Origin of the sequence: Nonomuraea sp. NPDC048916 (genome assembly GCF_040649575.1) — a bacterium.
Classification (GTDB): Bacteria; Actinomycetota; Actinomycetes; order Streptosporangiales; family Streptosporangiaceae; genus Nonomuraea.
On the sequence record NZ_JBEZFS010000029.1, the window covers coordinates 55,399 to 148,824 of the forward strand.

86 protein-coding genes and 1 tRNA gene are annotated in these 93,426 nt (G+C 70.3%); 42 read left to right on the forward strand and 45 right to left on the reverse strand.

All coding sequences use genetic code 11. The features are described 5' to 3' along the window. Nucleotides 1-4 precede the first annotated feature (4 nt). Nucleotides 5-1,021 carry an EamA family transporter gene (locus tag AB0C16_RS27975; RefSeq protein WP_357686944.1) on the reverse strand — a complete coding sequence of 339 codons (1,017 nt, stop codon included), beginning with the start codon at nt 1,019-1,021 and terminating at the stop codon, nt 5-7. A 195-nt stretch (nt 1,022-1,216) separates the two neighbouring features. Between AB0C16_RS27975 and AB0C16_RS27980 the strand changes: the two genes are divergently transcribed. Next, on the forward strand, nt 1,217-1,675 hold the full coding sequence (locus AB0C16_RS27980) for a rhodanese-like domain-containing protein (RefSeq protein ID WP_357686945.1): 459 nt from the start codon (nt 1,217-1,219) through the stop codon (nt 1,673-1,675). A 271-nt stretch (nt 1,676-1,946) separates the two neighbouring features. Here the strand turns inward: AB0C16_RS27980 and AB0C16_RS27985 are convergent, their stop codons facing one another. From AB0C16_RS27985 to purD, 4 genes are all read right to left on the reverse strand, one after another. Further along, nucleotides 1,947-3,236, reverse strand: a complete 1,290-nt coding sequence (locus AB0C16_RS27985; RefSeq protein WP_357686946.1) for a transcriptional regulator — start codon at nt 3,234-3,236, stop codon at nt 1,947-1,949. Between the two features lie 201 nt (nt 3,237-3,437). After that, complete coding sequence (murA, locus tag AB0C16_RS27990) at nt 3,438-4,673, reverse strand: UDP-N-acetylglucosamine 1-carboxyvinyltransferase (protein WP_357686947.1); 1,236 nt, start codon at nt 4,671-4,673, stop codon at nt 3,438-3,440. A gap of 33 nt (nt 4,674-4,706) precedes the next feature. Then, nucleotides 4,707-5,543, reverse strand: coding sequence for a phosphoribosylaminoimidazolesuccinocarboxamide synthase (locus AB0C16_RS27995; RefSeq protein WP_357686948.1), 837 nt, complete (start codon nt 5,541-5,543; stop codon nt 4,707-4,709). Beyond that, nucleotides 5,540-6,760 carry a phosphoribosylamine--glycine ligase gene (gene purD, locus AB0C16_RS28000; protein ID WP_357686949.1) on the reverse strand — a complete coding sequence of 407 codons (1,221 nt, stop codon included), beginning with the start codon at nt 6,758-6,760 and terminating at the stop codon, nt 5,540-5,542. Before purD ends, AB0C16_RS27995 begins: the two co-directional genes overlap by 4 nt. Before the next feature lie 451 nt (nt 6,761-7,211). Between purD and corA the strand changes: the two genes are divergently transcribed. Next, nucleotides 7,212-8,222: a magnesium/cobalt transporter CorA gene (corA, locus tag AB0C16_RS28005; RefSeq protein WP_357686950.1), complete on the forward strand. Its 1,011-nt coding sequence runs from the start codon at nt 7,212-7,214 to the stop codon at nt 8,220-8,222. A gap of 3 nt (nt 8,223-8,225) precedes the next feature. On the opposite strand, the gene AB0C16_RS28010 is transcribed toward corA, so the two are convergent. Continuing rightward, nucleotides 8,226-9,131, reverse strand: a complete 906-nt coding sequence (locus AB0C16_RS28010; RefSeq protein WP_357686951.1) for a glycerophosphodiester phosphodiesterase family protein — start codon at nt 9,129-9,131, stop codon at nt 8,226-8,228. A gap of 239 nt (nt 9,132-9,370) precedes the next feature. On the opposite strand from AB0C16_RS28010, the gene AB0C16_RS28015 reads away from it, so the two are divergent. Further along, on the forward strand, nt 9,371-10,018 hold the full coding sequence (locus tag AB0C16_RS28015) for a GNAT family N-acetyltransferase (RefSeq protein ID WP_357686952.1): 648 nt from the start codon (nt 9,371-9,373) through the stop codon (nt 10,016-10,018). Between the two features lie 28 nt (nt 10,019-10,046). Here the strand turns inward: AB0C16_RS28015 and AB0C16_RS28020 are convergent, their stop codons facing one another. The 3 genes from AB0C16_RS28020 to fbaA form a co-directional block, all read right to left on the reverse strand. Continuing rightward, entirely contained in the window at nt 10,047-11,330 is a 1,284-nt protein-coding gene (locus AB0C16_RS28020) for an adenylosuccinate synthase (protein WP_357686953.1), read from the reverse strand. Nucleotides 11,331-11,429: 99 nt separating this feature from the next. Continuing rightward, a complete protein-coding gene (locus tag AB0C16_RS28025; RefSeq protein ID WP_357686954.1) occupies nt 11,430-11,840 on the reverse strand; it encodes a DUF3151 domain-containing protein in 411 nt (136 codons plus the stop codon). 34 nt (nt 11,841-11,874) lie between these two features. Beyond that, complete coding sequence (gene fbaA / locus AB0C16_RS28030; protein ID WP_357686955.1) at nt 11,875-12,897, reverse strand: class II fructose-bisphosphate aldolase; 1,023 nt, start codon at nt 12,895-12,897, stop codon at nt 11,875-11,877. A 157-nt stretch (nt 12,898-13,054) separates the two neighbouring features. On the opposite strand from fbaA, the gene AB0C16_RS28035 reads away from it, so the two are divergent. Both AB0C16_RS28035 and AB0C16_RS28040 read left to right on the forward strand, forming a co-directional pair. Continuing rightward, a complete protein-coding gene (locus AB0C16_RS28035; RefSeq protein ID WP_357686956.1) occupies nt 13,055-13,765 on the forward strand; it encodes a DedA family protein in 711 nt (236 codons plus the stop codon). 59 nt (nt 13,766-13,824) lie between these two features. Beyond that, a complete protein-coding gene (locus tag AB0C16_RS28040) occupies nt 13,825-14,220 on the forward strand; it encodes a hypothetical protein (protein ID WP_357686957.1) in 396 nt (131 codons plus the stop codon). Here AB0C16_RS28040 and pyrE read toward each other — a convergent pair. Next, nucleotides 14,201-14,734, reverse strand: a complete 534-nt coding sequence (gene pyrE, locus AB0C16_RS28045; RefSeq protein ID WP_357686958.1) for an orotate phosphoribosyltransferase — start codon at nt 14,732-14,734, stop codon at nt 14,201-14,203. The two genes, AB0C16_RS28040 and pyrE, sit on opposite strands and share 20 nt — an antisense overlap. Nucleotides 14,735-14,865: 131 nt before the next feature. On the opposite strand from pyrE, the gene AB0C16_RS28050 reads away from it, so the two are divergent. Further along, entirely contained in the window at nt 14,866-17,181 is a 2,316-nt protein-coding gene (locus AB0C16_RS28050; RefSeq protein ID WP_357686959.1) for a sigma-70 family RNA polymerase sigma factor, read from the forward strand. 174 nt (nt 17,182-17,355) lie between these two features. Continuing rightward, nucleotides 17,356-18,567, forward strand: a complete 1,212-nt coding sequence (locus AB0C16_RS28055; protein ID WP_357687043.1) for an NYN domain-containing protein — start codon at nt 17,356-17,358, stop codon at nt 18,565-18,567. 6 nt (nt 18,568-18,573) lie between these two features. Here the strand turns inward: AB0C16_RS28055 and AB0C16_RS28060 are convergent, their stop codons facing one another. The 3 genes from AB0C16_RS28060 to AB0C16_RS28070 all read right to left on the reverse strand — a co-directional run bounded on the left by AB0C16_RS28060 (nt 18,574) and on the right by AB0C16_RS28070 (nt 24,616). Then, nucleotides 18,574-19,731, reverse strand: a complete 1,158-nt coding sequence (locus tag AB0C16_RS28060; RefSeq protein WP_357686960.1) for a VLRF1 family aeRF1-type release factor — start codon at nt 19,729-19,731, stop codon at nt 18,574-18,576. Between the two features lie 94 nt (nt 19,732-19,825). Further along, a complete protein-coding gene (locus tag AB0C16_RS28065) occupies nt 19,826-20,455 on the reverse strand; it encodes a response regulator (RefSeq protein ID WP_357686961.1) in 630 nt (209 codons plus the stop codon). A gap of 3 nt (nt 20,456-20,458) precedes the next feature. Further along, entirely contained in the window at nt 20,459-24,616 is a 4,158-nt protein-coding gene (locus tag AB0C16_RS28070; RefSeq protein ID WP_357686962.1) for a HAMP domain-containing protein, read from the reverse strand. Between the two features lie 121 nt (nt 24,617-24,737). On the opposite strand from AB0C16_RS28070, the gene AB0C16_RS28075 reads away from it, so the two are divergent. Further along, nucleotides 24,738-26,279, forward strand: a complete 1,542-nt coding sequence (locus tag AB0C16_RS28075) for a SpoIIE family protein phosphatase (protein WP_357686963.1) — start codon at nt 24,738-24,740, stop codon at nt 26,277-26,279. A gap of 40 nt (nt 26,280-26,319) precedes the next feature. On the opposite strand, the gene AB0C16_RS28080 is transcribed toward AB0C16_RS28075, so the two are convergent. From AB0C16_RS28080 to rho, 3 genes are all read right to left on the reverse strand, one after another. Then, entirely contained in the window at nt 26,320-28,086 is a 1,767-nt protein-coding gene (locus tag AB0C16_RS28080; protein ID WP_357686964.1) for a prolyl oligopeptidase family serine peptidase, read from the reverse strand. A gap of 142 nt (nt 28,087-28,228) precedes the next feature. Then, the gene (locus tag AB0C16_RS28085; RefSeq protein ID WP_357686965.1) at nt 28,229-29,224 is read right to left on the reverse strand and encodes a putative RNA methyltransferase; all 996 of its coding nucleotides are present in this window, start codon (nt 29,222-29,224) and stop codon (nt 28,229-28,231) included. 149 nt (nt 29,225-29,373) lie between these two features. Beyond that, complete coding sequence (gene rho, locus AB0C16_RS28090) at nt 29,374-30,486, reverse strand: transcription termination factor Rho (RefSeq protein ID WP_357686966.1); 1,113 nt, start codon at nt 30,484-30,486, stop codon at nt 29,374-29,376. Between the two features lie 374 nt (nt 30,487-30,860). Between rho and AB0C16_RS28095 the strand changes: the two genes are divergently transcribed. Next, nucleotides 30,861-31,004: a hypothetical protein gene (locus AB0C16_RS28095; RefSeq protein WP_357686967.1), complete on the forward strand. Its 144-nt coding sequence runs from the start codon at nt 30,861-30,863 to the stop codon at nt 31,002-31,004. A gap of 9 nt (nt 31,005-31,013) precedes the next feature. Next, on the forward strand, nt 31,014-31,754 hold the full coding sequence (locus tag AB0C16_RS28100; protein WP_357686968.1) for an MBL fold metallo-hydrolase: 741 nt from the start codon (nt 31,014-31,016) through the stop codon (nt 31,752-31,754). A 106-nt stretch (nt 31,755-31,860) separates the two neighbouring features. Here AB0C16_RS28100 and AB0C16_RS28105 read toward each other — a convergent pair whose 3' ends face one another. Continuing rightward, nucleotides 31,861-33,762 (reverse strand): nitrate- and nitrite sensing domain-containing protein, encoded by a 1,902-nt coding sequence (locus AB0C16_RS28105; protein WP_357686969.1) that lies wholly within the window; start codon nt 33,760-33,762, stop codon nt 31,861-31,863. A 106-nt stretch (nt 33,763-33,868) separates the two neighbouring features. Next, nucleotides 33,869-34,282 carry a hypothetical protein gene (locus AB0C16_RS28110; protein ID WP_357686970.1) on the reverse strand — a complete coding sequence of 138 codons (414 nt, stop codon included), beginning with the start codon at nt 34,280-34,282 and terminating at the stop codon, nt 33,869-33,871. A 106-nt stretch (nt 34,283-34,388) separates the two neighbouring features. Here AB0C16_RS28110 and AB0C16_RS28115 point away from each other — a divergent pair, with 106 nt between their 5' ends. Next, nucleotides 34,389-34,916, forward strand: coding sequence for a DUF6886 family protein (locus AB0C16_RS28115; RefSeq protein WP_357686971.1), 528 nt, complete (start codon nt 34,389-34,391; stop codon nt 34,914-34,916). On the opposite strand, the gene AB0C16_RS28120 is transcribed toward AB0C16_RS28115, so the two are convergent. From AB0C16_RS28120 to lysS, 3 genes are all read right to left on the reverse strand, one after another. Next, nucleotides 34,882-35,853, reverse strand: coding sequence for a 2-dehydropantoate 2-reductase N-terminal domain-containing protein (locus tag AB0C16_RS28120; RefSeq protein WP_357686972.1), 972 nt, complete (start codon nt 35,851-35,853; stop codon nt 34,882-34,884). The two genes, AB0C16_RS28115 and AB0C16_RS28120, sit on opposite strands and share 35 nt — an antisense overlap. Before the next feature lie 19 nt (nt 35,854-35,872). Next, nucleotides 35,873-36,598 (reverse strand): glycosyltransferase family 2 protein, encoded by a 726-nt coding sequence (locus tag AB0C16_RS28125; protein WP_357686973.1) that lies wholly within the window; start codon nt 36,596-36,598, stop codon nt 35,873-35,875. Between the two features lie 157 nt (nt 36,599-36,755). Next, the gene (gene lysS / locus AB0C16_RS28130; protein ID WP_357686974.1) at nt 36,756-38,366 is read right to left on the reverse strand and encodes a lysine--tRNA ligase; all 1,611 of its coding nucleotides are present in this window, start codon (nt 38,364-38,366) and stop codon (nt 36,756-36,758) included. Between the two features lie 91 nt (nt 38,367-38,457). Between lysS and AB0C16_RS28135 the strand changes: the two genes are divergently transcribed. Together AB0C16_RS28135 and AB0C16_RS28140 are read left to right on the forward strand one after the other, a co-directional pair. After that, on the forward strand, nt 38,458-39,054 hold the full coding sequence (locus tag AB0C16_RS28135; RefSeq protein ID WP_357686975.1) for a helix-turn-helix domain-containing protein: 597 nt from the start codon (nt 38,458-38,460) through the stop codon (nt 39,052-39,054). Continuing rightward, nucleotides 39,054-39,773: an SRPBCC domain-containing protein gene (locus AB0C16_RS28140; RefSeq protein WP_357686976.1), complete on the forward strand. Its 720-nt coding sequence runs from the start codon at nt 39,054-39,056 to the stop codon at nt 39,771-39,773. Before AB0C16_RS28135 ends, AB0C16_RS28140 begins: the two co-directional genes overlap by 1 nt. 225 nt (nt 39,774-39,998) lie before the next feature. On the opposite strand, the gene AB0C16_RS28145 is transcribed toward AB0C16_RS28140, so the two are convergent. Next, nucleotides 39,999-40,403 (reverse strand): hypothetical protein, encoded by a 405-nt coding sequence (locus AB0C16_RS28145; protein WP_357686977.1) that lies wholly within the window; start codon nt 40,401-40,403, stop codon nt 39,999-40,001. Nucleotides 40,404-40,635: 232 nt separating this feature from the next. Here AB0C16_RS28145 and nhaA point away from each other — a divergent pair, with 232 nt between their 5' ends. Together nhaA and AB0C16_RS28155 are read left to right on the forward strand one after the other, a co-directional pair. Beyond that, complete coding sequence (gene nhaA / locus AB0C16_RS28150; RefSeq protein WP_357686978.1) at nt 40,636-41,988, forward strand: Na+/H+ antiporter NhaA; 1,353 nt, start codon at nt 40,636-40,638, stop codon at nt 41,986-41,988. A gap of 94 nt (nt 41,989-42,082) precedes the next feature. Then, on the forward strand, nt 42,083-42,532 hold the full coding sequence (locus tag AB0C16_RS28155) for a helix-turn-helix domain-containing protein (RefSeq protein WP_357686979.1): 450 nt from the start codon (nt 42,083-42,085) through the stop codon (nt 42,530-42,532). A 203-nt stretch (nt 42,533-42,735) separates the two neighbouring features. Here the strand turns inward: AB0C16_RS28155 and AB0C16_RS28160 are convergent, their stop codons facing one another. The 7 genes from AB0C16_RS28160 to AB0C16_RS28190 form a co-directional block, all read right to left on the reverse strand. After that, the gene (locus AB0C16_RS28160; RefSeq protein WP_357686980.1) at nt 42,736-43,770 is read right to left on the reverse strand and encodes a bile acid:sodium symporter; all 1,035 of its coding nucleotides are present in this window, start codon (nt 43,768-43,770) and stop codon (nt 42,736-42,738) included. Between the two features lie 36 nt (nt 43,771-43,806). After that, nucleotides 43,807-44,271 (reverse strand): MerR family transcriptional regulator, encoded by a 465-nt coding sequence (locus AB0C16_RS28165; RefSeq protein ID WP_357686981.1) that lies wholly within the window; start codon nt 44,269-44,271, stop codon nt 43,807-43,809. Next, on the reverse strand, nt 44,268-44,654 hold the full coding sequence (locus tag AB0C16_RS28170; RefSeq protein WP_357686982.1) for a hypothetical protein: 387 nt from the start codon (nt 44,652-44,654) through the stop codon (nt 44,268-44,270). Before AB0C16_RS28170 ends, AB0C16_RS28165 begins: the two co-directional genes overlap by 4 nt. A gap of 309 nt (nt 44,655-44,963) precedes the next feature. Further along, entirely contained in the window at nt 44,964-45,500 is a 537-nt protein-coding gene (locus AB0C16_RS28175; RefSeq protein ID WP_357686983.1) for a TetR family transcriptional regulator, read from the reverse strand. 351 nt (nt 45,501-45,851) lie between these two features. Next, complete coding sequence (locus tag AB0C16_RS28180; RefSeq protein WP_357686984.1) at nt 45,852-46,223, reverse strand: MarR family winged helix-turn-helix transcriptional regulator; 372 nt, start codon at nt 46,221-46,223, stop codon at nt 45,852-45,854. An 86-nt stretch (nt 46,224-46,309) separates the two neighbouring features. Continuing rightward, nucleotides 46,310-46,690, reverse strand: coding sequence for a hypothetical protein (locus AB0C16_RS28185; protein ID WP_357686985.1), 381 nt, complete (start codon nt 46,688-46,690; stop codon nt 46,310-46,312). A 133-nt stretch (nt 46,691-46,823) separates the two neighbouring features. Further along, a complete protein-coding gene (locus tag AB0C16_RS28190) occupies nt 46,824-48,023 on the reverse strand; it encodes a DUF418 domain-containing protein (protein WP_357686986.1) in 1,200 nt (399 codons plus the stop codon). A gap of 107 nt (nt 48,024-48,130) precedes the next feature. On the opposite strand from AB0C16_RS28190, the gene AB0C16_RS28195 reads away from it, so the two are divergent. Both AB0C16_RS28195 and AB0C16_RS28200 read left to right on the forward strand, forming a co-directional pair. Continuing rightward, the gene (locus tag AB0C16_RS28195) at nt 48,131-48,889 is read left to right on the forward strand and encodes a TetR/AcrR family transcriptional regulator (RefSeq protein ID WP_357686987.1); all 759 of its coding nucleotides are present in this window, start codon (nt 48,131-48,133) and stop codon (nt 48,887-48,889) included. A 952-nt stretch (nt 48,890-49,841) separates the two neighbouring features. Beyond that, on the forward strand, nt 49,842-51,092 hold the full coding sequence (locus AB0C16_RS28200; protein WP_357686988.1) for an alkaline phosphatase PhoX: 1,251 nt from the start codon (nt 49,842-49,844) through the stop codon (nt 51,090-51,092). Between the two features lie 732 nt (nt 51,093-51,824). Here AB0C16_RS28200 and AB0C16_RS28205 read toward each other — a convergent pair. After that, a tRNA-Pro gene (locus AB0C16_RS28205) sits at nt 51,825-51,898 on the reverse strand. A gap of 129 nt (nt 51,899-52,027) precedes the next feature. Beyond that, nucleotides 52,028-52,891, reverse strand: coding sequence for a metallophosphoesterase (locus AB0C16_RS28210; RefSeq protein ID WP_357687045.1), 864 nt, complete (start codon nt 52,889-52,891; stop codon nt 52,028-52,030). Nucleotides 52,892-52,980: 89 nt separating this feature from the next. On the opposite strand from AB0C16_RS28210, the gene AB0C16_RS28215 reads away from it, so the two are divergent. Beyond that, entirely contained in the window at nt 52,981-53,436 is a 456-nt protein-coding gene (locus tag AB0C16_RS28215; protein WP_357686989.1) for a GatB/YqeY domain-containing protein, read from the forward strand. A gap of 79 nt (nt 53,437-53,515) precedes the next feature. Here AB0C16_RS28215 and AB0C16_RS28220 read toward each other — a convergent pair whose 3' ends face one another. Further along, on the reverse strand, nt 53,516-55,693 hold the full coding sequence (locus AB0C16_RS28220; protein WP_357686990.1) for a transglycosylase domain-containing protein: 2,178 nt from the start codon (nt 55,691-55,693) through the stop codon (nt 53,516-53,518). 277 nt (nt 55,694-55,970) lie between these two features. Here AB0C16_RS28220 and AB0C16_RS28225 point away from each other — a divergent pair, with 277 nt between their 5' ends. Then, on the forward strand, nt 55,971-56,267 hold the full coding sequence (locus AB0C16_RS28225; protein WP_148036282.1) for a WhiB family transcriptional regulator: 297 nt from the start codon (nt 55,971-55,973) through the stop codon (nt 56,265-56,267). Nucleotides 56,268-56,309: 42 nt separating this feature from the next. Here AB0C16_RS28225 and AB0C16_RS28230 read toward each other — a convergent pair whose 3' ends face one another. Further along, entirely contained in the window at nt 56,310-57,437 is a 1,128-nt protein-coding gene (locus AB0C16_RS28230; RefSeq protein WP_357686991.1) for an ArsA family ATPase, read from the reverse strand. Continuing rightward, entirely contained in the window at nt 57,434-58,435 is a 1,002-nt protein-coding gene (locus AB0C16_RS28235; protein ID WP_357686992.1) for an ArsA-related P-loop ATPase, read from the reverse strand. The genes AB0C16_RS28230 and AB0C16_RS28235 overlap by 4 nt, the downstream gene beginning before the upstream one ends. Before the next feature lie 76 nt (nt 58,436-58,511). Between AB0C16_RS28235 and AB0C16_RS28240 the strand changes: the two genes are divergently transcribed. The 4 genes from AB0C16_RS28240 to AB0C16_RS28255 are packed head-to-tail and all read left to right on the forward strand — an operon-like array spanning nt 58,512 to nt 60,775. Continuing rightward, on the forward strand, nt 58,512-58,667 hold the full coding sequence (locus AB0C16_RS28240; protein ID WP_357686993.1) for a hypothetical protein: 156 nt from the start codon (nt 58,512-58,514) through the stop codon (nt 58,665-58,667). Further along, nucleotides 58,664-59,122 carry a RidA family protein gene (locus AB0C16_RS28245; RefSeq protein ID WP_357686994.1) on the forward strand — a complete coding sequence of 153 codons (459 nt, stop codon included), beginning with the start codon at nt 58,664-58,666 and terminating at the stop codon, nt 59,120-59,122. Before AB0C16_RS28240 ends, AB0C16_RS28245 begins: the two co-directional genes overlap by 4 nt. Nucleotides 59,123-59,180: 58 nt before the next feature. Then, nucleotides 59,181-59,987, forward strand: a complete 807-nt coding sequence (locus tag AB0C16_RS28250; RefSeq protein WP_357687046.1) for an NUDIX hydrolase — start codon at nt 59,181-59,183, stop codon at nt 59,985-59,987. Beyond that, nucleotides 59,984-60,775, forward strand: coding sequence for an MBL fold metallo-hydrolase (locus AB0C16_RS28255; protein WP_357686995.1), 792 nt, complete (start codon nt 59,984-59,986; stop codon nt 60,773-60,775). The genes AB0C16_RS28250 and AB0C16_RS28255 overlap by 4 nt, the downstream gene beginning before the upstream one ends. Here the strand turns inward: AB0C16_RS28255 and AB0C16_RS28260 are convergent. Beyond that, entirely contained in the window at nt 60,757-61,437 is a 681-nt protein-coding gene (locus AB0C16_RS28260) for a Crp/Fnr family transcriptional regulator (protein ID WP_357686996.1), read from the reverse strand. The genes AB0C16_RS28255 and AB0C16_RS28260 overlap by 19 nt on opposite strands. Nucleotides 61,438-61,544: 107 nt before the next feature. Between AB0C16_RS28260 and nth the strand changes: the two genes are divergently transcribed. Together nth and AB0C16_RS28270 are read left to right on the forward strand one after the other, a co-directional pair. After that, nucleotides 61,545-62,201 (forward strand): endonuclease III, encoded by a 657-nt coding sequence (gene nth / locus AB0C16_RS28265; RefSeq protein ID WP_357686997.1) that lies wholly within the window; start codon nt 61,545-61,547, stop codon nt 62,199-62,201. Nucleotides 62,202-62,239: 38 nt separating this feature from the next. Continuing rightward, a complete protein-coding gene (locus AB0C16_RS28270; protein WP_357686998.1) occupies nt 62,240-62,887 on the forward strand; it encodes a CoA pyrophosphatase in 648 nt (215 codons plus the stop codon). On the opposite strand, the gene AB0C16_RS28275 is transcribed toward AB0C16_RS28270, so the two are convergent. Continuing rightward, complete coding sequence (locus AB0C16_RS28275; protein ID WP_357686999.1) at nt 62,864-63,382, reverse strand: HEAT repeat domain-containing protein; 519 nt, start codon at nt 63,380-63,382, stop codon at nt 62,864-62,866. The two genes, AB0C16_RS28270 and AB0C16_RS28275, sit on opposite strands and share 24 nt — an antisense overlap. An 82-nt stretch (nt 63,383-63,464) precedes the next feature. Between AB0C16_RS28275 and AB0C16_RS28280 the strand changes: the two genes are divergently transcribed. Then, nucleotides 63,465-64,655: a MarP family serine protease gene (locus AB0C16_RS28280; protein WP_357687000.1), complete on the forward strand. Its 1,191-nt coding sequence runs from the start codon at nt 63,465-63,467 to the stop codon at nt 64,653-64,655. On the opposite strand, the gene AB0C16_RS28285 is transcribed toward AB0C16_RS28280, so the two are convergent. From AB0C16_RS28285 to acs, 4 genes are all read right to left on the reverse strand, one after another. Continuing rightward, the gene (locus AB0C16_RS28285) at nt 64,652-65,095 is read right to left on the reverse strand and encodes a DUF309 domain-containing protein (protein ID WP_357687001.1); all 444 of its coding nucleotides are present in this window, start codon (nt 65,093-65,095) and stop codon (nt 64,652-64,654) included. The genes AB0C16_RS28280 and AB0C16_RS28285 overlap by 4 nt on opposite strands. After that, nucleotides 65,092-66,012, reverse strand: coding sequence for an alpha/beta hydrolase (locus AB0C16_RS28290; protein ID WP_357687002.1), 921 nt, complete (start codon nt 66,010-66,012; stop codon nt 65,092-65,094). The genes AB0C16_RS28285 and AB0C16_RS28290 overlap by 4 nt, the downstream gene beginning before the upstream one ends. Next, the gene (locus tag AB0C16_RS28295; protein WP_357687004.1) at nt 66,002-66,442 is read right to left on the reverse strand and encodes a phage holin family protein; all 441 of its coding nucleotides are present in this window, start codon (nt 66,440-66,442) and stop codon (nt 66,002-66,004) included. The genes AB0C16_RS28290 and AB0C16_RS28295 overlap by 11 nt, the downstream gene beginning before the upstream one ends. Nucleotides 66,443-66,759: 317 nt before the next feature. Next, nucleotides 66,760-68,733 carry an acetate--CoA ligase gene (acs, locus tag AB0C16_RS28300; RefSeq protein ID WP_357687006.1) on the reverse strand — a complete coding sequence of 658 codons (1,974 nt, stop codon included), beginning with the start codon at nt 68,731-68,733 and terminating at the stop codon, nt 66,760-66,762. A gap of 318 nt (nt 68,734-69,051) precedes the next feature. Between acs and AB0C16_RS28305 the strand changes: the two genes are divergently transcribed. The 9 genes from AB0C16_RS28305 (at nt 69,052) to AB0C16_RS28345 (ending at nt 79,613) form a co-directional block, all read left to right on the forward strand. Next, nucleotides 69,052-69,831 (forward strand): oxidoreductase, encoded by a 780-nt coding sequence (locus AB0C16_RS28305; RefSeq protein WP_357687008.1) that lies wholly within the window; start codon nt 69,052-69,054, stop codon nt 69,829-69,831. Nucleotides 69,832-70,893: 1,062 nt separating this feature from the next. Continuing rightward, nucleotides 70,894-71,934, forward strand: coding sequence for a septum site-determining protein Ssd (ssd, locus tag AB0C16_RS28310; RefSeq protein ID WP_357687010.1), 1,041 nt, complete (start codon nt 70,894-70,896; stop codon nt 71,932-71,934). 68 nt (nt 71,935-72,002) lie between these two features. Continuing rightward, nucleotides 72,003-73,157 (forward strand): TadA family conjugal transfer-associated ATPase, encoded by a 1,155-nt coding sequence (locus AB0C16_RS28315; RefSeq protein ID WP_357687011.1) that lies wholly within the window; start codon nt 72,003-72,005, stop codon nt 73,155-73,157. A gap of 187 nt (nt 73,158-73,344) precedes the next feature. Further along, nucleotides 73,345-74,055 carry a type II secretion system F family protein gene (locus tag AB0C16_RS28320; RefSeq protein WP_357687013.1) on the forward strand — a complete coding sequence of 237 codons (711 nt, stop codon included), beginning with the start codon at nt 73,345-73,347 and terminating at the stop codon, nt 74,053-74,055. Nucleotides 74,056-74,821: 766 nt separating this feature from the next. Beyond that, nucleotides 74,822-75,343 carry a type II secretion system F family protein gene (locus AB0C16_RS28325; protein ID WP_357687015.1) on the forward strand — a complete coding sequence of 174 codons (522 nt, stop codon included), beginning with the start codon at nt 74,822-74,824 and terminating at the stop codon, nt 75,341-75,343. Between the two features lie 325 nt (nt 75,344-75,668). Next, nucleotides 75,669-75,953, forward strand: coding sequence for a DUF4244 domain-containing protein (locus AB0C16_RS28330; RefSeq protein ID WP_357687048.1), 285 nt, complete (start codon nt 75,669-75,671; stop codon nt 75,951-75,953). A gap of 412 nt (nt 75,954-76,365) precedes the next feature. After that, the gene (locus tag AB0C16_RS28335; protein WP_357687050.1) at nt 76,366-76,686 is read left to right on the forward strand and encodes a TadE family type IV pilus minor pilin; all 321 of its coding nucleotides are present in this window, start codon (nt 76,366-76,368) and stop codon (nt 76,684-76,686) included. A 324-nt stretch (nt 76,687-77,010) separates the two neighbouring features. Then, nucleotides 77,011-77,412 (forward strand): Rv3654c family TadE-like protein, encoded by a 402-nt coding sequence (locus AB0C16_RS28340; RefSeq protein WP_357687017.1) that lies wholly within the window; start codon nt 77,011-77,013, stop codon nt 77,410-77,412. A 509-nt stretch (nt 77,413-77,921) separates the two neighbouring features. Further along, on the forward strand, nt 77,922-79,613 hold the full coding sequence (locus tag AB0C16_RS28345) for a hypothetical protein (RefSeq protein WP_357687019.1): 1,692 nt from the start codon (nt 77,922-77,924) through the stop codon (nt 79,611-79,613). A 50-nt stretch (nt 79,614-79,663) separates the two neighbouring features. Here the strand turns inward: AB0C16_RS28345 and AB0C16_RS28350 are convergent, their stop codons facing one another. Continuing rightward, entirely contained in the window at nt 79,664-82,147 is a 2,484-nt protein-coding gene (locus AB0C16_RS28350; RefSeq protein ID WP_357687021.1) for a DEAD/DEAH box helicase, read from the reverse strand. Nucleotides 82,148-82,554: 407 nt separating this feature from the next. Between AB0C16_RS28350 and AB0C16_RS28355 the strand changes: the two genes are divergently transcribed. The 4 genes from AB0C16_RS28355 (at nt 82,555) to AB0C16_RS28370 (ending at nt 86,922) form a co-directional block, all read left to right on the forward strand. Beyond that, on the forward strand, nt 82,555-82,905 hold the full coding sequence (locus AB0C16_RS28355) for an STAS domain-containing protein (protein ID WP_043629845.1): 351 nt from the start codon (nt 82,555-82,557) through the stop codon (nt 82,903-82,905). Nucleotides 82,906-82,907: 2 nt separating this feature from the next. After that, nucleotides 82,908-83,339, forward strand: coding sequence for an ATP-binding protein (locus AB0C16_RS28360; protein WP_357687023.1), 432 nt, complete (start codon nt 82,908-82,910; stop codon nt 83,337-83,339). Nucleotides 83,340-83,914: 575 nt separating this feature from the next. Further along, nucleotides 83,915-86,230, forward strand: a complete 2,316-nt coding sequence (locus AB0C16_RS28365; protein ID WP_357687025.1) for a sodium-translocating pyrophosphatase — start codon at nt 83,915-83,917, stop codon at nt 86,228-86,230. 224 nt (nt 86,231-86,454) lie between these two features. Further along, a complete protein-coding gene (locus AB0C16_RS28370; protein ID WP_357687027.1) occupies nt 86,455-86,922 on the forward strand; it encodes a histidine phosphatase family protein in 468 nt (155 codons plus the stop codon). 6 nt (nt 86,923-86,928) lie between these two features. On the opposite strand, the gene serB is transcribed toward AB0C16_RS28370, so the two are convergent. From serB to AB0C16_RS28385, 3 genes are read right to left on the reverse strand one after another with little or no spacing between them, the layout of a single operon-like run. Further along, nucleotides 86,929-88,146: a phosphoserine phosphatase SerB gene (gene serB / locus AB0C16_RS28375; RefSeq protein ID WP_357687029.1), complete on the reverse strand. Its 1,218-nt coding sequence runs from the start codon at nt 88,144-88,146 to the stop codon at nt 86,929-86,931. A 51-nt stretch (nt 88,147-88,197) separates the two neighbouring features. Beyond that, a complete protein-coding gene (locus tag AB0C16_RS28380) occupies nt 88,198-89,208 on the reverse strand; it encodes an S-adenosylmethionine:tRNA ribosyltransferase-isomerase (RefSeq protein WP_357687030.1) in 1,011 nt (336 codons plus the stop codon). Further along, on the reverse strand, nt 89,205-89,861 hold the full coding sequence (locus AB0C16_RS28385; protein WP_357687032.1) for an SDR family oxidoreductase: 657 nt from the start codon (nt 89,859-89,861) through the stop codon (nt 89,205-89,207). Before AB0C16_RS28385 ends, AB0C16_RS28380 begins: the two co-directional genes overlap by 4 nt. A 92-nt stretch (nt 89,862-89,953) precedes the next feature. Here AB0C16_RS28385 and AB0C16_RS28390 point away from each other — a divergent pair, with 92 nt between their 5' ends. Together AB0C16_RS28390 and AB0C16_RS28395 are read left to right on the forward strand one after the other, a co-directional pair. Further along, on the forward strand, nt 89,954-91,069 hold the full coding sequence (locus tag AB0C16_RS28390) for a GAF domain-containing sensor histidine kinase (protein ID WP_357687034.1): 1,116 nt from the start codon (nt 89,954-89,956) through the stop codon (nt 91,067-91,069). Further along, complete coding sequence (locus AB0C16_RS28395) at nt 91,066-91,686, forward strand: response regulator transcription factor (protein WP_357687035.1); 621 nt, start codon at nt 91,066-91,068, stop codon at nt 91,684-91,686. The genes AB0C16_RS28390 and AB0C16_RS28395 overlap by 4 nt, the downstream gene beginning before the upstream one ends. 4 nt (nt 91,687-91,690) lie before the next feature. On the opposite strand, the gene AB0C16_RS28400 is transcribed toward AB0C16_RS28395, so the two are convergent. Next, nucleotides 91,691-92,410 carry a hypothetical protein gene (locus AB0C16_RS28400; protein WP_357687037.1) on the reverse strand — a complete coding sequence of 240 codons (720 nt, stop codon included), beginning with the start codon at nt 92,408-92,410 and terminating at the stop codon, nt 91,691-91,693. Between the two features lie 85 nt (nt 92,411-92,495). Between AB0C16_RS28400 and AB0C16_RS28405 the strand changes: the two genes are divergently transcribed. Beyond that, nucleotides 92,496-93,284, forward strand: coding sequence for an ABC transporter ATP-binding protein (locus AB0C16_RS28405; RefSeq protein WP_357687039.1), 789 nt, complete (start codon nt 92,496-92,498; stop codon nt 93,282-93,284). Nucleotides 93,285-93,426 lie beyond the last annotated feature (142 nt).

A 93,426-nucleotide genomic window follows, 5' to 3' on the forward strand; every position in this document is an offset into this window, starting at 1 on the left:
GGTGTTAGTCGAGGGCCGAGTCGGCGTGTAGCCGGACGGCCGGCGGCCCGGCGGGCTCGCCATCCGGTTCGTGGCTCGGCTCGGCGGGTTCGGCGGGCACGCCCCCGGGCTCGGCGGCCTGCCTCGGTTTGCGTTCGGTCGAGATGACCAGCGCGACGCCGACCAGGATGATCGCACCGCCCACCAGGATCTGCGTGGTGACGGGCTCGCCGAGCACGAGCGCGCCCAGGCCGACCGCCACCGCGGGGTTGACGTAGGCGTACGTGGCCACGAGCGAGATGGGCGCGTTGCCGAGCAGCCACGAGAACGCCGTGAACCCGACCAGCGACCCCAGCAGGATCAGGTAGGCGAGCGCGAGCCAGGACCTGCCGGTGACCGCCGACGGGTCCAGCCGCTCACCCAGCCCGCTGCCGAGCAGCAGCAGGCCGAGGCCCCCCACGAACATCTCGACCGTGCTCGCCGCGAACGCGTTGGCGGGCATCGCGATGCGGGCCGACAGGAACGACCCGATGGCCCACGACACCGAGGCGAGCAGCACGACCACGATCCCGACCGTGCCGGCGTCCTCGCCGCCGGTCAGCGACAGCATCGCCACGCCGCCGAGCCCGACGAGCACACCAGCCAGCGTGAGCACCTTCGGCCGGTCGCGCACCACGAACCTGAAGACCACGAGCCACAGCGGCACCGAGGCCACGAGCAGCGCAGCCAGCCCGGTGGAGACGTACTGCTCGGCCACGGCCAGCATCCCGTTGCCCAGCGTCAGCAGCAGCACTCCGACGACGGCGGCGCCGCGGAACTCCCGCCACGTCATCCGCAGCACCGAGAGGCCCGAGCGCATCACGAGGAACCCGGCGAGCAGCGCCGAGGCGATGAGGAAGCGGATGGCCCCGCTGAGCATGGGCGGGATCGACTCGATGGCGATGCCGATCCCGAGGTACGTCGATCCCCACACCACGTAGACGATGCCCAGCGCTCCCCACACCAGGAGCGAAGCACGTCGGTCAGTGGCGTTGTGTCCCATGGGGCATGACAATAGCGGGCACCCCTGACAAATCTCTCCCGGGTATCGCGCCAATGCTTGGCGGAATCTTATCGATAGTGGTCTTTCTCGCCACTGTCGTCCGCCCGGCCGGAACTGCCAGGCTCAACCCTGCCAGCCGCCCACCGACCGGCCCACCGGCCGGTCCGCAGACCGGCCCACAGGGAGAGGAAGACCATGTCCGCAGTAACCGGAGTCCCCGCCGCCGACGCCCTGACCGCCAGGGCGCACTTCGCCGCCCGCCTGTCCTTCGAGACCGACGTCTCCGACGTGGCCACCGACCTGGGCGCCGCCGAACCCGGCATCGTCGTGATCGACTCCCGCAGCCAGGAGAGCTGGGACCAGGGGCACGTCCCCGGCGCCCACCACCTGCCGACGGCCGAGATCGCCGTCCGCGCCCCGGCGACCGTCCCGCGGGACGTCACGGTCGTCGTCTACTGCTGGGGACCCGGCTGCAACGGCGCCACGCGCGCCGCCCTGGAGTTCGCCAAGCTCGGCTACCGGGTCAAGGAGATGCTCGGCGGGTTCGAGTACTGGGCCAGGGAGGGCTTCCCGGTGGAGACCGCCTCGGGGACAGTCCACCACCCGAAGGACCCCCTGACGGCACCGGTCGCGGACATCGCGTGCGCCTGCTGATGCGGCGGAGGAAGAATTGGTGCCCCCGTCCGAATCCCGTCGATCGGGGGCGAGGGAGAACATACCCCCTTCCACAAGGGCCAACCAAGAAGTCCACAGAACTGGGTGCCAAACTTCACGCCAATCCCCTCCTTAGGTCATCATTTCGGACACTCCGCCGCCACGCTCCGTCACGGCGCCCCTTTCGCGGCCCGCAGGACGCCGTGACGAAGTGAAAGCTGCGGCCCGCCGCCCTGGAAGGGGAAGGGGACGGCGGACCTGCACGGGGTGATCAGCGCGGGCCCAGTTTCTCCACGATGAGGCGGTAGAGCTGGCGCGGCCGACCGGGCTGGGGTGTGCGGTTCGGCGGGAGCGGCCACGCGAGTCCCTCGTCAACCAGCGTGCGCAGCAGCCGCCGGGCCGTACGCGGCGTCACTCCGAGCATCTTCCCGGCCCCCTCCGCGTCGACCACCGTGTCACCTCCCTCGAGTTTGGCCGCCAGCCTGGCCAGCACCTCGACGCCCTTGGGCTTGAGCGCGCTGGAGCCCGTGGGCGGCATCCTGGGAGCGGGCACGAGGGTCCGGCCCTCGCGGTCCACGGCGAAGCCCTGGACCTGCTTGCCCGCCTGGGAGCGGGCCAGGGCGGCCCGCGCGTGTGACTCGGCGTCGTGCGTCGTGCGTCCCATGCCCACGCCCACCTCGACCGCCAGCCCCAGCTCGTCGCGGATCCTCGACGCGAACGGCAGCACCCGGAACCCGTCGGTGGCGGCCGCGATCGAGCCCCTGGTCGCGGTGACCAGGTAGCTGTGGTCGTCGATCGGCCACACGGTGGCGTTGATCCGGTTGGCCTCCTGGACCAGCAGCCGGTGCAGCGACAGCCGCAGCTCGTCGCGCCAGTAGCGTGGCGCGGCGCGGCGTACGGGCTCGCGGAGCGTCGGGACCTCCACCAGCACGACGGTGAGTTGCGACTCCTCCAGCCGGTGGTGCGCGCCCAGGAGCGCCGCGGTGTGCAGCGCGGTGCGCACGGCCGCCGAGGTGGGCCTGATCCTGATGACCGGCACCCCGGCCGTCTGGAGCCGTTCGGCGACCGCCGGCAGGCACGTCAGCGCGCCGGTGGTGGCGCCCTGACGGGCCAGCCGCTCGTGGTAGGCCGCGATCGTGCCGGTGGCTCCCGGCTCGTCACGGCTGTGCACGTCAGCGGCGGGAATGCCGAGGTCTGTGTACGCCTCCTCGACGTCGGCCCGCGACACCACGTCGACGCTGACCCGCTGGGGGTCCATGCGCGGATCCAGTGCCGCCTTGGCCAGCGCGGCGACCAGTGCGGCCCCGCCGAGCTGGACGTAGGTCGCCGGCATCGTCAGCACGCCGGAACGCCTGGCCAGGTCGTAGGGGACCGGGCTGGCGAACAGGCACGCGTCCACGCCGGGACCGAGCCGGGTCACCTTGTCGGGCGCCTCCTGCTCGTCGCGGTAAGCGGCCGCCACGAGGCGGCAGGGCAGGGGCGCGGCAGCGTGCCCCATCAGCATCACGCGCTCGACCAGATCGTGGGGTCCGACCACGCCGATGGTGAGGTCCGGTGTCATAGCGCCCGGGCGTGACACTCGGGAAGTTTCTTCGGCCCTCTCGACCAATGTTCGTCCCATCCTGCCGTAAGTTGCAGTGCTCTCTTTTGGAACGATCGCTCGCGGGGGCCATAATGTCACGCCCGACTTTTCCGGAAAGCCGTTCTGGTCGGCCGTCCGAGAAGTCATTTCAGCAGTTCAGATGGGTTTACCTGCCGTTTGTCAGCAGCCGGAAATCTCTCGTGTAATGTCCGCTCCGAGTGCCCGCATTCGTTCGGCGAGATGTGCGTGCCCGCGGTCGATCAGGTATCCCGACTCGATGATGGTCTCGCCCTTCGCGGCCAGTCCGGCGAGCACCAGAGCAATGCCCGATCTCAGGTCGTGGGCGGTCACCTGGGTGCCGGTCAGCGGGGTGGCGCCCCGGACGATCGCCCGGCTGCCGTCGACCTCGACGTGGGCCCCCATCTTGTTCAGCTCGCCGGCCAGGGCGAAGCGGCCGTCGAAGATGCGCTCGTGGATGTAGCTGTGGCCGTCGGCCAGGGCGGCGACCGTCATCATCGGCGACTGCAGGTCGGTGGCGAAGCCGGGATAGGTGTCGGTGATGATGTTGATCGGCCGGAGGGTGCGGTCGCGGCGCACGTGCAGCACCGCGCCCTGCCGGGCGAAGTCGACGCCCATCTGCTCCAGCTTGTAGCGGACGACGCCGAGGTCGAGGCCGGTGCCGACGAGGCTGAGCTCGCCGCCGGTGATCGCCGCGGCCATCGCGAACACGCCCGCGTCGAGCCGGTCGGGCATCACGGTGTGCTCGACGGCGTGCAGCTCGCCGACGCCCTCGACGGTGATGAACCCGGTGCCGCCGCCGCTGATGCGGGCGCCCATCTTGGTGAGCATGTCGATGACGTCGAGCACCTCGGGCTCGAGCGCGGCGTTCTCGATCACGGTGATGCCGTTGGCCAGCGCGGCGGCCATGATCAGGTTCTCGGTGCCGGTGTGGGAGGGGGTGTCGAGGTAGAGGGTCGCGCCGGTCAGGCCGGAGGCCTTGACGTGGATGACGGTCTCGCCCTCGTCGACGACCGCGCCCAGCCGCTTGTAGCCCAGGTAGTGGAAGTCGAGGTTACGGCTGCCGAGGTTGCAGCCGCCGACCCCTTCGACGACCGCCTCGCCCAGCCGGTGGAGCAGCGCGGGGGTGAACAGCACCGAGCCGCGGAAGCGCCTGGCGATCTCGGCGGGCAGCACCGGGCTGTTGAGCCGGGACGCGTCGATGACCAGTGTCCGCTCGGCCTCGTGCAGCTCGACGTACGCGCCCACGGCCTCGGCGAGCTCGACCGCGCGGCGGACGTCTTCGATGATGGGGACATTGCGCAGGACGGTGCGCCCCCTGGCGGCGAGGAGAGCGGCCCCGATCATCGGTAGCACGGCGTTCTTCGCGGGGTTCGCGGTCTGGCTCGACCGGCCCAAGAGTAGCCGCTCACAACAACTGCCCCAGCCGAATCATCCGCTAAAGGAAGCTCCCGTGATGCGTTCGTATGCTTCAAGATAACGCCGCCTGGTCTGCTCGACCACGTTGTCTGGCAGTCGAGGCGGCGGGTTTCCGGAGGATTTATCCCATCCAGATTCGGGAGACGTCAACCAATCCCGGACATACTGCTTATCGAAGGACGATTGTGAACGCCCCGGCTGCCATGCGTCCGCGGGCCAGAATCGTGAGGAGTCGGGCGTAAGGACCTCGTCGCCCAACGTCAGCACCCCATTGGAGTCCCAGCCGAGCTCGATCTTGGTGTCGGCCACGATGATGCCCCGCTCCCGGGCGATCTCGGCGCCACGGGTGTAGACGGCGAGCGTGATGCGGCGGAGCGCCTCGGCCGTCTCGGCGCCGACCTCCTCGACCACCCGCTCGAACGGGATCGGCTCGTCATGTTGACCTATCGGCGCCTTGGTCGACGGGGTGAAGATCGGCTCGGGCAGCCGTGATCCGTCGTCGAGCCCGCCGGGCAGCCGGACGCCGGAGACCGTGCCGTCGCGCCGGTAGTCGGCCAGCCCCGACCCCGCCAGATAGCCGCGCGCCACGCACTCGATCGGCACCATCGTGAGCGGCTTGCACAGCATGCTGCGCGCGTCGGGCCCGGGCGCCGCGATGTGGTTGGGCACCACGTCGGCCAGCTGGTCGAACCACCACAGCGACAGTTGCGTGAGGATGGCCCCCTTGTCGGGGATGTCGGGCTCCAGCACGTGGTCGAAGGCCGAGACACGGTCGGAGGCGACCATCAGCAGCAGGCCGTCATCGGTCTCGTAGAGGTCGCGTACCTTGCCCGAGTGCAGGTGTCTCATCGGGCGATGTCCGTCCGGTGGAAGGAGCCGCGCAGCTCGATCCGCGACACCAGGTCGTAGGCGTGGCGCCGGGCGCTCTCCTGGTCGGGCCCGGTGCCCACGACGTCGAGCACCCGCCCGCCGTCGGAGACCACCTCGCCGTCGGCCCGTCTGGTGCCGGCGTGGATCACGTAGGCGTCGGCGGTCGCGTCGAGCCCCTTGATCACGTCGCCCTTGACCGGGGCGCCGGGATAGCCCTCGGCCGCGATCACCACGGTCACCGCGGAGCCGGCGCGGAAGACGGGCTCGTCGTGCTCGCCCAACGTCCCGGTCGCGCAGGCCAGCAGCAGCCCGCCGAGCGGCGTCTCCAGCCGGTCGAGCAGCACCTGGGCCTCGGGGTCGCCGAAGCGCGCGTTGAACTCGATCACCTTGGGCCCCTTGGCGGTCAGCGCCAGGCCGACGTAGAGGACCCCCTGGTAGGGCAGGCCGCGCCGGGCCAGCTCGCCGATCGTCGGGCGCACGACCTCGCGCATGACCTGCTCGGTCAGCCCCTCGGGCGCCCAGGGCAGCGGGGTGTAGGCGCCCATGCCGCCCGTGTTGGGCCCCTCGCCGCCGTCGTGGGCCCGCTTGAAGTCCTGTGCCGGCTGCAGGGCCACCGCGGCGCGCCCGTCGCACAGCGCGAACAGCGACACCTCGGGCCCGTCGAGGAACTCCTCGATCACCACCCGCCGGCAGGCCCGCGCGTGCTCCAGCGCCGCGTCGCGGTCGTCGGTGACCACCACGCCCTTGCCGGCGGCCAGCCCGTCGTCCTTGACCACGTAGGGGGACCCGAACTCGTCGAGCGCGGCGGCCGCCTCCTCCGGGGTCGTGCACGTCCTGGCCCGCGCGGTCGGCACGTCGGCGGCGGCCATGATCTCCTTGGCGAACGCCTTGGACCCCTCGATCATCGCCGCCTCGGCGGACGGCCCGAAGCACGGGATCCCGGCGGCCCGCACCGCGTCGGCCACTCCCGCCACCAGCGGCGCCTCCGGCCCCACGACCACCAGGTCGGCCCCGAGCCGCGTGGCCAGCCCGGCCACCTGCCCCGGGTCGGTGGGCGTGACGGCGTGCAGGGTCGCGATCTCCTCGATGCCCGGGTTGCCCGGGGCGCAGTGGAGCTCGCCGACCCGCGGGTCGAGCTTGAGTGAACGGCACAGGGCGTGCTCACGCCCGCCGGATCCGATGACTAGAACGCGCACGGGCCCCATTGTCGCAGCTCCCGCCACTCCGCTCCGCATCGGAGGCCCGTCCCCCCACGGCGGTACGGAGGGCATTCCTTGGCGAACTACTAGCTGCTGCGGGTGCCGCTCTGCGGGTATTGTCGGATAGGTTCGCCCGCCTGTGATAACTTAGGGCGGCTTTATGGCGTCTTGCGTGATTGGAGGTGGTCCGGGATGAAACCTGGTGATCCCAGCAGTACGTGCTCGTTCACGTACACCCCATGTGCCTCCGACCACTCCAATCCGGCAGCCTGATCGTGCCTCCACGCATGCGTGTTGATTGAGGTGACTTTCCATCGCGCGTGGAGCGTGCCAGGTCGGGCGGAAAGGGACTGCCATGCGCTCGTCCACGATTTTCCGTCGCATCAACCGTCACCCTGTCCAGCCGCGCGGCCCGCGTCAGCCGACCCGGCCGGCGCCTGAGGTCCACGTGCCCGACTCCATCGTCGAGTACGGCGCCTACATCGAGGGCAAGAGAGTCGGCGCCAAGGGCATCGCCGAGTCGCTCGACCTCGTCCGCAAGCACAACTCCGGGTTCGAGGGCGCCAAGGCCTTCCTCTGGGTGGGGCTGCACGAGCCGGCCGCCCCCGAGGTCGAGTGGCTGGCCGAGGTGTTCGGCCTGCACCCGCTGGCCGTCGAGGACGCGGTCAAGGCGCACCAGCGGCCCAAGGTCGAGCGCTACGGCGACTCCCTGTTCATGGTGCTCAAGACCATCGCCTACCTCGACCACGACGAGCTGACCGCCACCAGTGAGATCATCGCCGCGGGCGAGATCATGGTGTTCCTCGGCGCCGACTTCGTGGTGACCGTGCGCCACGGCGAGCACTGCCCGCTGACCGAGGTGCGCGGGCGGCTGGAGGACCACCCCGAGCTGCTGGGCCGCGGGCCGGCGGGCGTGCTGCACGCCATCGCCGACCACGTCGTCGACCGCTACCTCCAGGTGGCCGACCTCATGCAGATGGAGCTGGAGGAGGTCGAGGCCACCGTCTTCGCCGACGTCAGCTCGCGCGACATCAACCGGATCTACCAGCTCAAGCGGGAGATGCTGGAGATGAAGCGGGCGATCACCCCGCTGCAGAGCCCGCTGGCCGCCCTGCCGCAACGCCGCGTGATCCCGTCGGAGATGCGCGAATACTTCCGCGACGTCGGCGACCACCTCTCCCGCGTGTGCGAGCAGGTCGAGTCGTCCAACGAGCTGTGCAGCTCGATCCTGCAGGCCGCCCTGGCCCGCTCGAACGCCCTGGCCAACGAGGACATGCGCAAGATCTCGTCCTGGGTCGCCATCCTGGCCGTGCCCACGATGATCGCCGGGATCTATGGGATGAACTTCGATTTCATGCCCGAGACCAAACAGGTCTGGGGATATCCGGCCGTGCTGGCCGTCATGATCACGACCTGCGTGCTGCTCCACCGCGGCTTCCGCCGCAACGGCTGGCTGTGAGCCCTAGACGCCGACCGGCCTGAGCGGCCCGACGCGCGGGGGCAGCGCCAGCCCCCGCTCCTGCCACAGCCCGCGCATGCGGTCGGGGTAGTCGGTCACGACCCCGCTCACCCCCAGATCGAGCATCCGCGCCGCGAGCCCGGCGTCGTTGACCGTCCACACGGCCACGTCCAGCCCGGCCGCGGCGGCCTGCTCCATCAGCCGCTCGTCCACCATCGGGTGCTCGGGCGACAGCGTGGTGGCCCGGGCCTCGCGGGCGGCGGCCGGGATGTCGTCGCCGAGGTCGGCGTGCCAGTGGAGCGTGTCGAGCTCGATCAGCGCGAACCGCCGGGTGCCGGGCGCCATCGTGGCCGCGTGGCCGATGATCCGCCAGTCGAAGCTGAGGATCGCCACGTTGTCCAGCCGCCCGTGCCGGTCGAGCTCGTCGACCACCATCTCGGTGAACAGCTCGGGATCCGGAGTCAGCTCCGGCCTGGTCGGGTCGGACTTGAGCTCGACGTGCAGCCGCACGCTCTCGGCCTCGTAGGCGTTGACCAGGCCGAGCACCGCCCCGAGCGTGGGCATCCGGGTCTCCGGCAGCGTCATCTGGGTGAGCGCGAACGGGTCGTCGGGGTGGCGCGGCAGGCGCGCGCCGACGTCCAGCATGCGCAGCTGCGCCAGCGTGAGGGAGTTGATCGGCTTGCCGACGTAGGGGAAGTGCGGATCGTCCTGCCTGGCCGGCCGCGTGTCGGCGCTCGTCACGGCCGAGACCGTGAGGTCGTGCGTGAGCACGAGGCGCCGGTCGGCGGTGAGCGCGACGTCGAGCTCGAGTGCGTCCACTCCGAGCTCCATCGTGCGGCTCAGACCCGGCAAGGTGTTTTCGGGCCAGAGGCCCCTGGCCCCCCGATGACCATGTATCTCAACGCGCACAACGGGGACACTACCCGGCGGACGCCACTATCCCGCACTCCCACGCCGTGCCCTTTTTGTGGGGGTACGCCCTAGAGCTACCGATCGAGCGGTCGCCGAGGCTTCTCGTACGCGGCCAGAGTGCTCGTCGCGGGCCGGGTCGGGCAAATACCGACGCCGCAGGGTAGTGCCCGTTCGCACACCCTTTGCGCCAATATATGCCTCGATAAACGCAATCGTCTGGCCATAAGCTGACCGCCATGAGGCAGGCTCTCACCACGGTCCGCCCGGAGACCGTGCAGGCATGGGTCGAGGGATGGGTGGTCTCACGCCAGGCTCCCGCCCCGGTGCGCGAGCCCTGGGGCCTGAGAGTCGACGTCGGGCTGCCGGACCACCGGGCGCGCCACATCCTCCCGGATCCCGGTCCCGCCGCTCTCCGCCACCTGACGGCCGTGGTGACCACCCCGGGCACCTGGCTCAAGCTCTGCGCCCCCGCCGAGGCCGTCGCCCCCTGGCTCCCCGCGCCGTGGTCCATCGAGGAGCCGGAGTTCATGATGACCGCCGCGCTGGAGCGGGCGCCCTTCGCGGCGCCGCCGGGCTACACGACGGCCATCACCACCCGCGCCGGGGTCACCGTCGCCCGGCTGCTCACCGTGGCCGGCGAGATGGCGGCGCGCGGCCAGGTCGTCATCACCGGCCGCACCGCGGTGGTCGACCAGGTCGAGACCGCCCCGCATCACCGCCGGCGCGGCCTGGGCAGCATCGTCATGACGGCCCTCGCCTCCACCGCCGCCGCCTCGGGCGCCCGCACCGGCATTCTCGTGGCCACTCCGGCGGGCAGGTCCCTCTACGAGAGCCTCGGCTGGACCCTCCACACGCCCGTGACGGCCGCCGTACTGACAGGCTGACCGGGACCGTCACCGGCGAGACGGGGCGTCAGATCAGCGAGCGCAGCACCAGCGTGGCGTCGCGGGCCGGGCCGACGCCGATGGCGGAGACCGGAGCCCCGCTCATCTCCTCCAGCGCCCGCACGTACGCCTGCGCGTTGGGCGGCAGGTCGTCGAAGGTCTTGGCCCCCGTGATGTCCTCCTGCCAGCCAGGGAGCTCCTCGTAGACGGGCTTGGCGTGGTGGAACTCGGTCTGCGTCATCGGGATCTCGTCGTGCCGCACCCCGTCCACCTCGTACGCCACGCAGACCGGGATCCGCTCCAGCCCGGACAGCACGTCCAGCTTGGTGAGGAAGAAGTCGGTCACCCCGTTGATCCGGGTCGCGTAGCGGGCGATGACCGCGTCGAACCAGCCGCAGCGCCGGTTGCGGCCGGTGGTGACGCCGTACTCGCCGCCCGTCTGCCGCAGCCACTCGCCCATCTCGTCCACCAGCTCCGTCGGGAACGGCCCCGAGCCCACTCTGGTGGTGTAGGCCTTGAGGATGCCGATCACCCGGGTGAGCCGCGTCGGCGGGATGCCGGACCCGGCGCAGGCGCCGCCCGAGGTGGGCGAGGAGGAGGTGACGAACGGGTAGGTGCCGTGGTCGATGTCCAGCAGCGTGCCCTGCCCGCCTTCGAGCAGCACGAACTTGCCGTCGTCCAGCGCCTTGTTGAGCACCAGCGAGGTGTCGGCGATGTGCGGCCGCAGCCGTTCCGCGTAACCGAGGTATTCGTCCACGACGGCGTTGGCGTCGATGCCGCGCCGGTTGTAGACCTTGGTGAGCACCTGGTTCTTCTCGGTCAGCGCGACCTCGATCTTCTTGGCCAGGATGCCGGGGTCGAGCAGGTCCTGGACCCGCACCCCCATCCGGTAGATCTTGTCGCCGTAGGCCGGGCCGATGCCGCGGCCGGTCGTGCCGATCTTGGCCTTGCCCAGGTAGCGCTCGGTGACCTTGTCGAGGGCCTTGTGGTGGGGCATGATCAGGTGCGCGTTGGCGGAGATCAGCAGCCGCTCGGCGGAGATGCCCCGCGTGGCCAGCCCGTCGATCTCCTGCAGCAGCACGGCGGGATCGATGACCACGCCGTTGCCGATCACCGGCACGACGTCGGGCGAGAGGATCCCGGTGGGCAGCAGATGCAGGGCGTATTTCTGGTCGCCGATGACCACGGTGTGGCCCGCGTTGTTGCCACCCTGATAGCGGACGACGTAATCGACATCGCCACCGAGCAGGTCGGTGGCCTTGCCTTTGCCCTCATCGCCCCACTGGGCACCCACGAGAACGACAGCCGGCATGGTTCTAGTCTCCCGAACACAAAACGAAACCCCTGGCGCAAGCGCGACAGGGGCTCTTGCGTAGAGAGACTACCCGAGTCGACCCATTCGTCCCAAGCGCTAGTTCTTGGCCAGCGCGTCGTAGGCGGCCTGGTCGCTGTCCTTGAGGAACTGGACGCACCGCTCGGCCTCGTCCTTTTCGCCGATGGCCTGGGCCGCCCTGGCCAGGGCGTAGAGGCAACGCAGGAAACCCCGGTTGGGTTCGTGCTCCCAGGGGATGGGGCCGTGCCCTTTCCAGCCGCTGCGGCGCAGGTGGTCGAGCCCGCGGTGATAACCGGTGCGGGCGAAGGCGTAGGAGGTGACGGCGTGACCCTGCGCGAAGTATTCCTCCGCGAGTGTCGCCCAGGCCGCCGGGTAGGCGGGGAAACGAGCCGCGATGTCGGCGGCCTTGACACCGGACTCGAGCGCCTCCCTGGCCTCGGGCAGGTCCGGCAGGTAGGTCGGGGGAGGCCCGGCGAGAAGGTTATCCATAGGACAAGTCATACCCGCCGGGCCCCGAGCGTGGCTAGGAGATCTTCGTCCCACTGCTCCTGAGGTTCTCGCACGCCTCGACGACGCGGGCGGCCATGCCGGCCTCGGCCGTCTTGCCGTAGGAGCGGGGGTCGTAGACCTTCTTGTTGCCGACGTCGCCGTCGACCTTGAGCACCCCGTCGTAGTTGCGGAACATGTGGTCGGCGATCGGCCTGGTGAAGGCGTACTGGGTGTCGGTGTCGATGTTCATCTTGACGACTCCGTAGGAGATCGCCTCGCGGATCTCCTCCAGCGTCGACCCGGAACCGCCGTGGAAGACCAGGTCGAACGGCTTGTCCTTGCCGTACTTGGCGCCGACCGCCTCCTGGATCTCCTTCAGCACGCCCGGCCGCAGCTTGACGTGGCCGGGCTTGTAGACGCCGTGCACGTTGCCGAACGTCGCGGCCAGCATGTAGCGACCCTTCTCGCCGAGGCCGACCGCCTCCGCGGTGGCCAGCGCGTCACCCGGCGTCGTGTAGAGCTTCTCGTTGATCTCGCCGACGACGCCGTCCTCCTCGCCGCCCACGACGCCGATCTCCATCTCCATGATGATCCTGGCGCGGGCGCACTTCTCGATGAGCTCCGCGGCGATCTCGAGGTTCTCCTCCAGAGGTACGGCGGAGCCGTCCCACATGTGCGACTGGAAGAGCGGGTCGAGGCCCTTCGACACGCGCTCCAGCGAGATGTCGATCAGCGGCCGCATGAACCCGTCGAGCTTGTTCTTGGGGCAGTGGTCGGTGTGCAACGCGATCGTCACCGGATACTTGGCGGCCACCACCCTGGCGTACTCGGCCAGCGCCGTCGCGCCGGTCACCATGTCCTTGACCGTGGTGCCCGACAGGAACTCGGCCCCGCCGGTGGACACCTGGACGATGCCGTCGCTCTCGGCTTCGGCGAAGCCGCGCAGCGCGGCGTTGAGCGTCTGTGAGGAGGTCACGTTGATCGCCGGATAGGCGAATCCGCCGGCCTTGGCCCTGTCGAGCATCTCGGCGTAGACCTCTGGAGTAGCTATCGGCATGACTCATCTCCCTGAAGAGTGCGGGCTTCGCACAGCCCAGTATCTCGGCTCCGCTACCCGAGGTGGTAGCGATGACGCGCCTGCTCCCGGTCGTCGGATGCGCCGTCGCGGGCTCCACACTCCCACCGAGCCCTTCTCGGCCGGGTAGGCTCAGCCTGTGGACTCGCTCTTGAATCTTCTCGACCCGACGTGGTGGCTCACCATACTCGGCGCGTTCGCGACCATAGGCGTGCTGGCCATCATCTTCGCCGAGACGGGTCTGCTGCTCGGCTTCTTCCTGCCTGGCGACTCACTGCTGGTGGCCGCGGGGATCTTCAGTTCCGCATCGGTGGCCCACGGGATGAAGCTCGAGCCGCTCTCGCTCCCCGTGCTGCTGATCGGCACTCCTCTCTGCGCGATCGCGGGCGCCCAGCTCGGCCACTGGCTCGGCGCCAGGTTCGGCCGCAGGCTCTTCGACAAGCCCGACTCGCGGCTGTTCAAGAAGGAGCACGTCGTCCGGGCGGAGGTGTTCTTCGAGAAGTTCGGGCCGGCCAAGGCCGTGGTGCTGGCCAGGTTCGTGCCGATCGTCCGCACCTTCATGAACCCCGTCGCGGGGGTGCTGGAGATGTCGCCGAGGCGGTTCTTCATCTGGAACGTCGTCGGCGCCGTGGTGTGGGTCGAGAGCCTGGTCCTGCTCGGCCACTTCCTCGGCAGCAGGGTCGATCCCAAGCAGATCGACAAATACATCCTGCCGGGCGTCTTCCTCATCGTGCTGATCTCGCTGATCCCCATCATCGTCGAGGTCATCAAGGGCCGCCGGGTCACCAAGACCGTGCCCGTCCCCACCGGCAAGCATCACCGGGTCCGTTCGACCACTGACCGCCCGTAACCGAAACCGCGACTCACCAGCGGTACTCTCCCTGTGTGGGACGCCACAGGTCAGATCCGATGGGCATCGCCCGCCTCGCGCTCGCCGTCCTGGCGGTCGTCGGCGTGGTCGCGCTCCTGGTCCTCGGCGCTCGTGCGCTGATCACCTCGTTCGACACCCCCCAGGAGCCGTCCGAGTTCCAGCGAGCCACCGCGGAGGCTTCGGCGAGCGTGCCGGTGCCGACCGTCCACATCGCGTGCGTGGCCGACACCTGCCCGCTCGTCACGGTCCGTGTGCCGGGCGGCGACGTGCTGCAATACCGCGATATGACGAGGGGCGAAGAGGTCAGCTACTTCGAGCCCGAGCTGGACGTGGTGCTCACCGACGCCTCGTCGGTCCGCGTCACCGCCAACGGCGAGCCTCGCGCCCCGGGCGAGCCCGGCAAGCGGGAGGCCTTCACAGTCCGAGGTCGGTGAGCGTGAAGGCGGTGCGGTAGGTCAGCCCCTCCTCGGCGAGCCGCGGGGCCGCGCCGCGCTCGACGATGGTGGCGACGCCCACCACCTCGGCGCCCGCCTCGCGCAGCGCCTCGACTGCGGTCATCACCGATCCGCCGGTCGTCGAGGTGTCCTCGACCGCGAGCACCCGGCGGCCCCGCACGTCGGGCCCCTCGACCCGGCGCTGCAGGCCGTGCTGCTTCTGCGCCTTGCGCACCACGAAGGCGTCGAGCGTGCGCCCGCGGGCCGCGGCGGCGTGCAGCATCGCGGCGGCCACCGGGTCGGCGCCCAGCGTCAGACCGCCCACGGCGTCGTAGTCGAGGTCGGCCGTCATGTCCAGCATCACCCTGCCGACCAGGGGGGCGGCCACGCCGTCGAGCGTGATCCGGCGCAGGTCGAGGTAGAAGTCGGCCTCCTGCCCGGAGGAGAGCACCACCTTGCCGTGGACGACGGCCTTCTTGTTGATCTCGGCCAGGAGGTTGTCGCGATCCGTCATGCCTCCAAGCCTATGGGGCCTGATCAGGTGGGACACGCGCCGCCCGGAGGTAAAGGCCGGTCATCGGTTTAGCCGGGGTGGTGGGTGCGGAATGATTGCGCACGGCAACTCTACGTAATGAAGAGGTAACCATGAGTGTGCAGTCAGTGCGAAGCGACGCGGATCTGCTCCATGCGGTCAGAGACGGCGACGCCGCCGCCTACGGGGAGCTCTACCAGCGCCACGTCGTCGCCGCCCGCTCGCTCGCCCGCCAGCTCGTCAGGGGCGAGGCGGAGGTCGAAGACGTGGTGGCCGAGTCGTTCACCAAGATCCTCGACCTGGTGGGCCGCGGGGGCGGGCCGACGGCGGGTTTCCGCACCTATCTGCTCACGGTGGTGCGGCGCACGGTCTACGACCGGATCCGGATCGAGCGCCGCCAGGTGACGACGGGTGAGATCGAGAGCTTCGACCCCGGCGTCCCCTTCGTCGATCCGGCGGTCGCCGGGCTCGAGAGATCGCTGATCGCCAGGGCGTTCCAGTCACTGCCGGAGCGGTGGCGGGCGGTGCTCTGGCACACCGAGGTGGAGAGCGCCAAGGCCGCCGAGGTGGCGCCGCTGCTCGGCCTGTCGGCCAACGGCGTCGCGGCGCTCGCCTACCGGGCCCGCGAGGGGCTGCGCCAGGCCTACCTCCAGATGCATCTGGCCGTCCCGCCGCGCCCGGTCTGCCGGCCGGTGCTCGGCAAGATGGGCGCCCACGTCAGGGGCGGGCTGGCCAGGCGCGACTCCAGGGCCGTGGCCGAGCACGTGAGCCGCTGCCCCGACTGCCACGCGGTGATGACGGAGCTGGCGGACGTCGACCAGGGGTTGCGCACGGCCGTCGGACCGTTGATGCTCGGCCCGGCCTTCGCCGGTTATGTCGCGGCCATGGCCGGTGCCACTACCGGCACGCCGGGCCGGATCCGGTGGCCGCCCGCGCGCCGGCCCGTGGCGCTGGCGAGCGGCGCGGCCCTGGCCGTCGCCGCGGCCGCCGCCTTACTGCTGGTCGCCGGCGAGGAGGTGACGAAACCGCTCGCGCAGCCCATGGCCGCCCTCCAGCCGCCGCCCATCCCCCGGGTCGCCGACCTCTCTGAGCCGGCCGGGTCCACACCGGTGCCGCCCCCGTCGGCCTCGGAGACGGCGAGGCCCGGCCGGGCGCGTCTGCGCGGGACGATCGACCCGCTCGGCGCGCTGGTTCGCGCCCAGCCCGGCATCGTGGGCGTACGCCTGCGCAACACGGGCAAGGGGCCGAGCCAGGCGGTCGAGGCGGCGGTCGAGCTGCCCTCGGGCGTCACGCCGCTCCCACCGGGCAGGCGCGGCGGCCGGGCCGGTCTGCTCGAACCCGTGGGCGCGGCCGACGGCTGGAAGTGCCGCCCGGCCGGAGGGGGCGCGCGGTGCGCCAGGGGTCCGCTCGCGGCCGGCCAGGCCACCGCCGTGTTCCTGCGCGTCCAGGTCGCCGCCACCGCCCCGAGCGGCGCCGGCCCTTCCCTGCAGGTGCAGGCCGGTGCGTTGCGCCTCAGCGCGCGGAGCGCGTCGGGCGTGCGGTCCACCGGGGCGCCCGCCAGATTCGCCGCCGACGGCGAGGTGGTGGTCAGGGCGGTCGGCAACTCGTTGCTGACCTGCCCCGCCGACCACTACGGCTGCGCGGAGGCCAGGATCCGGCGCGGCGAAACGCGCGACAACGACCTGTGGCCGATGGTCGCGCTCGACCGCGACGGGCTGGCCTCCACCGCGGCCTCCAGCGCGGCCGCGCTGCGACTGCCCAGGGCCGGGCGGGTCGTGTGGGCGGGGCTCTACTGGTCGGCGAGCGCCGCGGCCGCCGGGCCGATCAAGATCAAGCCGCCGGGGCGCAGGGGCTACGTCCCGATCCGGCCCGACGAGGTGCTGGCCAGGGAGTTGCCTTCGGGGCCCGCCTACCAGGCGTTCGCCGACGTCACCGGGCTCGTCGGCAGTGCCGCGAAGGAGGGGGAGTGGTGGGCGGCCGACGCTCCGATGCAGCCGGGGGTCGCGCGCTACGCGGGGTGGAGCCTGGTGGTCGTCATGGCGGACCCGGCTCAGCCGTACGGCCGGGCTGTGGTGCTCGATCCGGCCACGGTGGCCGGCGGCGACGAGCCGCCGGTGCGGATGCCGCTCGACGGGCTGGGCCCACCGGGGGCTCCCGCGCGGATCGAGCTGGTGACCTGGGAGGGTGACGCCGGGCTCAGCGGCGAGGTCGTCTCGGTGGGGTCGGGGCCGCTCGTTCCCGCCGGGGGTGACCGTGATCCGGCCAACGTCTTCGACGGCTCGGCCAACGGCGCGCGGGGCATGGCGTTCGGTGTCGACGTCGACTCCTTCGGCGCCCGGTTGGGCCGTGACCCCGCGCTGATGATCTCCACGAAGAAGGACGCGACCCTGCTGGGCGTCGCCGCCATAAGCGTTCGTGCGGACCAGTGACTTTAAACAGGACAAACTGGTACGGTCCACGTGATTCGGCGGGCGCACTGTCAATCGTCGGGATTAACCCTCGCGCGATCACCCCCTTTCATTACCCTGAGAGAGGGCCGCCGAGTCCGGCTCTGACGGTGCAGAGCCAGTGAGGTCGGACCCATCAGGAAAGGGGCGGTGTCAGTGGATCGCTGCGCGCTGTTCGTGGACGCCGGCTATCTGCTGGCTGACGGCGCGATGGCCGTGCATGGGACCCGTCATCGCGAGGCCGTCGCCTGGGACTATCCAGGGCTGCTGCAGTTGATGACCAACCTGTCACGCGAGCGCACCGGTCTGCCGCTGCTGCGGTGCTACTGGTACGAAGCGACGGTCGAAGCCCGCCGCACTCCCGAGCACGACGCGCTCGCCGACATCCCCGGCCTCAAGCTGCGGCTCTCCCGCATCCGGCCCGGCCGCCGCGAGGGCGTCGACGCCCAGGTCCACCGCGACCTGATGACCCTGGCCCGCAACAACGCCATCTGCGACGCGGTCGTGGTCAGCGGCGACGAAGACCTCGCCCAGGTCGTCTGCGACGCGCAGGACCTCGGCATCCGGGTGACCGTCGTGCACGTCGCCGCCGAGGGCGGCTGGGCGGTCTCGCGCACGCTCCGGCAGGAGGGCGACGACCTCATCGAGCTGGGCGGCGGCCACCTGCGCCCCTACGTCAACCTGGTCACCGGCATCACCGAGGTGTCCAACGGCCACCACCAGCCGCTCAGCAACGGCCATGCCGCCCACTCGCTGCCGCCGGCCCCGCCCGTGTCCCGGGCGAGCAGCGGCAGCCACGCCCTGCCGCCTTCGGAGGGCTCCGCCACGCAGAGCCGGCCCTCGTCCAACGGCTCGTCGCCCGACCGTGGCCAGGCGGCGCCGCCGCCCGCGTTGCCCACCTACACCAGCTACCAGATGGACATCCCGCAGTCGCAACCTCCGCCGTCTCCCGCGACCGGGCCCATCCCGCAGCAGCAGCCACAGGCGCAGTCGCAGTCACCGACCACCGGGCAGTTCGCCTCACCGCAGTCCGGCGGCACCTACCAGCCGTCGCAGCTCAGCTCCTACACCGGCCCGCAGGCCGCACCCGTCTCTCCGCCGTCCGCCGCCACGGCCGGGGCCACCACGCTGGCCGACGCGGTCAAGGCCGCCCACCGGGAGGGACACGACTTCGGCGAGTCGGTCGCCCGTGACGCCCCCGCCCTCTGGCTGGAGGCCGTGCTCGCCCGCAAGCCCCGCATGCCGTCAGATCTGGAGGCCCGGCTGCTGCAGGGCTCCTCGCTGCCGATCGACTTCCTGCTGCACGACGAGGTCCGCCACGCACTGCGCCGCGGCTTCTGGGACGCCCTCGAACGCGCCCGCCACTAGAGGCGGTCACCAGCGCAGCAGCGCGCCCACGCCGTCGTGATCGGCCAGCTCGGTCGCGGCCTCGTGGTGCAGGATCGTGACCTCGGCGCCGCTCTCCAGGGCGCGCTCGATCATCCGCTCACCGAGATCCGGCTCGTCCACCGCCTCGACGGCGGGCGGCACCTGCCCGGTGGGGTAGAGCCGGCCGTCCGGGCCACGGCCGCCCTGCCACTCGCCGTTCTCGTCGAGCAGCAGGCAGTCGACCCGCCCCTCGTTCAGCAGCGCCAGCGTCTGGCCGAGCCCGAGCACGCCGCGCCCTCCGGCGAGCGCGGCGTCGTTGGTCCGCTGGATCAGCGCGATGTCCCTGCGCACGCGTACCTGGGTCAGGGCGTCGGAGACGTGCGCGATCACCTCGGTCGGCGTCAGCGTGTCGATGATCTTGTCGATCTGGACCACTTCCAGCGGGTGCAGCGCCTCGGCGAGTATCGCGGTCACCCTCGCGTCGCCGACCAGCAGCACGTCGGTCCAGCGCAGGGAGCCGACCCTGTTGCTGATCTCGGGGGTGACCGAGTGCAGGTAGCGGCCCAGGTTCTCGTCGACGCGGCGCTGGAACTTGTCGTACTGCGTCGACGACCCCTGCCCGGTGTTGGGCGAGCTCGGGCCGCGCATCTTCCGCCAGTCCTCGATGACCAGGTCGAAGGTGGACTGGTAGACGTCCTCGGCCAGGCCGTACCTGTAGTCGATCAGGCGCACGCCGTCGCGTGAGACCACCGCGATGCCCGCGGGCGCGCTGGTGGCCATGGCACTGATCATCGGGCGTACGTACGCGGTCGATTCGAGCACCGCGCTGGTGCCGACCGGCACCTGCAGCGTGGTCTGGTGGATGTCGTCCGTGCACACGGGCGCGAACAACGCGCGGCCCAGCCCGGAGACGGCGGGATCGACCAACTGCGCGATGTCCGGCTCCAGCCCGTCGAGATGCTCCAGCACGGTGGCGCGCCGCATCCTGTCGGGCCAGCCGGACACCTGCTCGCGAAGGGTGTCCAGCTCGTTGCGCAACAGGATCTCCCAGCCGGGCTTGACCGAGGCCTCCAGACGCGGATCGGCGGTCACGTACAGCGACACGACGCCGATCTCATCCTTCATGGCTACGAGTTCCCGCAGGAAGGCATGATCGTGTATCACGACGTTCTCCTCTGTCGTCGGACCACTAACGACTCTAGAGAACCGGAAATACCCCAAATCGCTCACTTAACGGACAATGGTCCCAGGTTTTACCTCAGGAGAGGGCGTCGAACCCGGCCCGAAGGTGGGCCAGCCGCTCGTACAGCTCGGAGAGCGGGATCGACAACGCCGGGTCAGGTGACTTGCGCGCCACCTCCCGCACCCGGTCCAGCTCCTCCTCCACCGCGGTCAACCTCCTCGACAGCTCCGGCAGGACCGCCCCATGATCGCCCGCGCCCGCCGGCAACTCGCCGGTCAGCCGGTCGCGCAGCATCGAGGCCTGCTCGGCCAGCCGCCTGTTCATGTTGTAGAGCTCGGTGAACACCGACACCTTCGCCCGCAGCACCCACGGATCGAAGGGTTTGGTCAGGTAGTCGACGGCGCCCGCCGCGTAGCCGCGGAAGGCGTAGTCGGGCGCGCTGTCGACCACGGTCAGGAAGATGATCGGGATGTTCTTGGTACGCTCGCGCCGCTTGATGTGAGCGGCCGTCTCGAACCCGTCCATGCCCGGCATCCGCACGTCGAGCAGGATGAGCGCGAACTCCGTGTTGAGCAGTGCCTTGAGCGCCTCCTCGCCGGACCTGGCGCGCACCGGCACCAGGTCGAGCGAGCTCAGGATCGCCTCAAGTGCTATCAGGTTCTCCTCGCGGTCATCGACCAGGAGGATCTTGGCTCGGTCCGGCATTGATCACGCCCTTTCGGCTGATTCCGTCGTGGACACCCGCCCACGGCTGAGCCAGCCGCGAAGTCGTTCGAGCAGGCGGTCCACGTCGACCGGCTTGGGCACGTAGTCGGACGCGCCCGAGGCGATGCTCTTCTCACGATCGCCCCGCATGACCTTAGCGGTCAACGCGATGATCGGCAGATCGGCGAATTGCGGCATGCGGCGGATGGCCGAGGTCGTGGCCCAGCCGTCCATCTCCGGCATCATGATGTCCATCAGGACCAGCGCGACGTCCTCGTTGCGTTCGAGCTGCTCGATGCCCTCACGCCCGTTCTCGGCGTAGACGACCGTCGAGCCGTGCCGTTCGAGCACGCTGGTCAGCGCGAACACGTTGCGGATGTCGTCGTCGACGATGAGGATCTTCGCGCCGTTGAGCGGGTCGTCGCCCTGCCACTGGGGCGAGGTCTCGGTGGTCGACTCGACGAGTTCGGGCAGATCCAGGTCGAGCGGCGGCTCGGGCGCGGGCTGCTCGATCGGCACGGCCATCAGCTGCCTGCGGGCGGCGCCGCCGTCGCTGGCCGCCAACGGGCCGGTGTAGGTGGCCGGCAGGTAGAGGGTGAACGTGCTGCCCACGCCCAGCTCGCTCTCGACGTGGATCTCGCCGCCCAGCAGCCGGGCGATCTCCCGGCAGATGGACAGGCCCAGGCCGGTGCCGCCGTACTTGCGGCTGGTCGTGCCGTCGGCCTGCCGGAACGCCTCGAAGATGACCTCGCGCTTGTCGGGCGCGATGCCGATGCCGGTGTCGATGACCTGGAAGGCCAGCAGGTCGTGGGCGTCGTGCAGGGTCTCGTCGTCGAAGGCGACACCCGGCGGCGCAGGCACGACGCGCAGCTTGACCTCGCCCTTCGGGGTGAACTTCACCGCGTTGGAGAGCAGGTTGCGCAGCACCTGCTGGAGGCGCTGCTCGTCGGCCCGCAGCTCCAGGGGCACGGCGCCGTCGACGTCGACGGTGAAGACCAGGCCCTTGTCCGCGGCCAGCGGCGCGAACGCCGCCTCCACGAGGTCGACCAGCTTCGGCAGCGACACCTGGATCGGGTGGATGTCCATCCGGCCGGCCTCGACCTTGGACAGGTCGAGCATGTCGTTGATCAGCTGGAGCAGCGCCGAGCCCGCGCTGTGGATCGTCCGGGCGAACTCGACCTGCTGCGAGGTCAGGTTGCCCTCGGCGTTCTCCGTCAGCAGCTTGGCCAGCACCAGCAGGCTGTTGAGCGGCGTGCGCAGCTCGTGGGACATGTTGGCGAGGAACTCGTTCTTGTAGCGGGAGGAGACGGCGAGCTGCTCGGCGCGCTCCTCCAGGGTGCGACGGGCCTGTTCGATCTGGAAGTTCTGGATCTCGATGGCGCGGTTCTGCTTGGCCAGCAGCGCCGCCTTGTCCTCCAGCTCGGCGTTGGACCTGCGCAGCTCCTCCTGCTGGCGCTGCAGCTCGTCGGAGCGTTCCTGCAGCTCGCGGGTCAGCCGCTGCGACTCGGTCAGCAGGTCTTCGGTACGCGAGTTGGCGATGATGGTGTTCATGGTGACGCCGATGGTCTCGACGAGCTGCGTCAGGAAGTCGAGGTGCACCTCGCCGAACGGCGTGAAGGAGGCCAGCTCCAGCACGCCGAGCACGCGGTTCTCGAACAGGATCGGCAGCACCACGATCTGCGCCGGCGTCGACTGGCTGAGCCCGCTGTCGATGGTGATGAACTTCGGCGGCACGTCGTCGAGGACGATGTGGCGGCCCTCGGCGGCGGCCTGGCCGACGATGCCCTCACCGACCGCGAAGCGCTGGCGCGGCCCCCGGTCGGGCCGGACACCGTAGCCGCCGATCAGCAGCAACTCGTGCTCGCCCTCGGGGTCGACGCCGTAGAAGGCGCCGTAGCGGGCCGACACCAGCGGCGTCAGCTCGCTCATCGTCAGCTTGGCCACCTCGAACAGGTCGCGGTGGCCCTGCATGAGCCGGGAGATGCGGGCCAGGTTGGACTTGAGCCAGTCCTGCTCCTGGTTGGCCTGGGTGGTCTCGCGGAGGTTGGCCACCATCGAGTTGATGTTGTCCTTCAGCTCCGCCAGCTCGCCCTGCGCCTCGACGGCGATCGAGCGGGTCAGGTCGCCGCGCGCCACACCGCTGGTCACGGTCGCGATGGCGCGGACCTGGGTGGTGAGGTTGCCGGCCAGCTCGTTGACGCTCTCGGTGAGCCGCTTCCAGGTGCCCTCGACGCCCTCGACGCGGGCCTGGCCGCCGAGCTGGCCCTCGGAGCCCACCTCACGGGCGACCCGGGTCACCTCGGAGGCGAACGACGAGAGCTGGTCGACCATCCGGTTGATGGTGGTCTTGAGCGCCAGGATCTCGCCCTGGGCGTCGACGTCGATTTTGCGGGTGAGGTCGCCGTTGGCGACCGCCGTGGTCACCTCGGCGATGTTGCGCACCTGGTACGTCAGGTTGTTGGCCATGAAGTTGACGTTGTCGGTAAGGTCCTTCCAGACGCCCGACACGCCCTGCACCCGGGCCTGGCCGCCGAGCTGGCCCTGCGTGCCCACCTCGCGGGCCACCCGGGTGACCTCGTCGGCGAACGACGAGAGCTGGTCGACCATCGTGTTGAGGGTGTCCTTGAGCTGAAGGATCTCACCCTGCGCGTCGACGGTGATCTTCTTGGACAGGTTGCCCTGGGCCACCGCGGAGGAGACGGCCGCGATCTGGCGCACCTGCGAGGTCAGGTTGTTGGCCATCGAGTTGACGTTGTCGGTGAGGTCCTTCCAGACGCCCGACACACCGCGCACCTGCGCCTGGCCACCGAGCTGGCCCTCGGTGCCCACCTCGCGGGCCACCCGGGTGACCTCGGAGGCGAACGAGGACAGCTGCTCGACCATCGTGTTCATCGTCGACTTGAGCTCGAGGATCTCGCCCTGGGCGTCGACGTCGATTTTGCGGGTGAGGTCGCCGTTGGCGACCGCCGTGGTCACCTGGGCGATGTTGCGCACCTGGTAGGTGAGGTTGTTGGCCATCGAGTTGACGTTGTCGGTGAGGTCCTTCCAGACGCCCGACACGCCCTTCACCTCGGCGCGACCGCCGAGCTTGCCCTCGGTGCCGACCTCGCGGGCCACCCGGGTGACCTCGTCGGCGAACGACGAGAGCTGGTCGACCATCGTGTTGAGGGTGTCCTTGAGCTGGAGGATCTCGCCCTCGGCGTCGACGGTGATCTTCTTGGACAGGTTGCCCTGGGCCACCGCGGTCGCCACGGTCGCGATGCTGCGCACCTGCGAGGTCAGGTTGTTGGCCATGAAGTTGACGTTGTCGGTGAGGTCCTTCCAGACGCCCGACACGCCGGTCACCTGCGCCTGGCCGCCGAGCTGGCCCTCGGTGCCCACCTCGCGGGCCACCCGGGTGACCTCCTCGGCGAACGCGGAGAGCTGGTCGACCATCGTGTTGACGGTGTTCTTCAGCTCGAACATCTCGCCCACGGCGTCGACCGTGACCTTGCGGCTCAGGTCGCCCTTGGCCACGGCGGTGGTCACGACGGCGATGTCACGCACCTGCGCCGCCACGCGAGAGGACATCGTGTTGACGGCCTCGGTGAGGTCGCGCCAGCTGCCCGACATGCCGCGCACGTTGGCCCCGCCGCCCAGCCGGCCCTCGGTGCCGGCCTCGCGCGCCACCCTGGTCACCTCGGAGTTGAACAGCGCAAGCTGGTCGACCATGCCGTTGATGGCCTTGCCCAGCCGGCGCACCTCACCGCGGGCCGAGCGGTCGAGGTCGATGCGCCTCGACAGATCGCCCTTGGCCACGGCGTCGATCACGTCGGCCGCGCCGCTCACCGGGCTCACCAGGGCGTCGATCAGGATGTTGACCGACTCGACGCTCTCGGCCCAGGCGCCCACGCCCGGGCCGGGTGTCAGCCGCTCGCCGAACCGGCCCTCCTTGACGACCTCCTTGCGGACCCTCACCAGCTCGTTGGCGAGGTGTTCGCGGCGATCCGCCACCTCGTTGAGCAGCAACCGGACCTCACTGAGGATCCCTGCGGGCGCATGCGGGACTCGCCGCCGGAAATCGCCGTCACGCCAGGAGAAAAGAGTCTCGAGGATCGGGACGAGATCTGACTCTGTGTAGATCCTCTCCTCGGAACCCGGCGCGGTTTTGGCCGATGTCATGGGCCCTCCTTCAACTCCCGGGGTGCCGCCGTGAGTGATTGAAGTCTGTCACGTTGTGTAGCTCGTAGTCCTGTCCTTGGATTTACCCCAAGTCAGCGGGAAGTGTGGTAGGCACGGTTGGATGACTTCTCCTCACGCGGCGCTCGCCGCGACGTTCGCACCCGGTGAGGCCGCTGTGCCGGCTGCGATGAGGTTCACTCGCGAGGTGATGACCGCGTGGGCCGTCGGCGGCATGCTCTCCATCGCCGAGCGGGTGGCGGGAGATCTCACGGAGCAGGTGGTCAGTGAGCCCTTCGAGGTCATCTGGAAGCATTTCGGCGATGCCGTACAGGTGGAGCTGAGGCAGCGGAACACCTCGCATGGTGATCCGAAGGCTCCCTCGGTGGGTGTGGAGGAGTGGGGGATCACCTATTCGGGCGACTCCCGTGTCCATTGGGCAAGACTCACGCTACCCGGCTCTGTGGACAGAGTCGTATCCGAATGGCAGGAGGAGACCTCCAAGGGCCCCCACTGGCTGGGGTTCCTCGCCGACGCGAGCGACCTGCTGGCCGGCACCCTCAACCCCGACATGGTGCCCGCCATCATCGCCCAGATCGTGGTGCCCCGGCTGGCCAGCTGGTGCGCCGTCTACACCGCCGACACCGCCTCCGGGCCGCTGCGCCTCGCCTATCTCTGGCACGCCGACGAGGCCAGGATCGACGGCCTGCGCCAGGAGCTGACCGCGATGGACGTGAGCCCGGTCGACAGTCAGGTCACCGCCTCGATGCACCTCGGCGACTCGCAGGTGCTCGCGATCCCGCTGACCGCCCGTGGCCGGGGCCTCGGCATGATGTGCCTGGGCAGGTCCGACCGGTTCGGCGACGACGTCATCCAGTTCGCCGAGGACATCGCCCGGCGTGCCGCGCTCGCCATGGACAACGCCCGGCTCTACGCGCAGCAGGCCGCCGCCAACCGCGCGCTGCAGCGCAGCCTCCTGCCGCCGAACGAGCCCGAGGTCCCCGGCCTCGACTACGGCGTCGTCTACGAGCCGGCGGGCGAGGCCAACGAGGTCGGGGGCGACTTCTACGACCTGTTCAAGGCCAGCGACGACTCGTGGCGGTTCGCGATCGGCGACGTGTGCGGCACCGGTCCCGAGGCCGCCGCCGTGACCGGCCTGGCCCGCCACACCCTGCGGCTGCTCGCCCGCGAGGGCTACGGCGTCGCGGCCGTGCTCGGCCGGCTCAACCAGGCGATCCTCGAGGAGGGCGAGCGGGCGAGGTTCCTGACCCTGCTGCACGGCGACATCACGCCGGTCGACACGGGTCTGGAGGTGCGGCTGGTGTCGGCGGGCCATCCCGAGGCGCTGCGCCTGAAGCCGAGCGGCGTGGTCGAGCCGGTCACCACCCCGCAGTCGCTGCTCGGCGTCTTCCACGAGGTGGTGTTCGAGTCGGACACGGTCCACCTCGACCACGGCGACGTGCTGCTCGCGGTCACCGACGGGGTGACCGAGCGGCGTTCGGGCCACCGGCTGCTCGACGACGACGGCGGGCTGGCCAAGCTGCTCGCCGAGTGCGCGGGGCTGTCCGCCCGGGCGGTCGCCGAGCGCATCCGCCGGGGCGTGGCCGACTACGCCAGCGAGCCCAGCGCCGACGACCTGGCGATCGTGGTGCTCCGCGCCCGCTGACCGCAGCCGGTCGCCGCCACCCGGGGTGCCAATTGGGGGGTCAGTAGGCGTCGACGTGCTTGCGGGCGAACTCCAGCTGCAGGGCGATCTGCGCGATCCGCTCGGCGACGACCAGGGAGCCGCGCACCGCGTCATAGGTGTAGACCTCGTGCTCCCGGCCGTGCTCGGCCAGCTTGGCGACGTACTTCTCGATCTGGCGCAGCGGGCAGCGCGTGTCGTTCTCGCCGGCCAGGATCAGCACGGGGCTCTCCACCCGGTCCACGTAGGTGATCGGGGAACTGGCGGCGTAGCGCTCGGGCTGCTCGTCGGGGGAGCCGCCGAGCAGCGCCCGGTGGTAGGCGCGCAGGCTCTCGGCCTCGTCCTCGTAGGAGGTCTGGTGGCAGGCGATCGGCACGGCCGCGATGCCGGCGGCCCACAGGCCGGACTGGGTGCCGAGGCCGAGCAGCGTCAGGTAGCCGCCCCAGGCGGTGCCGGACAGCACGGTCCGGTCGGGGTCGGCGATGCCCCGATCGACCACCCACTCGCGCACGGCGGCGACGTCTTCGAGCTCGATGTGCCCGACCTCGCCGTGCAGCGCGTCGCGCCAGGCCGAGCCGTAGCCGGTGGAACCGCGGTAGTTGACCCGCACCACCGCGAAACCGGCGTCCACCCAGGCCGCCACCTCGGGGGAGAAGGCGTCGCGGTCGTGTGCCGTCGGGCCGCCGTGCAGCAGGAAGACGGTGGGGAACGGCGCCGAGCCGACCTCGGGCCGCGAGACGAGCGCGTGGATGAGCCCGCCCGGACCCGGCACGTCGAGGTCCTCGACGGGCACGCTGGGCGGCGCGGCCGGGCCGCTGGGGTTGAGCACGACCTGACCGTTGCTCGACCGGATGACCGGTGGGCGGGACGCGCTCGACCAGGCGTATTCGACGTGGCCGCTGGGGCGCGGCGCGGCCTCCTCGATCACCCCGTGCGGGGTGTCGATCAGGGTCAGCCCGCCGCCCGCGAGGTCGTAGCGGTGGAGGTAGCTGCGGGCACGGTCGTCGCGCAGGAGCAGCAGGCCGCGGCCGTCGTCGTACCACTCGGCCGCCAGGTCGCCCGAGTCGCGCAGCCAGATCTCGCGCTGCTCGCCGGTCACCGGGTCCCAGACCAGTGGCTCCTGGCGCCGGCGGCGCTCGTGCAGGGCGAGCAGGCGGCGGTCGCCGGTCACGGGAGCGAACCTGAGGCCGAGCACGCCCCGCTCCGGGCCGTCGTACAGCTCGCCGACCGGCTCGCCGCTCTGGCGCACGACCCGGAGGGCAGGGTGGCGGAAGTCGCCGTACTCGCCGTGGTTGATGGCGATCAGCTGGCCGTCGAGCGACATGTCGGCCACCCAGGCCGCCTCGGCGTGCTCGTAGAGCAGACGGGACGCCTCGCCGTCACGCACCATGTGGATGCGGAACGAGCCCTCGCTGGCCAGGCTGATCGCCGCGACGCCGTTGATGGACAGGGCGATGCCGCCCGGCTGGCCGGCCGGCAGGTCGGGGGCGACGAGCTCGTCGGGCCCGCCGCCGAACGGCTGGCGCCACCACTGCCCGAACTCGTCGCCGTCGGTGTCGGCGAACCAGTAGATCCACTGGCCGGTGGGGTCGACGGTGGCGTGGGCGGTGCCCTTGGGCCTGTCGGTGACCTGGCGGGTGGCGCCGGTCGCGCGGTCCCAGGCGTAGACCTCCCACGTGCCGGTGGCGTTGGAACGGTAGATGGAGCGGTTCGGGGCCTGGCGTGCCCAGAGTGGCAGCGTCATGCGCGACGCCCGGAACCTGGCTTGCCAGCGTTCCTCGGCCTTCATCCGGCGCGCCCCCTCCCTTTGAATCCCAGCCGCCGGGCGTGGGTTGTCGTCCAGTATTGCGCCTGATTCACGGAAATACTCAGGGAATGTGGGGGAATTTCGTGCCAAATGCCCCATCAGTAACATCAGCCCCACGCGTCAGTCAAGGAGCGATGCTTGATCGCGGCGATGCCTCAAAGATAGACAGATGGAACGCGGCTCGCACTACTGCTTTTTCCCGATTTTTCGCGACGCGTCGGGAGATATATCCCGAGATTTGCTTCTCAAGTTCGGATGCTTCAGTGTGCCACGCGCTCGGTCCCATCCTCACTACCTCGGCGATGTCGTCACGGGCGAGATGGAGATCGAATTCGATGGTCTGCCGCTCGGCCTCGACGAACCCCTCCAGACTGCGGGCCACCCGCCGCTCCTTCTCCTCGTCGACCGAGAGCAGGCCCAGCTCGCGCACCAGCGGGCTCAGGTGCGCGGGCGCGGGCGTGACGACGACCACCACGCCCCCGGGGCGCAGGATGCGCCGGAACTCGGGACCGTTCCTGGGCGCGAACACGTTCATCACCACGTCGGCCACCCCGCTCCGGATGGGCAGCGGACGCCACACGTCGGCCACGAACGCCCCCACCCTGGGATGCGCTCGCGCCGCCCGCCGGACGGCGTGCTTGGACACGTCGAACGCCACTCCGATGCCACCGCCGATCCCCTCCAGCACGGCCGCCAGGTAGTGTCCGGTGCCGGCTCCGGCGTCGACGATCACCGGCGTGTGACCGGCCTCCTGTGCCGCCCCGTGACCCGCTCCACCGTACGCCTTCGCCGTCGCGCCGTCCGGCGGCTTCGGGAAGCTTTCCGTACGATTTCCGACCGCCGGGGCGCTCTGGGAACCCGGAATCCGCATCGCCACGCTCCGCGCCAGAGCCTCGGTGAGCGGCGCGTAGTGTCCGGCCCCGAGGAACCCGGCCCGCGCGGCCACCATCTCGGCGCTGTCGGCGGTCCCCGGTGCCCGTGACCCGACGAGCAGGCTCACGTACCCCTGCCGGGCCACGTCGAAGGCGTGTCCGTGCGCGCAGCGCAGCGCGCCCTCTTCGAGGGTGAGCTCACCGTGGCAGACAGGACAGGCGAGGAGGTCGACGATGTCACCGAGCATGACCCCATTCTCCCGCCGGGCCATCGGCGGAGGACCGGTCCAGGGCCCGCCGAAGACCGATCGTCACAGCCCGACAAGGCCCGCGAAAGGAGGTCCGCGAAAGGAGGTCCGCGAAAGGAGGTCCGCGAAGGGAGGTCCGCGAAAAGAGGTCACAGTGCGGCAGCCTGCAGGAAATGAGCATTTGTCGGCGTTTCGCGAAGCTTGTCGACGAGTAGTTGCAGACCCTGCCGGCGCTCCAGCGAGCCGAGCATGCGACGCAGCCGCCACACCACCTGCCGCTCGTCGGCGGGCAGCAGGATCTCCTCGCGCCGGGTGCCCGACGCGTCGAGGTCCACGGCCGGGAACAGCCGCTGCTCGGCCAGGTCCCGCGCCAGGTGCAGCTCCATATTGCCGGTGCCCTTGAACTCCTCGTACAGGGAGTTGTCCATCCGCGATCCCGTGTCCACCAGCGCGGTGGCCAGGATGGTCAGCGAGCCGCCGCCGAGCACGTTGCGGGCGGCTCCGAAGAAGCGCTTGGGCGGGTAGAGCGCGGTGGCGTCCAGCCCGCCGGTGAGCACCCGGCCGCCTCCCGGCGCCAGGTTGTTGTACGCCCGGCCGAGGCGCGTCAGCGAGTCGAGCAGCAGCACCACGTCCTGGCCGTTCTCGACCAGCCGCTTGGCGCGTTCGGCGGCCAGCTCGGCGACGGCGGTGTGGTCACGGTCGGGGTGGTCGAAGGTCGAGTAGTAGACCTCGCCCTGGATCGACCCGCGCATCTCGGTGACCTCCTCGGGACGCTCCCCGACGAGGAGCACCATGAGGTGGACTTCGGGATGGTTGCGGGCGATGGCGGCGGCCAGAGCCTGCAGGACCATGGTCTTGCCGGCCTTGGGCGGGGCCACGATGAGCCCGCGCTGCCCCTTGCCGATGGGCGCGAACAGGTCGATGACGCGGGTGCTGAGCGACTCGGTCTCGATGCGCAGCCGCTCGGTCGGGTGGACCGGGACCAGGTCGCCGAAGTCCGGCCGGTCCCGCCAGTCGGTGACCCCGTTGACCGACCGGACCTTGACCAGCTTGCTCCCGGCGACATCGGCGACCACGTGGTCACCGGGACGCAGGCCGAGCTGTCTGGCCCGTTCGGGTTGCATGCGGACGTCTCCAGGACCGGGGAGGTGCTCCGCGCGGATGAAAGCGCCCTTCTCCCGCAGGTCGAGCAGGCCGCTGACCTGCCGGACGGGAGTACCGGCGCGTTGCTGGGGAATGGTGTTGACAGTGTCGACAGACATGATGAGGCCCCTCTCAAGGGCAGGCCGAAAGTCGGCCGAGGTGAAGAGCGAGCCGGCCCTTGACGAGGGGCGGGCTGCGGGGGGATTCAGCGGAGCTGGAGCTCAACGCTGACGGACGGCAAGATATCACACGTCTCGCCCTATCCAACGCCTAGCCCTGATGGACTATTCCCGGGCTGTTCTCGCTCCTTCGCCCACGCAGCGACCTGTGCCGCCGAGACAATCTTCTTCTCGAAACACCGTCGTTTTACCCATGGCCGGTGTGATGAACGGCATGGAAGGCCCATCGACGCAGCGGCATCCTGTCAAGCGTGATGCAGGGCTTCTGCAATCCGACGAGGCTTTCATGGAAGCACGAACCCAAGGGGGATCTCATGAAGACCAGCACCTGCTGCCCGCGTTGTCACCACGAGCTCGACGAAGGCCCGATCATGTACCGGTGCGCCAACTGCCGCCGCGCCGTCTTCGCCGCCGATCTTGAGAACGAGTACGTTCCGCGCCAGCCCGTGGCCGCCTAGTCTGGACGGATGCCGCACCAATCCCGCATCTTGGCGGGCGTCGAAGTGACGCCGCTCTGCGACGCCGTAGGCCCGATGGGCGAGACGATCCGCCGCCCCATGGCCGAGATGTTCCCCGGAGGAGCCCTCCGGGAAGAGCCGTGGATCCTGCACTTCCACTGCTACCTGCTGAGAGACCCGGCAGGCCGCCTCACGCTCGTGGACACCGGCATCGGCCCCGTCGACTCGCCGGCGTCCAGCTGGGCGCCGGTGCCGGGCACGCTGGCCGGTGAGCTGGCCGCCGCGGGCGCCGCGCCCGCCGAGGTCGAGACCGTGATCCTCACCCATCTGCACAGCGACCACGCCAGTGGCGTGATCGCCGACGGCCGGCCGCTGTTCGAGAACGCCCGCCACGTCCTGCAGCAGGCCGAGCTCGACGTGGCCCAGGGCGCGATGCTGGAGCAGATCGTCGCCCCGATCAAGGACCAGCTCCACGTGGTCGAGGGGCAGACCGAGGTCTCGCCGGGCGTTCACGTGCATCTCGCGGTGGGCCACACCCCGGGCCACCAGATCGTCAGGGTCGGCGAGCTGGCCATGACGGGCGACCTCGTGCTCCACCCCGCACAGCTGGCCGATCCGAGCATCGGCTACCTCTACGACGACGATCAGGACCAGGCCACGGCCACCCGCGCCGAGGTGCTCGGCAGGCTGCGCGCCGAGCGGGCCATCCTAGCGACGGCCCACTTCAGCGACCCCTTCGTGGAGCTATGACGGGCACTGAGCTCTGACGGGCACTGAGCTCTGACGGGCACTGAGCTCTGACGGCGCTGGGCTTAACGCCCGCTGAGCTTTGACGGCGCTGCCCGCCCGCGGGGCTTTAACGCCCGCTGAGCGCCGGTTGCTCGGCGAGCAGGGCCGCGGGCAGGGCGACGACCGCGGTCAGCCCTCCGTACGGCGACGGGCCGAGTGTGACCTTGATGTCGTGCCTGGCGGCCAGCCGGCCCACCACGAACAAGCCGAGCCGGTCGCTCTGCGCCAGGTCGAACTCCGGCATCTCCGACAGCCGATCGTTCAGCTCGTCGAGCTCCGCCCGCGTCAGGCCGAGACCGCGGTCCTCGACCTCGATCGTGACCCCGTTCGGGGTGGTCGTGGCCCGCAGGTCCACCCTGGTCTTCGGTGGTGAGAACAGTGTGGCGTTCTCGATCAGCTCGGCCATCAGGTGGGCGACGTCCGTGACGGCGTTGCCCACCAGCGCCACCGGCGGCGGCTGCAGCACCTCCACCCGCTGATACTCCTCGACCTCGGCGACGGCCGAACGGAGCACGTCGACGATCGGCACCGGATTGCGCCAACCGCGTCCCGGCGCCTGGTCCGACAGGATGATGAGGCTCTCGGCCTGCCTGCGCATGCGGGTCGTGAGGTGGTCGAGCTTGAACAGGTCCTCGAGCATCTCCGGCTGCTCCGTGTCGCGCTCCATGCCGTCGAGCTGCAGCAGCTGGCGGTGCAGCAGCGTCTGGTTGCGCCTGGCCAGGTTGACGAAGACCTTGCTCACCCCGTGCCGGAGCCGGGCCTGGCTCACCGCGGCCTCCACGGCCGTGGCCTGGACGTTGTTGAAGGCCCGGACGATGTCGCGGATCTCGGCCGTGTCGGTCTTGACCTCCAGCGGGGCCGGCTCGTCGGGTGCGGGCCCGCCGCCCGCCGTGCGCAGCCGTTTGACCAGCCCGGCCAGCCGTACCTCGGCCAGCTCGGTCGCGGCGTCGCGGAGACCGGCCAGCTCGTCGCCGAGGCGGCGGCGGAAGCGGAGCGAAACCAGCACGGAGACGATCACCGCGAGCAGTCCGGCGCCGCCCGCGACGCCGATCTTGACCAGCACGCTGTTGGCCGCGGGCGTCACGCGCCGGAAGATGCCCTGCACCGCCTCCGACTGGTTGCGTTCGATCGCCGCCCACAGGTTGGCGCCGTCGACGGGCCAGGTGGCGGCCTCGGCAGGCAGCCCGTCCATCACGGCCTGCCCCCTGATGGCGTCCTCCGCCTTGAGGAACTCCTGGTAGGCGGCCGAGGCGCCGAGCTGTTCGTACGGCCCGCGCAGCCCGGCGTCGAGGTGGGAGAGCGCCTGCGTGTAGAGGAGGCGCCTGGTGGCGATCATCCCGGTGAACGCCTCGCGCTCCGCCTCGGTCACCTTGCCCCTGGCCAGCACGACGGTGATCAGCGCCCGTTCCCTGGACAGGATGTCCTTGGCCTCGCCCATCATGGTGACGGCCCGGGCCTGCCGGTAGAGCGCCAGGTCGGGCACCAGGACCATGGCGTCGTACATGCGGAACGTCGCGTCGACGATCTGGCTGTAGCCGTCGATCACGTCGAGTGGCTCGGGGCTCGGGGAGTCGACCGTGCGGCGGGTCTCGGCGAGCTGGTCGAGCTTGCCGTACAGGGCGGTGAGCTGGGTGGTCATCTGCGGAGACAGGTCACGCTGCTCCTGGGCCCGCTGTTTGAAGTCGTCGACGGCGCGGTCGGTCAGCGCGCGCTGGGTGGCCAGTCGTTCGGTGCCCTGCCCGCTGGTCAGGAAGTCGACCGAGGCCAGTCGTTCGTTCTGCAGCCGGATGTTGATCTGCTCGGAGGGATTGGCCAGGTTCGTGACCAGCTCGTTGGTCTGAAGGAGGCGCAGTCCGTCGACCCCGGTCAGGCCCGCCGCGAACGCCCACAGGCCCACCAGCGACAGCAGCGGGACGAGCAGCAGGACGAGCAGCTTCAGCGCGATGGGACGGCCACGCGTGGGGGGCATGCGACCTCCAGGTGCATGATGAGATCGCCTCGCAGAGTACACCCCCCCTTTGGTGGGATTTCCGTGCTCTGGCGCGAGGGCCCCTCGCCACCCTCGCGCCAGTGGGCTACGGCCTCGTGTCGTCGGAGCCGCGCGCGACGAGCTTGTCGCCGGCGGCGTGCCGCGGCTCGCGAGCGGGTTCCCTCACGGGGAGGGGCGCCGTCCGCGTGTCGGCGTGCTCGTGCTCCAGTTTGCGCTCCAGCTCGCGCTTCTCGTCCTCCAGCCTGGCCAGCCGGCTCGACTCCTCGGCCCTGGCGCTGCGGATCCGGCGGCGGCGTCTGGCCGACCGGCGGGAGCCGGAGCCGAGCATCCAGAGCCCCGCCAGCAGGACCGCGGCGGTGACGGCACCCACGAGGAACATCTCGACCTGGTCGGGCTGGAACGTGTAACCGAACAGGATGTACCTGGCACTCTCCTCGGTGGCGACCACGTAGATGGCGCCACCGGCGAGCAGGACCAGAATCAGACCAAGTAAGACCATCCAACTCACCCCTTGTCATCTGAGCGAGTCACCACCTGCCCTCAGCCGGGCGTGGTATGCCGCGCGATCCTCGAATCCATCGGGCTCGGCGGTCATCATGATGTTCATGAGACCCGACCCCGGCCAAGTGCTGCACTTCTCCGAAGACCCGACCATCGAGCGGTTCCTGCCGCATGTCGCGCCGACCTCCACCGTGGGCGAGCCGTACGTCTGGGCGGTCGGCGCGGACCGGTGTCCCGACTACTGGTTTCCGCGGGCCTGCCCCCGGGCGATGGCGTGGCGGACTCCCGCCACCACCGACGCCGACGCCGAGCGGATCATCGGCCTGGGCTGCGGCGACCGGGTGCACGCGGTGGAGTACGGCTGGCTGAAGGCGATCATGGAGGTTCGCCTCTACGCGTACCGGCTGCCGGCCGAGGTGTTCGCGCCCATCGGCGATCCGCCGCACGCGGTCGTCGCGCGGGTGCCGGTGGAGCCGCTGGGCCCGCCCGAGCCGGTCACCGACCTGCTGGAGCTGCACGAGCGGGCCGGGATCCAGCTGCGCGTGCTCGGCGACCTGTGGCCGTTCTGGAACGAGGTGACGTCGAGCACGCTCGGCTTCAGCGGGATCCGGATGCGGAACGCTCGTCGATGAGCGCGGTCAGCCGCTCCAGCGGCATGGAGCCGGGCGGCAGCTGCTCCCGCGCGAACCTGTTGGCCTCGGCCTGCAGCACCTCGTTGACCGGGGTGGGAATGCCGTATTCGCGGCCGAGCAGGACGATCTCGCCGTTGAGGTAGTCGGCCTCGATCGAGCCGCTGGACCTGGCCAGGCTCTGCCACGACGACCCGCCGCCGCGCTCGATGCCCTCGATCGGCATGAGCTCGACCTGGCGCCCGCGAAGCTCCCGTTCCTCACGTGGGGTCGAGTAGGGGATGCCGGCCTCCTCGAGCACGGCGGTGCCCTCGGCCCTGACGCGTTCGTGCAGGGATTCGGTGCCCGGGGCGCGCTCGGAGAGCGCTTCGAGGGCGTTGCCCAGGTTGCCGAGTAGCTTGCCGTATTTCCAGCGCATGACGTCGGGTGTGGCCAGCGCGACGAAACCGCTCTTGGCCAGGTCGGCGGCGATCTGCTGGGACAGTTCGTCCACACCCTGTGGATAACGTCCGATGTGCAGCATGCCCGAGCGGGGATGCCCGTGGGCGGCGACCGTGCCGGGCTCCAGGTGGAGGGCGGGCAGCCACACGCACATGCCGTAGACCCGCCCGAACCTGCGCAGCACGGTCCGTTCGTTCTCGACGCCGTTCTGGGCGCACACGACCGGCACGTGCCGGGGCCACGGATCGAGGGCGGTGATCGTGTCCTGCGACTTGGTCGCCAGGATCAGCACGTCGTCGTCGCGCGGCGGGACGGGAGTGTCGGTGGCGGGGATGGTCAGCGTCTCGGCGGAGCCGGGGGTGAACAGGCGGAGCCCGCCGCTCCTCAGCGCCTCGTAGTGGGCGCCGCGTGCGACCAGCAGCACCTCGTGCCCGCCCTGGAAAAGACGGGCGCCGATGGTGCCGCCGACCGCTCCTGCTCCGATCACGATGTAACGCATGATCCGAGGATGTCATCCCCTACTTCGCGAGGGCCACCTGGGCCTGCGGGACGGTCGCGCCGCGGAAGCGCTCCCGCATGATCGTCTTGAGTACCCGCCAGCCGTCGCGCACGGCGTGCAGGTTGCTCTCGCCGTGGATCCGGCTGCGCTCGTGGCTGGGCACCTCGGCGATGAGGAGCCCGGCCTGGGCGGCCCGGACGTTCATCAGCGTCTCGATCTCGAAACCGTCGCAGTCGAGCGCCATCGCGTCGAGGTGGCGGGCCCAGAAGGCGTTGTAGCCGTAGCAGAGGTCGGTGTAGCGGGTGCCGTACAACAGGTTGGTCAGGCCGGTCAGCATCTTGTTGCCGAGCGAGCGCACCGGGCTGATGTCGTCGGAGCCGCCGCCGGGGGCGTACCTGGAGCCCTTGGCGAAGTCGGCGCCGTCGACCAGCGCGGTGACGAAGGAGAAGATCTCCCGGCCGTCGGTGGAACCGTCGGCGTCGATCATGACGATGATGTCGCCGTTGGCCGCCGCGAAACCCTCGATCAGCGCGTTGCCCTTGCCGCGCCCGCTCTGCGTGACGACCCGGAGTCCGGGACGCAGCTTGCGGGCCACGGCGACGGTGTCGTCGCTGGAGTTTCCGTCGACCAGGACGACCTCGTCGATCCAGTCGGGCAGGGTCGCGAACACGTGCGGCAGATTGTCCGCCTCGTTCATCGCGGGAACGACAACGGTGACACTGGGGGCGAACTGCTGCTTGGTCATGCCAAGAAGATGAGCCAGGTCACATGCAAGCCGCTTTACGCCGCCTTGCATCGATCATGGGCCATGTGCTCCACCAGGGGGTGTTAATCGTCCTGTGACCTGCACAGTCGGAACTCCCGGCCTCGTTCGGCACCAGGACCTTGACGCCGGGACCCGGCTAGCCGCCGGCGAGCTTCCGCACCTGGTCGGCGCCCACGGCCAGCAGCAGCGTCGGGAGCCGCGGCCCGGTGTCGCGGCCCACGAGCAGCCGGTAGAGCAGCGCGAAGAACTCCCGCTGCGCCACCTTCACCTCGGGCGTGGGCTTCGCGTCGGCCGGCAGCCCGGCGCGCACTTTCGGCACGCCGTAGACCAGCGTGGTCAGCCCGTCGAGTGACCAGTGCTCGTCCAGGCCGTCGAGCAGCAGCCGCAGCGAGTCGCGGTCGTCCTGCCCGAGCGAGCCGAGCAGCTCCTCGTCCGGCGACTCGCGCACGCGGGTGCGCTGGTCGGCGGCCAGCTGGGTGTCGACCCAGCGCTGCGCGCGGTCGAGCCTCGGCCGCGCGTCGTCGAGCGAGGTGATCGCGTCGAGGTCGCCGAGGATTCGCAGGGTCTGCGCGGTGTCACCGGTCGTGATGTCGACGATCGAGGCCAGCGTGCGGTAGGGCACCGCCCGGGGCGTGACGGGCAGCGGCCCCTCGGCGGTGCGGACGGCCCGGTCGTAGGCGGCCAGCTCGGCGGGCTGGGCGTCGCCGCCGGCGACCTTGCGGCCGAGGGCGTCCCATTCGTCGTACAGCCGCTGGATCTCCTGGTCGAAGGCGATCTTGAAGGACTGGGACGGCTTGCGCCGCGCGTACAGCCAGCGCAGAACCGGCGCTTCCATGATCTCCAGTGCGTCGGCCGGGATCGGCACGTCGCCCTTGGAGCTGCTCATCTTGGACATGCCGGTGATGCCGACGAAGGCGTACATGGGGCCGATCGGCTGCTCGCCGCCGAACACCTCGCCCACGATCCGCTCGCCGACGACCCATGCCGAGCCGGGCGAGTGGTGGTCGACCCCCGACGGCTCGAACACCACGCCCTCGTACGCCCAGCGCATCGGCCAGTCGACCTTCCACACCAGCTTGCCGCGGTCGTGCTCGGCCAGCCGCACGGTCTCGCCGAACCCGCACACGCAGGTGTAGGCCAGCTCGGTGGTGTCGTCGTCGTAGGCCGTGACCGTGGTGAGGTCGCGTTCGCACAGCTCGCAGTAGGGCTTGTAGGGGAAGTAGGCGTCGACCTGCTTGGTGCGGTAGCGCGCGAGGACCTCGTCGATCCGCTTGCGCTCGCGCATGGCGAGCAGGATCTGCTCGCGGTAGGCGCCCGAGGTGTATTGCCCGGTCTGGCTGATCGCCCGGTATTCGACGCCCAGCTCCGCCAGCGCGGCGGTCATCGGCGCCTTGAAGTGCTCGGCCCAGCTCGGGTGGGAGCTGCCGGGAGGCGCGGGCACGGCGGTCAGCGGCTTGCCGATGTGCTCCTCCCACGAGGGGTCGACGCCCGCAGGGACCCGCCGGAAGCGGTCGTAGTCGTCCCACGACAGCAGGTGCACGCACTCGAGGCCGCGCCGCCGGATCTCGTCGGCGACCAGGTGAGGGGTCATGACCTCGCGCAGGTTGCCCAGGTGGATCGGCCCGGACGGGCTCAGCCCGGAGGCGCAGACGATGGGTTTGCCCGGGGCGCGCCGCTGCGCCTCGGAGATCACCTCGTCAGCGAACCTGGACACCCAGTCGCTCTCCGCACTGTCAGCTGCGCTCATCGCGCCATTGTCGCGGCTCCCCGGTGTTGAGGCCAACGCGAGCGCTCAGCCCCAATTGACAGAATAATTTGTCTAATGGTTCCATGAGGTCGTGGCAGCCACCGAGATGTCGCTCATGGACGAGCCCGACCGCCTGCGCGTCGCGCTGACGCCGATCCGCAGGGAGTTGCTGGCCCGCCTGCGCGAGCCCGCGTCGGCGGTGCGCCTGGCCGCCGAGCTCGACCTGCCGCGCCAGCGGGTGAGCTACCACCTGAAGGTGCTGGAGCGGCAGGGCCTGATCGAGGTGGTGGAGGAACGCCCCCGGCGCGGCTTCGTCGAGCGCGTCATGCGCGCCACCGCCAACGCCTTCCTCGTCGACCCCGACGTCCTCGCCTCCGCGGCCGACGTCGAGGCCGGCTTCCACGGCATCGCCGACAGGCACGCCGCCGAACACCTCGTCGAGGTCGCCGCCGGCACCGTCCGCCACGTCACGCGCATGGCAGCCGAAGCCGACCGGCAGGGCGTCCGGCTGCTCACCTTCACCCTCGAAGCCGAGGTACGTTTCGCCGAACCGGGCGACGTGCACCGCTTCACCGACGAACTGGCCGAGGCCGTCTCGCGGGTCGCGGCCCGATACGACACCCCCGGCGGCAGGCCGTACCGGCTGGTCGCCGGAGGGCATCCCGCCCCACGCAAGGAGCCCGAGTGATGACCGCTGAGCGCTTCACCGTCGAAGTCACCATCGCCGCCCCCGTCGAGGAGGTGTGGCGCGCCCTGCGTGACCCGGAGCAGATCCGGCGCTGGCACGGATGGCAATTCGACGGGCTCGACAAGGAGATCGATTTCATCTACGCCCAGCACGTCACCGAGTCCGCCGACGAACTCTGGATGGAGGTCCAGGGCGGCGACCGGTTCGAGCTGACCGACGCCGGCGACGGCCTGACCCGGCTGCGGATGACCCGGGCTCCCCTCAGCGGCGACCCGGAATGGGACGCCTACTACGACGACGTCAACGAGGGCTGGGTCACCTTCATCCACCAGCTCAAATTCGCGCTGGAGCGCCACCCCGGCGCCGACCGGCGCACCGTGTTCCTTCAAGGCCCCGGCGCCACCGCGCCCCTGACCGCAGCGGGGCTGGCGACCGTCGCCGCCCTGCCGCCCGGCACCCCGTACGAGGGCGCCTCGCCCACTGGAGAGGCGCTCACCGGCCAGGTCTGGTTCCATTCGGACAACCAGGTCGGGCTCACGGTCGACGGGTGGGGCGACGGCCTGCTCGTCGCCGCCCACACCCCGGCCACCGCCACCCACCCCGACGGGGTCGCCATGATGCTCCTCACCGCGTACGACCTCACCGACGACCGCTTCGCCGACCTCGAATCCCGCTGGACCACCTGGTGGCACGAGACCCTGACGTCGCGCACGTCATGAGCCGCCGCCTGGAGGGTCCGGCGGTCCACCGGATGGCACGCAACGGGGCCGGTGCTCAAATGAGATGGCGACACCGGCGGCGGGCTTCGTCGGCCGCGGCGAGCTCGGCCGGGTCCATCCACCGGGCCTGGTGGCGATGACGTCGTCCGGCAGCGCGTGCTGATCACGTGGGCGGCGACAGGGCGCGGCGCGTGCCGGGCCGCGCCCTGTCGTCAGGGCCGACGATCAGCGGTGGTGGTGGGCGCAGTCGATCAGCTTGATGACGCGCTTGCCCTTCTTGGCGAAACGTGCGGCGTCGTCCCTGTGCTCGAAGCCGCGCACCCGTACGATGCCCCTCTCGTCGCGGTAACGGACCTGCCACGTGCCGCCGTGGCGGTGGCGGCCCGGGCCGGCCAGGCACTCCACCCTCTCGGGTTCCCGGCACTCGTCGTGCTTCCGCTGGACGACGCGCCCTCTGTCGTCCTTCAGCAGGGTGACGGGCCTGTCGCAGTCGAGCACGGGAGTGAGCTGGTCGCTGGTGATGATCAGGGGATCGTCCGGCGTGGGGGTCGCGAACGCCGGGGCGGACATCGCGGCGGTGCCTCCGAGGGCCGCCATCGCGATGATGGCGGCACAAAGCGCGCGTCTCATGGGTCTCTTTCTCCGACTTCTCCGAGTGAACGGGCGATGACGACCGGCCGGTCACCTTAGAGACTGCCGGTAAGGGTGTTAATTCCGTGTTATGCCGGTGCCGCGTCCGCCGCCCGGCCTCGACCGCCCACGGGGGCGGGGTGGGGCTCCGGAAGACGGCCGGTAGGGTTGAAGTGGTGCGCCGGGAAGTCTGGTCGGCAGCGATTGACCCGATCCCGAAACCGGAGCACTCATGAACCTCGCACCGCGACCTTCGTCTGACCTGCTCGGCCGGGGGTCGTGGCCCGAGGTCCGCCGCATGACCGACATCCTGCGCAAGGAGACCGTCGGCGGGACACTGCTACTGGTCGGCGCGGTGGCGGCGATGCTGTGGGCCAACTCCCCGTGGGCCGACGGCTACGAGACGGTGCGCGATCTCACCTTCGGTCCAGCGGCGCTGCACCTCGATCTCAGCCTGGCCGCGTGGGCCAGTGACGGGCTGCTCGCGATCTTCTTCTTCGTCGCCGGGCTCGAACTCAAACGGGAGTTCGTCGCCGGCGACCTGCGGGAAGCACACCGGGCCGCGGTGCCGGTGGCGGCGGCGCTGGGCGGCGTGCTCGTCCCCGCCGTGCTGTACCTGCTGGTCACCGCCGGTGCCGAGGGCGCCACCCGGGGATGGGCGATCCCCACCGCCACCGACATCGCCTTCGCCCTGGCCGTGCTCGCGATCGTCGGCCGCCACCTGCCGACCGCGCTGCGCACCTTCCTGCTCACGCTGGCCGTGGTCGACGATCTGGTGGCCATCGTCATCATCGCCCTCGGCTACACCGCCCAGCTGTCCCCGGTGCCGCTGCTGGCGGCGCTGCTGCCGCTGGCCGCCTTCACCGTGCTGGTGCAGCGGCGGGTACGCGCCTGGTGGCTGCTGCTTCCCCTGGCCGCCACCACCTGGGCGCTGGTGCACGCCTCGGGAGTGCACGCCACCGTCGCCGGGGTGCTGCTGGCCTTCGCCGTGCCGGTGCTGCGCAGCGCGAAGGCCGGTGGCCCAGATGCCGGGCCCGGCCTGGCTGAGCACTTCGAGCACCGCTTCCGGCCGATCTCGGCAGGGCTGGCCGTGCCCGTCTTCGCGTTCCTGTCGGCCGGGGTCTCCTTGAACGGCCTGGACGGGCTGGCCGACGCCCTGTCCAGCCCGGTAGCCGTCGGTGTCCTCGCGGGCCTGGTCGTGGGCAAGCCGCTCGGCATCATGGCCGCGACCTGGTCGGTGGCCCGCTTCACCCGCGCCCGTCTGGACAAGGACCTGGCCTGGGTCGACATGTTCGCACTGTCGATCCTGGCCGGGATCGGTTTCACCGTCTCACTCCTGATCGGCGAGCTGGCCTTCGGCCCCGGCACCGAGACCGATGATCACGTCAAGGTGGCGGTCCTGGCCGCGTCCCTGATCTCGGCCCTGCTCGCCAGCGTGATCCTGCGGGTGCGCGGCCGTGTCTATCGGCGCATTCACGAGGCCGAAACCGTCGACCGCGACCACGACGGCATTCCCGACCTGTACCAAGACGACAGCCTCGACACCGGTGACCAAACCGCTGCCGGTGATGCCCGGCAAGGATGATCAGGAGCGGACCCGGCGAGGCCGTGTCGTACGTCCCCGGATCCGAGCATTGACCCGGACGGGGTGCGCGAGTACGGCGACTAAGCTGCGCGGCATGCCACCGAAGGAGGTCCAGCCGCGCGAGTGCTCCATCGCCGACACCCTCGACCTGGTCGGCGAGCGGTGGAGCCTGCTGATCATCCGTGAGATCAGTCACGGCGTGCGGCGCTTCGACGGCATGGTGCGCAACACCGGCGCCTCACGCGACATCCTCACGGTCCGGTTGCGCAAGCTGGAGTCGGCCGGGATCACCCGGCGCAAACGCTACAGCGACCATCCCGTGCGCTTCGAATACCACCTCACGCCCGCGGGCGCCGAGCTGACCGACGTGCTGATCACGCTCATGAAGTGGGGCGACCGACACCTGCACCCCGACGCCCCGCCGGTCCGCTGGAAGCACTCCTGCGGGGAGCCCCTCGATCCGGTCGTCGTCTGCCGTCACTGCGGCGGAGAGGCCCGCGCCGGCGCCCACTCACCCACCGGACGCGGCGCCCTCATCTCCTGAACGTCGCGGCTCACGCTCCCAGGCGTTCGCTCGACCAGGTCCGGTCGCGCCGGTAGGAGTCGGCGGGGCCGACTCACAACGGCCAAGATCCCGGCCGAGACGGTGTCGGGGTAGCTGAGCGATGGCGGTTGACGTCTAAGGGTCTGCTGCCGCCTGCCCCGCTAATTCACCGATTTTCGGACTAGAAGTCATTCGCACAGGGCTCATGTGAGTGAGCCACACCGCTCGCCTAGCGTCAGCAGCCTGGGCACCAGGCGGACGTAGACGACCATGCCCACCACCTCCACCAGGGTCTGGGTGACCACCACCGCTGCGGCGATGGCCAGCGCGTCGGGTAGTGCCAGCGCCAGTGGTAGCACGACCAGGGAGTTGCGGGTGGCGCCGGTGAACACGATCGCTCGGCTCGCCGGCACATCGAGGCGGAACAGGCGGGCGATCGCGAGGCCGGCGACGGCCATCACGGCCAGGAACAGCACGTAGAACGGCACGACACCGGCCACCATGGCCAGGTTGCCGTCCAGCTTGGGCAGTTGGGAGGCGACCACGCACACCAGGGTGGCCGCCATCAGCGGCACCATCGCCGCCCCTGCCGCGCCCGCCACCGCCCGCCCAGCCGGGCGACGGGCCGCCCATGCCTGAGTGAGCCAGGCCAGGGTGAGCGGTATGACGATCAGGACCACGAACGCCTCGGCGAACGGTTCAGGCTCGACGATCCGCGTCAGATCTGCGCCCATGAACGCCACCAGCAGCACCGGCAGCAGGACCATTTGGGCGAGCAGTAGCAGCGGGGTAGCGGCCAGCAGTTGCCGACTGCTGCCCCCGGCCAGCCCGGTAAAGACGATCACGTAATCGACGCAGGGGGTCAGCAGCACCAGGAGCACGCCAAGCCGCACCGCCTGATCGTCGGGCAGGAATGCGAACATCGCCGCGACCACCAGTGGCACCACAGCGAAGTTCACCACCAGCGCGGCCCCCAAGAAGCGGCCCGCGCGTAGCGAGCGCACCAGCTCGGCGGCGGGCACCTGCAGGAACGTCACATAGAGCAGGGCCGCCAGCACTGGGTTGATCGCGTGCTCCAGCGCCGATCCCAGCGTCGGGGCGGCCCATCCTGCCACGGCGCCGACCGCGATGGCCCCCACGTAGATGGCGACCTGGTGGCGCTCCACTCCCGCGACCAGGCCCTCCGTCTGCGCCCGCTGCGTCACCCTGCTCTCCAACTCCTGCTCGTGCCGCTTCATTTCTGCAGGTGACGGTATCGGCAGCGCCGTGTCGGCTCAGCGGCGGCCTGACCGCGTTGTGCCTTGGGGGGCGCGATCGTGGGCCAGATCGGCAAACGGCAGGGGGCAGTCGGGGCAGGTGCAGTGGGTCAGGCTGTCGCAGCCGGCGTTGACCACCTGCATCAGCGCCTGGCGGATGGTGGTCAGGTCGGCGATCCGCGCGTCCACCTCAGCGATCTTGGCCTGCGCGCGGGAGCGCAGATCGGGAGTGGGGTGGCCGTGCCTGCCGGTGTCGATCAGCTCGGCCACCTCTTCCAGGGTGAAGCCGAGCCGCTGGGCGGCTTTGATCACGGTGAGCAGGGTGACGGTCTCGGGCGGATAGGCCCGGTGACCGCCGGGGCTGCGCCGAGGTTCGGCGATCAGCCCCCGGCGTTCGTAGTACCGCAGGGTCTGGAGGTTGACGCCGGCCTGCTCGGCCACCTGCCCACTGCGCAGGTACGGCCCGTCGATGCCCTGCCTCACACCGTTCGCCCTCCTGAGGCAGCCGCAGCCGCGCGGCTGCCGGCGACCGCAGCGCCGGCATGCGCCTGCAGCCCATCCAGCACCTCGACGTGCTCCGGTGGTACCGCCACCTCCAGTGCGAGGCTGCCGTCGGCGATGGTGAGAGTGAAGGTGAAGAACGAGCAGCAGCCGTTCTCCCGTGCTGTCAGCTCGGCGGCCCGCGCCGCGTTGTCCGGGCTGAAGGCCAGCTCCAGCCGCAGGCGTTCGCGCTCGGAGCGCTGCACCGCCTGCACGGCCTCAGTGAACAACCCATCGAACTCGGCCACCCGGAGGGGCCGCTCAGCGGTGGGCAGGGTGCACGCCGAGGGCACCCACTCCTGGTCAAGGGCAATGTCTTGCGTCATACCCTGACGGTAAACCTGTACCTAGGTATCGGATGCAAGTCCCTGTCGCGATTTCGTGGCCGGCTGCTCTACGAGGTGGTGTTCGAGTCACGGGGCCAACGGTGTCACGGGCCACGCGCCGGCGCCGCCCGGCCACCACGGACCGGCTCCCGCTGATCAGTCCGGCCCGCCGGCGTGCTGGTATCGGGCCGGCCGGGCCAGCCCCGGCCGGGCCACCGGCGTGGTAGGCGTCGTGACCGGGCCGGATGGGCAGATCGACACGGTCGACGGCACCCGCGGCGTCGTGGAGAGCGCCCACGGCCCCTGATCTCATCCGGTGTGCGCGAGCAGGAGAGCCCGGCACACGGCGAACAGGTCACCAGACAGATCCGCCCGTTCACGCGGGTGGTCGATCCGGGCGAGGTCGTTGATGGTGGTGAAGACCGCGTGCACGACGACCCGGGCCTCGGCCTCGGTCAGCTCGGGCCGCTCGATGGTGAGCAGGTGCACCCACTCGCTGACGTAGTCGTGCTGGAGACGGCGGATCGCGTGGCGCTGCTCGGCCGGAAGGTGGATCACCTCGGTGATCAACGTGCCGGTGAGGTGGCTGTGGTTGACGGTCAGGTCGATGTAGGAACGGAGCAGCAGGTCGAGCGCGTGGCGAGGGCTGGTGGCCGTGGCGAACGCGCGGGAGGCGTCGAGTTGCGGGGCGTCGGCGGCGCGGGTGAGCGCGGCCACCAGGAGATCGGACTTGGCGGTGACGTGGTTGTAGATGCCGGCGCCGCTGATGCCCGCGGCGGCGCCGATGTCCTCCATGCTCACGGCCTGGTAGCCGTGTGCGGCGAACAGCCGGGCGGCCGCGTCCATGAGGACTTCCCGGCGGGAGGCGCGGGCAAGGCTTACCAGGGCCCGGTCGACGACAGATATCCGTGGGTGGGTGCGCCCTTCACCTCCGGCTACCAGGAGTGGTGCCGCTGGGAAGGCGCCACGCTCAAGTGCGGCCGAGTGTCAAGATCGGCCCTACGGCTGCCGACGCGAGTTCGCCGGGAAACGGGAGCTACCGTATCGAAAGGGCGGGGATACTACTCTCCGTGAACACGCGCGACAGAAACCTTCTCACCGAAATCGAGCGGGATGTGTAGCGACATGGGCAATCGACATATGCGGCACCGCTCCACCAGTCGCCGCCCTCCACGCTCAATAGGGCGTCGGTGTGAGTCATGCGTTCAAGGCGTACGAACGCTCGATCAGGCTGATCATCGCTCGTCGGAAGTCGAGGCGCTGCCGCTCGCTCCAGCCGTCGGTCAGCCGGTCGAAGACCTGCTCCTGCCAGCTGTGCGCGTCCTCCAGCATCGCGTGCCCTGACGAGGTCACCGTCGCATGGCGTCGGCGCCCGTCCGTCGCCGAGGTCCGCATCTTCAGGTATCCGGCGTCTGCCGCGCTCTTCACTAGCCGGGACGCTCCGCTCTGGTCGATGCCGATCTCGTGGGCGATGGCGTTGACCGTTGCTTCCTGCCCGTGCCGCATGAGGGAGCAGACCGCTTCGGTGACGAGGACGAGTCGGCCTTGCTCGGCGGTTCGATGGTCCATGGCCGATGCCCGGCGCGACCAGTGGCGTACGAACTGGAACAAGACCTGTCCCGGCCCCGGCTCGGAAGGGTTCCGGTGCGGCTCGCTCATTCGGTGGCCGCCATCTCGCGGCAGATGTAGGCCAGTTCCAGCGCTGACTTGAGGTCGGGCAGTCGGAGGGCGGCGGACACCTTCTCCCCGGTCACCCGGAACACCGTGGCCACCCTGGTCGGGGCCTCGCTCCCGGGCCAGGTTGCGTCCTCCTCCACGACCATGAGCCGCTCACTGACCGGATGCCACGACCTCGGCATCATCTTGATCCCGGAACGTTCGACCCACTCCGCGAACTGCTCGGGGGTGATCGGACCCGCGCCCTTCGGACCCAGAACGACGATCGGATCGCTGACCGCCTTCGCCGCTCGCTCCAGATCACTGTCGTTCACGCTCGCGTGCCACTCGCCGATGGCTTCTTCCAGGGCTGACTCCATGACCAAAGTGTATGCGAAACGCATATATCAACACCAGAGACACGGCATGAACGTGCAGGTCCTGGCCGCGCCAGTGCCGATTGTCGAACCGCCACGCCGGAGTCGCCGTGGCGGGCCGAACACCAACCCGCGACTACGCCCGAGGCCCGTAGGTCAGGCGGCGCAGGACGATCTCGGCAGGACCGGCCTGCTCGCGCTTGTCGAGGAGACGGGCGATCAGCACGGTCGCGAGCCAGACGGCCACCGCGATGATCAGGCCGGTCACTGTGGGGCTGCCGAAACGGCCGCCGAGGGCGAGCGTGAAGGGTGCCAGGAGGACCAGCCAGGCCACCGACTGGAAGAGGTATCCGGACAGGGAGCGCCGGCCCAGGGCCGAGAGCGCGCCGACGACGGGACCGGGCCGGGTGACCCGCATGGCGATCAGGGCGAAGCCGGCCACGTAACCCGGGCCGGCGAACATGCCGCTGGCGCCGTGGAGCATCAGCATCAGACCGGCGGCCGACTCGTTGACGTGCAGCCATCCGGCACTGACCAGGGCGGCCGGGAGACCTCCGGCGATGGCGACGCCGAGTCCGAGTGCGGCGGTCCACTTGAGCGGGGTCTTGTGGCGGGCCGGCTCTTCGAGGACGCGGCTGCGGGCGGCCCACATGCCCAGCCAGGCGATGAGGATGAAGGGCAGGACGGTCAGTGTGTGCATCGGCCATTCGCCGAGGCGATCCAGCATGGACTCCAGGTACCCGGGCGCGGCGAGGGAGTTGATGTGGCTCGCCGGCAGCGGGGCCGACCCGCCCGAACCCTCGATGATGCCGCTCACCACGATGGCGCCGATGACCAGGACCTGGACCGCCGCCACCGCCCAGATCACCAGCACGACCCGGTGAAACTTGTCGCCGCGGCGCAGCAGCACCAGGGTCATCACGATCCCGACGGCCCCGTAGGCGCCGAGGAAGTCGCCGTAGTACAGCAAGGCGGCGTGCGCGACCCCGAAGACGGCGAGCCAAAGGTTGCGGCGCAACAGCACCGAGCGGACCTGCTTCGGCGTGGCGCCGGAGGCGTCCTGGCGGCGGGCGAGCTGGACGAGTCCGTAGCCGAACATCACGGCGAAGACCGGGTACCCGCGGGCGTGGACGAGTTCGAAGAGCAGGAAGTTGAGGCCGCGCTCGACGCCTTCCGGCGTGGCGTCGAGGCCGGGCTGGCCGGCGAAGACGACTCCGGCGACGTTGGCCAGCGCGATGATCAGCAGCATCGCGCCCCGGGCGAGGTCCGGTGCGAGGGCGCGTTCGGCGCGCCGGACCGGCCCTCTCGATGTCCGCGATGCGGTGTCAATGCTCATGTTCGTCCCTCTCCCCGAGCTTTAGTTTCAGCAAGAAAGTATCACAGGTATACTAATGAGGGTCTGGCATGATGGGGCCGAACTCTCCGGAGGCGAACGAGGGAGCCATGACCAGCGAGGACTTCGTTCCGGCGGCGCTGCGCCGGCTCTGGCGGATGCCGGAGTCCTCGCGTCTCGGGCGGCCCGCGGCCCTCGACGTCGACCTGGTCGTCGCCGCGGCGGTGGAGATCGCCGACCGTGACGGGCTCGGCGGCGTGACGATTCCCAAGGTCGCAAAGAGCCTCGGCTTCACGGGGATGTCGCTCTACCGGCACGTCGGATCCAAGAACGAGTTGCTCACGCTCATGGCCGACGCCGCCATGGGCACGCCGCCGGACCTGGACACCGACGACTGGCGCGAAGGGCTGCGCAACTGGGCCTTCGCGCAGCGCGCGGTGTTCCGGCGTCGGCCGTGGCTGACGCGCGTGCCCGCCTCCGGACCGCCCTCCGGTCCGAACCAGATCGCCTGGATGGAGGCCGCGCTCGCCATCATGTCCCGCACCCGCCTCGACTGGGCGCACAAGGTCGGCATCCTGACGCTGATCAACGGCTACGTGGTCCAGTCGGTGCGGCAGTACAGCGAGCTCGCCGAGGGCAGGGCCGAAGGCCAGGGGCAGGCCGACGCCGAGCGCGACTACGGTCGCGCGCTGGTCCGGCTTGTCGAGCCCGAGCACTTCCCCGAGACGGCCCGGCTGTTCTCCTCGGCGCTGTTCGAGGCGCTGCCGTCGGACACCCCCGACGCGACGATCGCCGACACGGACTTCTCGCTCGGGCTGGAGCTGATCCTCGACGGCGTCGCCGTCCGGATCGAGCGCTCCGATTCCTGAGGCGCGCGCCCCGGCGCAGTCGTGGAGTAATGCCCCTGACTATCTGGGGTGGTCAAGCGAACTTGCTGGTCAGCCGCATGGAGGTCGTTATGCCATGTCAGGCGGGTAGGCTCCGGCATGCCGAGCATGGCTGGGACCGGCGCGACGGTCTTCCGGCGCGTGGGGAGCGGTCGATCAGCGGTGGGCCGTTGCGATGAGGCGTCGCAGTGCGGCGTGGGCGGGTGGGCCCCATGTGGGCTTGCCGCCTGGCCGGCCGTGGACGCCGGCGTTTCCGATATAGAGCGGGGCTTCGGGGTCCACGTTCAGAATCTCCCCATCTGTACAGCCAGCGCCGTTCCTCCAGAGCCTCGGCAAGCACCGTGAGGACTCGGCGACGATCTCCTCTTCACGGTACGCCTCAAGGAGCCCCTGGAGATTGACCAATGGGCGGGTGACGACCAGCGAGCCAGCGACCGCGTGGCCTCGACTACGCCCAACACCACGTGACACGCTTCCCCGACGTGGCTTTCGGCCAGCAGCACCTTCGCGAGAAGCAGTTGCCCCAGCGCTCGGCTGCGCGTCCGGTTTCCCGATCGCAGGGCCACGGCTCGATCGGCCTGCCGGCGCGCCTCGCGCAGCTGCCCGAGCGCGAGCATGGATCGCGCCGCGTCGAGCGCCAGCGACCCTTCATCGAACGGGCCGACCCAGGGCGACGGTGTACTCGTCGGCTCGTCATCCAGAACGCGTTCCGCCTGCACCAGGAGGCTCGTGGATTCCGCCGAGTCACCCAGCGAGGCGAAGCTTCGAGCGGCCATGGTCAGCAAGCGCGCAGCGGCGCCGCGCACCGATGGGGAAATGTTCACCCGGAGATCTACCTTCGCGCCACTGGGACAGGCTCGGTTGTTCATGAAGCGCTCGTAGCGTCCAGCGTGTCTACCCGGCACACCCGAACCACCCACAGGGGGACGCACCCATGCGCCGTACCCGTTTTTTCACCACCGCTGCTCTGACGCTCGGCCTGAGCCTGCCTCTCGGCCTGCTCGCCACCGCTCCGGCCCTCGCGGGCACCGGGCCGATGGCGTTCGAGCCGATCAAGGAGTCGGCCTACAAGCAGATGTCGGCCGACTGGACCGAGCCGCTCGTCGCCCCCGAGGGCTTCACCCAGAAGCTGATCGCGGACGAGACCGTCCTCAACATCTACGGCGGCACCGCCGACGATCTCACCGACATGAACACCGTCAACGAGACGGGACCGCAGGCCGGCCGCTACCTCTACCGCACGCACGAGGTCGGCTCCAACGGCTCCCTCTCCGTCATCGACCTGGAGACCGGCAAGGCCAAGGCCATCGCGCAGCGCGAGGACTGGCGCCGGCTCGACGGCCTCCGCTGGACCCCCTGGGGCACGCTGCTCTTCGCCGAGGAGACCGGCGGCGGCCGCCTCTTCGAGGCGTTCCTCGACCCGAAGGACCCCACGACGATCGTCCGCGTCGAGGAGCGTCGCAAGGTTGGCATCCTGCGCCACGAGGGCATCGAAGCGCTCGCCGACGGCACCGTCTTCGTCATCGACGAGCTCAACGGCGGCTCTATCTACAAGTTTGTGCCGGCCCAGCGCGGAGACCTCTCCGACGGCCAGCTCTACGCACTCAAGCTCACCGGCCTCTCCGACGCCGAGCAGAAGTGGAACCAGGCGACGTACGCCGGCAAGACCGGCGCCTTCGAGTGGGTCCCGCTCGACATGGACAAGGTCGTCGTCGACGCCGACGCCGCCGCCAACGCGGTGAACGCCACCGAGTTCGGCCGTCCCGAGGACGTCGAGGTCATCGGTGACACGCTGTACGTCGCCAACACCAGCGAGGACCGCGTCGTCGCGATCGACCTGAACAAGAACGTGCTGACGAGCTTCGTCCAGGCCGGCGCCAACGCGCCCGTCGAGAACCGGAGCGCCGGTGTCACCGGCTTCGACAGCCCGGACAACCTCGCCCAGGGCCCCGACGGCCGCCTGTGGATCGTCGAGGACAACTACGCCAGCGACATCTGGGTCGCCGGAACGGACACCAAGCAGGCGGGAGTCGCCGACCAGGTCGAGCTCTTCGCCTCGATCAAGGACACGGGCGCGGAGATCAGCGGCATCTACTTCGGGAAGGACCCGAAGACCCTCTTCTTCAACGTCCAGCACCCGGAGAAGCCGAAGGCGGACGGCACCTGGAAGATCACCCGCCGGTGACGTCCAGCTGACCAGCCACCTCGGGGGCCCCGTCCATGCGGCGGGGCCCTCGCGTTCCCACACCCGACGCGTACGCCATTGGGTGATCCGCGGGGCCAGGCGTGCTGCGGATGCGAGCACCGGTGCGGGGGATAGCCGCGACAGACCAATGCGCCGAGCTTGCCGGCGACCGCGTTGATCGCGGCCCACTCGGTCGGGTAGTCCGACCGGACCTCAGCGACCATCCGCACTTCACGCCTACGCAGGCACCGTGCGGACCACAGCCGATGGTGCCGTGAGATCGAGTAGGAGGGTCGGTTCGCCCGACCCTCCTCTCACACCACTTCGCCCAGGCTGGACGCAGACGAAGGAGCCCGGCGGCTTGAGACGGACGTCCTCCAGCAGCCTTGCGGACATCTCGGCCCTGCGCCTGTGCCTCTTTGAGTACGGCACCAAGGCGAGAGTGCTTGATGGCGATATCACCGAGCGTCGTGTCGTACGGAGGAGACGTGGGCACCACTGGACGCTGCGTCATCTGAGCGGTTGGACGCGGGTCGCTTGGTTGGCCTTGCTGATCTGAACAGGACTTCGCCCGCACGGGACATCATGCAGCGATCAAGGTGCCCAGGAAAACTCGTTTGAACCTGTCGGTGCTCTCTGGCGGTGTTCAGAGCGACGGTTAAATGACGGTCAAACGGTCAAGGGCCTGATCGCTGTCTCCAGCGATCAGGCCCTTGACCTGCTACTGCACTGTCGGGGTGGCGGGATTTGAACCCACGACCTCTTCGTCCCGAACGAAGCGCGCTGCCAAGCTGCGCTACACCCCGGTGCACACCGTCTTGCACGTGCTTGGGAAAGTCTAGCGGACTTCGACGGTGCTTGTGACCGCGTCAGCCTCGGATCCGACCCGCGTCCGACCCGCGTCCGACCCGCGTCCGACCCCGATCCGACCCGCGTCAGCGCCGGGGAAGCAGGGTGAGCAGCGTGGCCTCCGGGAAGCAGGCGAAGCGGGCCGGAGCGTACGGAGAGGTGCCGAGACCGGCCGAGACGTGCAGCCAGGCGGCGTCGTGGCGGCTCAGGCCCTTGACGCGGGCGCGGTCGATGCCGCAGTTGGTGACGAGGGCGCCGTAGAAGGGGATGCAGAGCTGGCCGCCGTGGGTGTGGCCGGCCAGCAGGAGCTGGTAGCCGTCGGCGGCGAAGCGGGTCATGTTGCGGGGCTCGGGGGAGTGCATGACGCCGAGGCGCAGGTCGGCGTCGGCGGGGGCGGGGCCGGCGACCCGGTCGTAGCGGTCGCGGTCGATGTGGGAGTCGTGGATGCCGGCCACGGCCACGTCGAGGTCGCCGACCTTGACGCGGGCCGTGGTGTTGTTCATGTCGAGCCAGCCCTCGGCCGCCATGCCCGCGCCGAGCTCCTCCCAGGGGAGCGTGGGGATGTGCTGGCGGCGCTCGTTCTTGGAGGTGCGCCAGAGGTAGCGCACAGGGTTCTTCGGCTTGGGGGCGTAGAGGTCGTTGGAGCCGTACACGAACAGGCCGGGGCGCGAGAGCAGCGGCTCCAGGGCGTGCAGGAGCGACGGGACGGCGTCGGGGTGGGCGATGGAGTCGCCCGTGTTGACGACGAGGTCGGGTCGCAGGGCGCCGAGCGAGCGAACCCAGTTGATCAGCATGCTGCGCCGCGGCGTCAGGTGCAGGTCGGACAGGTGGAGCACGCGTACGGGACGCTGCCCGCGGGCCAGGACCGGAACGTCGAAGCGGCGCAACCGGAACGAGTTGCGCTCGACGATCGAGGCGTAACCCAACCCGGCCAGGCCGAGACCGAGCATGGACAGTGGCACAGCGACGGCTTTCCTCACGTACTCATGATGCCCGACATCCGGCACGAGCCGTTCGCCCAGAAGGCAAGATGGACCGCATGAGTGCATTGAAAGACAAGCTGAAGGCCGATCTGACGGCCTCGTTGAAGAACCGGGACGAGGTGCGTCTCCGGACGGTTCGGATGGCACTGGCCGCGGTGAACGTCGAGGAGGTCGCCGGCAAGCAGGCCAGGGAGCTCTCCGACGACGAGATCATCAAGGTGCTGACCAAGGAGGCCAAGAAGCGGCGCGAGGCGGCCGAGGCGTTCGGCAACGCCGGGCGCGCCGAGCAGGCCCAGGCGGAGCTCGACGAGCAGGCGGTGCTGGAGGAGTACCTTCCGGCGCAGCTGTCCGACGAGGAGCTGGGGCGGCTCGTGGACGAGGCGGTCGCGGAGACCGGCGCCGCCGGCCCGCAGGCGATGGGCCAGGTCATGAAGGTCGTCAACCCGAAGGTCGCGGGAAGGGCCGAGGGGGGACGGGTCGCGGCCGCCGTCCGTGCGCGGCTCTCCGGTTAGCGGCTCTCCGGTCAGCGACCGGTAAGGCCTCCGCGGTCACGCGGAGGCCTCGGGAACCCTGGAAAACGGGACCCTGGGATCAGCCGCGGCCGCGGCCCCGGTTGCCGCGCTCGAACGGGTTGTCGTCGCCCAGGTCGAACTGGTCGTTGAGCTGGTCGTTGAGCTCGGGCCCGTCGTCCTCGCGCTTCTTCTTGGGCTTGGGCGCGCAGTCCTCGCCGCAGCCGCCGAAGCGTTCCTGGTTGACCGAGGTGAACTTGGCGGGTTCGATGCCCTTCAGCGCCCCGATCATCGAGTCCTTCCAGATGGGGCCGGAGATGGACGCGCCGTAGACGTAGGTGTAGTAGCGCCCGCCGATGGTGACGCCTGTCAGGTCGTGGCCGAACGCGCCACGCGGGTCGCCGAGGCTGACCGCGGACGCCAGGTTGGGCGTGTAGCCGGCGAACCACGCGGCCGTGTAGTTGTCGGTGGTGCCGGTCTTGCCCGCGGCGTCGCGGCCGATGCCGCCCACCCCGCTCATCGTGCCCTTGGTGAAGACGCCGGACAGGATGCCGCTGACCGCGTCGGCGACCTCGGGGTCCATGACCTTCGAGCACTTGGGCTTGAACTGCTTGACCTTGCCGTTGCGGTCCTTGATCTCGGTGATGGCCAGCGGCGTGCAGTACTGGCCGCGCGAGGCGAAGACGGCGTAGGAGTTGGCGACCGTGACGGGGTCGACCTCGTTGACGCCGAGCGTGAACGTCTCGACCTCGCGGAGTTTTCCGCCGTCGGCCCGCTTGAGCCCGAGGCGCTTGGAGAGCTTGACCACCTTGCAGAGGGTGACCCGCTCCTCGAGCTTCATGAAGAACGTGTTGACCGAGCCCCAGGTGCCGCTCTGCAGGGTCTTGAAGCCGCCGCCGCCCTCGCTGGAGTTGCGCACCTCGTGAGTGGGGGCGCCCACCCGGTTGCCCTTGCAGTCGCGGAAGGAGCCGTAGCCGGCCGCGGTGTAGCCGGCGGGAGAGGGGAAGCCGTCGTTGTACTTGAGCCCCTCCTCCAGCGCCGTGGCGAGGGTGTAGGCCTTGGCGGTGGAGCCCTGCTGGAAGCCGCTGCCACCGCCGTGCTTGGCGTCGGCGACGACGTTGTAGCTGATCTCGTTCTTCTTCTTGTTGCCGCCGAACTTGCGGGAGGCGGCCATGACCTTGATCTCGCCGGTGCCCGGCACGATCATCGCCTGCGAGGCGACGGGCTTGTCCTTGGTGCTGACGTACTTCTTGATCGCCTTCTCGGCGGCGGCCTGCATCTTCGGGTCGATCGTGGTCTTGATCGTCAGACCGCCGCGCTGGAGCAGCCGTGAGCGCTCCTTCGGGGTCTTGCCGAACGCCTCGTTGGTGAGGATCTCGTTCTGCACGTACAGGCAGAAGTACGGGTACTTGCTGACCTCGCAGCCGCCGGGCACCTTGACGTCCTTGTAGCCGAGCTTCTTGGCCTTGGCCTCGGCGGCCTCCTGCGGCGTGATCTTTTCGAGCTTGACCATCGTGTCGAGCACGAGGTTGCGCCGTTCGAGCAGGGCGGTCCTGGACTTCTTGTCGACGTTGGGGTCGGTGCGGGCGGGGTTCTGGACGGCTCCCGCGAGAGTGGCCGCCTCGGCGAGGTTGAGCTCTGAGGCGGGCTTGGCGAAGAAGCGCTTGGCCGCGGCCTGGATGCCGTGGGCTCCGGCGCCGAAGTAGGCGATGTTGAGGTACTTCTCCAGGATCTGGTCCTTCGTGTACTTCTTCTCCAGCGCCATGGCGTAGCGCAGCTCGTTGAGCTTGCGGGAGACGGTCGGCGCGATGGCCGCCTGCTGCTCCTCGGACGTCTCGGCGGCGTTGACCAGCACCTGCTTGACGTATTGCTGGGTGATCGAGGATCCGCCCTGCGTCACGCCGCCGGTGGTGAGGTTCTTGGCCAGGGCCCGGGCCGTGCCCTCGATGTCGATCGGTCCGTGCTGGTAGAAGCGGTAGTCCTCGATCGAGATCAGCGCGGTCCGCATGATCGGGGCGACCTGGTCGAGGGTCACCGACTGGCGGTTCTCGTAGTAGAACTGCGCGATCTGCTTGCCGTTGGCGTCATGGAGCACTGTGCGCTCGGGCAGGGGAGGCTCGTTGAGCTCTTCCGGCTTGAGGTTGAGCCCCTCCATCGCGGACTTCGCGGTGACGCCCGCCCCACCGACCGCGGGCAGCGCTATCGCGGCCGTCAGCACCCCCGCGGCCACACCCGCGGCGAGCAGCCGCGTGACGTTCAAGAACGGTGATGATCGATCTTTGCCCTGAGCTTGCACAAGGAACAGGGTACGTCGAAAGCGTGACCTTATCGGCAACTCGTCACCATTTCGCCTTGACTGACGGGGGTGACTAGTCATTCCCGGTCAACACTCCACCTAGAAATTGGTCCTCTGGGGTCTGTCGGCCCGAACGTCTAGTTGCGTACGTTCTCCTCTGCGGCAACTGAATACGGAGGCTCGGCGCCCGCGCCCGTCGGCCCCAAATGACGACTGACCACCTAAGGGGAGTGGGGTCGAAATGTGGATCACGGATTGGACCTCCCGTGCCGCCTGTCGGGGTGCGGATCCGGACGCGTTGTTCGTCCAGGGTGCCGCCCAAAACAGGGCAAAGCTGATCTGCCGAGGATGCCCGGTCCGTACCGAATGCCTCGCCGATGCGCTCGACAACCGCATCGAGTTCGGGGTGTGGGGCGGTATGACCGAACGAGAGCGCCGGGCTCTGCTGAGACGGCGACCGGATGTGGACTCGTGGCGTGAGCTGCTCGAGTCCGCCAAGGAAGAGTACGAACGAACCAACGAGCTGATCGCGGGCTGACCCGGCCCGGAGAATACGGCCGGCGACCCGCCGGCCGTATTCTCATGCGCTCGCCAGGAGCTCCCCGATCTCGCGCAGACCCGCCAGGTCGTGGACATCCTCCGACATCGCGCGGACCTGCACCACCGGCACCGTGGGATGCGCTGTGACGAAGTGCTCCTGCTCACGGTGTTCGCGGGCCGCGAGCTGCATCCGACCGGCGTGCAGCCGCAGCACGGCGGCGGTCAGCTCGTGCTCGCCCCGCGCCTCCAGCTCCTCCGCCGCGGCGGCGCTGCGTGCCGCCGAGAGCTTCGCGGCGGGCGACTCGTGCACCCGGTTGACCACCAGCCCGGCGAGGGGCATGCGCTCCTCCGCGAGCCGCTCGACGAAGTAGGAGGCCTCGCGCATCGCGTCACGCTCGGGCGCGGCCACCACCAGGAACGCGGTGCCGGGCGCCTGCAACAGCTTGTACGTCATCTCCGCGCGCTGCCTGAACCCGCCGAAGACGGCGTCGAGGGCCGACACGAACGTCTGCAGGTCCTTCAGCACCTGCGCGCCCAGAAGCTTGGTCATCGCGCCCGCGACGAGCCCGAACCCGGCGTTGAGCAGCCGGAACGCGCTGCGCCCGCCGACCTTGGCCGGGGCGGTCAGCAGCCGGATGAAGCGGCCGTCGAGGAAACGGCCGAGCCGTTCGGGCGCGTCGAGGAAGTCGAGGGCCGAGCGCGAGGGCGGCGTGTCGACGATGATCAGGTCCCACTCGTCCGACCGGCGGAGCTGGCCGAGCTTCTCCATGGCCATGTACTCCTGGGTGCCGGCGAAGCTGGACGACAGCGACTGGTAGAAGGGGTTGGACAGGATCTGCCGGGCCCGGGCCGGGTCGGCGTGGGCCTCGATGATCTCGTCGAACGTGCGCTTCATGTCGAGCATCATCGCGAACAACTGCCCGCCGCCCTCGGGGGAGCTGATCAGCCGTGGCGTGTTGTCGAGCTCGGTGAGCCCCATCGACTGCGCCAGCCGCCTGGCCGGGTCGACGGTCAGCACGACCGCGCACCTGCCGCGCTCGGCGGCCCGCAGCCCCAGCGCGGCGGCCGTGGTGGTCTTGCCCACCCCGCCCGCGCCGCAGCAGACGATGATCCGGGTGCCGTTGTCGTCGAGGATCGCGTCGATGTCGAGAATGGCGGGCTTCTTCACGCTGCCCCCTGGGTGCGGAGGGACTCGGCCAACTCGTAGAGCCCGGCCAGATCGACGCCATCGGCCAGCAGCGGCAGCTCGTAGCGGGGCAGGGGCGCCTCGGCCAGCGACGCGCGCTCGGAGTTTTCGATCTCGGTGCGGCGGGCGTGCTCGGCGATCTCCTCGGCCAGAGCCTCGGCCATCGCCGTGGCGTCGGACCCGTTGGCCAGACCGGCGGTCTTGAGCCCCAGCGCGAGCTCGGCCGGGTCGAAGCCGCCCTTTACCGACATGTCAAGGACGCTCTGCGGGAGCTGGGATTCGCGGACCATGTTGATGAAGATCCCGCCGGCGGGCAGGCCGGCCGTGCGCAGCTCGGCGATGCCGTCGAGCGTCTCCTGCACCGGCATCTCCTCCAGCAAGGTGACGAAGTGCACGGCGGTTTCGGGAGATTTCACCACTCCGTGGACGAGGTCCGAATGGTTCTTGATCGGACCTATCTTGGCCAAGCCCGCGACCTCCTGGGTGACGTTCAGGAAGCGGGCGATGCGGCCCGTCGGCGGCGCGTCGAGCACCACCGCGTCGTAGACCCGCTTGCCGCTCTTGTCACGCCTGCGCACGGCCTCGGTGGTCTTGCCCGTGACGAGCACGTCGCGAAAGCCGGGGGCGACGGTGGTGGCGAAGTCGACGATGCCCATCTTGGTCAGCGCCCGCCCCGCGCGGCGCATCCCGTAGAACAGCTCCATGTACTCGAGCATGGCCTCTTCGGGGTCGACGGACAGCGCGTAGACGTCGCCGCCGTCGGGTGCCACGGCGATCCGGCGCTCTTCGTACGGCAGCGGCGGCAGGTCGAAGATCTGCGCGATGCCCTGCCTGCCCTCCACTTCGACGAGCAGCACCTTGCGCCCGCCCGACGCCAGCGCGAGAGCGAGAGCGGCGGCTACCGTCGTCTTGCCGGTGCCGCCCTTGCCGGTGACGACGTGCAGACGAACGCCATCCCAATCGGTGTCCAGAGACTCCACCATTCGAGGCTACCGAACGGTCACTCACCGCAGGTCGGCGGTCGGCCTTGACATACCTCACACTACGCTGGCCCCCATGAAGAAATGGGAGTACCTCACGGCCCCTGTGCTCATCCACAACACGAAGATGATCCTGGACAACTTCGGCGCCGACGGGTGGGAGCTGGTCCAGATCCTGCAGGGCGCGACGCCCGAGCAGCTGGTCGCCTACTTCAAGAGGGAGAAGCCGTGACTCCGGAGGAGAAGCTGGCCGAGCTCGGCCTGACCCTGCCGCCGGTGGTCGCGCCGCTGGCCGCGTACGTGCCGGTCGTCCGCACCGGGAACCTCGTCTACACCTCGGGGCAGCTTCCCATGGTCGACGGCAAGCTGACGGCCACCGGCAAGCTGGGCGCCGACGTGAGCGTCGACGAGGGCAAGGAGATGGCCCGCGTCTGCGCGCTCAACGCCCTCGCCGCGCTGAAGTCGGAGGTCGGCGACCTCGCCGCCGTCAAGCGCATCGTCAAGGTCGTCGTCTTCGTGGCCAGCGCGCCCGGCTTCACCCAGCAGCCACAGGTCGCCAACGGCGCCAGCGAGTTCCTGGCCGAGGTGCTCGGCGAGGCGGGCGCGCACGCCCGCAGCGCCGTCGGGGTTGCCGTCCTCCCGCTCGACGCCTCGGTGGAAGTGGAGCTGATCGCCGAAGTGGGCTGAGTGCCGGATATGTCACGATGACCCGAGTGATGTTCTAGAAGGAGGTCATGTGACTGGTCTGTCGCTCCCAGACGAGCTCGCCGTGCGGGCTAGGGACATAATCGCCGGACGTGTCGAACCGGTCCCCGCCCGGGACGCCGCCACCGTGGTGATCCTGCGCGAGGGACCGCCGGCCGGCCTCCAGGTCTACCTGCTCAGGCGCAAGTCCACGATGGCCTTCGCGGCGGGCGCGTACGTCTTCCCGGGCGGCTCGGTGGACCCGCGCGACAGCGACCACGCCGTCGCCTGGGCCGGGCCGTCGCCGGCGGAGTGGGGCCGGGTCTTCGGCGCCGACGAGCGGACCGCGCGCGGGCTGGTCTGCGCGGCCGTACGCGAGACGTTCGAGGAGTCCGGCGTGCTGCTGGCCGGTCCCGGCCCGGATTCCGTCGTCGAGGACACCACCGGAGACGACTGGGAGGCCGACCGGCTGGCGCTCATCGACCGCAGCCTGGCCTTCGCCGACTTCCTCGCCAAGCGCGGCCTGGTGCTCCGCTCCGACCTGCTCAAGGCCTGGGCCCACTGGATCACCCCGGAGGTCGAGCAGAAGAGGTTCGACACCCGCTTCTTCGTCGCCGTGCTCCCCGAGGGGCAGCGCACCCGGGACGTGGGCGGCGAGGCCGACCAGGTCGTCTGGCAGTCCCCGACCGAGGCGATCGAGCTGGCGCACCAGGGCACCATCTTCCTGATGCCGCCCACCCACCAGACCCTGACCGAGCTGTCCGCGTACGACGGCGTGGGGACGGTGCTGGACACGCGGCGCGAGATCGTCACGATCCTGCCGAAGCTCCTGGAGATCGACGGCGAGTGGAGGCTGGTGACCTCGTGAGCGGCCTGCACATCCCCCTCGGCACCCCCGACGGCTCCCGTACGACCCACGCGGAGAACCTGCTGGCGCCCAACCCGTCGCCCATGACGCTCGACGGCACCAACACGTGGATCATCGGCGACCGGGAGACCGTCGTCATCGACCCCGGCCCCGACGACGAACGGCACCTGCGCAGGGTGGCCGCCCACCTGGGCGAGCGCCGCGTGACGCAGATCCTGCTCACCCACGGCCACCACGACCACAGCGGCGGCGCCCGGCGCTTCGCCGAGCTGGTCGGCGCGCCGGTGCGGGCGCTCGACCCCAGGCACCGGCTGGGCGAGGAGGGCCTGGGTGAGGGCGACGTCGTGACCGCGGGCGGCGTCGAGATCCACGTGTACGGCACGCCGGGCCACTCGTTCGACTCGCTCTGCTTCTGGCTGCCCGCGGACCGGGCCATCCTGACCGGCGACACCGTGCTCGGCAGGGGCACCACCGTGATCGCGTCAGACGGCGGCGACCTGGGCGACTACCTGCGCACCCTCGACCGGCTGAGGGGGGTCGCGGAGAGCCTGGAGGCGGAGGCTCTGCTGCCCGGCCACGGCCCGGTGCTGCCCGACCCGATCGGCGCGCTCGACGGCTACATCGCCCATCGCCGCGAACGGCTCGACCAGATCAGGGCGGCCCGGCGGCAGGGCGCGCGCACGCCCCGGGAGGTCGTCGAGATCGTCTACGCGGACGTCGACCGGGCGCTCTGGCCGGCGGCCGAGATGTCGGTGCGGGCGCAGCTCGACTATCTCGAACGGTTGTAGAGGCGGTCCATGTCGAGGATCACCACGGCCTTGGCCTCGATGCGCAGCCAGCCGCGCTGGGCGAAGTCGGCCAGGGCCTTGTTGACCGTCTCGCGCGAGGCGCCGACCAGCTGGGCCAGCTCCTCCTGGGTGAGGTCGTGGTGCACCCGCATGCCCTCGTCGGTCTTGCTGCCGAACCGCTCGGCCAGGTCGAGCAGCTGCTTGGCCACCCGGCCGGGCACGTCGGTGAAGACCAGGTCGGCCAGCACGTCGTTGGTGCGGCGCAGCCGCTGGGCGAGTGCTCTCAGCAGGTGGAGCGCCACCTCCGGCCGGCCGGTGAGCCAGGGACGCAGGTCGTCGTGGCCGAGCCCGGCCAGCCGGACGTCGGTCAGCGCGGTCGCGGTGGCGGTGCGGGGCCTGGGGTCGAACAACGACAGCTCACCGAACATCTCGCTCGGCCCGAGGACGCTGAGCAGATTTTCGCGGCCGTCCGGAGACTGGCGCGAGAGCTTGATCTTGCCTTCCAAGACGACGTAGAGCCGGTCACCGGTCTCGTTCTCGTGGAAGAGCGTCTGTCCCTTGGACAGCTGGACTTCGGTGATGCTGGTCCGCAGCGCTGCTGCGCTCTCACGGTCGAGCGCGGCGAACAGGGGGGCCTTGCCCAGCACATCTTCGGTGTTCACTCTGCCTCCTCTGCTGCCATTGTGGCTCACCCCACCCAAGGCGGCCCACATAGGCTATGGGAATGCCCACTGAGTCAAGACTCGCCCTTGTGCGGCGTGCTCGCCGGATGAACCGCATTCTGGCGGAAACCTACCCTGATGCCCATTGCGAGCTTGACTTCGGCAGCCCCCTTGAGCTGCTGGTCGCCACCATCCTCTCGGCGCAGTGTACGGACAAGCGGGTCAATATGGTGACTCCTACCCTGTTCGTCAAGTACCCCACCGTCGCCGATTACGCGGCCGCCGACCGATCCGAGATGGAAGAGATCATCCGCTCGACCGGCTTCTTCCGCGCCAAGACCAACAACATCATCGGCATGGCCCAGGCCGTCTGCGACCGCCACGGCGGTGTGGTGCCCGGCAAGCTGAAAGACCTGGTCACGCTCCCCGGCGTGGGCCGCAAGACCGCCAACGTGGTGCTCGGCAACGCGTTCGGCGTGCCCGGCCTCACCGTCGACACCCACTTCCAGCGGCTGGTCCGCCGCTTCGGCTGGACCGACGAGACCGACCCGGTCAAGATCGAGCACTTCGTGGGCGAGCTGATCCCCAAACGCGAATGGACGGTCTTCTCCCACCGGGTGATCTGGCACGGCCGCCGCATCTGCCACGCGCGCCGGCCCGCCTGCGGCGCCTGCCCCCTGGCCGCCCTTTGCCCCTCGTACGGCACCGGCCCGACGAATGCCGACGAGGCCGCCAAGCTCGTAAGATCGGGTCCCTTCTCCTGACCGGGAAGCCCGGGAAGGCCTGGCGTGTTGGAGATGGCGTGACCTTGGTACCCGACTGGCTCGACAGACTGGCGGCGCAGGCCGTACGAACCTCGGTGCCCCGGAGCCTGCGCCCGCCCGCGTCGGGCGGCAGGCGGGCGGCGGTGCTCATGCTCTTCGGCGAAGGGACGCTCGGCCCCGACGTGCTGCTCATCCAGCGCAGCGCGCTCGGGCGCAGGCACGCGGGCCAGCCGGCCTTCCCCGGCGGCGGCATCGACCCCGACGACGGCGGCCCGATCGAGGCGGCGCTGCGCGAGGCCGAGGAGGAGACCGGGCTCGACCCGCGCGGTGTGAGCGTCCTGTGCACGATGCCCGAGCTGTACGTCAGCCGCAGCGACAACCGCGTCACCCCGGTCGTCGGCTGGTGGCACGACCCGTCCGCCGTGCACGCGGCGTCGCCCGACGAGGTCGACTCCGTCGAGCGGGTGCCGATCGCCGAGCTGGTCGATCCGGGCAACCGGTTCACGCTGCGCCACCAGACCGGGTTCATGGGCCCCGCCTTCCGGGTGCGCGGCATGCTCGTGTGGGGGTTCACCGCGATGGTGCTCGACCGGGTCATGCGCGAGGGCGGGCTGGAGCGCCCGTGGGATCCGGGCCGGGTGGAGCCGTTGCCGCCGGACGTGCTAAAGCTCGCCACCCGTGGTTAGCGCCACGCCGAGCGAGGCCCAGCCGGCCACGTCGGCGTCGCTGTCGGCGGCCAGGCGGCGCAGCACGTCGAGGCCGGCCCGGTCGGGCGGGTCGCCCAGCACGTGCTGGAGGGCGTAGGCGGCCCCATACCTGACCCGGGCGTCCGCATGGGCGGCCAGGTCGATCACCGAGGGCAGCGACCGCGGGTCGGCCAGGTGACCGAACGCGATGAGCACCGCGTACAGCACCATGGCGTCCTCCTCGCCGGCCGCCAGATGGCGCAGCACGGGCAGCGCGCGGTTCACGAACCTGCCGAGCATGCCCAGGATGTCGACCCCGAGCGTGCGTTGGTCGGCGCTGTCGGCCGCGCACAGCCGCCTCGCCTCGATGAACGACTCCAGGTCGCCGCGTCGCCGCAGCTCGGAGATCACCTGCCAGCGCACCGGCCCGTCGGGATCGGGATCGCCGAGAGCCGTCTCGACGAGGCATCGCGTTGTTCCCTCGATCGGCGGCATAGGGCTCAAGGTAGCCAGCGGGGAAACGCCGTCCTGGAGGAAGACGTGCACGCTTGACCGTATCGCTGGTTACCTTTGAACCGTGCGCGGTGATCTGCTTGACCTCATATTGATCGGCCTCGTGATCGCCTTCGGCGTCTCGGGTTACCGGCAGGGCTTCATCATCGGCGTCATGAGTTTCGTGGGCTTCGTGGGAGGAGCGGTTCTCGGCGTCTTCATCGCGCCGCCGATCTCCAAGGCCGTCGTCGACGGCGACACGGCACAGGCCCTGCTCGCCATCGTGATCGTCTTCCTGGCCGCCACGATCGGCCAGTTCGCCTCCTCGACCATCGGCGCCGTCGTCCGCAGCCACGTGACGTGGGAGCCCGCCAAGGTCGCCGACGCGGTCGGCGGCACGTTCGCCAGCGCGCTGTCCGTGCTGGTGATCGCCTGGCTGATCGGGTCGCTGATCGTCTCGACGTCGTTCGCGCCGCTCGTCGAGCAGGTGAAGAACTCCCTGCTGCTGACCACGGTCGACGACGCCATCCCGCAGGCCGCGCGCAACTGGCAGCAGCCGTTCAAGAAGTTCATCGACCGCTCGGAGTTCCCGCCGGTCTTCGACGCCATCGGCGCCGACCGGCTGGTCGACGTGCCGCCCGCGCCGCGCAGCGTGCTGCAGGGCGCCAAGCTCGGGCGCGCGCAGCGGGCCATCGTCAAGGTGCAGGGCAACGCCGAGAGCTGCAACAAGCACATCGAGGGCACCGGCTTCGTCTACGCCAAGGACCGCATCATGACCAACGCGCACGTCGTCGCCGGCGTGACGCGCGACCTGCAGGTCATCGACTCCACCAACAAGCGCCACAACGCCACGGTGGTGCGCTACAACCCGCAGCGCGACATCGCCATCCTGTACGTTCCAGGGCTCAACCTGCCGCAGCTGGCCTTCAAGGGCGACGGAGGCAAGGGCGGCGACGCGATCATCGCGGGGTTCCCCAAGGGCCACGGCTTCACCGCCGAGCCGGCCCGCATCCGCAGCCGTCTCGAAGCCCAGGGCCCCGACATCTACCGCAGCACCAACGTCGAGCGCCAGGTCTACTCGATCCGCGGCAAGGTGCTGCCCGGCAACTCCGGCGGCCCGCTGCTCACGGTCGACGGTCAGGTCTACGGCGTGATCTTCGCCGCCGCGGTCAGCCAGGAGGACACCGGCTACGTGCTGACCGCCACCGAGGTCAAGCCCGACGCCGACCAGGGCCGCAACGACACCACCCCGGCGGGCACGCAGGACTGCGACTAGCCGGGCAGAGTGCTCAGGATCAGGGCGATGGCCTGCCCGGGATCGCTGTCGTGGCTCAGCCCGGAGGCCGCCCGGCCCACCTCGTCGTACGGCGGGCCGTACCCCTGCACGCGTGCCGCGCCCCGGTCGAAGAGGGTCAGGGCTCCGCGCCCGTTGCCGCGCTGCAGGTGGGTGAGGCCGACGCAGATCTGCGCGAGCCCCTGCCACAGGTCGCGTTCGTCGTCGGGCGCGCACTTCCAGCGGCCCTCGAACACCTCGTGCGCGTTGAACGGCAGGCCCTCGGTGAGGAAGCGGCGGCCGTCGGCCAGCGCCCGCTCGGTCGTAGGGGCGTAGTCGTCGGGCACCCTCTCCACCCCCGGCGCGCCGTGGGGCAGCGGCCTGCCGTAGGCGTCGCGTGGCCGGGCGCTGCGCGGCCTGCCCTCGGGGTCGCGGTCTCTCATCGGTCGGGCTCCGGATCGGACAGCCAGCCGATCAGCTCCGCGTCGAACATCGCGGCCACCTCCTCGTGCGGATAGTGTCCCGCGCCTTCCATCAGCCTCCACCGGTAGGGGGCGGCGACGTAGCGGCTCGAACCCTGCGCGGTGCGCGGCAGGACGCAGCGGTCGAGCGCGCCGTGCAGTTGGAGGGTCGGCGCCTCGATCTCGGTGCGCATGGCCCGGGCGTAGCGCCGCCCGTCGGGCCGGAGCTGCGAGCGGCCGAACCAGCGGTGGTATTCGAGCGCCGAGTGGGCCACGGCCGGGATGCGGAACGCCTCGCGATAAGTGCGAGTCGTCTCGCGGTCGGGCCAGCCGGGGACGGACCACTGGTCGAGCAGCCGGCCGACCAGCGACGCGCCGTCGCGGGTGAGCCGATGCTCGGGCAGCAGCGGCAGTTGGTAGCCCAGCGCGTGGGCGCTCGCCTTGAGCTGGCCGAACGGGTCGGTGAGCAGGGCGTTGCGCAGCCGCAGAGGATGTGGAGCCGACACCGCCACCAGCCGGTGGACGCACTTGGGATCGAGCACCGCCATCGTCCAGGCCAGCAGGCCGCCCCAGTCGTGGCCGACCACGATCGCCCCGGTCTCGCCGAGCGCCCGGATCAGCCCGGTCGCGTCGCCCGCCAGTGTGGGCAGGTCGTAGCCGCGCGGCGGTTTGTCGCTGCCGCCGTAGCCGCGCAGGTCGACCGCCACCGCCCGGTAGCCGGCCGCGGGCAGCGACTCGAGCTGGTGGCGCCAGGTCCACCAGAACTGCGGGAACCCGTGCAGCAGCAGCACCAGCGGGCCGTCGCCGGCCTCCACCACGTGGAAGCGGGTGCCGCCGGCGTGCACCTGCCGGTGCCGCCAGGGCCCCTCGATCTGGACGACCGACTCGTCAGGCGCCATCTCGGCTCACCGGCTCACGGTGCAGACCGACCTGGCCGGCCGTCGGCTCGTCCGGCGTGGCGATCTCCTTGAGGTCCTTGAGGGACTGGGTGGTGCGCTTCATGCCCGACAACCCCTTGAGCCGCCGGATCCCGACGAACACGAGCGCCCCCGCCGCCACCAGGTAGATGACGGTCACGATGAGGAAGGACACCCAGGTGGGCAGCCACTGAGCCAGGAAGTAGGCGATGGCGAACGAGACGAGGATCAGGCACAGGTGCGCCATGAAGGCGGCCGCGGCGAAAGCCGCACCGGCCGTGCCGACCCGCTTGGCGTCGAACCTGAACTCGGCCTTGGCCAGCTCGATCTCCGAGCGGACCAGGGTCGAGATGTGACTGCTCGCCTGGGCGACCAGCGAGCCCAGGGATTCTTCCTCGGGAGTCTGCGGCATGAACGTCTCCTATCGAGGCCTGGTGGCCGTGTCAAACATCATCCAGCTCATCGCGCCCCTTGCGTACCCGTATGTAAGGCGGCGACGCCCCGACGGGCCGTGTCTCCGGACAGTCTCGCCAGGCCTGGCCGTACGGGCGGTCAGGCGTCGGCCGAACACGCCGGGGAACTTCCGCACGATCCCCGCCATCCCCCTCCACACCTACCCGATCGACGAAGATACCGCCGAGAGAGGAGGCGTGCGGTTTCGCCCCGCCCGCCACACGAACAGACCGCTTATCCCGAAATTTCGGGATAAGCGGTCTGTTGAGGCCGAGGTCAGTCCTCGGACTTGGCGCTCGGGAGCTTCTCCGCGATGAGGTTCATCACCGTGCTGTCGGCCAGCGTGGTCACGTCACCGATGCTGCGGTTCTCCGCCACGTCACGGAGCAGCCGCCGCATGATCTTGCCCGAACGGGTCTTCGGCAGCTCCGGCACGATCAGGATCTGGCGCGGCTTGGCGATCGGGCCGAGCGTCTTGGCCACGTGGTTACGCAGCTCGGCGGCGATGTCCGCGCCCTCCTCCGCGGAGCCGCGCAGGATCACGAACGACACGATGGCCTGGCCCGTCACCGGGTCGGTGGCGCCCACGACGGCCGCCTCGGCCACCTTCGGATGGCTGACCAGCGCGCTCTCCACCTCGGTGGTGGAGATGTTGTGACCGGAGACGAGCATGACGTCGTCGACGCGGCCGAGCAGCCACAGGTCGCCGTCCTCGTCCTTCTTGGCGCCGTCGCCGGGGAAGTACATCCCCTCGAACCTGCTCCAGTAGGTGTCGATGTAGCGCTGGTCGTCGCCCCAGATCGTGCGGAGCATGGCCGGCCACGGGTCGCGGATCACCAGGAAGCCGCCGCCGCCGTCGGGGACGCTCACACCCTGATCGTCGACCACGTCGGCTGTGACGCCGGGCAGCGGGCGCATCGCGGCGCCGGGCTTGCCGTGCGTGATGCCGGGGAGCGGGCTGATCATGATGGCGCCCGTTTCGGTCTGCCACCAGGTGTCCACGACGGGGCACCGGTCGCCGCCGATGTTGCGGCGGTACCAGATGTACGCCTCGGGGTTGATCGGCTCACCGACCGAACCGAGGACGCGCAGGCTGGACATGTCGAACTTGGCGGGGATCTCGTCGCCCCACTTCATGAACGTCCGGATCGCCGTGGGGGCGGTGTAGAGGATGCTGATCTTGTACTTCTGCACGATCTCCCAGAACCGGCCGCGATGCGGGGTGTCGGGAGTGCCCTCGTAGATGACGCTCGTCGCGCCGTTGGCCAGCGGGCCGTACACGATGTAGGAGTGACCGGTCACCCAGCCGATGTCGGCGGTGCACCAGTAGATGTCGGTCTCGGGCTTGAGGTCGAAGACCGCGTCGTGGGTCCAGGCCGTCTGGGTCAGGTAACCGCCGGTGGTGTGCAGGATGCCCTTCGGCCTGCCGGTCGTGCCGCTCGTGTAGAGGATGTAGAGCGGGTGCTCGGCGTCGTGCGGCTCGGGGGTGTGCTGCTCGCTCTGGCGGTCGACCAGGTCGTGCCACCAGATGTCCTTGTCGCTGACGGCCACGTCCTGGCCCGTCCGGCGTACGACGACGACGTGCTCCACCTGCGGGCACTGGGCTACGGCCTCGTCCACGGTCGGCTTGAGCGCGCTCGGGGCGCCGCGCCGGTAGCCGCCGTCGGCGGTGATGACCAGCTTGGCGTCGGCGTCGTCGATGCGGTTCTGCAGCGCGGTCGCCGAGAACCCGCCGAACACCACCGAGTGGATCGCTCCGATGCGGGCGCAGGCCAGCATCGAGATCGGCAGCTCGGGGATCATCGGCAGGTAGATCGCGACGCGGTCGCCCTTGCCCACGCCCAGCTCCCGCAGCGCGTTGGCCGCCTTGGAGACCTCCCGCTGGAGATCGGCGTAGGTGAGCGTGCGGCTGTCGCCCTCGGGCTCGCCCTCCCAGTGGTAGGCGATCTTGTCGCCCCGCCCCGCCTCGACGTGGCGGTCCACGCAGTTGTACGCGACGTTCAGCTCGCCGCCGACGAACCACTTGGCGAAGGGGGCTTTCCACTCCAGAGTGGTGTCCCAGCGTTTGGCCCAGGTCAGCCGGTCGGCAGCGCGCTCCCAGAACGCGAGGCGGTCGGTGGCCGCTTCGGCATATGCCGCTTCGGTCACGTTCGCGGCCGCCGCCAGGTCGGCCGGGGGTGCGAAGCGACGGTTCTCCTGCAGCAGGTTGGAGAGGGCCTGCGGCTCGGTGCCAGGGGTTTCCGGGGCCACCTCGTGCTCCTTCTATGGCCGGATTGTGTAGGTCATGTCCCACTCCACCAGCTCACGGCCTCCATACACAAGAGGTCTAGACAGGTCTGTACCGTCTGATGATCTGGTTGCCGGTCTTATCGGATCGCGGGACAAACGCTATTCACCCGTTGTCCGTTCGAAATGGGACTAGCCTGGAACGGGCCAAATTCTGTGCTTCTTGGAGGGCCGTGGGCGGCTTTATGGGCCCCCGCTCGGCCGGCAGGCCGGCCGCCAGGGCGGCCGTCGGGGCGCACTCGGTGGCGGGGAGAGCCGTACCCGCAGGTAAGGTCGGGTTCCGTGAGTGACCCATTGGCCGTGATCGCGCAGCTCCCCGGCGTCTCCGAGGCGGTGGAGGAGGCCAGGCAGGCCGTCGACAGGCTCTATCGCCACCGCGTCCTGCGCCGCGCCAGCCCGGCGGTCTCCACCGAGTCGTCCCTGCGTGGCGCCCGCGCGTCGGCCGCCATCGAGGGCGCCGACGTGCCCCTCGACGCCCTGCGCCGCGACGAGGTGCACGATCCGGTCGTCCAGGGGGCGCTGCGTGCCTCGGCCGAGATGGGACGCCTCGGCTCGACCTGGCGAAAGGCCCCCCGGCAGGTGCTCGCCCGGCTCCACACGGTCGCGGCCGCCGGCCTGGCCGACGAGCCCGCGCTGGGCCGTCCCCGCGTCCACGACGACGCCCCCGACCCGCTCGGTCTGGGCGCCGCGCCGAGCGCCGCGGAGGCGACGGCCCGGATGGACAACCTGCTGGGGCTGCTCGAGAAGCCGACGAAGGCGCCCGCGATCGTGCTGGCCGCCGTCGTCCATGCCGAGCTCGCCGTCCTGCGTCCCTTCGGTACGGCCGACGGCGTGGTCGCGCGTACGGCCGAGCGGCTCACCCTGGTCGAATACGGCCTCGACCCCAAGTCGCTGGTCGCCGTCGAGGTGGGGCATCTGGAGCTGCCGTACGCCGATGGCCTGCGCGCCTACCTCACCGGGACCCGTGAGGGTGTGGCCCAGTGGATACGGCAGTGCGCGTCGGCGGTGACCCTCGGCGTACGCGAGACGACGGCCATCTGCGAGGCCCTGCAGCGGGGCTGACCACCTGCGTAGGGCCGCATGGGACGGTCACGTAAGTGCCCGCCCACACGTGCCCGCCGACGCGGGTGCCGTCCTTGCCTGTCGCCGATACGAGTGCCGCCCACACAGGGGTCCGCCCAGGGGACAGGGGACTGTCACAGCCGCCGAGGGGACTGTCGCATAGGGGGACGGCCACATAGCGGACGGCGTCCCATTATTGAGACGCCGTCTGCCGGTACACCACACCGGGTTACCAAGCGTGCACCTCTAATTCGTCGGAGCGGGTCAAGCCCGTCTCGACGCGCCTCCCGCGGCTGGTCGCGCGTGGGTGCCCGGCTGATGCACCCGGACAACTCGTCCGTAGCCCCTTTGTACGACGGATCCGCCCTGATGGGAACCCCTGGGAGCAAGACCTTTGCCAATACGGGGACCGAAGCCGCGGGCATCGTCATACCGGGGCCTGGTGGTGCGGTTACCAGCCTGTGATGATTACGTACAGTGACTGGCTTTATGTGATCGTTATGGGATGTCGAAAAAACTTGGCGAAAATGCGAGATTGCTCCTCGACGAAACTCGAGTCGATCGGGCAGCATACGGTGGTATCGCCCGAAACTGGAGCGACTGCGCGTGGGATTGGTTTCCGACTCCCTTGCCAGGCTCTGGTCAAGTGATGAAAGCTTTCTTCTGAAACGGGACCGGCTCTACCCCCCCGGAGCCGGACCGGTCAGGCGACCCCCGCTCTCCCCCCCGGCGGGGGTCGCCCCATTTCTCCGCTCGGCTGGTCGGGTCTCCGCCTGCTCTCCGCCTGGCTGGTCGTCACCGCTTGTTCTCCGCTCGGCCGGTCGTCACCGCTTGTTCTCCGCTCGGCCGGTCGTCACGGCTTGTTCCTTGTTCGGCCGGTCGGCTCTCCGCCAGGTCCTCACCCCCACTGGTCGTCACTGTTCGTTCCTCGTTCGGTCGGGTCGCCGCTTGTCCACAGGCCGTGCCCACTCTGGTGGCTCTGTCCACAGAACCCCGTTCGCCTCCTCGCCGCCATCCGGTCCCGGAGCATGGTTGGCCTCCCGAACAACAGGGAGGCCCCCGATGAACCGCCCACTGGTCATCACCGAGGATCGCGACCTGCTCGACGACCTCGTCCGCATAGCCGCCGCAGCCGGAGCCCAGCTCGACGTGGCCCACGTTCCGGCCCATGCCCGCCCCTACTGGAACCTCGCCCCGCTGGTCGTGATCGGCAGCGACCTGGCCGACGCGATGGCCGCCACGGCGCCGCCGGCCAGAGACCGGGTGCTGCTGGTGACCCGCGATCCGGAAGACCAGGACACCTGGCGACGGTGCGTCGCGGTGGGGGCCCAGGCCGTCGTGGCTCTGCCCGACGGGGAGCGCCGCCTGGTGGAGGAGTTCGCCGACGCCATGGAGCCCGAGCCCCGCTCCGGCGCCGTGCTGTGCGTGATCGGCGGCCGGGGCGGTGTGGGGGCCAGCGTGCTCTCCTCCTGTCTGGCCCTGCGCGCGTCCCACGACCACCTGCGCACCCTGCTGATCGACGCCGATCCGCTGGGCGGTGGCATCGACGCCCTGCTCGGTCACGAGGAGGCCGCGGGCGCCCGGTGGGCCGACCTCGTCGCCCGCGAGGGGCGGGTCAGCTCGACGGCCCTCCAGGCGGCTCTCCCGGCCTTCGGGGATCTCGCCGTGCTCTCCTTTCACCGGGGCGAGGTGCTGCCCATCCCCGCCCAGGCCATGCGTTCGGTCCTCGAAGCCGGCCGCCGCGGGTTCGACCTGGTCGTCGTCGACCTGCCCCGCTATCTCGACCCCGCCGCGACCGAGGCGCTGGGCCGCGCCACCGGCACCGTCCTCGTGGCCACCGCCGACGTACGAGGCGTCCTGGCCGCCGCCCAGGTGCTGGCCGAAGCCGCTCAGCACACTTCCGACATCCGCGGGGTCATCCGCCCAGGCGTGCTCGACGACGCGGTCGTGGCCGCTTCGCTCGGCATCCCCGCGGCCGGGCATCTGCCCGACCAGCCGCGCCTCACCGTCACCCTCAACCGAGGCGAGCTGCCGAAGCTGGGTCCCCGCACCGCGCTCGGCACCCTGTGCACGTCCCTGCTGCGCGACCTGCTGCCGTCGTGACCTCGTTCCGCGCCGGAGACCCGGCCAGCACACATGCCGGGCCCCGCAGCAGTCCGGACCCTGCCGGTGTGAGCGTCTCCCCCGAGTTGGTCGAAGCCGTACGCGTGCGCCTGGCCCGTGCGGGCGCCGAACCCAGTGCCGCCCAGGTGGCGGTCGCACTGCGGGCGGAGAAGTCCGTCTACGGCGACGCCGAGATCCTCGCCGTCGCCCGGGCGCTGTGCGCCGACCTGATCGGAGCGGGCCCCCTTGAGCCCCTGCTGGCCGCGCCCGACGTCACCGACGTCCTGGTCAACGGCCCGAGAGAGGTGTGGGTCGACGACGGCCAGGGGCTTCGCCGCACCGCGGTGACCTTCACCGACGACGGCGCCGTCCGCAGGCTGGCCCAGCGGCTGGCCGCGGGGGCGGGTAGGCGGCTGGACGACGCCTCGCCCTATGTGGACGCCAGGCTCGCCGGAGGCGTGCGCCTGCACGCCGTCCTGCCGCCGATCGCGTCGGGCGGCACCTGCGTCTCGCTCCGCCTGCCGCCGAGGCGCACGTTCACGCTGCCGGACCTGGTGGCGGCCGGCACCCTCGCCCCCGAGGCGGCCCAGGCGCTGACCTCGATGGTGTCGGCCCGGCTGGCCTTCCTCGTCACCGGCGGCACGGGCACCGGCAAGACGACACTGCTCTCGGCGTTGCTGTCGCTCGCCGGCTCGGGCGAGCGGCTGCTCCTCGTCGAGGATTCGGCCGAGCTCCGGCCCCTGCACCCCCACGTGGTCCGCCTGGAGTCAAGACCGGCCAACCTCGAAGGCGCGGGAGGGGTGGGCCTGCGCGATCTCGTCCGTCAGGCCCTGCGGATGCGTCCCGACCGCCTGGTGGTCGGCGAGGTCCGAGGCTCCGAGGTCGTCGATCTGCTGGCCGCCCTCAACACCGGCCACGAGGGAGGTTGCGGCACCCTGCACGCCAACGCGGCGGTCGACGTGCCGCCCCGGCTGGAAGCGCTCGGCTGTGCGGCCGGGCTGAGCAGGGAGGCCGTGCACAGCCAGCTCGCCGCCGCCCTCGACGTGGTGGTCCACCTGACCCGCGACCGCTCCGACGGCCGCCGGCGGGTCGCCGAGATCTGCCTCCTCTCGCGCACGGCCGCAGGCTTCGTGGAGGCTGTCCCGGCTCTGGCCTTCGATGCCAAGGGCCGAGCCCACCTCGGCCCCGGTCATACCACCCTGGCCGAACGGCTCTCGTCTTGACCCCGCCCATCCGGTGCCGCGCTCACCGGCTCGATCGCGTGGTGTCCTGCCGAGCGGACGTCGTCGTTCACGTTGGCGACCTCCGTGACCAGCTTGTTCGTTTCGTCCTGGGTTGGGTTCTCTACCAGGTCGTACGTGGTGTTCGAAGTCGGGTCCCCTGTCATCGGGCCGATCCCGTGGTGGGCTCGTGACTGTGGCGCTCCTGGCGGCGATATCCACAGCCGCGGCCGTATGGCTGTGGACAGGCCCCGATCTCGCGACCGCCCGGCTGAGCAGGCTGACCTCGGCCGAGCGGACCTGGCCATGGCAGTCGCTGAGACGGCACATCGTGCGCCCCAGCCCCACCCGCCGAGCCGACGCGTGGCACCGCGCCACGATCGAGCTGTGCCAGTCCCTGGCCGCCGAGCTCACGGCCGGCCGCACCCCCGGAGAGGCGCTGACCCGAGCGGTCGCGGCGGTCGACTTCCCCGACCCCGAGACCCTGCGTCCGCTGGTGGCGGCGGCAAGAGACGGCGGCGACGTGTCGGCCGCGCTGAAGGCCGTCGCGCCCGCTCAAGGAGGCGAGGGCCTGTGCCGGCTGGCCGCGTGCTGGGACGTCGGCGTGACCGTCGGCGCGGGCTTGGCCGCCCTGGTCGAGCGGGTCGGCGGCACGTTACGCGCCTCCCAGGCCCACCGCCAGGACGTCGCCGCGCAATTGGCCGGCCCCCGCGCCACCGCCCGCATGCTGGCCGCCCTCCCGGCTCTGGGCCTCCTCATGGCCGGAGCCCTCGGCATGCACCCCATCGACTTCCTGTGCGGCAGCCTGCCCGGCTTCGCCTGCCTGGTAGCCGGTGTCGCTCTCGACGCCTGCGGCCTGTGGTGGACACACCGCATGGCCCTGCGCGCCCAAGCCTCCTGAACCATGCCTCGCAGACCGTTTCCCGTAACCTTGGGCGCCTCGGTGCGGCCTCATCGCCCATCGCGGATGACCGGTCCGTACCACTCGCTCATCGTGCCGCGCCCGACGCATGTTGTCGCCGCCCGGACACACGGCCGCACGGCCGCCCGGCCGTGCGGTGGGTGGACCGCTCGTCCAGCCGACTTTCCGTATGACGCGGTTGCTTTGCCTGGGTCTCCGGCAAGAAGGGAACGGAACGCTGACGATGCTCGAACTGCTCTCGGCCCTGTGCGTCGGCGTGGCAGCGTGGCTGTGCGTGCCACCGACGACGCAGGCGGATCGCCTGGCCCGCTTGCGCCCTCCGGCCAGCCGGGCCAAGCCGGCGCCCCGCACCACGGTGACAAGTCCCTTCCTTGGCGTTCGTGCCACCCATTTGCCACCTGGAGCCTCGGACACGAGGCTGTCGCGGGCCGCCGTGATCGCGAGTTCGCCACGCGGCGGCCTCGTTACGAAGTCCCCGCCCGGAGAGTTCGCTTCGCCCGGTGCACGCGTCACGAGGATCCGGGCCGAGGTCTCGCCTGTCAGGCATTCGCGCGGTAGGGATGAAGTTCCGGACCGAGACCGGATGCTCCTGGACCGTCCGGTCTCGGGCGAAGACGGGCCGCCCACGCCTGGCTGGCTACAGTCCGCCGGCACGTCGCCGAGGCGGCTCGACCGCCGCACGATAGTCGCGTCGACCGCCGCAGGGCTCGTAGTCGGCCTGCTGGTCGGTGGAGCGGCCGGGATCGTGGTCGCCCTGCTCGTCGTTCCCGCAGCCGGAATGATCCTGCACAGGAGGGCTGATCCCGTCGATCAGCACATCCGGAGACGGATCGCCGCCGACCTGCCGTTCGCGGCCGACCTGATGGCCGCCTGCCTCCTCGCAGGTCAGCCGGTCAGTGCCGCCATCGAGATCGCCGCAGCCGCCGTCGATAACCCCCTTGGAGAACGCCTCTCCTGGGTGAGCAGCCAGCTCCGTCTGGGCGCTGACCCCGAGCCGACCTGGGCCTACCTCGCCCGGGATCCCGCAACAGGCAGCCTGGCCAGAGCCATGAGCCGTGCGGCCCAAAGCGGGGCGCCCGTGGCAGACGTCCTCACCCGCCTTGCCGATGACGCCCGCGAGGCCGCCAACGCCGCCTCGGTCGCCGCCGCCCGAAGTGTCGGAGTCAAGGCGGTGGCGCCTCTCGGGCTGTGCTTCCTACCGGCCTTCGTACTGCTCGGAATCATCCCCGTCATAGCCGGCCTCGCCGCCACCATCGTCCTCCCATAAACTCACCACCCCTCCTGTGCGGCGGTCTCCCATGCGGCCCATCTGGCCTGGCCGGTTTCCCGTGTGTGACCGGTCTTCCGCATACACGTCCTCACGTGTGGAGGCCCTTCCATCGAGTCCTGCGCACGGACGCTCTGGCGATCCCGGAATGGCAACCGTGGGGGCCTCAACGCACCTGCTTGTCGACGCTCTGTCCACAGCCTGCGTTCCGGCGGTCCGCGTTATCCACAGAACGTGGCTCGGGCCACCCGGCGCCAGGCCGGTTCAGGGACGCTGAGCCGGCAAGGCCGGACAAGATCTCGGCAACCAAACACCTGGAGGCATGATGCGAGTTTTCGCAACCACCCCGGATGAGCCAGGCACGACCCAGGAAGCGCCGCGGACCTCCACGTCAGCAGCCCGGACCATCCGCTGGCGACGTTGGTGGCCCTCCAGGCTGACCGCTGCCACGGCGGCGTACCGGGAGCGGGGCATGTCAACAGCCGAATATGCGGTGGGCACCATCGCGGCCTGTGCTTTCGCAGCCCTGCTCTTCAAGGTGGTCAGCAGCCCGGAGGTGCAGGAGATGCTCTCATCGCTGATCGACCGCGCGCTGAAGACAGGCGGATGACGCCACGTCGGTCGTCGCCTTCCTCGGGTAGGGAGACGCCTCCTACGGGCCGAGAGCCATCCGCCGCGGACAGTGAGTCGCTTCTCGCGGCTGATGAAGTCCAGTCCAGGGGGTGGAAGAGGGTCTTTCGCGGGTGGTGGTCTGGGGTCCGCTGGTGGACGGCGTGTTTCCGCTGGAGGTGAGTCGTCGCGTGGGGGTTGAGGCCCAGTCCCGGCCTGGAAGACGGCCTTACGCGGATGGTCGTCTGGCGTCCACTGGAGAACGGTCGGCTTCCGCCGGGGATGAGTCGACTCTCGTGGAAGTCGAAGCCGTGTCCGGGGAGGGAAAGTCGCCTCCCACGAGACATCTGCCGACTCCCACGCGGGTGAAGGCGTCATTCGTGCACGGAAAACGGTCGGCGTCCCGGGGCTCGGTGACGGCTGAGACAGCGGCGATGCTGCCTGCGCTCATGATCGTCCTGGCAGCGGCGCTATGGGCGGTCCAAGCCGTGGGGGTGCAGCTTGAATGCGTTGACGCGGCCCGCGCGGCGGCGCGGGCCGCCGCCAGAGGCGAGTCGCTGGATCAGGTTCGTGATCTCGTCCGCTCGGCAACCCGGCCGAGCGCACAGGTGGATGTGAGCCGTGACAGGGAGCGCACAACGGTGAAGGTCTCGGTGGAGGTACGGCCCGCTTGGGGAGCGTCCCTTCCATCTGTCCGAGTGTCGGCCTCCGCGGTGGCCGACACCGAAACCTGATCGCCAGCGATACCGGCACTGGTCGCGCCAATCCGCGTGAAGATCGCGGTTTGGGCACTGGTGCATGGCGTCTTCTTTGAAGATCCACCTCACCGCTTCGGAAGGCGCATCGGGCGCGTATCGCGCTGGATGCGCCTTCCGAAGCGGCATCGAGCGCATCGCGTTGGATGCACAGGTGGTGCGCAGGCGCGGCTCATTCGTTGCCAGCCGGGTGATGCGTGTCGTGGTGGTCCATTACGTCGTCATTCGAGCGATGCCACCTGGAAAGCGTGGAATCGCGCACCTTGTTTCGCTGGTAGCTGTCTCGTCAAGAAAGGTAGACAGATGTCCGTCGCGCGTGAAGATCGCGGTTCCGCGACGTTGTGGGGGGTCGCGTTCATGGGGCTCGTGATGGCGGTCGCCATGGCCGTGGCCACGGCGGGTTCCGCGCGAGTCGCTCGCCATCGCGTGAACGACGCCGCCGACCTGAGTGCGCTGGCGGCGGCCAGGCGGGTGATCGTCGATCCTGAGGGAGCTTGCGGGAGGGCGGCGGCCGTGGCTGTGGACAACGGCGTTGAGCTGGCCGAATGCACGATCACCGACGAGGTCGTCGACGTCTGGACGTCGCTTGCGATCACGTTGCCGATCATGGGCACACGTGTTCTGACAGGCAGGGCGCGCGCCGGTCCTGGGCGGATCGATCCAGCCGTGCCTGGACGTGGAATCGGCCAAGGTGAAGGCGGCTGACTCGGTCAGCCCGTCCGAGCTGAGTCGTGTGGTGAAACGCCCAGTTCAGCCAAATCCGACGGCGCTGGAAGCGTGGCCCGGTCGCAGCGGATTGTGCTGTCGGCTCAGCGTCGGCGAACTGAGTCGGACTGCTCAATTCGCACTCCGGGCCGGCTGGATGGCCTTGATCGGCGTCGGGCGAAAATCGGTTCCGTCTGGGCGTAATGGTCGATATAGGCGGGTCAAAATGCTGTGGCTTATGGGGTGCGTGATGCTAGGTCGCAATCGAGTCACGAGTTCTTAGACGCGGTGTCCAAGAGTTGGATATCTCACATAAGGTTCCGCTTACCTCCGGTTCAATGTCCTGCTGCGACGGCTTTCTGGAAGCTTCAGAATCGAGTCGCCAGCGTGCCAATCCGGGGGGCGGTCGATGATCCTGGTCGGCCGGCGGACTGCACTTCCGGTCGCCGCCTGAGCACCCTTGGCGGTCAGGTGGCGCGAGGCTCTCGATGGAGGGAAGCGTCGTGACGGTGGTTGGCAGAGTTGTGGCCGCGGCCGTGGTCGTGGCGGGGGCCATCGGGTTCGGTGGCGCCGCCCAGGCGGCCGTGGTGACGAAGCAGGCCGGAGCCGCCGGGCAGATCACGTCGCCCGCCGACGGCCAGGTGGTGTCGAGCGGGTCCGTGCAGGTCTCCGCGCGCACCGGGGTGATGCAACTGAAGATGGCCCTGTATGTGGAGGGTCCGTCCACGAGTCGGCAGCAGGTCGCCCAAGGCGGTGCCAACCAGACGATCTCCGGCACTTTCGACGCGGGCAGCGCTCCCAACGGGACCTTCACTGTGATCCTCAAGGGGGAGATCAGCCAAAGTACCTATGCGACGAGCACGTTCAAGCTGAGGCGACCGGCCGCACCGCCGAGCAACGTGGACGCCGCCTTGCAGGGCACCGAGAAGATCCAGGTGACCTGGAACAAGGGCACGGAGCCGGATCTCCAGTCATACGAGGTGTCCACCAGCCAGTCCGGCGTGGTCGGCAGACTGCCAGTCGACAGCGCGTGCTCGGGTTCGTCGTGCAGGGCGGTGCTCGCCGTGCCGCCGAAGGCTGTCGGGCAGCGCGTGGGGTTCACGGTCAAGGCGTTCAGGAGTGACGGCGACGGCGGGTCGGTCGAATCGGGCAGATCGGGCGCCGCGTACGTGAAGGTCCCGGCTCCGAAGGCAGCTCAACCCGCGAAGACCGCGAAGCCCAGTAACAACGACGCCACGAAGGGCACCGAAGCGCTGCCGACGCTGCCCGGGAAGAAGCAGGCGAAGATCGTCACCACGCCGACCCGCAAGCAGACGACACCGAAGAACAACGACAAACTGCCCGCGATGCCGGACACCGATCGGCAGGGCAACCTCCCGATCCCCACTGCCGACACCGATCCTGGTAGGAGCGACAGCCTCACTCCTCAAGACACAAAGGCCGACACGGATTCCGAGCCGGTCGACACCAACGTGACGGCCCAAGCGTCGGAGTCACCGTTCGGAACCATGGGGCAGTACGGCCTCTTCGTCGCGGGCGGCATCGTCCTGCTGCTGCTCGCCGCGCACGTCGGAGCATGGGCTCGTCGCCGCGCCCTGGTCGCCGAGGGCGGCGCCGGATCCACGGTCGCCGCCACGCCGCCATCGGGTGGCGGGCCGGCCCAGATGAGCGCGGACAGCATCCCGCCCACCGCCACGACTCCCCGCCGCCCCGCCATCGTCCTGGCCGTCGCCAAGACCCGCCAGGCGACCGAAGAGCCTCGCCTGACGGAGTCCGAGCAGGCCGGTGCCGCTCAGGACTTCCCGGCGACGCAGGGTTCCGAGAATGCTGCGGGGGCCGTCCAGGGCTCCGAGCGCCACCGGCCGCCCGAGAAGCGCCGCACCGAGGTCCCGGTCGCTCTCCCGCTCCATCGGAGCGCCGACGACATGCGCGCCACCGCGCAAGAGGCCGCCCGCCAGGAACCGATTCGGCTCGCCCCGCCCAGCTCGGCGGTCACCGTGGTGCCCGAATCGTTAGCCTCCGCCACTCCGCCCGCCGTGCACATCGAGGATCGCTGGGACGACTACCTTCCCCCGTCGCCCCGGTCGATGGAGGACAGCGGGTTCTGGGAACGTCCCCAACCGGGGGCAGGCGACTTTTGGGCCGCTGACGAGGAAGAGAACGCCTACGCGGGCCGTCGCCACCGAGACGGCGACAGCTGAGCGAGTCGTCCGGCACCCGAAGGCAGCTACCGGGGGTTCGACAGAGCGGGTCAAGGGAGTAGGAGGGTGTCCAGGAGGCGGATGGCGCCGCGTTTGTCTAAGGGATCGTTGCCGTTGCCACACTTGGGCGACTGGATGCAGGAAGGGCAGCCACGGTCGCATTCGCAGGAGGCGATGGCCTCGCGGGTGGCCGTCAGCCAGTCGGCCGCGCGGGCGTAGCCGCGTTCGGCGAACCCGGCTCCTCCCTCGTGGCCGTCGTACACGAAGACCGTGAGCAGCCCCGTGTCGGCGTGGAGTTCGGTGGAGACGCCCCCGATGTCCCAGCGGTCGCAGGTGGCGAAGAGGGGAAGCAGGCCGATCGCGGCGTGTTCGGCGGCGTGGGCGGCTCCGCCCAGGTCGAAGCCCTCACCGGCCAGGGTGGCGACCGCCGGTGTGGGGAGGGTCCACCAGACCGCGCGGGTGCGGAGGGTTCGGGGAGGGAGGTCGAGTGGCTCGTCGCCGAGCGTCTCGCCTGATTGGACGCGGCGTTTGAGGTATGAGATGACCTGCCGGGTGACCTCGACCTCGCCGAAGTGCAGGCGGCCGGGGCCGAGCTCCTGGGAACGCAGAGAGGCCAGGATGGTGATTTCCGTTATATCGCGGGCGAACGTCGTGTAATCGGGTTCGGCGCTGCCCACCAGGGCGACGCCGGCCTCGAGGTCGAGTAGCTCTACCAGGAATGATTCGCCCTGGTGCAGGTAGACCGCGCCGGTGTGGACTGTGGTGTGCGCGGAAGGCTCGTCCACGCTGCCGAGCAGGCGGCCGGTGGAGGACTCGACGACCTGGATGGGCGAGCCGCCTCCGCCGCGGATGTCGGCGAGGTCGGTGGCGCGTTCGCGCCTGGTCCAGAACCAGCCGGCGGGCCGTTGCCGGAGCAGACTCTGGGAGACCAGTTCGTCGAGGACGTTCGGCGTGGTGGGGCCGAAGATCGGCAGGTCGTCCTCGGTCAGCGGGATCTCCGCGGCGGCGGCGCAGAGGTGTGGACCGAGGACGTACGGGTTGTCGGGGTCGAGCACGATCGCCTCGACGGGCTGGCCGAACAGGGCGTCCGGGTGGTGCACGAGATAGGTGTCGAGGGGGTCGTCCCTGGCGATCAGCACGGCCAGCGCGTCCTGGCCGTCCCGTCCCGCCCGCCCCGCCTGCTGCCAGAGGGAGGCCCGGGTGCCCGGCCAGCCGGCGATGAGCACGGCGTCGAGCCCGGAGACGTCCACGCCGAGTTCGAGGGCGTTCGTGGTGGCGAGCCCCATGAGGGACCCGGAGCGCAGTGCCTTCTCGAGCAGCCTGCGGTCTTCGGACAGGTACCCGGCCCGGTAGGCGGCGATCTTGTTCGGCAGGTCCGACCAGTCGGGCGCCTCCCATGCCAGAGGATCGGGCCCCGAAGCCCGATCCTCGACGGCCTCCACCGGCTGACTCGCACCACCGACCGCCTCCGAACCCCCTACAGACGCTCCACCGACCTGCGGGGTGTCCGAGATGGGATCGTCTGCGTGCGGGCCGCTCGCGATGGTTTCGGCCGGGTGTGAGGTGCCTGGGAGGGCTTTGCCGACGTGCGGGGTGTCCGAGATGGGGTCGCCTGCGGGCGGGGTGCCTGGAATGGCTGCGCCGGTGTGTGGGGCGTCCGAGACGGCTTCCGCCCCGCGTGAGGTGGTGTGCGGGGTGTCTGCAGGGACTTCGTCCGCGTGTGGGGCGTGTGGAAAGGGTTCGTCCGCGTGTGGGGCGCGTGAAAGGGGTTCGTCCGCGTGTGGGGTGCCGGAGAGGGAGAAGGCGACGTCGGCGAGTTTGGCGCGGGCGGAGAGGGCGACGGTTTCGGCGCCGCGGCGGGAGCGGACGAAGGCGAGTGTGCGGACGTCCGCCAGGACGAGGTCGGCCAGGAGATCGGCCGCCTCCGCTGTGGCGGCGCGCCGGACCGGAGCCCCTCTTTCGCCCCGTAGCTCCGTCAGCGGCGGCTCCCACAGCGCGACGGTTGTCGAACCCTTCGGTGAGGCGTCCACGGTCACCTCGGCCATCTCAAGCCCCGTCAGCCGCATCGCGAACGCTCCCGGCTCGCTGGCCGTCGCCGAGGCCAGCAGGAACACGGGCCGTGAGCCGTACCTGGCGCAGACCCGGCGCAGGCGGCGCAGGATCTGGGCCACATGCGAGCCGAACACCCCGCGGTAGCCGTGACACTCGTCGACCACCACCATGCGCAGCCGGCGGAAGAAGGATGACCACTGGGCGTGCCGGGGCAGGACGCCGCGATGCAGCATGTCCGGATTTGTCAGGACATAGTTGGCGTGCTGACGGACCCAGGACCGCTCCTCGAACGGCGTGTCCCCATCGAAGCACGCGGCCCGCACCTGGGTCATGCGCAGCTCACGCAGGCCGCGTAGCTGGTCGGCGGCCAGGGCCTTGGTCGGCGTGAGGTAGAGGACGGTGCCGCCGTCGAGACAGGAGGCGACCGCCGGAGTGAGGTACGCCAAGGACTTCCCCGAGGCCGTGCCTGTGGAAATGATCACGTTTCGGCCACGGTGGGCCAGGTCGGCGGCCTCGTACTGGTGTGGCCACAATCCCGTGACGCCTTGGTTCGCCAAGCGCGTAACCAGGAGTTCGGGGGTCCATTTCGGCCATCTCGCTTGACCCGCCTGACGTGCTGGAACATGCTCCACATGGGTGACACGCTCGTGACGTGCGGGGATACCGAGCAGGTGCTGGAGGAGTGGACCTGGCCGGTGTGGGGAGGAAGCGGAGGAAGTCACTGTTTCCAGTTTGCATCCGTGGGCAAAGTCGCCGGGAATCGTGATTTCGTATAGACACAAGCGAGACGCATGGTTGAATGCCGCGCGTCGGGGTCGGACAGTCTGGAGCCTCTCCAGACTGCCAGGCCCACAAGGGTACTTTTCGCAGGCGAGGCGCTGGAGGATCTGTGGATCTGAAGTTGGATCACCGCACCGAAGACCGACTCACCATTGTGGAGGTCGAAGGTGAGATCGATGTCTACACGGCGCCGAGATTGCGTGAGCTCCTCATCGACCTGGTGAACAAGGGTAACTTCCACCTTCTCGTGAACATGGAGAAGGTCGACTTCCTCGACTCGACCGGGCTTGGCGTCCTGGTCGGAGGGCTCAAGCGGGTTCGGGCGCACGACGGCTCACTGGAGCTGGTCTGCACGCAGGAGCGCATTCTGAAGATCTTCCGGATCACCGGTCTGACCAAGGTCTTCGGGATCTACGCTTCGGTCGACGAGGCCAAGGAAGCTCACGGCAAAGACAAGTAGTGATGGCTACCGTCGAGCTGACGTTCAGCGCGCTTCCCGCGCATGTCCGCACCGCCCGGTTGGTGGCGACGGCGATCGCCCGCCGCACCGGCGTGGAGGAGTCGCTGCTGGACGAGGTCAGGCTCGCCGTGGGTGAGGCCTGCTCCCGGGCGGTGGAGGCGCATCGTGCTCACTGCCCGGGCGAGCCCATCCGCATCGAGCTGCGCGACGACTCGGGGCGGTTCGAGGTGACCGTGAGCGATCAGGCCCCGAGCGATGAGCTGCAGCACGAACAGACCTACGAACTGGGCATGCTCTCCGACCCGTTCATGTCCGGCTTCGGCATCGCGGTGATCGCGGGCCTGGCCGACGACGTCGAGGTTTTTCCCAGTCCGAAAGGCATGCGCATCCGCATGAGCTGGCCCGCCGCGCACAACGGTCACCCTCCGATCTAGCGGCCCGTCCACCACGGGTCACCGCCGTTGTGAGAAAACCTGTCAAGGACCCCAGGCAGTCGTCTGGGGCTCTTGTCATGCCTGACATGCCCCCGCCGTCGAGCCTTACGGGGGCGTCGACCGGCTCCCACGCCGCCGCCGACGGAGCCGACACGCGGTCGCGGGCGGAATCGACATGCGGGCGCGGGCGGAGGCCGTTCGGTCACCGGCGTGTCCGGTGTAGCGCTCGCGGAACGCGCCCCCGGCACTGTGGCAGGCGCCCCGCCGCTACCCGCGCCCAGGTTTAGGGCGTGTCGTAAGGGCAGCAAGTCATGGCCGTAAACCACCGGAAATATGCCTTGCCAGATCCCAAACCGGGCCGCTGTCAGCGGATTACTGGACTCGCGCATAATTGGCCGCCCGCAGAGCCTTCATATCGGCGCAGACGCTGCGTAGACTCCCGGCACCGGCCAAGGTGATCCGGCGAAACTGCGGACTCAACCGGAAGCGGCACCCACAACCCGGATGGTGCCGCACCGCCCGCCGATATTCGCAGCACCGCCCGGGCAGGACGACCGGTCTTGCCGAGGAGAACGATGTCTAGGCACATGCTGGCCGCGGAGCCAGCGTCCAATCTGGCCCTCAGCGGTAACAATCTCACCATCGTGATCGTGGTCGCCGCGGTCGCACTGATCGCCCTAGCCGTCGCCGGCGGCCTGGTGCGCGAAGTGCTGTCCGCGGACCAGGGCACCGAACGCATGCAGAACATAGCCCGTGCCGTGCAGGAAGGCGCCGCCGCGTACCTGACACGGCAGTTCCGCACACTGGCGATCTTCGTCGTCGTGATCCCGTTCCTGCTGCTCCTGCTACCGGGCGAAACCGACGTACGCATCGGCCGCTCGATCTTCTTCGTGGTCGGGGCGGCCTTCTCCGCGCTGACCGGTTTCATGGGCATGTGGCTGGCCGTACGCGGAAACGTCCGCGTAGCCGCCGCGGCCCGCGAATCTGGCGAGAAGCGCGCCATGCGCATCGCCTTCCGCACCGGAGGCGTCGCCGGCATGTTCACCGTGGGCCTCGGCCTGCTCGGTGCCGCGGTCGTCGTCTTCGTCTACCAGGGCAACGCGCCGGGCGTGCTCGAGGGCTTCGGCTTCGGCGCGGCCCTGCTCGCGATGTTCATGCGAGTCGGCGGCGGCATCTTCACCAAGGCCGCCGACGTCGGCGCCGACCTGGTCGGCAAGGTCGAGCAGGGCATCCCGGAGGACGACCCGCGCAACGCCGCGACCATCGCCGACAACGTGGGCGACAACGTCGGCGACTGCGCCGGCATGGCGGCCGACCTGTTCGAGTCCTACGCGGTCATGCTGGTCGCCAGCCTCATCCTGGGCAAGGTGGCCTTCGGCGAGCAGGGACTGATCTTCCCGCTCATCGTGCCCATGATCGGTGTGGTCACCGCGATCATCGGCATCTTCATCACGGGGATGCGCGACCGCGACCGCAGCGGCATGGCGGCCATCAACAGGAGCTTCTTCCTCTCGGCCGGCATCTCGGCCGTCCTGGTCGCGGCGGCGGCGTTCTGGTACCTGCCGAGCAGCTTCAGCGGCCTGACCGGCTCGGCCGTCCAGTCCGACTCCGACCCGCGGCTCATCGCCATCGGCGCGGTGCTCATCGGCCTGGTCCTGGCCAGCGCCATCCAGCTGCTGACCGGCTACTTCACCGAGACCACCAGGCGTCCCGTCCGCGAGATCGGCGAGAGCTCGCGCACCGGCCCGGCGACCGTCATCCTGGCCGGCATCAGCGTCGGCCTCGAGTCGGCGGTCTACTCGGCGCTGATCATCGCGGGCGCGGTCTACGGCGCGTTCCTGCTCGGCTTCGGCAACGTGACGGTCGCGCTGTTCGCGGTGGCCCTGGCCGGCACCGGCCTGCTCACCACGGTCGGCGTCATCGTGTCGATGGACACCTTCGGTCCCGTCTCCGACAACGCGCAGGGCATCGCGGAGATGTCCGGCGACGTCGAGGGCGACGGCGCCCGCGTGCTGACCAGCCTCGACGCCGTCGGCAACACCACGAAGGCCATCACCAAGGGCATCGCCATCGCCACGGCCGTGCTCGCGGCGACCGCGCTGTTCGGCGCGTTCCGGACGGCGGTGGAGGGCGAGCTCGCCGTGGCGAGCCAGGCGGCCAAGGACGCGCTCGGCTCGTTCGCCAGCTTCAGTCTCAGCATCGACCAGCCCAACGTGCTGGTCGGCCTGATCATCGGCGCGGCGGTCGTGTTCCTCTTCTCCGGGCTGGCGATCAGCGCGGTCGGACGGGCCGCGATGCGGGTGGTCTTCGAGGTACGCGACCAGTTCCGCAAGAACCCCGGCATCATGGACGGCACGGTCAAGCCCGAATACGGCCGCGTCGTCGACATCTGCACCCGCGACTCGCTGCGCGAGCTGGCCACGCCCGGCCTGCTGGCGGTCATGACCCCGATCGCGGTGGGCTTCGCCCTGGGGTACGCCCCGCTGGGCGCGTTCCTGGCCGGGGCGATCGCCTGCGGCACGCTGATGGCGGTGTTCCTGTCCAACTCCGGTGGCGCCTGGGACAACGCCAAGAAGCTGGTCGAGGACGGTCACCACGGCGGCAAGGGCTCCGAGGCCCACGCCGCGACCGTCATCGGCGACACGGTCGGCGACCCCTTCAAGGACACCGCCGGCCCGGCCATCAACCCGCTGATCAAGGTGATGAACCTGGTCGCCCTCCTGGTGGCGCCCGCGGTGGTGCTCTACGCGGGCAACCCGGCACTCCGCATCGGCATCACGGTGCTGGCGGTGGGCGTGGTCGTCGGGGCCATCATCGTCTCCAAGCGCCGCTCGGTCACGACCGAGCCGTCCAACGACCAGGACCGCGAGCACGCGCCTGTCCCGTCGTAGTCCCGCCTCACACCGGACGCCCGCTCCTCCCGTACGGGAAGGGCGGGCGTTCGCGTCGCCACGGCCCATTGGCGGATCCGGCACCGGTCGGTGGGAAACTGTGCGGATGGAAGACAAGCGGACCAACGGCGGAAAGACGCTGGCCATCATCCTGCTGGCGATGCTGGTCATCCTGGCCGTCCTCGTCGGCCTGGCCATGTGGGCGTCGAGAGGAGTGTGACGCGGTGCGCACACTGATCGTGCTCCGGCATGCCAAGGCCGCCCACGTGGCGGGCCTGGCCGACCGGGGTCGGCCGCTGACCGGCCGGGGCGAGCGTGACGCCGAGCGGGCGGGGGAGCAGATCCGGGCGATGGGGCTGGCGCCCGAGCTGGTGCTGTGCTCGCCTGCCCTGCGCACCCGGCGCACCGCCGAGCTGGCCTTCCCGGGTCTCGAGCCGAGCTTCGAGCGGGAGATCTACGGGGCCTACCCCGACGAGCTGCTGGAGCTGCTCAGGCGGACCGACACCAACGTCGAGACCGTGGTGCTGTGCGGCCACAACCCGGGCGCGCACGAGCTGGCCGTCGGGCTGGCCGGAGGCGACTACGTGTTCCGGCCGGGCGCGTTCGCCGTGATCCGCGCCAAGTCGGCGTGGACCGAGCTGGGGCCGGGCGAGGGAGACCTGGTCATGCGGTGGGATCCGAAGGAGGACTGACCGGGGTCACCGGCTGAGCACGCCGTCCTCGGCGTCGGCGGCCTCCACCTCGTCACGGGAGATGCCGAGCAGGTAGAGGATCGAGTCGAGGTAGGGCGTGTTGACGGCGGTGTCGGCGGCCTGGCGGACGACCGGCTTGGCGTTGAAGGCGATGCCGAGCCCGGCGGCGGCGATCATGTCGAGGTCGTTGGCCCCGTCGCCAATGGCCACGGTCTGGCTGATGGGCAGCCGCGCCTCGCGGGCGAACCGTTCGAGCGCACGGGCCTTGCCCGGCCGGTCGACGATGTCGCCGACGACCTTGCCGGTGAGTCTGCCGTCGACGACCTCGAGCACGTTGGCCGCGGAGTAGTCGATGCCCAGGTCCTCGACCAGGGCGTCGGTGATCTGGGTGAAGCCGCCGCTGACGATGGCGAAGCGGTAGTCGAGCCGCTTGAGGGTGCGGACGAGTGTGCGGGCGCCGGGTGTGAGCACGACCTCCTGGCGGACCCGCTCGAACACCTCGGCCGGCAGCCCTTCGAGCAGCTTGACCCGGCGCCGCAGCGACTCGGCGAAGTCGAGCTCGCCCCGCATGGCCTCGCCGGTGACCCGTACGACCTCCTCCAGGCAGCCGGCGTGGGCGGCGAGCAGCTCGATGACCTCGCCCTGGATCAAGGTCGAGTCGACGTCCATGACGATGAGCCGTTTGGCCCGCCGGGACAGGCCGGTGCGCTGCACGGCCACGTCCACCTGCTGGGCGGCGGCCTCGGCGGCCAGTTCGACGCGGAGGGCGGCGGGGTCGGCGCCCGAGACGGACAGCTCGATGCAGGTGACGGGCCACTGGGCGAGCCGCTCGATGCGGTCGATGTTGGCCCCGGCGGCGGCGATGCGCCCGGCGATGCCGGCGATGGCGGCGGGCTGCAGCGTCGCGCCGAGCACGCTGACGGACAGGCGGCCGCGGCGGCGCTGCTCCTTGGTCTGCGAGCCGGTGGCCAGCTCGACCTCCATGCCGAGGTCCTCGGCCACCCTCTCGACGGCGGTCCACATGGCGCCGAGGGTGCTGCCCGTGCCGGTGGAGGGGCCGCCCGCGTAGGCGACGAGCACGCCGAGCGTGAGCCTGCCCCGGATGACGACCTGCTCGATGTCGGCCACGGTCACCGGGAAGCCGGACAGCACGGAGAAGAGCCGTGAGGTGACGCCGGGTCGGTCGGGGCCCGTGAAGGTGATCAGGAGGGTGCGCTGGTCCACATCAGGTCACGGTACTGCGCCCGCGCGGATGCTCGGGTCGCAGGGTGGCGACTAGGTATCGAGCAGGACGTGCGCGTCGCCGAACTCGTGCCACAGATATCCCTCGCGCAGCGCCTCCTCGTAGGCGCGGCCAAGGGGGCCGGCGCCGGCGATCGCGGTCAGCATCATCAGGTGACTGGACCGCGGCTCGTGCAGGCCGGTGATGAGCCCGGTCACGGTCCTGACGCCGGTCTCGGGGGTGACGACGTGTGTGGTCCATCCGGCGGAGGCGGTGACCCGGCCGTCCTCGCCGGTGGCCGTCTCCAGGGCGCGGACCACGGTGGTGCCGGCCGCCACGACCCGGCCGCCGTTCCTCCTGGTCAGCTCGACCAGCCGGGCGGTCGCGGCGGGCACCGCGTACCTCTCGGCGTAGGGAGGCTCGTCCTTCTCCGGTGAGGCGACGCCGGTGTGCAGGGTGATCGGCGCGATCTGGATGCCACGCGCGACCAGCGCCGTGACCAGGCCGGTGCTGAACGGCCGGCCCGCGCTCGGCATCTCGGCGCTGCCCGGAACGGTGGCGAACACGGTCTGGTAGGCGTCGATCGGCCAGTCACGTTCGACGTAGGAGTAGCGGATCGGCACCCCGTGGGCGTCGAGGTAGGCGGGCACGTCCCGGTCGAGGGCGGCCCGCCACAGCCGTGGCGTCTCGCGGCCGATCAGCCGCAGGGTGGCCTGTCCCGGCATGGGCAGCCATTCGCCCGGCTCGCCCCCGCCGTACGGCTCGGTGGCCTGGGAGGTGCGGCGGCGCAGCTCGACCAGCCAGGTGCCGTCCTCCCGCGCGGTGGAGAAGTGCACCGCGAGCCTGTCGAGCCGGACGGCGGCGGGCAGCGTCGCGGAGTTGTTGACCACGACCAGGTCTCCGGGATCGAGCAGGCCGGGCAGGTCGGTGAAGCGGTGGTGCTCCGGCGTCCGCCGGCCCCGGGAGACCAGCAGGCGGACGGCGTCGCGGGCCAGGCCTCTGGCCTCGGGCGGCTCGTGGGCGGAGAGCGCGGGCGGCAGGGCGAAGTCGAGCGCCGCGCTCATTGCAGGCTCACCCGGCCGCTCGCGGGGCGGGAGCCGACCAGGTCGCGCAGGGCCGCGGCGACCTTGGCGGGGTCGGTGGCGCCGGCCGCCTCCTCGGCTCCGACGGCGTCGGCCAGCATGCGGGTGTTCATCTCACCGGGGTCGACCCACCAGACGGCCAGGTCGGGCTCCTCGACGGCCAGCACGTTCGACAACTGCTCCAGAGCGGCCTTGCCGGCGCCGTAGCCGCCCCAGCCCGCGTAGGCGCCGGTGGCGGCGTCGGAGGTGATGTTCACGATGGCGCCGCGCCTGGCGCGCAGGGCGGGCAGCGTGGCCTGGATCAGGGCGAGGGGCGCGGTCACGTTGGTCTCCAGTGCCAGCTTGAACGCTTCCAGCGGGTAGCCGGCCAGGGGCGGCAGCGGTGTCACGCCGAGGTCGCTCGCGTTGTTGACCAGCAGGTCCAGCTCCGGCACGGCCAGGGAGAGGCGCTCGACGTGCGCGGGATCGGTCACGTCGCCCGGCAGGGCCGTGGCGCCCAGCTCGGCCGCCGCCTGTCGCAGGTCGGTCGCGCCGCGGGCGGTGAGCACGAGATTCCATCCCGCGCTGGCCAGTGATCTCGCGAGAGCGAGGCCGAGACCGCGGGAGGCGCCGGTGATGAGTGCGGTGTTCGTCATGCTCTGACGGTAGGAACGGGGCGCCGGCCGGACATCGGGCTGAAGGCTCGTCCGGGCCTGGGTACTTCGTCCTAGGACCATAGAGTGGGCTCGTGAGGTCCGACAGAGACGAGATCCTGCAGGCCGTGAGCGCGGCCGTGCTCGCGGTCACCCGGCACCTGTCGGTGCGCGAGGTGTTGCAGGTCATCGTCCGTTCGGCGCAGCGGCTGCTCGACGCCCGCTACGCCGCGCTCGGCGTGCCCGACGAGGACGGGTCGTTCGCCGAGTTCGTCGCCGAGGGGCTCACCGACAAGCAGTGGGACGCGATCGGTCCGCTGCCCCGGCAGCATGGCATGCTCGGCGCGATGCTCCGCGACGCGGCCCCGGTGCGGCTGCCCGACCTGCGCGAGGACCACAGGTTCGAGTGGTGGCCGAAGGCACACCCGGTGATGAAGGACTTCCTCGGTGTGCCGATCCTCGACGGCGACGAGGTGCTCGGCATCATCTTCCTGGCCAACAAGCGCGCCGAGGGCGGCTTCACGCGGGAGGACCAGGACCTGCTCACGCTCTTCGCGGCGCACGCCGCGATCGCGCTGACCAACGCCATGCTGTACGAACGAGGGCGCGAGCTGGCCATGCTGGAGGAGCGCAACCGGATGGCCCGCGAGTTGCACGACGCCGTCACCCAGAAGCTGTTCTCGCTGCGGCTGACCGCGCAGGCCGCCGCGACGATGCTGGAGAGCGACCCCGGCAGGGCGGCGGCCGAGCTGCAGAGGGTTCAGCGGCTGGCGGGCGAGGCGCTGTCGGAGCTGCGGGCGGTGATCGTGGAGCTGCGCCCGGCCGAGCTCGACCGCCACGGCCTGGCCGAGACGCTGCGCAAGCACGTGCGCCTGCTCGACCGGCTGCATCCCACCCGGGTCACGTTCGGCTGCGACACCCTGCCGCCGCTCGATTCCGCGGTGGAGGTGGCCGTGCTGAGGTTCGCGCAGGAGGCGCTGCACAACGCGCTGAGGCATGCCGGCGCCGCCGAGGTGTCCGTGCGGCTCGTCTCCGAGGGCGGCAAGCTCGTGCTGTCGGTCGCCGACGACGGCAGGGGCTTCGAGCAGGCCGAGTCGCGTGGCCTCGGCCTGATCTCGATGGGCGACCGGGCCGAGTCCGTGGGGGGCGTCATGACCGTGGAGACGGCGTCCGGCCGGGGGACGACGGTCCGCATGGAGGTGGGCGTGTGATCCGGGTGCTGATCGCCGACGATCACCCAGTGGTACGCCAGGGCCTGCGCACCTTCCTCGACCTGCAGGACGACATCTCGGTCGTGGGTGAGGCGGCCGACGGGGCGCGGGCCGTCGAGCTGGTCGGGGAGCTGGCCCCCGACGTGCTGCTGCTCGATCTGAGGATGCCGGTGCTCGACGGCATCGGCACGCTGGAGCGGCTGGTCGGGTCGCCCACCCGGGTGGTGGTGCTCACTTCGGTGAGCGATCCGGCCGACGTGGCTCCGGCGATGCGGGCGGGTGCGGCCGGGTTCCTCTACAAGGACGTCGACCCGGCCGCGCTGGTGCAGGCCGTGCGCGCGGTGCACGGCGGGCAGGTGCTGCTGGCGGCGGAGGCGGCCGAGGCGGTGCTGGCCGGCGACGGCGCGGCCGGGGTGCCCGGGCCGGTGCCGCTGACCGAGCGCGAGCGGGAGGTGCTCGCGCTGATCGCCGGGGGCCGCTCCAACCGCGAGATCGCGAGGAGCCTGGCCGTCGCCGAGAAGACGGTCAAGACCCACGTCTCCAACGTGCTGATGAAGCTGGGTGTCCAGGACCGCACCCAGGCCGCTCTCTACGCGGTGCGGCACGGGCTGGCCTGACCCGTCACGGGTTGCGGACCGGTTCGAAGATGGCGTGGTGCGCGGCCACGATGGCTCGTCGTATGGAGTGGTCGAGGTCGCGCAGGGCGGTGCCGCGGGCGGCGATCTGCCCCGAGGTGAGCCCTCTCTCGTCGGCCAGCCGCAGCACCGCGGCCAGCCGGGTGGCCAGCGCGCAGATCCGGTGGGCCCGCGCGGGGTAGCCGGGCGCGAGCGCGCCGTCGGCGTGGGCGAGCCGGTCGGGACGGACCTGCGCGGGGCCGTCGACCGAGCTGAGGGCCTCGGTGGCCGCCCGCATCGCGACCGACAGTTGCTGCTCGGCCTCGGCCACCGACGGCAGGTCGGGCCGGACGGGCCCCGAGTCGTGCACCGTGAGGCGCACCCCCACGTAGGAGGAGCCGCGCAGGTCGGGGGAGGGCACCAGGCCGAGGCGCCGGTCGGGGAATACGGCGATCGCCGCCTGTCCGGCGTCGACGGCGGCCGAGTTGAACGCCGGCGGCCCGGAGAGCCCGAGCGGGTCGCCGGGCGCGGGCAGCGCCAGCCGGAACTCGTGGAGACCGTCGGCGCGCAGGCCGGCGAGGTAGGCGCGGAGCGGCATCTCGTCCACGACGGTGGGGCCACAGGTGTTTTCGACGCGGTCGGCGGCCTCGTCGAGCCCGGCGTGGCCGGACAACCAGGCGTTGCCCCAGGCGACCAGGATGGCTGAGATAGGTGATTCAGGGCGCACTGATCCACGATATGCGCTCGCCCTGCAATAGGTTTGTCCACGAGCGTTCTCCACGCGAGCGTTCCGCATAGGGAGGGATCCGGGGATGGGTGGTCAGGTGCTGCGGCTCCAGGACGTCGCCGTCAGGCGTGACGGAGCGGCCCTGCTGCGCGGCATCGACTGGACGGTCAACGAGGACGAGCGGTGGGTCGTGATCGGGCCCAACGGCGCGGGCAAGACCACCTTGTTGCAGGTCGCGGCCACGCTGCTGTATCCGAGCGAAGGCGTCGTCGAGGTGCTCGGCGAGCGGCTGGGGCAGGCGGACGTCTTCGAGCTGCGGCCGCGCATCGGGCTGGCGAGCTCCTCGCTGGCCGACCGCATCCCGGCGGAGGAGAAGGTCATCGACCTGGTGCTGACGGCCTCCTACGGGATCATGGGCCGCTGGACCGAGGAATACGACTCCAACGACGTCACCAGGGCCGTCGAACTGATCGACATGCTGGGGGCGGCCCATCTGATCCGCCGCCGGTTCGGCACGTTGTCCGAAGGCGAGCGCAAGCGGGTGCAGATCGCCCGCGCGCTGATGCCCGACCCCGAGATGCTGCTGCTCGACGAGCCCGCCGCGGGGCTCGACCTGGGGGGCCGCGAAGATTTGGTGCGCCGCCTGTCGGCGCTCGCCGGCGACTTCCGCTCGCCCACGCTGGTGCTGGTCACGCACCACGTGGAGGAGGTGCCGAGCGGCTTCACCCACGGGCTGCTGCTGCGCAACGGCTCGGTCGTGGCGCAGGGGCCGCTCGATCACGTGATGACGGCCGAAAACCTGTCGCACACCTTCGGGGTGCCGCTGACGCTCGACCGGAGCGGTGAGGGCCGCTGGTACGCCCGCGCCTACTAGTGCCGCATCAGGCCACGTTCGCCCTGTTGATGATCCTGCGTAGGCGGGGGTTGTGAGTGTTGCGGTTGCGCCAGGCGATGTAGCGGCGGATCATGCTGCCCTGCTCGCGGTGGCTGGCATGGTCTGTGCCGTTGAGGGTGAA

Bases quoted from the DNA above. Each gene is read 5' to 3' on its own strand.
- AB0C16_RS28180 (WP_357686984.1), bottom strand. From the start codon at position 46,223: ATGGACCATCGAACCGCCGAGCAAGGCCGACTCGTCCTCGTCACCGAA.
- AB0C16_RS28125 (WP_357686973.1), bottom strand. From the start codon at position 36,598: ATGACCAAGCAGCAGTTCGCCCCCAGTGTCACCGTTGTCGTTCCCGCG.
- AB0C16_RS27980 (WP_357686945.1), top strand. From the start codon at position 1,217: ATGTCCGCAGTAACCGGAGTCCCCGCCGCCGACGCCCTGACCGCCAGG.
- AB0C16_RS28050 (WP_357686959.1), top strand. From the start codon at position 14,866: ATGAGTGTGCAGTCAGTGCGAAGCGACGCGGATCTGCTCCATGCGGTC.
- AB0C16_RS27985 (WP_357686946.1), bottom strand. From the start codon at position 3,236: ATGACACCGGACCTCACCATCGGCGTGGTCGGACCCCACGATCTGGTC.
- AB0C16_RS28040 (WP_357686957.1), top strand. From the start codon at position 13,825: ATGGGCATCGCCCGCCTCGCGCTCGCCGTCCTGGCGGTCGTCGGCGTG.
- AB0C16_RS28175 (WP_357686983.1), bottom strand. From the start codon at position 45,500: ATGGACGCGGCCGCCCGGCTGTTCGCCGCACACGGCTACCAGGCCGTG.
- AB0C16_RS28160 (WP_357686980.1), bottom strand. From the start codon at position 43,770: ATGAAGCGGCACGAGCAGGAGTTGGAGAGCAGGGTGACGCAGCGGGCG.
- AB0C16_RS28200 (WP_357686988.1), top strand. From the start codon at position 49,842: ATGCGCCGTACCCGTTTTTTCACCACCGCTGCTCTGACGCTCGGCCTG.
- AB0C16_RS28225 (WP_148036282.1), top strand. From the start codon at position 55,971: ATGTGGATCACGGATTGGACCTCCCGTGCCGCCTGTCGGGGTGCGGAT.
- AB0C16_RS28210 (WP_357687045.1), bottom strand. From the start codon at position 52,891: ATGCTCGGTCTCGGCCTGGCCGGGTTGGGTTACGCCTCGATCGTCGAG.
- AB0C16_RS28080 (WP_357686964.1), bottom strand. From the start codon at position 28,086: ATGAAGGCCGAGGAACGCTGGCAAGCCAGGTTCCGGGCGTCGCGCATG.
- AB0C16_RS28020 (WP_357686953.1), bottom strand. From the start codon at position 11,330: ATGCCGGCTGTCGTTCTCGTGGGTGCCCAGTGGGGCGATGAGGGCAAA.
- lysS (WP_357686974.1), bottom strand. From the start codon at position 38,366: ATGAGCGCAGCTGACAGTGCGGAGAGCGACTGGGTGTCCAGGTTCGCT.
- AB0C16_RS28015 (WP_357686952.1), top strand. From the start codon at position 9,371: ATGAGGCAGGCTCTCACCACGGTCCGCCCGGAGACCGTGCAGGCATGG.
- AB0C16_RS28185 (WP_357686985.1), bottom strand. From the start codon at position 46,690: ATGGAGTCAGCCCTGGAAGAAGCCATCGGCGAGTGGCACGCGAGCGTG.
- AB0C16_RS28110 (WP_357686970.1), bottom strand. From the start codon at position 34,282: ATGGTCTTACTTGGTCTGATTCTGGTCCTGCTCGCCGGTGGCGCCATC.
- pyrE (WP_357686958.1), bottom strand. From the start codon at position 14,734: ATGACGGATCGCGACAACCTCCTGGCCGAGATCAACAAGAAGGCCGTC.
- AB0C16_RS28285 (WP_357687001.1), bottom strand. From the start codon at position 65,095: ATGAGAGACCGCGACCCCGAGGGCAGGCCGCGCAGCGCCCGGCCACGC.
- AB0C16_RS28100 (WP_357686968.1), top strand. From the start codon at position 31,014: ATGCCGCACCAATCCCGCATCTTGGCGGGCGTCGAAGTGACGCCGCTC.
- AB0C16_RS28330 (WP_357687048.1), top strand. From the start codon at position 75,669: ATGCGAGTTTTCGCAACCACCCCGGATGAGCCAGGCACGACCCAGGAA.
- AB0C16_RS28155 (WP_357686979.1), top strand. From the start codon at position 42,083: ATGCCACCGAAGGAGGTCCAGCCGCGCGAGTGCTCCATCGCCGACACC.
- AB0C16_RS28070 (WP_357686962.1), bottom strand. From the start codon at position 24,616: ATGACATCGGCCAAAACCGCGCCGGGTTCCGAGGAGAGGATCTACACA.
- AB0C16_RS28170 (WP_357686982.1), bottom strand. From the start codon at position 44,654: ATGACGCAAGACATTGCCCTTGACCAGGAGTGGGTGCCCTCGGCGTGC.
- AB0C16_RS28240 (WP_357686993.1), top strand. From the start codon at position 58,512: ATGAAGAAATGGGAGTACCTCACGGCCCCTGTGCTCATCCACAACACG.
- AB0C16_RS27995 (WP_357686948.1), bottom strand. From the start codon at position 5,543: ATGAGACACCTGCACTCGGGCAAGGTACGCGACCTCTACGAGACCGAT.
- nth (WP_357686997.1), top strand. From the start codon at position 61,545: ATGAACCGCATTCTGGCGGAAACCTACCCTGATGCCCATTGCGAGCTT.
- AB0C16_RS28340 (WP_357687017.1), top strand. From the start codon at position 77,011: ATGTCCGTCGCGCGTGAAGATCGCGGTTCCGCGACGTTGTGGGGGGTC.
- AB0C16_RS28095 (WP_357686967.1), top strand. From the start codon at position 30,861: ATGAAGACCAGCACCTGCTGCCCGCGTTGTCACCACGAGCTCGACGAA.
- AB0C16_RS28140 (WP_357686976.1), top strand. From the start codon at position 39,054: ATGACCGCTGAGCGCTTCACCGTCGAAGTCACCATCGCCGCCCCCGTC.
- AB0C16_RS28065 (WP_357686961.1), bottom strand. From the start codon at position 20,455: ATGCCGGACCGAGCCAAGATCCTCCTGGTCGATGACCGCGAGGAGAAC.
- AB0C16_RS28115 (WP_357686971.1), top strand. From the start codon at position 34,389: ATGAGACCCGACCCCGGCCAAGTGCTGCACTTCTCCGAAGACCCGACC.
- AB0C16_RS28085 (WP_357686965.1), bottom strand. From the start codon at position 29,224: ATGCTCGGTGACATCGTCGACCTCCTCGCCTGTCCTGTCTGCCACGGT.
- AB0C16_RS28385 (WP_357687032.1), bottom strand. From the start codon at position 89,861: ATGACGAACACCGCACTCATCACCGGCGCCTCCCGCGGTCTCGGCCTC.
- AB0C16_RS28360 (WP_357687023.1), top strand. From the start codon at position 82,908: ATGGCTACCGTCGAGCTGACGTTCAGCGCGCTTCCCGCGCATGTCCGC.
- AB0C16_RS28025 (WP_357686954.1), bottom strand. From the start codon at position 11,840: ATGGATAACCTTCTCGCCGGGCCTCCCCCGACCTACCTGCCGGACCTG.
- AB0C16_RS28105 (WP_357686969.1), bottom strand. From the start codon at position 33,762: ATGCCCCCCACGCGTGGCCGTCCCATCGCGCTGAAGCTGCTCGTCCTG.
- AB0C16_RS28195 (WP_357686987.1), top strand. From the start codon at position 48,131: ATGACCAGCGAGGACTTCGTTCCGGCGGCGCTGCGCCGGCTCTGGCGG.
- AB0C16_RS28405 (WP_357687039.1), top strand. From the start codon at position 92,496: ATGGGTGGTCAGGTGCTGCGGCTCCAGGACGTCGCCGTCAGGCGTGAC.
- AB0C16_RS28380 (WP_357687030.1), bottom strand. From the start codon at position 89,208: ATGAGCGCGGCGCTCGACTTCGCCCTGCCGCCCGCGCTCTCCGCCCAC.
- AB0C16_RS28190 (WP_357686986.1), bottom strand. From the start codon at position 48,023: ATGAGCATTGACACCGCATCGCGGACATCGAGAGGGCCGGTCCGGCGC.
- AB0C16_RS28145 (WP_357686977.1), bottom strand. From the start codon at position 40,403: ATGAGACGCGCGCTTTGTGCCGCCATCATCGCGATGGCGGCCCTCGGA.
- ssd (WP_357687010.1), top strand. From the start codon at position 70,894: ATGAACCGCCCACTGGTCATCACCGAGGATCGCGACCTGCTCGACGAC.
- fbaA (WP_357686955.1), bottom strand. From the start codon at position 12,897: ATGCCGATAGCTACTCCAGAGGTCTACGCCGAGATGCTCGACAGGGCC.
- rho (WP_357686966.1), bottom strand. From the start codon at position 30,486: ATGTCTGTCGACACTGTCAACACCATTCCCCAGCAACGCGCCGGTACT.
- nhaA (WP_357686978.1), top strand. From the start codon at position 40,636: ATGAACCTCGCACCGCGACCTTCGTCTGACCTGCTCGGCCGGGGGTCG.
- AB0C16_RS27975 (WP_357686944.1), bottom strand. From the start codon at position 1,021: ATGGGACACAACGCCACTGACCGACGTGCTTCGCTCCTGGTGTGGGGA.
- AB0C16_RS28120 (WP_357686972.1), bottom strand. From the start codon at position 35,853: ATGCGTTACATCGTGATCGGAGCAGGAGCGGTCGGCGGCACCATCGGC.
- AB0C16_RS28295 (WP_357687004.1), bottom strand. From the start codon at position 66,442: ATGCCGCAGACTCCCGAGGAAGAATCCCTGGGCTCGCTGGTCGCCCAG.
- AB0C16_RS28075 (WP_357686963.1), top strand. From the start codon at position 24,738: ATGACTTCTCCTCACGCGGCGCTCGCCGCGACGTTCGCACCCGGTGAG.
- AB0C16_RS28215 (WP_357686989.1), top strand. From the start codon at position 52,981: ATGAGTGCATTGAAAGACAAGCTGAAGGCCGATCTGACGGCCTCGTTG.
- AB0C16_RS28290 (WP_357687002.1), bottom strand. From the start codon at position 66,012: ATGGCGCCTGACGAGTCGGTCGTCCAGATCGAGGGGCCCTGGCGGCAC.
- AB0C16_RS28275 (WP_357686999.1), bottom strand. From the start codon at position 63,382: ATGCCGCCGATCGAGGGAACAACGCGATGCCTCGTCGAGACGGCTCTC.
- AB0C16_RS28365 (WP_357687025.1), top strand. From the start codon at position 83,915: ATGTCTAGGCACATGCTGGCCGCGGAGCCAGCGTCCAATCTGGCCCTC.